The 115343-nt window shown below is 62.8% G+C and carries 84 protein-coding genes and 1 tRNA gene (2 of these 85 only partly in view); 39 read left to right on the top strand and 46 right to left on the bottom strand.

All coding sequences use genetic code 11. From position 1 onward, the window contains the following. Positions 1-182, bottom strand: the start of a protein-coding gene (locus tag AHA_RS12820) for a helix-turn-helix domain-containing protein (RefSeq protein WP_011706362.1). It extends 421 nt beyond the left edge of the window; the window shows 182 of its 603 coding nt (coding positions 1-182); it begins with the start codon at positions 180-182; its stop codon lies beyond the left edge, outside the window. 43 nt (positions 183-225) lie between these two features. Between AHA_RS12820 and AHA_RS12815 the strand changes: the two genes are divergently transcribed. Beyond that, positions 226-921 carry a B3/B4 domain-containing protein gene (locus AHA_RS12815; RefSeq protein WP_011706361.1) on the top strand — a complete coding sequence of 232 codons (696 nt, stop codon included), beginning with the start codon at positions 226-228 and terminating at the stop codon, positions 919-921. 149 nt (positions 922-1070) lie between these two features. Here AHA_RS12815 and alr read toward each other — a convergent pair whose 3' ends face one another. The 10 genes from alr to AHA_RS12765 form a co-directional block, all read right to left on the bottom strand. Then, a complete protein-coding gene (gene alr / locus AHA_RS12810; RefSeq protein WP_172583082.1) occupies positions 1071-2183 on the bottom strand; it encodes an alanine racemase in 1113 nt (370 codons plus the stop codon). 475 nt (positions 2184-2658) lie between these two features. Beyond that, complete coding sequence (locus AHA_RS12805; protein ID WP_011706359.1) at positions 2659-4290, bottom strand: methyl-accepting chemotaxis protein; 1632 nt, start codon at positions 4288-4290, stop codon at positions 2659-2661. Positions 4291-4401: 111 nt separating this feature from the next. Continuing rightward, complete coding sequence (locus AHA_RS12800; RefSeq protein ID WP_011706358.1) at positions 4402-5610, bottom strand: EAL domain-containing response regulator; 1209 nt, start codon at positions 5608-5610, stop codon at positions 4402-4404. A 2-nt stretch (positions 5611-5612) separates the two neighbouring features. Further along, a complete protein-coding gene (locus tag AHA_RS12795) occupies positions 5613-6689 on the bottom strand; it encodes a protein-glutamate methylesterase/protein-glutamine glutaminase (protein ID WP_011706357.1) in 1077 nt (358 codons plus the stop codon). After that, a complete protein-coding gene (locus tag AHA_RS12790) occupies positions 6686-7549 on the bottom strand; it encodes a CheR family methyltransferase (RefSeq protein WP_011706356.1) in 864 nt (287 codons plus the stop codon). The genes AHA_RS12795 and AHA_RS12790 overlap by 4 nt, the downstream gene beginning before the upstream one ends. 2 nt (positions 7550-7551) lie before the next feature. Further along, complete coding sequence (locus tag AHA_RS12785; protein WP_011706355.1) at positions 7552-8079, bottom strand: chemotaxis protein CheW; 528 nt, start codon at positions 8077-8079, stop codon at positions 7552-7554. A gap of 9 nt (positions 8080-8088) precedes the next feature. Further along, positions 8089-9765 (bottom strand): methyl-accepting chemotaxis protein, encoded by a 1677-nt coding sequence (locus tag AHA_RS12780; protein ID WP_011706354.1) that lies wholly within the window; start codon positions 9763-9765, stop codon positions 8089-8091. 43 nt (positions 9766-9808) lie between these two features. Continuing rightward, positions 9809-11965 carry a chemotaxis protein CheA gene (locus AHA_RS12775; protein ID WP_011706353.1) on the bottom strand — a complete coding sequence of 719 codons (2157 nt, stop codon included), beginning with the start codon at positions 11963-11965 and terminating at the stop codon, positions 9809-9811. Further along, positions 11952-12272 (bottom strand): STAS domain-containing protein, encoded by a 321-nt coding sequence (locus AHA_RS12770; protein ID WP_011706352.1) that lies wholly within the window; start codon positions 12270-12272, stop codon positions 11952-11954. The genes AHA_RS12775 and AHA_RS12770 overlap by 14 nt, the downstream gene beginning before the upstream one ends. Continuing rightward, positions 12269-12637: a response regulator gene (locus AHA_RS12765; protein WP_011706351.1), complete on the bottom strand. Its 369-nt coding sequence runs from the start codon at positions 12635-12637 to the stop codon at positions 12269-12271. The genes AHA_RS12770 and AHA_RS12765 overlap by 4 nt, the downstream gene beginning before the upstream one ends. Positions 12638-13372: 735 nt before the next feature. On the opposite strand from AHA_RS12765, the gene hybO reads away from it, so the two are divergent. From hybO to AHA_RS12710, 11 genes are all read left to right on the top strand, one after another. Then, entirely contained in the window at positions 13373-14506 is a 1134-nt protein-coding gene (gene hybO, locus AHA_RS12760) for a hydrogenase 2 small subunit (RefSeq protein ID WP_011706350.1), read from the top strand. A gap of 2 nt (positions 14507-14508) precedes the next feature. Next, positions 14509-15534, top strand: a complete 1026-nt coding sequence (hybA, locus tag AHA_RS12755) for a hydrogenase 2 operon protein HybA (protein WP_011706349.1) — start codon at positions 14509-14511, stop codon at positions 15532-15534. Further along, complete coding sequence (gene hybB, locus AHA_RS12750; RefSeq protein ID WP_011706348.1) at positions 15527-16714, top strand: Ni/Fe-hydrogenase cytochrome b subunit; 1188 nt, start codon at positions 15527-15529, stop codon at positions 16712-16714. Before hybA ends, hybB begins: the two co-directional genes overlap by 8 nt. Then, a complete protein-coding gene (hybC, locus tag AHA_RS12745; RefSeq protein ID WP_011706347.1) occupies positions 16711-18414 on the top strand; it encodes a hydrogenase 2 large subunit in 1704 nt (567 codons plus the stop codon). The genes hybB and hybC overlap by 4 nt, the downstream gene beginning before the upstream one ends. Then, the gene (locus AHA_RS12740) at positions 18414-18944 is read left to right on the top strand and encodes a HyaD/HybD family hydrogenase maturation endopeptidase (protein ID WP_011706346.1); all 531 of its coding nucleotides are present in this window, start codon (positions 18414-18416) and stop codon (positions 18942-18944) included. The genes hybC and AHA_RS12740 overlap by 1 nt, the downstream gene beginning before the upstream one ends. Then, positions 18926-19474 carry a hydrogenase-2 assembly chaperone gene (hybE, locus tag AHA_RS12735; protein WP_011706345.1) on the top strand — a complete coding sequence of 183 codons (549 nt, stop codon included), beginning with the start codon at positions 18926-18928 and terminating at the stop codon, positions 19472-19474. Before AHA_RS12740 ends, hybE begins: the two co-directional genes overlap by 19 nt. Before the next feature lie 107 nt (positions 19475-19581). Next, positions 19582-21213 carry an ABC transporter substrate-binding protein gene (locus tag AHA_RS12730; RefSeq protein ID WP_011706344.1) on the top strand — a complete coding sequence of 544 codons (1632 nt, stop codon included), beginning with the start codon at positions 19582-19584 and terminating at the stop codon, positions 21211-21213. After that, positions 21198-22202 (top strand): ABC transporter permease, encoded by a 1005-nt coding sequence (locus AHA_RS12725; protein WP_011706343.1) that lies wholly within the window; start codon positions 21198-21200, stop codon positions 22200-22202. Before AHA_RS12730 ends, AHA_RS12725 begins: the two co-directional genes overlap by 16 nt. Then, the gene (locus AHA_RS12720; protein ID WP_011706342.1) at positions 22192-23004 is read left to right on the top strand and encodes an ABC transporter permease; all 813 of its coding nucleotides are present in this window, start codon (positions 22192-22194) and stop codon (positions 23002-23004) included. The genes AHA_RS12725 and AHA_RS12720 overlap by 11 nt, the downstream gene beginning before the upstream one ends. A 103-nt stretch (positions 23005-23107) precedes the next feature. Continuing rightward, positions 23108-23896, top strand: a complete 789-nt coding sequence (locus tag AHA_RS12715) for an ATP-binding cassette domain-containing protein (protein ID WP_011706341.1) — start codon at positions 23108-23110, stop codon at positions 23894-23896. Continuing rightward, a complete protein-coding gene (locus tag AHA_RS12710; RefSeq protein WP_011706340.1) occupies positions 23896-24537 on the top strand; it encodes an ATP-binding cassette domain-containing protein in 642 nt (213 codons plus the stop codon). The genes AHA_RS12715 and AHA_RS12710 overlap by 1 nt, the downstream gene beginning before the upstream one ends. A 335-nt stretch (positions 24538-24872) precedes the next feature. On the opposite strand, the gene hypB is transcribed toward AHA_RS12710, so the two are convergent. Beyond that, positions 24873-25721: a hydrogenase nickel incorporation protein HypB gene (gene hypB / locus AHA_RS12705; RefSeq protein ID WP_202795493.1), complete on the bottom strand. Its 849-nt coding sequence runs from the start codon at positions 25719-25721 to the stop codon at positions 24873-24875. On the opposite strand from hypB, the gene AHA_RS21880 reads away from it, so the two are divergent. After that, positions 25602-25988 carry a hypothetical protein gene (locus tag AHA_RS21880; RefSeq protein WP_269146571.1) on the top strand — a complete coding sequence of 129 codons (387 nt, stop codon included), beginning with the start codon at positions 25602-25604 and terminating at the stop codon, positions 25986-25988. The two genes, hypB and AHA_RS21880, sit on opposite strands and share 120 nt — an antisense overlap. On the opposite strand, the gene hypA is transcribed toward AHA_RS21880, so the two are convergent. The 18 genes from hypA to AHA_RS12610 form a co-directional block, all read right to left on the bottom strand. Continuing rightward, positions 25966-26307, bottom strand: a complete 342-nt coding sequence (gene hypA / locus AHA_RS12700; RefSeq protein WP_005333346.1) for a hydrogenase maturation nickel metallochaperone HypA — start codon at positions 26305-26307, stop codon at positions 25966-25968. The two genes, AHA_RS21880 and hypA, sit on opposite strands and share 23 nt — an antisense overlap. Positions 26308-26376: 69 nt before the next feature. Then, entirely contained in the window at positions 26377-27381 is a 1005-nt protein-coding gene (gene hypE, locus AHA_RS12695) for a hydrogenase expression/formation protein HypE (RefSeq protein WP_011706338.1), read from the bottom strand. After that, positions 27378-28496: a hydrogenase formation protein HypD gene (hypD, locus tag AHA_RS12690; RefSeq protein ID WP_011706337.1), complete on the bottom strand. Its 1119-nt coding sequence runs from the start codon at positions 28494-28496 to the stop codon at positions 27378-27380. The genes hypE and hypD overlap by 4 nt, the downstream gene beginning before the upstream one ends. Further along, positions 28490-28741 (bottom strand): HypC/HybG/HupF family hydrogenase formation chaperone, encoded by a 252-nt coding sequence (locus AHA_RS12685; protein ID WP_011706336.1) that lies wholly within the window; start codon positions 28739-28741, stop codon positions 28490-28492. Before AHA_RS12685 ends, hypD begins: the two co-directional genes overlap by 7 nt. Positions 28742-28746: 5 nt before the next feature. Beyond that, positions 28747-31185, bottom strand: a complete 2439-nt coding sequence (hypF, locus tag AHA_RS12680) for a carbamoyltransferase HypF (RefSeq protein WP_011706335.1) — start codon at positions 31183-31185, stop codon at positions 28747-28749. Next, the gene (gene selB, locus AHA_RS12675) at positions 31182-33065 is read right to left on the bottom strand and encodes a selenocysteine-specific translation elongation factor (protein ID WP_011706334.1); all 1884 of its coding nucleotides are present in this window, start codon (positions 33063-33065) and stop codon (positions 31182-31184) included. The genes hypF and selB overlap by 4 nt, the downstream gene beginning before the upstream one ends. 4 nt (positions 33066-33069) lie before the next feature. Further along, positions 33070-34506: an L-seryl-tRNA(Sec) selenium transferase gene (gene selA, locus AHA_RS12670; protein ID WP_011706333.1), complete on the bottom strand. Its 1437-nt coding sequence runs from the start codon at positions 34504-34506 to the stop codon at positions 33070-33072. A 269-nt stretch (positions 34507-34775) separates the two neighbouring features. After that, positions 34776-34867, bottom strand: a tRNA-Sec gene (locus AHA_RS12665). Between the two features lie 193 nt (positions 34868-35060). After that, positions 35061-35570, bottom strand: coding sequence for a hydrogenase maturation peptidase HycI (gene hycI / locus AHA_RS12655; RefSeq protein ID WP_011706332.1), 510 nt, complete (start codon positions 35568-35570; stop codon positions 35061-35063). Continuing rightward, positions 35570-35983, bottom strand: coding sequence for a formate hydrogenlyase maturation HycH family protein (locus AHA_RS12650; RefSeq protein ID WP_011706331.1), 414 nt, complete (start codon positions 35981-35983; stop codon positions 35570-35572). The genes hycI and AHA_RS12650 overlap by 1 nt, the downstream gene beginning before the upstream one ends. Then, positions 35976-36791 (bottom strand): NADH-quinone oxidoreductase subunit B family protein, encoded by an 816-nt coding sequence (locus AHA_RS12645; RefSeq protein ID WP_011706330.1) that lies wholly within the window; start codon positions 36789-36791, stop codon positions 35976-35978. The genes AHA_RS12650 and AHA_RS12645 overlap by 8 nt, the downstream gene beginning before the upstream one ends. Continuing rightward, complete coding sequence (locus tag AHA_RS12640) at positions 36791-37348, bottom strand: formate hydrogenlyase complex iron-sulfur subunit (protein ID WP_005345227.1); 558 nt, start codon at positions 37346-37348, stop codon at positions 36791-36793. Before AHA_RS12640 ends, AHA_RS12645 begins: the two co-directional genes overlap by 1 nt. A 9-nt stretch (positions 37349-37357) precedes the next feature. Beyond that, the gene (locus AHA_RS12635) at positions 37358-39076 is read right to left on the bottom strand and encodes a hydrogenase large subunit (RefSeq protein ID WP_011706329.1); all 1719 of its coding nucleotides are present in this window, start codon (positions 39074-39076) and stop codon (positions 37358-37360) included. 80 nt (positions 39077-39156) lie between these two features. Further along, on the bottom strand, positions 39157-40110 hold the full coding sequence (locus AHA_RS12630; RefSeq protein ID WP_005345231.1) for a respiratory chain complex I subunit 1 family protein: 954 nt from the start codon (positions 40108-40110) through the stop codon (positions 39157-39159). A gap of 1 nt (position 40111) precedes the next feature. Continuing rightward, on the bottom strand, positions 40112-41983 hold the full coding sequence (hyfB, locus tag AHA_RS12625; RefSeq protein WP_011706328.1) for a hydrogenase 4 subunit B: 1872 nt from the start codon (positions 41981-41983) through the stop codon (positions 40112-40114). Then, positions 41983-42648 carry a 4Fe-4S dicluster domain-containing protein gene (locus AHA_RS12620; RefSeq protein ID WP_011706327.1) on the bottom strand — a complete coding sequence of 222 codons (666 nt, stop codon included), beginning with the start codon at positions 42646-42648 and terminating at the stop codon, positions 41983-41985. Before AHA_RS12620 ends, hyfB begins: the two co-directional genes overlap by 1 nt. Before the next feature lie 588 nt (positions 42649-43236). Next, complete coding sequence (kup, locus tag AHA_RS12615; protein WP_011706326.1) at positions 43237-45105, bottom strand: low affinity potassium transporter Kup; 1869 nt, start codon at positions 45103-45105, stop codon at positions 43237-43239. 472 nt (positions 45106-45577) lie between these two features. After that, positions 45578-47326 carry a DUF6119 family protein gene (locus AHA_RS12610; protein ID WP_011706325.1) on the bottom strand — a complete coding sequence of 583 codons (1749 nt, stop codon included), beginning with the start codon at positions 47324-47326 and terminating at the stop codon, positions 45578-45580. A 764-nt stretch (positions 47327-48090) separates the two neighbouring features. On the opposite strand from AHA_RS12610, the gene AHA_RS12605 reads away from it, so the two are divergent. The 13 genes from AHA_RS12605 (at position 48091) to AHA_RS12545 (ending at position 62750) form a co-directional block, all read left to right on the top strand. Further along, complete coding sequence (locus AHA_RS12605) at positions 48091-48690, top strand: 4Fe-4S dicluster domain-containing protein (protein ID WP_011706324.1); 600 nt, start codon at positions 48091-48093, stop codon at positions 48688-48690. 46 nt (positions 48691-48736) lie between these two features. Beyond that, complete coding sequence (locus tag AHA_RS12600; protein WP_011706323.1) at positions 48737-50881, top strand: formate dehydrogenase H subunit alpha, selenocysteine-containing; 2145 nt, start codon at positions 48737-48739, stop codon at positions 50879-50881. Between the two features lie 81 nt (positions 50882-50962). After that, positions 50963-51361 carry a hypothetical protein gene (locus tag AHA_RS12595; protein ID WP_005301849.1) on the top strand — a complete coding sequence of 133 codons (399 nt, stop codon included), beginning with the start codon at positions 50963-50965 and terminating at the stop codon, positions 51359-51361. 354 nt (positions 51362-51715) lie between these two features. Further along, positions 51716-53845, top strand: a complete 2130-nt coding sequence (locus AHA_RS12590) for a sigma 54-interacting transcriptional regulator (protein ID WP_011706322.1) — start codon at positions 51716-51718, stop codon at positions 53843-53845. 11 nt (positions 53846-53856) lie between these two features. Continuing rightward, positions 53857-54714 (top strand): formate dehydrogenase accessory sulfurtransferase FdhD, encoded by an 858-nt coding sequence (fdhD, locus tag AHA_RS12585; protein WP_011706321.1) that lies wholly within the window; start codon positions 53857-53859, stop codon positions 54712-54714. A gap of 125 nt (positions 54715-54839) precedes the next feature. Then, a complete protein-coding gene (recR, locus tag AHA_RS12580; protein WP_010633741.1) occupies positions 54840-55442 on the top strand; it encodes a recombination mediator RecR in 603 nt (200 codons plus the stop codon). A 233-nt stretch (positions 55443-55675) separates the two neighbouring features. Then, positions 55676-57601 carry a molecular chaperone HtpG gene (gene htpG, locus AHA_RS12575; RefSeq protein ID WP_011706320.1) on the top strand — a complete coding sequence of 642 codons (1926 nt, stop codon included), beginning with the start codon at positions 55676-55678 and terminating at the stop codon, positions 57599-57601. A 254-nt stretch (positions 57602-57855) separates the two neighbouring features. Next, positions 57856-58500, top strand: coding sequence for an adenylate kinase (gene adk / locus AHA_RS12570; protein ID WP_011706319.1), 645 nt, complete (start codon positions 57856-57858; stop codon positions 58498-58500). 114 nt (positions 58501-58614) lie between these two features. Further along, on the top strand, positions 58615-59589 hold the full coding sequence (gene hemH, locus AHA_RS12565; RefSeq protein ID WP_164927663.1) for a ferrochelatase: 975 nt from the start codon (positions 58615-58617) through the stop codon (positions 59587-59589). Positions 59590-59661: 72 nt separating this feature from the next. Continuing rightward, a complete protein-coding gene (locus AHA_RS12560) occupies positions 59662-60054 on the top strand; it encodes an MAPEG family protein (RefSeq protein ID WP_011706317.1) in 393 nt (130 codons plus the stop codon). Positions 60055-60233: 179 nt separating this feature from the next. Then, positions 60234-61538, top strand: a complete 1305-nt coding sequence (locus tag AHA_RS12555; protein WP_011706316.1) for an inosine/guanosine kinase — start codon at positions 60234-60236, stop codon at positions 61536-61538. A 186-nt stretch (positions 61539-61724) separates the two neighbouring features. Then, positions 61725-62087, top strand: coding sequence for a DUF2750 domain-containing protein (locus AHA_RS12550; RefSeq protein ID WP_010674427.1), 363 nt, complete (start codon positions 61725-61727; stop codon positions 62085-62087). A gap of 168 nt (positions 62088-62255) precedes the next feature. Continuing rightward, positions 62256-62750, top strand: coding sequence for a hypothetical protein (locus AHA_RS12545; protein WP_011706315.1), 495 nt, complete (start codon positions 62256-62258; stop codon positions 62748-62750). Here the strand turns inward: AHA_RS12545 and AHA_RS12540 are convergent. Further along, entirely contained in the window at positions 62713-64353 is a 1641-nt protein-coding gene (locus tag AHA_RS12540; RefSeq protein WP_011706314.1) for an EAL domain-containing protein, read from the bottom strand. The genes AHA_RS12545 and AHA_RS12540 overlap by 38 nt on opposite strands. Before the next feature lie 188 nt (positions 64354-64541). Here AHA_RS12540 and glgC point away from each other — a divergent pair, with 188 nt between their 5' ends. After that, entirely contained in the window at positions 64542-65816 is a 1275-nt protein-coding gene (gene glgC, locus AHA_RS12535; protein WP_011706313.1) for a glucose-1-phosphate adenylyltransferase, read from the top strand. A 77-nt stretch (positions 65817-65893) separates the two neighbouring features. Here the strand turns inward: glgC and AHA_RS12530 are convergent, their stop codons facing one another. Together AHA_RS12530 and AHA_RS12525 are read right to left on the bottom strand one after the other, a co-directional pair. Then, positions 65894-67894 carry a hypothetical protein gene (locus AHA_RS12530; RefSeq protein ID WP_011706312.1) on the bottom strand — a complete coding sequence of 667 codons (2001 nt, stop codon included), beginning with the start codon at positions 67892-67894 and terminating at the stop codon, positions 65894-65896. Between the two features lie 145 nt (positions 67895-68039). Beyond that, the gene (locus tag AHA_RS12525) at positions 68040-68591 is read right to left on the bottom strand and encodes a lipoprotein (RefSeq protein ID WP_011706311.1); all 552 of its coding nucleotides are present in this window, start codon (positions 68589-68591) and stop codon (positions 68040-68042) included. A 325-nt stretch (positions 68592-68916) separates the two neighbouring features. On the opposite strand from AHA_RS12525, the gene amoC reads away from it, so the two are divergent. The 7 genes from amoC (at position 68917) to amoH (ending at position 84530) form a co-directional block, all read left to right on the top strand. Next, a complete protein-coding gene (gene amoC, locus AHA_RS12520) occupies positions 68917-70110 on the top strand; it encodes an amonabactin biosynthesis isochorismate synthase AmoC (protein WP_011706310.1) in 1194 nt (397 codons plus the stop codon). 76 nt (positions 70111-70186) lie between these two features. Next, on the top strand, positions 70187-71848 hold the full coding sequence (amoE, locus tag AHA_RS12515) for an amonabactin biosynthesis (2,3-dihydroxybenzoyl)adenylate synthase AmoE (RefSeq protein ID WP_011706309.1): 1662 nt from the start codon (positions 70187-70189) through the stop codon (positions 71846-71848). A 23-nt stretch (positions 71849-71871) separates the two neighbouring features. Continuing rightward, positions 71872-72795 (top strand): amonabactin biosynthesis bifunctional protein AmoB, encoded by a 924-nt coding sequence (gene amoB, locus AHA_RS12510; protein WP_011706308.1) that lies wholly within the window; start codon positions 71872-71874, stop codon positions 72793-72795. After that, complete coding sequence (gene amoF, locus AHA_RS12505) at positions 72792-75893, top strand: amonabactin biosynthesis non-ribosomal peptide synthetase AmoF (protein ID WP_011706307.1); 3102 nt, start codon at positions 72792-72794, stop codon at positions 75891-75893. Before amoB ends, amoF begins: the two co-directional genes overlap by 4 nt. A 29-nt stretch (positions 75894-75922) precedes the next feature. Next, positions 75923-76672: an amonabactin biosynthesis protein AmoA gene (amoA, locus tag AHA_RS12500; RefSeq protein ID WP_011706306.1), complete on the top strand. Its 750-nt coding sequence runs from the start codon at positions 75923-75925 to the stop codon at positions 76670-76672. 14 nt (positions 76673-76686) lie between these two features. After that, positions 76687-82983 carry an amonabactin biosynthesis non-ribosomal peptide synthetase AmoG gene (amoG, locus tag AHA_RS12495; protein ID WP_164927662.1) on the top strand — a complete coding sequence of 2099 codons (6297 nt, stop codon included), beginning with the start codon at positions 76687-76689 and terminating at the stop codon, positions 82981-82983. Beyond that, positions 82980-84530, top strand: a complete 1551-nt coding sequence (gene amoH, locus AHA_RS12490) for an amonabactin biosynthesis glycine adenylation protein AmoH (RefSeq protein WP_011706304.1) — start codon at positions 82980-82982, stop codon at positions 84528-84530. Before amoG ends, amoH begins: the two co-directional genes overlap by 4 nt. A gap of 93 nt (positions 84531-84623) precedes the next feature. On the opposite strand, the gene pbpG is transcribed toward amoH, so the two are convergent. From pbpG to nrfA, 9 genes are all read right to left on the bottom strand, one after another. Further along, a complete protein-coding gene (pbpG, locus tag AHA_RS12485; protein ID WP_011706303.1) occupies positions 84624-85544 on the bottom strand; it encodes a D-alanyl-D-alanine endopeptidase in 921 nt (306 codons plus the stop codon). Between the two features lie 402 nt (positions 85545-85946). After that, complete coding sequence (locus AHA_RS12480) at positions 85947-86402, bottom strand: NUDIX hydrolase (RefSeq protein WP_011706302.1); 456 nt, start codon at positions 86400-86402, stop codon at positions 85947-85949. A gap of 137 nt (positions 86403-86539) precedes the next feature. After that, entirely contained in the window at positions 86540-87730 is a 1191-nt protein-coding gene (gene nrfF / locus AHA_RS12475) for a heme lyase NrfEFG subunit NrfF (protein ID WP_011706301.1), read from the bottom strand. Continuing rightward, the gene (locus AHA_RS12470; protein WP_011706300.1) at positions 87727-88326 is read right to left on the bottom strand and encodes a DsbE family thiol:disulfide interchange protein; all 600 of its coding nucleotides are present in this window, start codon (positions 88324-88326) and stop codon (positions 87727-87729) included. Before AHA_RS12470 ends, nrfF begins: the two co-directional genes overlap by 4 nt. Beyond that, positions 88323-90284, bottom strand: coding sequence for a heme lyase NrfEFG subunit NrfE (gene nrfE / locus AHA_RS12465; protein ID WP_011706299.1), 1962 nt, complete (start codon positions 90282-90284; stop codon positions 88323-88325). Before nrfE ends, AHA_RS12470 begins: the two co-directional genes overlap by 4 nt. A 149-nt stretch (positions 90285-90433) precedes the next feature. Then, positions 90434-91390, bottom strand: a complete 957-nt coding sequence (gene nrfD, locus AHA_RS12460) for a cytochrome c nitrite reductase subunit NrfD (protein ID WP_011706298.1) — start codon at positions 91388-91390, stop codon at positions 90434-90436. Beyond that, entirely contained in the window at positions 91387-92079 is a 693-nt protein-coding gene (locus AHA_RS12455; protein WP_011706297.1) for a 4Fe-4S dicluster domain-containing protein, read from the bottom strand. Before AHA_RS12455 ends, nrfD begins: the two co-directional genes overlap by 4 nt. After that, positions 92076-92690 (bottom strand): cytochrome c nitrite reductase pentaheme subunit, encoded by a 615-nt coding sequence (nrfB, locus tag AHA_RS12450; RefSeq protein ID WP_011706296.1) that lies wholly within the window; start codon positions 92688-92690, stop codon positions 92076-92078. Before nrfB ends, AHA_RS12455 begins: the two co-directional genes overlap by 4 nt. Positions 92691-92741: 51 nt before the next feature. Continuing rightward, positions 92742-94187 carry an ammonia-forming nitrite reductase cytochrome c552 subunit gene (nrfA, locus tag AHA_RS12445; protein ID WP_011706295.1) on the bottom strand — a complete coding sequence of 482 codons (1446 nt, stop codon included), beginning with the start codon at positions 94185-94187 and terminating at the stop codon, positions 92742-92744. 718 nt (positions 94188-94905) lie between these two features. Between nrfA and AHA_RS12440 the strand changes: the two genes are divergently transcribed. After that, entirely contained in the window at positions 94906-105594 is a 10689-nt protein-coding gene (locus AHA_RS12440) for a retention module-containing protein (RefSeq protein ID WP_011706294.1), read from the top strand. Between the two features lie 87 nt (positions 105595-105681). On the opposite strand, the gene glpC is transcribed toward AHA_RS12440, so the two are convergent. The 4 genes from glpC to AHA_RS12420 all read right to left on the bottom strand — a co-directional run bounded on the left by glpC (position 105682) and on the right by AHA_RS12420 (position 110534). After that, positions 105682-106884, bottom strand: coding sequence for an anaerobic glycerol-3-phosphate dehydrogenase subunit GlpC (gene glpC, locus AHA_RS12435; RefSeq protein WP_011706293.1), 1203 nt, complete (start codon positions 106882-106884; stop codon positions 105682-105684). 51 nt (positions 106885-106935) lie between these two features. After that, positions 106936-108216, bottom strand: a complete 1281-nt coding sequence (glpB, locus tag AHA_RS12430) for a glycerol-3-phosphate dehydrogenase subunit GlpB (RefSeq protein ID WP_011706292.1) — start codon at positions 108214-108216, stop codon at positions 106936-106938. Beyond that, a complete protein-coding gene (glpA, locus tag AHA_RS12425) occupies positions 108206-109885 on the bottom strand; it encodes an anaerobic glycerol-3-phosphate dehydrogenase subunit A (RefSeq protein WP_011706291.1) in 1680 nt (559 codons plus the stop codon). Before glpA ends, glpB begins: the two co-directional genes overlap by 11 nt. Before the next feature lie 193 nt (positions 109886-110078). Next, positions 110079-110534, bottom strand: a complete 456-nt coding sequence (locus AHA_RS12420; RefSeq protein WP_080708446.1) for a YchJ family protein — start codon at positions 110532-110534, stop codon at positions 110079-110081. Positions 110535-110665: 131 nt separating this feature from the next. On the opposite strand from AHA_RS12420, the gene AHA_RS12415 reads away from it, so the two are divergent. From AHA_RS12415 to AHA_RS12400, 4 genes are all read left to right on the top strand, one after another. After that, on the top strand, positions 110666-112333 hold the full coding sequence (locus AHA_RS12415) for a methyl-accepting chemotaxis protein (RefSeq protein ID WP_011706289.1): 1668 nt from the start codon (positions 110666-110668) through the stop codon (positions 112331-112333). Positions 112334-112464: 131 nt separating this feature from the next. Next, the gene (locus AHA_RS12410; RefSeq protein ID WP_024944477.1) at positions 112465-113676 is read left to right on the top strand and encodes an ROK family transcriptional regulator; all 1212 of its coding nucleotides are present in this window, start codon (positions 112465-112467) and stop codon (positions 113674-113676) included. After that, positions 113673-115256 (top strand): ATP-binding protein, encoded by a 1584-nt coding sequence (locus AHA_RS12405; protein ID WP_011706287.1) that lies wholly within the window; start codon positions 113673-113675, stop codon positions 115254-115256. The genes AHA_RS12410 and AHA_RS12405 overlap by 4 nt, the downstream gene beginning before the upstream one ends. Next, positions 115257-115343: the start of a response regulator gene (locus AHA_RS12400; RefSeq protein WP_011706286.1), read on the top strand. It continues 579 nt past the right edge of the window; 87 of the gene's 666 nt are visible here — the first part of the coding sequence; it begins with the start codon at positions 115257-115259; its stop codon lies off the right edge, out of view.

Here is a 115343-nt window from a genome sequence, read left to right as displayed (position 1 = left end):
GGGTTGGCCGCCCCCTTTTCGATTTCGACCAGCATCCCCTTGCTCACCCCGGCCCGGCGCGACAGCTCATCGAGCGACAGTCGGCCCTGTTGTCTGTACTCCTTGAGCCGGCGAGAGACGGCGGCAGTGACATGCCCCACATCGGCGCCGGCATCGGTCGTTATATTGACTCTCTTGGTCATCGGTCATTATCATGAAATAAAATAGTCGATATAAGGATATTCCATGAGATCGGTACAACCGTCAATCGATCCCGCGCTGGCGACGCTGGCCCCGGGATTTCGGGCTATCAGCATTACTCTGCAGACCGACGAGATCGTCAATCCAGCTATCGCCACGGAGGCGTTGGCGCAGGCTTGCCAGCGGGTTCTGCACGACCCCGCGCCCTGGACCGAGGCGCATCTGGCCGCCTGGGCCGAGGTATTCAAGCGGTTTGGTGCCAAGCCCCAGCGTACACCCTGTTCGGCGGATGCCCTGCGCAAGCGGGTGCTGCGTGATGGCGCTCTGCCGAGCATCGATCCCGTGGTGGATCTCTACAACGCCATCAGCCTCGCCTACGCCCTCCCGGTCGGCGGGGAGAACCTGGCCGCCTATGTCGGGACGCCCCGGCTGGTCATTGCCGATGGCAGCGAAGCCTTTGACACCATGAAAGAGGGGGCGCCGGCGCAGGAGTGCCCGGAGGCGGGCGAGGTGATCTGGCGCGACGACCTGGGCGTTACCTGCCGGCGCTGGAACTGGCGTCAAGGGGTGAGAACGCGCCTGGATTGCGATGCCAGACAGATGTGGTTCATTCTGGAGAGCCTGCCCGAGATGCCGCTGGCGGCCTTGCAGGAGGCCGCTGCCAAGCTGGTGGACGGGCTGCGGCGCATGATGCCTGACGCCCGCATCGAGCAGAGCCTGGTCGGCTTCGAGCTTCCGTGAACTCGGCAGCAGGGGCGCCTTTTATCCCAACGCTGGGAGGAAGGGACCCCGCTGTGATGTTGCTGCTCTCGCTATGAGGCTGGGTAAAAGGCTTACCTGTTCCTGATGACGGGATGAAAGGCCCATATCACAGGCCCGTACCCGCTTGCTCAGGCCAGCTTCAACATCGGCATCTGTTCGCGCTTGTCACAGTACGTGAGATGGACCCGGCTGGTCAGGCGGGTCAGCAGTTCGTAGGGGATGGTGCCTATCTTTTCGGCCACCTGTTCCACCGGCAGCCCTTCCCCCCACAGCGTCACCTCGTCTCCCACCTTGTCGCGGGCCGCCGGCCCCAGATCGACGGTGATCATGTCCATGGAAACCCGACCCACGATGGGTACCTGGCGGCCATTGATCAGCATGGGGGTCCCTTCGGGCGCCATGCGGGGGTAGCCATCCCCGTAGCCCGCCGCCACCACGCCGAGGGTGGTATTTCGATCCGCTACCCAGTGTCCCCCATAGCCGACCGCTTCGCCCTGCGCGCAGGCGCGGGTGGCGATGAGCTGGCTCTTGAGGGTCATGACCGGACGCAGGTCATGGTCGGCGGCGAGCTGACCGGCAAACGGGGAGGCGCCGTAGAGCATGAGACCAGGCCGGATCCAGTCGCTGCGGGACGCCGGCCAGGCGAGGATGCCGGCGGAGTTGGCCATGGCCCGCTCGCCCGGCAGATGAGCAGAGAGGCGGTTGAACTCTTCGATCTGCAGCCGGGTGGCCTGGGTATCCTGTTCATCGGACTGGCTGAAGTGGGTCATGAGATGGAACGGCTGCACCACGTTGCGACAATGGCTCAGCCGCTCGATGAAAGCGGGCAGCTCCTCGGCGCGCAGCCCGAGCCGGTTCATCCCGGTATCGAGCTTGAGCCACACCTTGATGGGGGCGGGCAGACTGGCCTGCTCGAGCAGTGCCAGCTGCTCCCAGGTATGCAAGGTGGTTTGCAGTTCGTGTTTCGCCAGCAGCGGCAGCGCCTCGGCACTGAAGAAGCCTCCCAGCACCAGAATGGGCTTGGTGATGGCGTTGGCGCGCAGCACCAGCGCCTCCTCGACCCTGGCCACTGCATAGGCATCGGCCTGGGCGAGTGCGTGGGCCACCGGCAGCAGCCCGTGGCCATAGGCATTGGCCTTGAGTACCGCGATGATCTTGCTGTGGGGGGCATGGCGGCGCACCACGGCGAAATTGTGCTGGAGTGCATCGATATCGATGCTGGCCGTAACTGTGTTCATCATGGGGTCGGGTGTCTGCTCGATGAGAAGTTGGCTGCTGGTTTCAATCCTGATCCGGTGATCCTGGCTGCCGCGACGAGCAAACGGGGGGTCACCGAACCATGTTGTTTTATGTGCTTTAAAATGTAAAAAGATGTTATCAGTTGTTTTTTTGTTGGTAAATTATGTGGCAAATAGGAATGCGTAAATGCGCAAAATACGGGATATTCCTCTGTATAAATTTGCCTGCCAACGCTTTCTCTGGCTCCCTATGACCCAGTATTTATCACTGGTTTTGTCCCTCAAAACGGGAGGGGAATGAGGCTGTTTTGGGCCATTTCTGATGGATGGTTGAGTGAATGCCGTGCTGATGTCGGCACTCCTGCGCCGGACCTTCGGGAGCCCGTGGCAAAGAGGCGGGGTCAAGATGGGAGCTTGATGGCAGGATAAGGAGGAGAGACCCGCCAGGCCCATGGCCGGGCGGGTCTCAGCGTTTGTATTAGACCTTGAAGAACCCGATGCCCTGATTGAGCTGCTGGATGATGGTGGTCAGCTGGGAGGCGTCATGATTGACGCTTTCGGCGGCGGAGACGTTCTCCAGCGACATCTGGGTGATCTCTTCCACCGACTGGGCGATGAGCTGGCTGGCGGCGGCCTGCTCGTGGAGCATGGAGCTTATCTCCTGGATCAGCTCCACCACCTTGCGGGAGCTCTGATCCACCTGGGCCATGGTTTCGCTGGACCCCTCGGTGGTCTCCCGCACCGTGCTCATGCTGTCGGAGCAGGCGTTCATCCCCTTGACCGCGCTGGTGGCCCCTTGCTGGATGGAGGTGAGCATCTCGTTGATCTCCTGGGTGGCCTGGGTGGTGCGCGCCGCCAGGGTCCGCACCTCGTCGGCCACCACGGCGAAACCGCGGCCCATGTCGCCGGCCCGGGCCGCTTCGATGGCGGCGTTGAGCGCCAGCAGGTTGGTCTGATCCGCGACCCCCTGGATCATCACCGAGATCTGGCTGATGCGGGTGATGTCGTCAAACAGTCCCTGCACCTGCTTGGCGGAGTCGTTGACCGCCGTGGTGACCCTGAGCACCTCCTGGGAGGCGTGCTTGACCTGCTTCTCGCCAGCCTGGGCTATCTCCCCGGATTGCATCACCACGCTGTTGGCCTGATTGGCAAACGAGGAGAGCTGGGAGACGGAGGTAGTAAGCTCTTCGACCGAGGCGGCCGTGTTGGCGGTGGCGAGGGACTGCTGCTGGGAGCTGGTATTGACCTGCTCGGCCGCCGCCCCCAGCTGGGAGGCACTGGCGGTGAGGCTTTCGGCAGCATGCTGCATGGTCGAGACGATGTCGCGCAGGCTGCGGCGGGTGCTGATCATCGCCTGCTGCATGCGGGTCAGCTCGTCGTTGCCCTCAGCCTGATCCGGGGCGGTGAGCCGGCCCTGCGCCAGTTGTTGCAGATCCTGCATGATGGCGAGCAGCGGCTGGTTGATGCTGCCGCTGAGCAGCCAGCCCAGCAGCAAGGAGAGCAGCACCGAGATGGCGAGTATGGTGTAGGTGGCGGTGGTGATGTCGCTGGCAATCACGTCGCTCTCATCGTAGGCCTGCTTGCCCAGCCCCTGATTGATGTCGACCAGCTTGCTGAGCAGATCGTCCACCACCTGAAACGTGGTGGCGGCCTCGCCCTTCATCAGCTTGATGGCGCTGTCGTTGTCGTTGGCGTAACTTGCCGCCATCGCCTTGCGTGCCGATTCCTTGTAAAGCGGCCAGGCGCGGTCAAAGTCCGCCAGAGCCAGTTTCTCCGGTTCGCTCAGCTGGGTTGCCCGGTACTTGTCCAGCAGGGCGGCCATCTTCTGCTCGTGCAGATCCATATCCCTGGCAATCTTGTCCATGCCGCTTTGGGTCGGCTCGATGACGTAATCGAACAGCGAGCGGTTGTGATAGATGGCCTGCATGTTGGCGTTGGCGACATCCGTGATGGGGGTCAGGATGTTGAGGTACATGTCGTTAAGCATGTCATTGATGGTGTTGGTGTTCTGCTTGCCGTAGAGCCCGACCCCGATCAGGATGAGATTCAGCAACAGGAAGGAGACGATAAGCCGCGTCTTGATGGAGAGCTGGCGAAGTAGGTTGTTCATGGTAGCCTCATGCTTGTTTCAAGCGTCCATGCAGCGATGTCGATACTGCCGGTGTTGTTGTTATCCCGCCCTCTCAGAGCGGGGTTCCTCAATAGCGCAAAGGGACACGATTCAGGTCGCCCTGGCCTGCCATTCGGCAAACCATTTTTCAATCTGATCTACCGGCAGCGGTCGGCTGATGTAATAGCCTTGCGCCAGCTCGCAGCCGAGCAGTGCCAGCTGTTTCCAGTCCTCTTCGGTCTCCACTCCCTCGGCGACCGTCTTGAGGTTGAGCTTCTGGCTCATGACGATCGCTGAGGTCAATATAGCCAGCTTCTTGGGGCTGCTATGGGCGTCGTGCACGAATTCCTTGTCAATCTTGATCTCGGTGAAAGGACAGCGAGATAGCTGCTTCATGGAGGAGTAGCCGGTGCCATAATCATCCATTGCGATGCCAAATCCCCGCAGTCTCAAGCGTGCCAGGGTGCCCAGCGACATGGCGAGATTGGACATGAAGGTGGTCTCGGTGACTTCGATGATGATGGCGCTGCAGGGCAGTTGATGGGCCTGCACGATGGCAATCATGTTCTCGACCAGCTTGTCCGTCAGCAGCAGGCTGACCGGCATGTTGATGGAGCAGGTGGGATGCTCGGACAGTGCACCCAGGGTGGTGAGTGCCTCGCAGGTGGCGTGCAGGAACTGGTAGAAGAAATCGAGCGCCAGCTGCCCCTCTTCCAGATGATGAACGAAGCAGATGGGGGGAATGACCCCGTGCTCGGGATGGATCCAGCGCACCAGCGCCTCGAAGCCGTAGAGACTGGCGTCCGCCATCAGCACCTTGGGCTGCAGAAAGGGGATCAGCTGGCGGTTGTCCAGCGCCTGCTGTACATCCTCGGCGGTGAAGGTGAGCTGCATCCACTTCTTGTTTTCCCGGTGTGCCAGCGGATCGCAATGCTGCAGCATGTTGCGCAGATCGCTTTGTCGCAGCGGCTTTGACAGCACGCCGATCACCTCCAGGGTGCTGGCATCGGCGATGGCGTGGATCACGTCCAGCACGTCCCGCTCCACCCCGCTCATCACGGCCACAAACATCCGGTAGTGGGTGTTCTTCTCCAGGTTGCTGATGAGCTCGACCCCGTCCATACCGGGCATGTTGAGGTCGGTCAGCAGCAGATCGATGCGTTCGAGCTGCTGCAGCTTGTTCAGGGCATCCTGGCCATCATGGGCAACGTGGATCTGGCCGAACCCCAACTCCTGCAGCAGGCAGGTCACTTCGTACTGCTGGGTGCGGGAGTCATCCACCACCATGGCACTGCGGCCTTGCCATTTTTCCAATGACATAATTACACGCCTCGTAGATCCGGACGGCTGAGCGTCTGGGTAATGTGGGTGAGGGACATGACTTCATCCACTCCGCCGTGGGCTATGGCCTCTTTGGGCATGCCGAATACCACGCAACTGGCTTCATCCTGGGCGATGGTGCGTGCGCCCGTGTCGTGCAGCTCCCGCATGCCGCGGGCACCGTCATCCCCCATGCCGGTCATGATGACGCCGAGGGCGTTGCGCCCCGCACTCACCGCCACCGAGCGAAACAGCACGTCCACCGAGGGGCTGTGGCGGGAGACCGGCGGCCCCTCTTTGACTTCCGCCAGATACTGGGTGCCGCTGCGCTGGATCAGCAGGTGCTTGCCCCCCGGCGCTATGATGGCGACCCCGGGCAGCAGGCGATCGCCGGTCTCGGCCTCTTTCACCTCCAGCTGGGAGAGGCCGTTGAGCCGCTCGGCAAAGGAGGCGGTGAAGCGGGCCGGCATGTGCTGGACGATGGCGATCCCCGGGCAGGTGGCGGGCAGGCGGGAGAGCAGGTACTCCAGCGCCTGGGTGCCACCGGTGGAGGTGCCAAGTGCAACGATCTTCTCGGTGGTGCGAAAGGAGATCCGCTCTGCCGGCGGGGAGAGTACCTCGTCGGCATTGCGCCTCGGGGTGACCGGCAGCGGGGCGGCACCGGGCAGCAGATTGCGCAGCTTGGCGCCGACGGCACCCCGGATCTCCTGAATGAAGTCGTTGGCCGACTGTTGCAGGAAGCTCTTGATGCCGACGCTGGGCTTGGTGACGATGGAGATGGCCCCCGCCGACATCGCCTCCAGAGTGATCATGGCCCCCTCTTCGGTGAGGGAGGAGCAGATGATGACCGGGGTGGGGTGCTCGGCCATGATCTTCTTGAGGAAGGTGAGGCCGTCCATGCGCGGCATCTCGATGTCGAGGATGATGACGTCGGGCCAGCACTTCTTCATCTGCTGCATGGCGAAGATGGGATCGAAGGCGGCGCCGATCACCTCGATATCCTCCGCCTTGCTCAGCATCTGGGTCAGTACCTCTCGTACCAGGGCCGAGTCGTCGACGATAAGCACGCGTATGGTCATGGCAGCTCCTTGGGCTGAAGGGGCAGGCAGCGGTAGCGGGAGGGGGCCTCCTGCACCAGCGGCAGATCCTGCTGGCGGATGATCTCGGAGTGGCCGACCAGCAGGTAGCCGTCCGGGCGCAACAGGTTGCAGAGCTGCGTCAGTACCCGTGCCTTGGTCTCGTCATTGAAGTAGATGAGCACGTTGCGCAGGAAGATGACGTCGAAGTTGCGCTCCGGATAGTCGCCGCATGTCAGCAGGTTGAGGTTGGCAAAGGTGACCTTGCCGGCCAGCTCCGGCTTGACCCGGATCTTGCCGGCGAACTCGTCATGGCCGCGCTGAAAATAGCGCAGCCACAGATGGGGCGGCACGTGCTGGGCCCGCTCGACCGAGTAGACGGCGCGGCGGGCAAAAGGGATGACCCGGGTGTTGATGTCGGTGCCGTGGATGCTCCAGCGATCATTGATGCCGAGCTGTTCGGCCAGCACCATGGCGGCGGAGTAGGCCTCTTCCCCGGTGGAGCAGGCGGCGGACCAGATCCGCAGCGGCTGGCGGCGAGTGGCAAGCAGCTGTTCGGCATGGTGCTTGAGCCAGCTGAAGTGCTGGGATTCGCGAAAGAAATAGGTCTCGTTGGTGGAGAGCAGGTTGATGGCGAGCTGCCGCTCGTGGGGATCACTGGATTGATTGATCCGCTCCCAGTAGGCGTGATAGCTGGTGAGGTGCAGCGCCCGCAGCCGCTTGGCGAGCCGGGATTGCACCAGCGCCCGCTTGCAGGGGGCAAGATCGATGCCGGCCGAATTCAGGATGAAGCGGCGAAACAGATCGAACTCGCCCTGGCTGAGAGTCGGGGTGAGTTCGGCGGTGAAGGGGGGCGCCACCATGGTCAGCCGCCCTGTTCCGGAGAGAACTGCTGCTCGGTGGCCGCCTCGGCCATGGCGCTCAGCTCGGCGATGGAGAGGGCCCTGTGCATGTCGAGCAGGATGGCAAACTGCTGATCGATGGTGACCACCCCCTGAATGAAGTCACCGCGGATGTGGGTGCCGAAGGTGGGAGCCGGTTCGATGGCGTCGCTGCGGATCTCCAGCACCTCGCAGACCGCATCCAGCAGCATGCCGATCTCCTGCTCCTCGCCGGTGCTGTTGGGCAGGGAGAGGATGGCGACGCAGGTGGTGGGCTGCAGCAGGGTCTGGCCCCGGCCGAAACGGATGGAGAGGTCGATCACCGGCACCACGGCGCCGCGCAGGTTGATGATGCCCCGTACGAAGCGCGGCATCATGGGCACCGGGGTCATCCCCTCGAACTCGATGATCTCGCGAATGCAGCCGATGTCGATGCCGTACAGTTCGCCGCCCAGCATGAAGGTGACGCAGTGAAAGTGGGCGCTGGTATCAGGGGCAAGCTTGTCTCTCATCGCCAGCTCCTAGTAGTTGGTGAACTTGCCATCGTCTATTTCTCGCTCCAGATCCTCTTCATGAAAGGGGTAGGGGCGGGAGAATGCCGACTTCGGTTTGCTGCGCCGGATGACATGGGCGCCGCCGTGCGGGGTATAGGGCTGGCGGGTGTTGCCACCGCGCAGGGTGAACTGCTGCATCAGCTCCTGCAACTGCAGGGCGGTGGAGCTCAGCTCTTCCGAGGTGGAGCTGAGCTCTTCAGCCGAGGCGGCCGAGGCCTGCATGCCGTCGCTTATCTGGGTCACGGCGATGTTGATCTGGGAGACGCTGGCCCGCTGTTCGCGGGAGGCGGAGGCGATCTCCTGTACCAGGGTGGCGGTCTGATCGATGCCGGGCAGCATTTCACGCAGCAAGGATCCTGCCTGTTCGGCGACGCTGACCGAGCGCCCGGCCAGCTCGCCAATCTCCTTGGCGGCAGTCTGGGAGCGTTCGGCCAGTTTGCGCACCTCGGCAGCGACGGTGGCAAAGCCCTTGCCGTGCTCGCCTGCACGGGCCGCCTCGATGGCGGCGTTGATGGCCAGCAGGTCGGTCTTGTTGGCGATGTCGTTGATGACGGTGATGCGCGACGCTATCTCCTTCATAGCGTGCACCATCTCGCCGACCGCCTTGCCGCTGTCGGTGGCGCTGCTGGCCGCCCGGGTGGAGATGTTCTCGGTCACCTTGGCATTGTCGGCATTCTGGCTGACGGTGGCGGTCATCTCCTCGACCGAGGCACTGGTCTGCTCGACGCTGGAGGCAAGCTCGGAGGAGGTCTGGGAGAGGGCATTGGCGGTGGCGGCCACTTGCTCGGAGGCCGAGCCGATGGCTTCCGACATGGCGCCCACCTCGTTGAGGGTGTCGGAGAGGCGGTGGGCCATGCTCTTGATTGCATAGAGCAGGCTCGAGGTGTCGTCGGCCTTGAGCAGCACCGGGGTGGAGAGATCCCCCTCGGCGACCCGGGCCACCACCTGCACCGTGTAGGAAGGGTCGCCCCCCAGCTGGCGCAATATGCTGCGGGTCACCAGCAGGGCCAGGATGAGACAGATGAGAAAGGCGGCACTGGCGATGGCGATGAGGATCTGCAGGTTGTCCTGATAGATGTTCTGGCTCTCATCCATGGATTGGGTGGCCAGCTCGGCATTCACCTTGACCAGATCGCTCAACAGGGAATCGGCGATGTCGAAGGCGGGGCGCCCCTTGTCACCCATCAGCCGAAAGGCGTTGCGCTCGGGCACCCCATCCTGGCCCGGTGTCTGAGCCAGCTTCAGGATCTCGCTGGCGTACTGCTTGTAAGTGGCCCAGGCCTGATCGAAGCGGGTGAGCAGGTCCACCTCCCGCTGGGTGAGATAGGTCTTGCGGTAGCTGGCCAGAAAATCCCACATCCCCTTCTCGAACTTGTCGACGTTGACCAACGCCTGGGCCTTGAGATCCGGGTCGACCTCACCGATGTAGCGATAGAGGGCCCGGTTCTGGTAGACCGCATAGATGTTGGCGTTGGCGATGTCCTTGATCGGCAACAGCTGGTTGGCGTGCATGTTGCTGACCAGCTGCACCATGGTCCTGGTGGAGTAATAGCTGGTGAGCGACAGCACCACCAGCAGCACCATGAGGATGGAGAACGAGAACACCAGCTTTGTTCTGACTTGCAAGTTGTGAAACCAGTCCATGGTCTGACTCCGTCAATTCCGTTGATGTGCTTAAGGTGTGTGGTCAATCTCTGAGGCTGTAGAGGGCATCGGCCTGTTGCCGGAGCGCATGTTGTTCCCGCCGCCAGGCCAGCTGGATGAGCTGGGGGACGTCGAGGATGAGCGCCGGCTGACCGTTGCCAAGAATGGTGGAGCCGCTCACGTAGCGCAGGGACTTGAACAGCTCGCCGAGCGGCTTGATGACGGCCTGCACCTCGCCAATCAGGCGATCCACCACGATGCCGGCACGATGGTCGGCATAGTCCACCATCACCACGAACTCGGGTTCGTCGGCAGGGGGCAGGGCAAACAGCTCGCGCAGGACGATGAAGGGCACCCATTCGCCGCGCACGTTGATCTGGCGGGCCGGGGTGCGCAGGGCATCCGGCGGCAGATCGATGCACTCGACCATCATGTCGAGGGGGATCACCAGGGAGGCGTGATCCACCTCGATGCGAAAACCGTCGATGATGGCCAGGGTGAGCGGCAGTCTCAGCCTGAAGGTGGTGCCCAGCCCCAGCCGGCTGTCGATGGTGGTTTCGCCGCGCAGAAACTCCAGGTTGCGCTTGACCACGTCGAGCCCGACCCCCCGCCCGGAGAGATCGCTGACATCGCTGGCCGTCGAGAAACCGGGCAGAAACAGCAGTTGAAAGATCTCCTGTTCACTCAATACCTTGCCTTCCGGCAGCAGGCCCTGGCCATGGGCCTTGGCGAGGATCTTGTCGCGGTCGATGCCGCGGCCGTCATCGCTGACCTCCACCACCACGGCGCCGGCATCGTGATAGGCGTTGAGGGTGATGGTGCCCTGCGCCGGCTTGCCGGCGGCGAGCCGAGCCTGTTGCTCTTCGAGGCCATGATCGGCGGCGTTGCGCACCAGGTGCATCAGGGGATCGGTCAGCTTCTCGACCATCGACTTGTCGATGTCGGTATCGGCGTTGCGGATCTGCAGCTGGATCTCCTTGCCGGTCTGCTGGGACAGTTCGTGCACCAGTCGCGGGAAGCGGTTGAAGATCTCGTTGATGGGCACCATGCGCAGGGTGAGTGCGTCGTCGCGGATCCCTTCCACCAGGGTGTTGACGATGGCGACTGATTCGATGAGCTCCGCATCCCCCCTCATCCTCGCCTGCAGGGTGGTGGCCGAGGTGGCGATCACCAGCTCGCCGACCCGATTGATCAGCCGATCGAGCTTGGCCGCCTCGATGCGGATGTAGTGCCCTTCCGCCCGCAGCGGTGCGGGTCTGGTCTGTTGTTGGGGGGCCTCCTGCGGCGGGGGGGCTGACTGGATGGGGGGCGCCAGGGCCGGTTCGACGTTTGCCGCGCCAGGCGTCAGTTCGCCTCGCGCGATGCAGGCCGCTTCCGCTTCGCTCAGGGCGCCGGCCTGCACCCAGCGCTGCAGCTGGGCCGCGAGCGGCTCATTGCGCCAGGCCGCCAGTTTTTGCCCCTGTTCTGAAAACTGCGCCAGATCCTGATGGGGGCTGAGCAGGCAGATGAGACTGGCGTGGGCAACGAAATCAAAGGTGCTCCGGATCCGCTCGGCCGGTTCGGCGCTGAGCAGGCCAATCTCGTAGCCGAGGAAACACTCGGTGGCATCGAGCAGTTGCAGCGGGGGCCACTCCTGCCAGACTGGCTGGATGACGTGGATCTCCCCCAGGTTGCCGAGGTAGCGAATGAAGGCCAGCAGATCGAAGCCATCCTGATAGAGGGCGGGATAAAAGCGCAGGGAGAGGTGCCAGGCGCGCCGATCCGTCTGATTGACCGGTGCGGGAGCCGGCATGATCAGCGGCTGGCTGGGCAGGGTCTGGTGCCCTTGCAACTGGGAGAGCAGGGCCAGGATCTGCTGGGTCTCGGTCTGTTGCAGCTCGGGGTTGTGTTCGGCTCCTTGCAGCAGGTCGCGCAGTTGATCGTTGCAGGCCAGCAGCAGGTTGATGAGGTGTTCGTCCAGCGCGATCTCGCCGCTGCGCAGCCGCTCCAGCATGTTCTCCATGGCGTGGGCGAAGCGCACCAGCATGGCCAGTCCCAGCATGCCAGCCGAGCCCTTGATGGTGTGGGCGGTGCGAAACATCAGGTTGTAGGTGTCGGGATTGGCCGGATAGGTGTCGCGATCCAGCAGGGCGTGTTCCAGATTGTCGCACTGCTCGTAGGCCTCCTCGAAGAAGAGGGCACGGGCCTTATTGATGTCCATCCGCGCGGCCCTCCCCATGGTCGGCTGGCCACAATCCCATCAGGCTCAAGACATGGCGGGCCTGGCTCCCTTCAGCGGCCTCGAGTCGCAGCTGCTTGCCCTGCTGGCCGGCCTCCTGCTGCAGGATGGCGATGAGCTGGGCACCGCAGCCATCGAGCATCTCCAGCGGGGTGAGATCCAGCGTCAATACCGAGAAATTGAGCAGACCGAACAGTTCATCCTGCAGATCCCCCAGCGTGATGACGCTGAGCTCGCCGCTCAGGGTAGCGGTCACCGGCGTCTGCCGGGTGTCGATCGCCAGGCTCATGGCTGCACCACCTTGCAGACATCGTCCAGCAGCTTGAGGGGGTCGAACGGCTTGGTGAGCCAGACCCGGGCGCCGGCCTCGAATCCTTCCCGCTTGATCTGCTCGGAGTCTTCGGTGGTCAGCATGATGAAGGGGAGGTAGCGGGTAGTCTGCTGGGCCTTGACCCGTCTTAGCAGGGTCATGCCATCCATGCCGGGCATGTTGAGATCGGAGATGATGAGGTGTACCCGCCGCTGATCCAGTTCGATGAGGGCGGCTTCGCCGTCGCCGGCCTCAATCACCTCAAAACCGGCGCTGGTGAGCGTCATGGTGATGGCCGCCCTGATCCCCACGGAATCATCCACCACCAGTATGGTTTTGCTCATCGGTCATCCTCATCGACTTCATGGATTCCTTGCCCTTAGCGCCAAGGGCAGAGCCCGCACAGGGCTCAGTGATAATTGTTGTTCAACAGCTTGATGTTGGAGAGATTTTTATGTCATCACTGACCAATAGAGACAAATGGCGCCAGTTGTACGGGCCAGGTGGCGCAGCCGAGCCGGGAAGGAGGGGGCGGGCCACATGTTGCAAGAGGGGGGAATAGGGGGGAAATGCAGATACCCTGTTGATGACAGTTAATTAATCAAGCAAGGGGGGGGGTATTTCTTGAAATAGGCAGAGGAGCCTATTTTAGAAGCTGATAATAAATATCGTTCGCGCGTCCATTCCACTTGTTTACATATAATAATACAAATATAAAGGTATATATTATCAGCCACTTTCGGCGAGGTAAAATAGCCTATGGCTGGTAACATAAAGACCGGGTCAAATAGTGTGACAACGCTTTCATTCTGATTATTTAACATCACGAATTAACGGGTAATTTAAATGAATTAAATTCATTAACACGCAAAATTACCCCCTAGTGGGTATTTTGGCGGTGTGCGCTATGCTTTCTAAGTCTATGCTACATATGAAATTTTTATATCCATGCTGATGAGTTTTCTATTTGAATAATGTTCCGTCACTTGATGGAGATCAACGCGGGGCAGGGGGGGAGTACTTAGCATTTCCGCTATTAAGCATTTATCAAACAAGTGCTCACTACGGGAATAAAAAGAATGGTCGAGGATACTTTTTTATCGGCTCATGGAATTAATCGCCGTGACTTTATGAAACTGTGCGCCGGGATGGCCGCAACCCTTGGATTAAGCCAGCATGCCGTGGCCAAGATGGCTACCGCGCTCACCAGCCCCGAGCGGCCACCGGTGATCTGGATAGGGGCGCAGGAGTGTACCGGTTGCACCGAATCGCTGCTGCGCGCCACCCACCCCACCATCGAGAACCTGATCCTCAACACCATTTCGCTGGAGTACCACGAGGTGCTCTCGGCGGCCTTCGGCCATCAGGCCGAAGAGAACAAGCACAATGCCATCGAACGCTACAAGGGCAAGTATGTGCTGGTGGTGGACGGCTCCATCCCGCTTAAAGATGGCGGCATCTACTGCATGGTGGCCGGGGAACCCATCGTCGACCATATTCGCCGCGCGGCTGCCGATGCGGCTGCCGTCATCGCCATCGGCTCCTGCGCCGCCTGGGGCGGGGTGCCTGCCAGCGGCGGCAACCCGACCGGTGCCGTCAGCCTGGAGGAGGCCCTCGGCAACCTCGGCACGCCGATTATCAATATCCCGGGCTGCCCGCCCAATCCCCACAACTTCCTCACCACGGTCGCCTACTACATCACCTACGGCAAGCTGCCGGCGCTCGATGCCAAGAAGCGGCCGCTGTTTGCCTATGAGCGGCTCATCCACGAAAACTGTGAGCGCCGCCCGCATTTCGACGCCGGCCGCTTCGCCAAGGAGTTTGGCGACGAGGGCCACCGTCAGGGCTGGTGTCTCTACCATCTTGGCTGCAAGGGGCCGGAGACCTACGGCAACTGCTCGACCCTGGAGTTCTGCGACGTCGGTGGCGGCATCTGGCCGGTGGGCATCGGCCACCCCTGCTACGGCTGCAACGAGCAGGGAGTGGGTTTCAGCAAGGGGATCTTCCAGCTCGCCAAGGTGGAGAATCCCACCCCGCGGGTGAACAAGCCCGACGTGGCCATCCAGGAGGGAGGACACATGTCGCCCACCGCCACCGGCCTTATCGGTGGGGCGCTCGGGGTGCTGGTCGGGGTGAGTCTGATGACGGTGCGCGAGCTCGGTCGCCAGCAGAAGCGCCATGAAGCCGGGCAGCACACCTCACGGGAGGAGTGACCGTGAACAGACGCAATTTCCTCAAATTCGCCTCCGTCGGTGCGCTGGCGGCGGGCACCACCGTCTCCGGCACTGCCCTGGCGGCGGCCGAGAACAAGCCGCCCATTCCCGGTGCGCTCGGTATGCTCTACGACTCCACCCTCTGCATCGGCTGCCAGGCCTGCGTGGCGGAGTGTCAGCGCCTCAACGGCAACCCGGCCAATCCGGCTGGGGAAGCGACCTGGTCCAACAACGACAAGCTGAGCCCCTACACCAACAACATCATTCAGGTGTGGAAGAGCGGCACGGGTGAGCACAAGGATCAGCTGGTGGATGGCTATGCCTACATCAAGAAGCAGTGCATGCACTGTGTCGATCCCAACTGCGTCTCCGTCTGCCCGGTGCAGGCGCTGACCAAGGATCCCAAGACCGGCATCGTCCACTATGACCCGGACGTCTGCACCGGCTGCCGCTACTGCATGGTGGGCTGCCCGTTCGACGTGCCCAAATATGACTACGACAACCCGCTGGGGGCGATCCACAAGTGCGAGCTCTGCAACCAGAAGGGGCTTGAGCGCATCGATCAGGGCAAGTTGCCCGGCTGTGTCGAGGTGTGCCCGACCGGCGCCGTCATCTTCGGCACCCGGGAGGCGCTGATGGCCGAGGCCAAGCGCCGGCTGCTGGCCACCCCGGGCAGCGAATACGCCTACCCGCGCCAGACCTTCAGCGCCAACGATCCCTACCTGCATGAAGTGCCCAACTACCAGCCTTACGTCTATGGCGAGAAGGAGGGGGGCGGCACCCAGGTACTGGTGCTGGCCGGGGTGCCCTACACCAAGCTCGACATGCCTGACTTGCCGGAGCTCTCCTCCGGGGCGCGCTCCGAGCACATCCAGCACACCCTCTACAAGGGGATGGTGCTGCCGCTGGTGGTGCTGACCGGGCTCTCGGTGCTCATTCGCCGCAACACCAAGGACCATCAGGATGGCGACGATCATGACTCGCACGCGGGCCATGACAAGCAATCAGGAGGCAAGGATCATGAGTAATCACAAGGCACATCCGCTGGGAGGCAGGCTGGTCAGCTGGCCGGTCATGGTGCTGGCGCCGTTCGTCATCCTGTGCGGCATGCTGATCCTCAAACGCCTCATCTTCGGGCTGGGCTCGGTCACCGATCTCAACGGCGGCTACCCCTGGGGGCTCTGGATCTCGTTCGATCTGCTGATCGGCACCGGTTTCGCCTGCGGCGGCTGGGCGCTGGCCTGGGCGGTCTACGTCTTCAACCGGGGCGAGTATCACCCCCTGGTGCGACCGGCCCTGCTGGCGAGCCTGTTCGGTTATTCGCTGGGCGGCCTTTCCATCACCATCGATGTCGGCCGTTACTGGAACCTGCCTTACTTCTACATTCCGGGTTTCTTCAACACCTCCTCGGTGCTGTTCGAGACGGCGGTCTGTATGACCATCTATATCGGGGTGATGGCGCTGGAGTTTGCCCCCGTGCTGATGGAGAAGTTCGGCTGGAAGGTCTCCCTTGCGCGGATCAACAAGGTCATGTTCTTCATCCTGGCGCTGGGGGCCCTGCTGCCCACCATGCACCAATCCTCCATGGGATCCCTGATGATAGTGGCAGGGGAGAAGATCCATCCGCTCTGGCAGAGCTACGAGCTGCTGCCGGTCTTCTCCTTGCTCACCGCCTTCATCATGGGCTTCTCCATCGTGGTGTTTGAAGGCTCCCTGGTGCAGGCGGGGCTGGCGGGGCGCGGTCCCAACGAGAAGCCGCTGTTCTACAAGCTGACCCAGGTGATCGACATCTTCCTGATCCTGTTCGTGGCGCTGCGCTTTGCCGAGATCGTCATCAACGACAAGTCGGAGTACCTCTCCCAGTGGGATCGCTACGCCTTGATGTTCTGGAGCGAGATCGCGCTGATGATCTTCCCGCTGCTGGTGTTCCACTGGGACAAGAGCCGCCGCGATTCGCGCATGTTGTTCCTGGGGGCCCTCAGCATGCTGCTGGGCGCCGCCCTCTGGCGACTGGACTACTCCCTGCTCGCCTTCAACCCCGGCAATGGCTACCACTACTTCCCCTCCGCGGCGGAAGTGCTGATCTCCTTGGGCTTCGTCGCCATCGAGGTGTGTGCCTATTTGCTGCTGATCCGGCTGCTGCCGGTACTGCCATCACTTGAACGTGTTCACCAAGATTATCAGGCCCGAGGGAAAGCCAACGTATGAGCCAACGTATCACCATAGACCCCATCACCCGCATCGAGGGTCACCTGCGTATCGACTGTGAAATCGAAGGCGGCGTCGTCACCAAGGCCTGGTCGTCCGGCACCATGTGGCGCGGGATGGAGGAGATCGTCAAGGGTAACGACCCGCGCGATGCCTGGATGATTGTGCAGCGCATCTGCGGGGTGTGCACCTCCATTCACGCCATCGCCTCGGTGCGGGCGGTGGAGAACGCCATCGGCGCCAAGGTGCCGGTCAACGCCCAGTACATCCGCAACCTGATCATTGCGGCCCACAACATCCACGATCACATCGTCCACTTCTATCAGCTCTCCGCGCTGGACTGGGTGGACATCACCGCCGCACTGCAGGCCAATCCGCAAAAAGCGGCCGACCTGCTCAAGGGGGTATCGACCTGGTCCCTCAACAGCGCCGACGAGCTGACCAAGGTGCAGGACAAGATCCGCGCCCTAGTAGCCAGCGGCCAGCTCGGTATCTTCGCCAACGGCTACTGGGGCCACAAGGCGATGAAACTGAGCCCGGAGGTGAACCTCATCGCCGTGGCCCACTACCTGCAGGCATTGGAGTGCCAGCGCGATGCCAACCGCATCGTCGCCATCCTCGGCGGCAAGACGCCCCACATCCAGAACCTGGCGGTGGGTGGGGTGGCCAACCCCATCAGCCTGGATGCGCCGAGCGTGCTCAACCTGGAACGGCTGCTCTATGTGAAGAGCTTTATCGACCGGCTCGGCGAGTTCATCGAGCAGGTCTACAAGGTGGATGCCGCCATCATAGCCGCGCACTACCCCGAGTGGCTGAACCTGGGGCAGGGGGCCAAGCACTACCTGAGCGTGCCTGAACTGCCCACCGACGGTGACGGCGGCAGCTTCCTGATGCCCGGTGGCTACATCGAGAACGGCGATCTGGCCGGCTATCGCCCCATCGAGAGCCATCAGGATGCCTGGCTGATGGATGGCATTGCCGAGAGCAACAAGCACGCCTGGTACAAGGATGACGAACCCCTCAAACCCTGGGAGGGCAAGACCGAGCCCAACTACACCGGCTGGCAGGATGACGGCAAGTACTCCTGGGTCAAATCTCCCACCTTCTACGGCAAGGTGGTGGAGGTGGGGCCGCTCGCAGACCTCTTGGTGAAACTGGCTGCCAAGCACCCGGAGACGGTGGCGCACTTCGATCAGCTGAACGGCCTCTATAAAACGCTCACCGGCTCTGCCATCAAGACCGAACAGCTGCACTCCACCCTGGGCCGCATCATCGGTCGGGCGGTGCGCTGCTGCGTGCTCAAAGACACCTTGTCCCATCAGTGGAAGGCGCTGGTGGACAACATCGGCAAGGGGGATTTCAGCGCCTACATCAAGACCGAGATCCCGGCGGACAAGGAGTTTCGCGGGGTGGGCTTTGAAGAGGCGCCGCGCGGCATGCTCTCCCACTGGATCGTCATCAAGGGCGGCAAGATCGAGAACTATCAGGCGGTGGTACCGTCGACCTGGAACTCGGGCCCGCGCAACTTCAACGACGAGCCGGGCCCCTACGAGCAATCCCTGGTAGGCACCCCGGTGGCCGACCCCGCCAAGCCGCTGGAGGTGGTGCGCACCATCCACTCGTTCGACCCCTGCATGTCCTGCGCGGTGCACGTGGTGGATACCCAGAGTGGTGAAACAACTCAGGTGAAGGTGCTGTGATGAACACCCTGATCCTGGGCGTGGGCAACCTGCTGTTGAGCGATGAAGCCGTCGGCGTGCGCATCGTCGAGGGGCTGGAGCGCGACTACCGTTTCGCCCCCGGCATCGAGCTGCTCGATGGCGGCACCGCCGGCATGGAGCTGCTCGAAGCGATGGCCAGTCGCGACCACATCATCTTGGCGGACGCGGTGCGCAGCGGCAATCCACCGGGTACCGTGGTGACCCTGAAGGATGAGGAGATCCCGACCCTGTTCGGTCGCAAGATCTCCCCCCATCAGCTGGGGCTGGCGGACGTGCTCTCGGCGCTGCACATGACGGGGGAATCCCCCAGGCAGCTCACCCTGATCGGGGTCGAGCCCGAATCCCTCGAGCCCCGCATCGGCCTCACCCCCGTGGTGGCGGCTGCCATGGGGGAGGCGACGGATCGGATCCTGACCCTGCTGGCCAGTCTGGGAGCACCCGCCATCCCGCTTTCTGAGCAGGAAAAAGCTGACCAAGTGCGGGAGGGCGTATGGCGCAATCCATTGTGAATGAGGCAGTGAACGAAGCCGCGCAAGAGCCGGCGCAGGAGTTTAGCGGTTTTGCCACCAATCCCGCGCCTCTGCTGGTAGCCCAGTACGAGCGGATCGCGCAGCAAGAGATGCAGGCGTTGCCCTTCTATCACCCTGCCATGCCCATCGTGGCCGAGTGCACCCTGTTTGAAGGGCAGTGGCTCGGCTGCGTGCTCACCCCCTGGATGCTGAGCGTGGTGGTGCTGCCGGGGCCGGATCAACTCTGGCCGGTACGCGGCAGCAGCGATCGGCTCGCCCTGCAGCTCCCCTGCGGCAACCTGACCTTTATGGTGGGGGCATTGCCCGAGACGGGGCAGTTGCTGGCCTGCTCGCTCATGTCCCCCATCGACCCGCATCTGGGGGCCGACGAGGGTCGGGCGCTGGTGAGCAGCACCCTCAAGATGCTGCTTTCGCTTCCGGTGCAGCAGGGGGAGGGCGGCGTGAACTTGAGCCGGCGTCGCCTGTTCAGCGGCCGGCGCACCGACGCTGTGGGCGACACCCAGCGCTAGGTCTCATCTGCAATCAGGTTTAGAATAGGGGCCGTTTTGGCCCCTCACTCACTTCTGTCGTGCCCCTGTTTTTTGGGTAGTGAGTGGTAAAACGAACAAGGGATCTTATGACCATTCAATGCTTTGGCTGCCACTCAGGCAGCAACGCCACCCGCCGCAAAGGCCTCTCTGTCACCGCGGCCGCCTTGCTGGCCCTGCTCTCGGGCGGTTTCTCTTCCATGGCGCTGGCGGCCCAGCCCGTCCCCGCCGAACTCAAGCTTGCCATCGGCAGTGAGCCCACCGAAGGGTTCGATCCGCTGCTTGGCTGGAGCCACGGCAGCTACCTGCTGCTGCACAGCCCGCTGCTCAAACAAAACGCCGATCTCAGCTGGCAGAACGTGCTTACCCAGGCGGTGACCCCGAACCAGGATGGCAAGGGGTGGCTTATCCGCCTCAAGCCGGATCTGACATTCTCCAATGGCGCGCCGCTCACCGCCGAAGACGTTGCCTTTACCTACAACAGCGCAGCCCAGGGCGGCGGCAAGATCGACATGGGCAACTTTGTCTCGGCCAAGGTGCTCTCGCCTACCGAGGTTGCCATAGTCTTAAGCGCCCCCCAGAGCACCTTCGTCAACGTGCTGGGATCGCTCGGAATCGTGTCGAAGCGGGATTACGATCCCAAGGCTTACGCCCGCCATCCGGTCGGCGCCGGCCCTTACCGGCTGGTGAGCTTCCTGCCCGGCCAGCAGCTGGTGGTGGAGGCCAACCCCCATTACGCCGGCGGCAATAATGACTTCAAACGGCTGGTGTTTGTCTTTATCGATGAAGAGAGCGCCTACGCTGCCGCCCAGAGCAGCCAGCTCGACTTGGTGCGCATCGCCCCCTCGCTGGCGCCCACAGTCCCTGCCTCCCTCAAGCTGTGGGTGCGGCCGAGCGTGGAGAACCGAGGCATCGTCTTCCCCATTCCACCGGCGGGTGGCAAGGATGCCAAGGGTTATCCCATCGGCAATGACGTGACCTCGGACGTAGCGGTGCGCCGCGCCATCAACTACGCCATCGACCGCAAGCTGCTGGCCGACCAGCTGCTGGAAGGGCACGCCATTCCCGCTTACAGCGCGGTAGAAGGCTTGCCCTGGCTGAATAAAGCCACCGCCTTCAAGGATGGGGATGCCGCCCATGCCAATGCCCTGCTCGATGAGGCAGGCTGGAAGATGGGGAGCGACGGCGTTCGCCACAAAGGCAATCTGCGCGCCGCCTTTACCCTCTGGTACACCAGCGGCGACAGCACTCGCCGGGATCTGGCGGAAGCGGTGCGGGCCATGCTCAAACCCATCGGCCTCGAGGTGAGCCTCAAGTCCGGCAGCTGGGAGCAGGTGGAGCGCGAGATGCACGCCAATCCGGTGCTGATGGGGTGGGGGAGCCTGGATCCCATGGAGCTCTATCACCACTACCAGAGCGGTTCCGCCGGCGTGGAGTTCTACAACCCGGGCTATTACCAGAATCCGGTGGTGGATGGCCACCTCAAGCAGGCGCTGGATGCCCCCGACTGGCAGGCTGCCGTGCCGTTCTGGCAGCAGGTGGAGTGGGATGGCAAGCGTGGCGCCGGAGTGCAGGGCGATGCGGCCTGGGCCTGGCTGCTCAACGTGCAGCACACTTATCTCGCCAACCGCTGCATCGACCTTGGCAAGGGAGCGCCGGAGATCCACGGTAGCTGGTCCTTGCTCAACAACCTGCAGGATTGGCGGTGGACGTGCCGTTAAGTTCGTCCACCATGATGACTGCCACTCTGAAAGCCCTGCTGCGTTTGGCAGGGCTGCTCTGTCTGGTCTCTGTTGCCACCTTTGTGTTGCTGAGCTACTCCCCCATCGATCCCATCAAGGCCTATATCGGCAACGATCTGCTCCATGTGCCGCCGGAGCAGTACGCCCGCATCGCCGCTCGCTGGGGGCTGGATCAGCCGCTCTGGCTGCGTTACTGGCACTGGTTCACCCAAGTGCTGCAGGGGGATCTCGGTTATTCCATGCTCTACAACGCGCCGGTGAGCGAGGTTATTGGCCAGCGCTTTGCCGCCTCTTTCCTGCTGCTGGCAGGCGCCTGGCTGCTCTCCGGCTGTTTCGGCATTTTGCTGGGCCTCTGCGCCGGTCGCTATCTCAACCGCTGGCCCGATCGCCTGATTCGCCGCTTTGCCTATCTGCTCGCCTCCTTGCCCACCTTCTGGGTCGGCCTCTTGCTGCTGGCGCTGTTTGCGGTGCACTGGCCGCTGCTGCCGGTCTGCTGCGCCTGGACGCCGGGGCTCGCTGCCGATGAGGCGGACTGGCTGATGCGGTTGCGTCATCTGTTGCTGCCGGTGGCGACCCTGACCCTGCTGGGGCTTGGCAATATCGCCCTGCACACCCGGGCGCGGGTAGCCGAGGTGCTGGCGAGCGACTTTATTCGCTATGCCCGCGCCCAGGGCGATGGCGGCTGGCCCATGCTGCGCTTTCACGTGCTGCGCCACGCCCTGACGCCGGCGCTCTGCCTGCAGTTTGCCTCCCTCGGTGAGCTGATCGGTGGATCCCTGTTGGCAGAGAAGGTCTTCTCCTATCCGGGGCTCGGGCAGGCCACCGTGGATGCGGGGCTGAGGGGGGATATCCCCCTGCTGATGGGCATAGTGCTCTTCTGTACCCTGCTGGTCTTTTTGGGCAACACGGCGGCGCGGGTACTGCTGACCCGCATCAACCGCGGTTGGGAGGGTATGCATGTTGTTTAATCCGCTCCCCTCCTTGCTGCGTCTGGGCTTTGCGCTGATCTGCCTGCTGCTGCTGGCCACTTACGGCTGGAGCCTCTCTCATCAGGATGTGCCGATGGATCTGCTGGCGCGCCAGCAGCCCCCCTCGCTGGTGCACTGGTTCGGCACCGATCAGATGGGGCGGGATCTCTGGCTGCGGGCCTTTCAGGGTACCCTCACCAGTCTGGAGCTGGGCATCAGCACGGCCCTGTGCAGCGGTCTGCTGGCCATGGTGGCGGCCAGTGTCTCGCTCATCCATCCCCGATGCGATGCGGCGGTGCGCCTCGTGATCGACGCCATGCTGGCGCTGCCCCATATGCTGCTGTTGATCCTGATCTGCTTTACCGCAGGGGGGGGCATGCGCGGGGTGATCCTGGCGGTGGCGCTCACCCACTGGCCCAAGCTGGCGCTCATTCTCTGTGCCGAGGCGCGGCGCATCGCCAGCAGCGACTACGTGGTGTTGGCCCGCAGTCAGGGGATGGGGGCGCTGCGCCGCTGGCGTACCCACCTGCTGCCGGGGCTGTTGCCCCAGTGGTTTATCGGCACCCTGCTGATGTTCCCCCACGCGGTGCTGCACAGCGCGGCGCTGAGCTTCCTCGGCTTTGGTCTGGCGGCCCACGAGGCCTCGCTGGGTCTGCTGCTGGCCGATGCCCTGCGTTATCTGGCCGGTGGCGGCTGGTGGCTTGCCCTCTTCCCCGGTCTGATGCTGCTGACGTTGGTCCTGCTGTTTGATCAGGCGACTCGTGCCCTGCAGCAACTCTGGTTTGGGGGAGAACCATGCTGATATTTGAAAGCGCCATCTGGCGTCAGCACAGTCTGGCAGGCGCGGTTGTTCGATCAGGTTACTTGCGCTCCTTGCAACAGCTGCTGTGGCACAGGAGTGAACCATGCTGAGTTTTGATCAGGTGACCATTGAGGCGGCCCACTACTCCTGGCTGGGGCGGCGCAGCTGGCAGCCATTGCTGACCGATATCTGCCTGCAACTGGCGCCGGGGGAGATAGTGGCACTGGTGGGGGGGAGCGGCGAGGGCAAGAGCCTGCTGCTGCAAAGCGCCCTGACCCTGCTGCCGGACAACCTGCGCATGCGCGGCACCATCTCCCTCGATGGCGTGCCCCTGTGCGACGCCAGCCGGGCTCGTCTGCGTGGCCACACCCTCTGTTATGTGCCGCAGGGGGTGAGCGCCCTCAATCCGTTGCTGACGGTGGAGCGTCAGCTGGGCCGGGCGGCGCGTCTGTGCGGTCAGAGCGGTTCTCGCGAGCGGCTCGGCGAGCAGCTGCTGCGCTACCAGCTGCCCGCCACCACCCTGGACAGCTATCCGCGCCAGCTCTCCGGTGGCATGGCCAAGCGCATTCTGGCCTGCACCGCGGCACTTGGCGGTGCCCGCTACATTCTGGCGGACGAGATCACCGCCTGGCTCGACGAGGGGCTGGCCTGCCAGCTGCTCGGCCAGTTGCGTGAATTGGCCAATCAGGGCAGCGGTATCCTCTGGGTGACCCATGATCTGGCGCTGGCGGCCCGTTTTGCCGATCGCATCGTGGCGCTGCATCAGGGGCAGGTGAGCGACACCTTGAGCTGCCACCATCTGCGTCAGGGGCAGGGGAGCGAGATGCTCCGTGCCCACTGGCAGGCGCTGCCGGAGTTCAACGCGCTCTTCTCTGTGCCGGAGGTTTCCTGATGTTGGAAGTACGAAATCTCACCATCGCCCAGGGGGAACGCTCCCTCTGGCAGGGGTTGTCACTGACGGTGAAGGCGGGCGAGCGGCTCGGCATCTCTGCCCCGAGCGGCCACGGCAAGACCACGCTGGGGCGGGTATTGGCAGGTTGGCAACCGATTGGGGCCGGCGGTCAGCTCCTGCTGGATGGGCAGCCTGTGCCTGAACGGATAAAAGGTTATAACCCCATCCAGCTGGTGCCCCAGCACCCGGAGCTCACCTTCAATCCCTATCGCACTACCGGGCAGGCGCTGTGGGATGTGTGGCGCCCCGATGAGGCCATGCTGGCCCGCTTTATGGTCAAGCCTGTGTGGCTCAGTCGTAAACCCGGCCAGCTCTCCGGTGGCGAGCTGGCCCGCATCGCGCTGCTGCGCGCCCTCGATCCCCGCACCCGTCTGCTGATTGCCGATGAGGTGACCGCCCAGCTGGATCCGCAAATTCAGCGCCAACTCTGGCGGGAGCTGATGATGGAGTGCGAGCAGCGCGGGCTTGGCATGCTTGTCTTCAGTCACCAGCAGGCACTGCTGCGCCAGATCTGCCATCGGGTGCTGCGCTTTGGTGAGATGCAGCCCGAATCTGGGGAGCTGACCGAAAGCGCGGCTTGATAGTTGGTTCCCCCTCATCCCCAGCCCTTCTCCCGCAAGGGGAGAAGGGGGCGGAAGGTGCTATCTCGCCTGGCTCGGGGTTTGGAAAACAGGGCTGGTTGTTATGCTCAAGCCACTCCTGAGGGGCCTGAGAGGAGCGTATTGTTGCAGCATGTTGTTGGCATTCACGAACCGGTTCCCTCTCCTTGGGGAGAGGGCCAGGGTGAGGAGACGCGAGTGTGAGAGGCTGGCCACTCTGGACAGATAGGACGGCCGACAAGGTCCACAGATAAAAGAGAGGGAGGCATCAGCCTCCCTCTCTTGTTTTCTACCGTTATCAGCGGCGTTTAACTGTTTCAGGCAGTGGCCAGCCAGTTGAGCCAGGCATCCATCCCTTCGCCCGTGGTGGCGCTGACCTGGATCACCTGGATATAGGGGTTGACCCGTTTGGCGTTCTCGATGCAGCGTGCCACGTCAAAGCTGACGTAGGGCAGCAGATCGATCTTGTTGATCACCATCAGCTGGGCGGCGGCAAACATATCCGGGTATTTCAGCGGCTTCTCTTCCCCCTCGGTGACGGAGAGGATCGCCACCTTGTACTTCTCGCCGAGATCGAAGCTGGCGGGGCAGACCAGATTGCCCACGTTCTCGATAAAGAGGATGCCCCCTTCATTGGCGGGCAGCTGGTGGCAGGCGTCGTGAACCATCTTGGCGTCCAGATGGCAGCCCTTGCCGGTGTTGATCTGCACGGCAGGCACGCCGGTGGCACGGATGCGATCCGCATCGGCGCTGGTCTGCTGATCCCCTTCGATCACCGCGCAAGGGCGCTTGTCGGCCAGCTGGCGCAGGGTTTCGCACAGCAGGGTGGTCTTGCCTGAACCCGGGCTCGATACCAGATTGAGCACCAGCTGGGCCGCCTCGTCGAAGTGCTCGCGGTTGTGGGCGGCCAGCGCGTTGTTTTTGGCCAGCACATCCATCTCGATGGCGATCAGCTGGCGCTGCCCCATGCCGGGGACCGACAATCCCGCTTCCCCTTTGCCGTAGTGCTGGTCACCCTGCTGGTGGTCATGGTCATGGTCATGGTCATGGTCATGGCTGTGATCATGGGGATGCGCGTGGGAATGGCTGTGGTCATGAGAGTGGGCATGCTCATGATGAAGGTCGTGGGGGTGATCGTGATGGTGCTCATGACCCTCTGCTCCCACTGGCGCCCGTACCCCGTGGTAGTGGTGATGGACATCCCCCTGATGGTGATAGTGGTGGTGAATGATCAGGGGGCGTGGCGCGCTCTGCTCGTGGTCATGATGGTGATGGGCGTCATGAGCATGATGATGGTCGTGTTCATGGTGATGTCCATGTTCATGATGATGTCCATGTTCATGATGATGCTCATGATCGTGTTCATGGCCGGCGATCCGCGCCTGGCCGCATCCGCATACGCTACACATATCAACTTACCTCGATGTCGGTGATGCGCAGGCTATCACCCTGCGCGACTCGTAATTTGTACCCGCCACACTCGGGACAGGCTTGCCCGCGCTCGGTGAGGGTGACCGTCTTGTTGCAGTCGTAACACCAGGCCTCTGCCGCCTGGTGCTGAAAGTGAAGCTGGGCTCCTTCGACGGCGGTGCCCTTGGCGGCAGCCTCGAAACAGAAGGCAATGGTGTCCGGGTCGACGCAGGAGAAGCTGCCGACCTCGAGCCAGAGGGCGGTCACCTTGGTAAAGCCCCGCTGGGTAGCCTGTTCGGCCGCCAGATCGATGGCGGCCATGGCCAGAGACATTTCGTGCATGGTGGCTCCTTAACCGATAGGGGGAAAAGCAGTGACTCCTCCCTGTAATTGACCGAACGGCATGGCCGCTCAACAGATCCGCGGCAGCAGCTCCCCTTGCGGCAGCTCCAGATAACGGCGGCTGCCCCAGGGGTTGCTCAGGATCACCTTGTGGCGATCGCTCGCCTGTACCACGCCGATCTGGCTGGCGGCTGGGTTGAATTGCCGCAAGATGCCCAGTGCGTCCTGCGCCTGTTCAGCAGGCAGGGCCAGCACCATGGTTCCCTCGTTGGCGAGATCATGGGGCTCGAAACCGTAGAGCTCACACAGGCCACGCACCGGATCGCACACCGGAATGGCGGACTCCTCCAGCTCGATGGCAACGCCGGAGGCGCTGCTCCACTCGTTGAGCACGGCGGCAAGGCCACCGCGGGTGGCATCGCGCAGGGCGTGCGGGGTAATGCCCGCTTTTAGCAGCGCTTCTACCTGTGGCCAGAGGGTGGTGCAGTCGCTCTTGAGATCAGATCCCAGTTGCAGGGCGTCACGGGCCATCAGGATGCAGGCGCCGTGGCTGCCGATATCCCGCGACACCAGAATGGCGTCACCGGCCTTGAGGTTGCGCACCGAGATGCCCCGGCTCTGTTCGGGCAGCGGGAAAGTGCCGACCCCGCTGGTGTTGATGAAGATCTTGTCGGCCGCCCCCTTGGGTACCACCTTGGTGTCGCCGCAGACGATGCGGGCACCGCTCTTGGCAAGCTCAGTGGCCATCGATTCGACGATACGGGCGAGATCGGCGTAGGGGAAACCCTCCTCGATGATAAAGCTGCAGCTCAGATACTCGGGCTTGGCCCCCATCATGGCGAGATCATTGACCGTGCCAGCGATGGCCAGCTTGCCGATATCGCCCCCCTCGAAGAAGAGCGGCGAGACGGTAAAGCTGTCGGTGGTGAAGGCAACGGGGCCCTCTACCGGCAACAGGGCGGCATCTTCACCGCGCAGCAGGATCTCGTTGCCAAAGTGGCGAAAGAAGAGCTGGTTGATCAGCTGATTCATTTCGACACCGCCGCCACCGTGGCTAAGTTGGATTTCTCTCATCGTTCCTGGATCCCCATATATCGGTAGTAGGCATTGCAGGCCCCTTCGGAGCTGACCATGCAGCTGCCCATGGGCTGGGTCGGGGTGCAGCCCCGGCCAAAGACTTTGCACTGGTTCGGCTTGGCCAGGCCGCGCAGAATGTCGGCGCACTGGCATGCCTTGTGGTCATCGATGGGGGTTTGATCAAGCTGGAAGTGGTGCTCCGCATCGCGTTTGGCGAAGGCATCCCGCAGGCGCAGGGCGGAAGCGTTGATATCCCCCAGACCCCGCCAGCGAAAGTGCTCGCGGGTCTCGAAAAAGCGCTCGACCAGCCGCTGGGCGGCGCGGTTGCCGCTGGCGGTGACCGCCCGGCTGTACTGCACCTCCAGCGCGTAGCGACCCTCCACCTTCTGGCGCACCATCATCAAGAGGGCCTCCATCACATCCACCGGCTCGAAGCCGCTCACCACCACCGGCACCTGATAACGATCGACGATGGGCAGGTAGATATCGGCGCCGGTGATGACGCTGACGTGGGAGGGGCCGATAAAGGCGTTCACCTTGGCCACCCCGTCGGCCATCACCGCATGAATGGCGGGCGGCACCAGCACATGGTTGATATGAAACAGGAGGTTCTCAATCCCTTGCTCTTCAGCGGCAGCCAGCAGCGCCGCCGTCATCGGGGTAGAGGTCTCGAAACCGATGGCGAAGAAGACCACGGTGTTGTCCGGGTTCTCACGGGCGATGCGCAGGGCATCGAGGGGGTCATAGACAGGGCGGATATCGCTCCCCTTGGCCCGTTGCTGGGCCAGCGTGCCCTTGGATCCCGGCACCCGGATCATGTCCCCCAGGGTGACCAGAATGACGCTGGGCTGGCTAGCCAGCTCGATGGCCTGATCGATGCGTTCTTTCGGCATGATGCAGACCGGGCAGCCGGGGCCGTGAACGAACTCGATGCTGGCGGGCAGCAGCTGGTGCAGGCCGTACTTCATGATGGTGTGGGTATGGCCGCCGCACACCTCCATGACCCGCAGCGGTTCGGACAGATCTTTGGCCAGTTCGGTGATCTGGGCGGCGAGGGCGCGGATCACCTCGGGCTGGCGAAAGCCCTGAAAGAGATCATTCAAGGTCAGCATGGCAAGATATCCTGGTTGGGCATCAGGGCCACCATCTGGCGGAAGCTCTCGAGGCTGGCCTGCGCCTCCTCCTGGTCAATCTTGCTCATCACAAAGCCGATATGGAGCAGCACATAGTCGCCAATGTTGAGAGGCTCTTCGAGCAGCATGCAGCTGACGCGTCGCTGCACCCCCAGGGTGTCGACGGTGACGCAGTTATCTTCGGGGTGCAGCTGCACCACCTGAGAGGGGATGGATAGACACATGGATTTCAGGACTCCGACAAGGTGGCACAACCGGTAGTGACAGGCTGATGCGTGGCAAGATGGTGGATGGCAAACCAGAGCTGACCGGCGGCGATGCCACCGTCATTGAGCGGCAGGGTTTCGCTGGTCAATACCTGCCGACCGGCGGCTTCGAGAGCGGGCACCAGCTGGTCCATCAGCACCCGGTTTTGAAAGACGCCGCCCCCGAGCGCCACCGGATAGCCGGGGAAACGCTCGGCCAGGGCGATGACCAGATTGCTGATGGCGCGGATAAAACCGGCAGCCAGGCTGGCGGTGGAGGAGCCTTTGCGCCGCTCGCTGACAAGGGTATTGATGAGCTCTGCCCATTGGATCTGCAGCGGCCCTTCCGCTGATTGGCTGAGATCAAAGGCGAGGGGGAAGGGCACTTCATCGGGGGCCAGCTGCAAGGCTGCCGCCTCCAGCAGGAGCCCCGCTTCGCCCTCGTAATCCGGGGTATCGATCACCCCCAAGAGCGCCGCCACCGCATCGAACAGCCGACCGATGGAACTGGTATAAGGGGCGTTGCGACCCAGCTGCCAGAGCTGGTGCAGGTTGCGGATCCGCTCTGCGGGCAGTTGCTTGATCGCCGGAATATCGAGGGCGCTGGTCTCATCCACGACATAGGATTCGAACAGCAGCCCCAGCAGTTGGCGCACCGGCTCGCGGATGGCTGCCTCGCCGCCGATCAACTTGAAGGGTTTGAGGTGCGCAACTCGTGTAAAGCCCTTCACATCGGCCAGCAGCAGCTCGCCACCCCAGAGGGTGCCGTCATCGCCAAGGCCGGTGCCATCGAAGGCAACCCCCAGCACAGGGCCCGTGATGTCGTGCTCGGCCATCACCCCCAGCAGGTGGGCGTGATGGTGCTGCACCTCGAGGTGGATTGCACCCTGATCGCGGCAATAGCTTTTGGCCCACTGGTGGCTGAGGTAGCCGGGGTGGCGATCCGAGACCAGCAGTTCGGGTTTGAGATCGTAGAGATCGCGGAAGGTCGCCAGGGTCTGCTCGAAGTGACTCTGCATCGGCAGGCTATGCAGATCGCCGATATAGGGGCTGTAGATGCGCTGGCGGCCGAAGGCCAGCGCCAGCTGGTTCTTCTGCTGCGCCCCGACCGCCAGCAGCGGCAAATTGACCGCCTCTTGCAGGCTGGGGGTGCAGGGGGCATAACCCCGGGCTAGCCGCAACGTCTGGCGTCGCCTGCCGGCCCACTGCACCAGACTGTCGTCGCACGGGTGCAGGATAGGGCGGTTGTGATCCAGGATGCCGTCAATCTCGCTGCCGAGTTCCCTGATCACCGCCTCGCACTCGATAAGGATCGGGCTGCCGCGACCATTGGCGCTGGTGGCCACCAGCGGGATGGCGCAGGCGTCCAGCAGCAGCTGATGGAGCGGGGTATAGGGGAGCATGACCCCGAGGTAGGGGATGCCGGGGGCGATCCCCTCGGCCAGCGGCGCGGTTGTCAGTTGGGATTTTGACGGTCGATCATCGTTTTTGCGCTTGCGCAGCAAGGTGATGGGTCTGGCCTGAGAGGCGAGCAGCTGCCACTCTGCCTCGCAGCCGGTGACATGCAGTTTGGCCTCGGCAAGGGAGCCCATCATCACCGCCAGCGGCTTGCGCTCGCGCCGCTTGAGTGTTCGCAATCTGGCGACACTCTGTTTATTGCGGGCATCACATACCAGGTGATAACCCCCCATGCCCTTGACCGCAATCAGCGCCCCCGCTTGCAGAGCGCTTGCTGCAGCTTGCAGCGCATCCTCGCGCTCGGCCAAGGCATCGCCGCGGCCACTGCGCCAGCTGAGATGGGGCCCGCACTCGGGGCAGCTCACCGGCTGGGCGTGGTAGCGTCTGTCCAGCGGGTTTTCATAGGCCGCCGCGCAGCGCGGGCACATGGCAAAGCCCGCCATGGCGGTGTGGGGGCGGTCGTAGGGGAGGCGGCGGATGATGGTGTAGCGCGGGCCGCAGTGGGTGCAGTTGGTAAAGGGGTAGCGATGGTGGCGATCGTTGGGGTTGGCCACATCGTTGGCGCACGCCTCGCACATTCCCTGATCCGGCGAGATGGCCACAGTAGCCGAGCTCTGCTGCTGGCTCGCTTTAATTCGAAACTGGCCATGAAAGTGGCCATCGTAGTCGGGACCATGAGCGAGGGGCAGTTCCCGATCGCTGAAATGATCGATGCGGCTGAGCGGCGGCGCCAATTCCCGCAGTTCGCGGGCAAAGGCGGCGAGCTGCTCAGGCGATCCTTCGGCGCCAATGGTGACGCCGTTGGCATCGTTCAACACATAACCGGCAATGCCGTGGCGCAGTGCCAGCCCATAGACGAAGGGGCGAAAGCCGACCCCCTGCACGATACCGTCGATATGAAACTCGCGGCGCAGCCGGTTGGCCACAGGATTGGGAGAGATAGCGGGGGCGGTGGCAGCGCTCATGCCAACTCCATTTCATCTTGAGTGGCTGGCAAACGCAGCACCCGACGCTCGTTCTCCTCGCGCCGCACCCAGCCATCCATCTCCATGCGCAGGCAGAACGGAATGGCGTATTTACGCGACAAACCGGTGATCTCCTTGAAGGATGCCATGTCGATCAGGTCTCCCACCTGCTGGCCCGCCAGCACGGCGGCGACCATCTGGTTGTAAAGGGCGGCGTCGTAGTAGATGGGGCCATCGAGCTGCACCAGATACTTGAGTCGCGCCAGGTTGCGCAGCTGCTTTTGCAACGCGCCTTTTTGTAGCAGGCCCTGCTGCAGGGCCGCGGGCAGCTTGCGGGTGATAAAGGGATCCAGCTCCACGCCGCCGGGGCCCAGTTTACCGGGCTCGTACCCCTCCTTGCCTTGATCTCGCACCACCTTGAGCACCAGCTGTGCCTCTTCCCCCAGATCATCTTCCGACTCGCCGCTGCCCGGTTGCCACTTGTCATGGTGCAGGCGAATGAGCTGCTCGCTCTTGAGCTGCTGGAGCAGGGCTTGAATGACCGGCAGGGCGATGCCAAAGCGGGTCGCAAGCTCTGCGGCGCTAAGCGGTTCGCTGGCCAGCGTGGCGAGCAGCTGGTCGCGGCTCTGGGCCAGCCAGCAGTTATCCAGCAGCCACTCACCGAGGGGGGTGACCTGCTCGGGCCGCTGGTCAAAGCGGCTGGCCGCCACATAGCCGTTGAGCCCCAGTTGCAGGGTGGCCGGGTTGTAGCGATCCAAGTCATCAGGCAGCTCGCCCAGCAGGGCGTGCAGCGTTTTGCGTCTGGCGGGATGGATGTCGCCGCACCAGACGATGCGGGCGCCGTGCAGCAGTTCGCTGCTGCCGTGGCGAATGATGGCAAGCGGCTGGCCAAAGAAGCAGGGAATGGGGCTGGCAAAGATCAGTCGTGCCAGCCGGGTATCTTTTATTGGCACAAAGCGCGCCCGGCCATGCCAGCTGCCGAGGGCCACTTCCACTTCGCGGTTGCGCTGTTCCCGGATGCTGCCGCCGACCTCGCAGAGTCGCACGATAAGGTGGGTTGCCGCCTCGCACTGGCCGGCAGCGCTGGTCAGGCAGTGGCCGCGGGCCACCTCCTTGTGGGGCACCTTTTTAAGGCCTACCGCCACTCGGCAGACGGCGCCGATCTCGTCGACGCTCTGATGATAGGCCTGCAGGGAGCGCACCTGCACCTCCCGATCGGCGGGGTAGAGGCGCAGCTTGTCCCCCACCTTGAGGCTGCCCTGCTGCAGGGTGCCGGTGAGCACGGTGCCGGTGCCGTTGGCGGTAAAGACCCTGTCTACATAGAGGCGCGGGGCAGCCTGTTCGCGGGGGGCATGATGCTCGGCCATATCCCCCAACTGGCGCACGATGGCGGTGTGCAGGGCGGCCATATTGGCACCGGTCTTGGCGCTGACGCTGACGATGTCGGGCACCATGCCGCTCTCGTCCATCACCCGCTCCAGCAGGCTCTCTTCAAGCAGTAAAAGCTCGTCGGGCGTTACCAGATCGCACTTGTTGATGCAGACCAGCAGACGCGGTACCCCCATCGCCTTGAGCAGGCGCAGGTGATCGCCGGTCATCGGCATCCACCCCTCGTCGGCGGCAATCACCAGCAGCACCAGATCCAGACTCCAGAGCCCCGCCACCATGTTGCGGATATAGCGCTCGTGGCCGGGCACGTCGATGACACCTATGGTGTTGCCCTGACCGTCGTCGAAGTGGGCAAAGCCGAGATCCTGGGTCATGCCGATGGCCTGCTCGTGGGCACGGGCGGTGGTGATGCCGGTGAGCGCCTTGATCAGCAAGGTCTTGCCGTGATCAACATGGCCGGCAAGGCCGATAACGGCGCGATAGGAGGTCATGGGATCAGGGCTCCTCGGTCGCATTTGTTGCATTGAACGGGGCGGGCTGCAGCAATTCCCTGAGTTGGGCGATCAACTGTTCCATCTCCGCCGGCAGCAGGGTGGCCATATTGAGCAGCACCTTCTGCTGGCGCACGGTGGCGATGACCGGCACCGGGAGTTCGCGCAAATCATCGAGCAGCTGCTGGGCCGGACGCGGGTCGGTGCATTCGAGCGCAGGCGCCGGGTAGAACTCGTCCGGCAGGGTGCCGCCGCCCACCACCAGCTGGGCGGGAACCGGCACAAAGCAGCCGGGCAGGGCGGCCATCAGCTGGGAGGCTCTCGCCTGCATGGCGGCCGGGTTGCTTAAGACTTGCTGGGCTATGCCCTCGCCGACGGGGGATTTGTTGAGCTTGTGGATGAGCAGGCGTTCAAGCAGGGAGTGAATGATGCGGCTTGAGCGGAAGGTGCGCATCATGGGATGTTTTTCCAGCCGCTTGATGAGATCGGCTCGGCCGCTGATGATGCCCGCTTGCGGGCCGCCCAAGAGCTTGTCGCCGGAGTAGCAGACCAGATCCACCCCCGCCTTGATGTACTGGCGCACCGAGGTTTCGTCCGGCGCAAACTCTTCGGTGGTCAAGCCGGAGCCCTGATCCACCGCCAGTACGACGTGCTCGGGCAGGGCGTGGGCCAGCTCGCCGATGTCGGCAGATTCGGTAAAGCCGCGAATGGCGAAATTGGATCTGTGCACCATCAGCACCAGCGCGGTCTGATCGGTGATGGCATCCAGGTAATCTTTGGCGGTCGTGATATTGGTGGTGCCCACCTCCACCAGCTTGGCTCCGGAGAGGGCCAGAATGTCGGGGATGCGAAAGCCGCCGCCAATCTGGATCTGCTCGCCGCGCGAGACGATCACCTCGCGCCCCTTGGCCACCTCCTGCAGCAGCAAAAAGAGCGACGCGGCATTGTTGTTGACCACCAGCGAATCCTCGGCCTGGGTGAGGCAACGGAGCAGGGGGGCGATCAGCCCCTTGCGCCCGCCGCGCTTGCCGGTGGCGAGATCCAGCTCCAGATTGTTGTAACCGGTGTTGAGGTCGCGCACCTCGTCCCACAGATCGCTACTTAACGGCGAGCGCCCCAGATTGGTGTGCACCAGGGTGCCGGTGGCGTTGATCACCCGGGTTTGACGCTGGCGCAGCTGCTGCTGGCAGCGCTTGGCAATCAGCGCTTCAAGGCGTTCAGAGGCGACGCCATGCTGGCGAAACGTCTCACTCTGGCGCAGTTCACTCAGGGTGTCGCGCACCGCCTGGGTCACCAGCGGGCGGCTCAGCGCCTCGATAAACCTAGCGAGAAAAGGTTGCTGCAGCAGCTGTTCCACTTGTGGCAAGCGGCGCTGGTTTGCGGGAGTCGCGGCATAAGAGGCGCTGGGGGCGAGGGAGGATACGTCAGACGGAGTTGGCATGAGATGACCCGGGCTGTGCGTGGGAGTGACATGCACGCCGCCTTGCCGGAGGAAGGCCGCTGCGACGCTGCTTATTTGCTGCTTTTAGCCATTCATGAATTAATTAAAAAGGCGAATGGATAAATTAATGTTTGAGCAGAAAAATAAGGGTGTCGGAGCGCATTCAGATTATATTGGCAATGCGACAGGCGCCTTGTTAGAACAATATGTGAAACAGTCGCCAACCAGCCTGAAACATAATTGACGGTTTCTCTCCAATATATGAAATTTGGCGGAAGAGGCAGGAATCGAACCTGCCAAAGCCTTCTCGGCTCTCATCGGTTTTGAAGACCGAGGAGGCCACCAGACCCCATCAGCTTCCGCAATGGCCACCATTTTGTGGCAATTTTCTGTGACTGGCAACGCTTTTTTATGTTTAAAAATAGCGAGTTGGCCGATTTTCTGAAAAATATCCGCGCGTTGATTCATATCAATTTCATGGCAATTAGCCCGATGTTTTTAATTTAACATCGGGCGTTTTTATATGCCTTTAGAGGGAGCGCAGACTGCTGCCGTTAACAAGCCGGCAAATAATCGGTGGCCGCGTTGGTCATATTCCACTGGGTCAGCCGGTTTATTAACAACTCGCTATCTTTAGCCTCTTCCAGGTGATCGTAAAGATAATCCATGGCGCCGCTCACCATCTCGGTCATCGGGAAGGAGAACGCCACTATGGCCGGTTGCACCCCGACAAAGATCACCTCGGGTACAAAGGTTTTGAGCTCGTCGATCAGGAAATTGAGCGGCATGTTGTGGGTCGAGAAGATAAACATCTCGGCGATGGTCTCGGGGGGGATCACCTGCAGGGTACCCGCCTTCTCGCCGATCTCGGCGGCATCTACCAGCACCACCCGCTCCGGTTGCAGCTCCCGCACCTTGTAGACCACATTTTCCGGCGCGATGCCGCCATCGATATGGATCCAGCCGGGCAGGGGGGCGGCCTGCAGCTTGTCGGCGAGATAGGGGCCGGCACCGTCGTCCCCCATCATGGCATTGCCCACGGTCAACACGAGATTGCAGCCCATCAGCGGCTCCTTACCATCAGGTACATATGGGGGTCGTTAAAGAGGGCGGTGAGCTGATCCATAAAGGTATTGGTCCAGCCCAGCTCCTGCTCATCGAGCAGATTGTCGGCTTTGCGCAGTCGGTCGAAGGCGCAGGCCAGCATATGGCAGTGCTCGCGATAGATGGTGATCTCGCCAAAGGTGAGAAATCCCTCCATTTTGCGGCGCGCCTCGCTCCCCTCTGGCAGCTTGGCTACCCAGTCGCGATAACCGGTCAGCGAGCAGACCAGGTCTGCTCGCAGGCAATCGACGATGCCGAGGTGGTGGCCGATGGCGAGGCTGTAGTACATCACCTCCTTGGCTTCCTCGGGGACATCGAACTGCTCGTCGACGAACTTGCGCGAGAGGCGGTAGAAAAAAACCTCGTCAGCCATGTACCGCCTCTCCCTTGCCGGCCGCCCGGTTGAGGCAGGCGTTTGCGAGGTTGTTGACGATCTCCGAGAGGCGCGGATCGTCGTGCTGATCGAGGTAGCTCTGGATGCGCAGATCCACATCCTGCTGGGTCGCCCCTTCGAGCAGGGCCATGAATTCGTCGGCGATGATCCGCCCCTGCCGGTAACCGGCCATGCGGCGCGCTTCGCGTTCGATCATCACCCGGATTTCATTGGGGATGCCGGTATGGCGCAGCTCGACCCGCTCACCCGGTTGCACCTCGTGGCTGGTGGCTTTGAGTTTTTGTTCAAGCAGACCGAGCGCCACGGCAAAGCCGTAGATGGTGGCGGCCGGCGTGGGCGGGCAGCCGGGGATATAGACATCCACCGGTACGATTTTGTCGGTGCCGCCCCAGACGCAATAGAGATCGTGGAAAATGCCGCCGTCACAGCCGCAGGCGCCGTAGGCGATGCAGATCTTGGGGTCGGGCGCCGCCTCGTAGGCGCGCAGGGCCGGTACCCGCATCGCCCGGGTCACTGCGCCGGTAAAGAGCAGGATGTCGGCGTGGCGGGGGGAGGCGACCACCTTGATGCCGAAACGCTCGGCATCGAACAGCGGGGTGATGGTGGCGAAGATCTCGATCTCGCAGGCGTTGCAGCCGCCGCAATCGACCCGGTAGACATAGGCCGAGCGGCGAATGTCCTTGAGCAGTGTCTTCTTGAGTTTGGTGGTCTCGGGATCCTGTGCCAGCGGCACGGCGCGGGTATGGGCATGGCCGACAACCGGTTCTATGCCTTTGATCTTGCTCATCACATCCACTCCTTTTGTGCGGCCATCGGTGTGGCTATCGGTGTGATCAGGGCCGAGTCAGGCTGGCTCAGCATGCTCTGTTTTCGTTTGCAGTCGGGGCAGTGATGCAGCCGCTCTGGGGTCGCGAGCGGTGTGCCCGCCTGCTTGAGGGTGTCCTCCACCAGCGCCACCAGCTTGCTCGGGGCAAAGTAGGTGCCGCACAGGGTGCAGGGGGCCAGCGCGAAGCGGGCCTCCTCATAAAGGTCGGCCTTGTTGGTCACCGCCAGCTCGAACTCGGGTGAGAGGGCGATGGCGCGGGTCGGGCAGACTTCCTCGCAGCGGCCGCAGAAGATGCAGCGCGCCATGGAGATCTCCCAGCGCCGTTCGCCTGTCTCCATGTCCACTTCCATCACCAGCGCGTTGGCCGGGCAGGCCTTGGTGCAGGCGGCGCAGGCGATGCACTGATCCGCCTGATATTTGGGTTTGCCGCGAAAATCCCGGTTCACCTCGTAAGGGGCGAAGGGGTACTTGGCGGTCGGGGTGCCAGCCTTGAGGATGGTCTTGAACAGCTTGATCATGATGACCCCTTATTTCAGCGGAGAGTTTTTGCGATCGATGCCGTAGCGCTCGATCTCCTTGTAGGAGACCACGGTGGATTTGCCCTTCTTGGGGTCGACCAGGGTGACCCGGTCGGTACAGGAGTAGCAGGGATCCAGACTGCCGATGATGAGCGGTGCATCCGCCACGGTATTGCCGCGCAGCATGTAACGCAGGGCGGGCCAGTTGGCGTAGGTGGCGGCGCGGCAGCGCCAGCGGAACAGCTTCTGGTTGTCCCCGGTCATGCTCCAGTGCACGTTCTCGCCGCGGGGCGCCTCGGTAAAGCCCAGCGCAAACTTGCCCGGCTGGTAGGTGAACCCTTCGGTCAAAAGCGGCCCCTGTGGCAGGTGCTCGAGGCCGAACTCAATCATGTCGAGGGAGTCGTAGAGCTCGTGGATGCGCACCAGCACCCGGGATTGCACGTCGCAACCCGCCTTGGTCTGGATCTCCATCGGCAGCTCGCGGTAGCCGGCAAAGTCGTGGACCCGGCGCACGTCGCGCTTGAAGCCGCTCGCCCGCACCATGGGGCCGACGCAGCTGAAATCGCGGGCAATCTGCGGGTCGAGCTTGCCGATACCGATGAGGCGGGAAGAGATGTTGGCGGTATCCAGCAGCATGGCCACCAGGGGTTTGAGCTCATTACGCAGTTCCCGTACCAGCTGGGCTCCCTTGATGCGATCTTCCTTGAAGATGTCGCGGCGTACCCCGCCAATCAGATTGAGGCCGTAGGTCTTGCGGGCACCGGTGAGCAGCTCGGCCAGGGTCATGGATTTCTCCCGCACCCGGAAGAACTGCATGAAGCCGGTGTCGAAACCGGTGAAGTGGCTCGACAGGCCGATGTTGAGGATATGGCTGTGCAGGCGCTCCACCTCCAGCAGCACGGCGCGGATCATCTTGGCCCGCTCGGGTACCACAATGCCCATGGCGTTCTCCACCGAGGTGGTGTAGGCGACGCTGTGGGTAAAACCGCAGATGCCGCAGACCCGGTCGGTCAGAAACGCCACTTCGTTGTAGCCCATCCGGGTTTCCGCCAGCTTCTCCATGCCGCGATGGACATAGAAGAGGCGGTAGTCGGCGTCGATGATGTCTTCGCCATCGACGAACAGACGAAAGTGCCCCGGTTCATCCGAGGTGATGTGCAGCGGGCCGACCGGCACGATGCGGTTGGCATCACTGCCGAGCTCGTTGACGAAGGGGTAGGTCTCGGTGTCGGTGGTGGGCATCGGGCGCTGGCGATAATCCATGGCGTCCTTGCGCAGGGGGTGGATATCCTCCGGCCAGTCGTCCGGCAGCACCAGACGGCGTTCGTCCGGCAGACCGATGGCGCGCAGGCCGTACATGTCGCGGATCTCCCGCTCGCCCCACACCGCCGCCGGAATGGTCGGGGTGATGGAGGGATACTCCTGGGTATCGGCATCCACCAGCACCTTGACGGTGATCCAGCACTTGGTGTCGCCCTCCATGGAGAAGACGTGGTAGACCGCGAAGTGGCCGTTGAGGCTGCGCTCGTCATTGGCAAAGGAGAGCGGAAGCCAGCCCCCCAGCTGGTGGAAGATCAGGCTGGCCGTCTCGACCAGACTGGTGGGCTTGACGGTAATGGTGGCCTGATCGGCGGTTTGCCACTCCTCGTCGACGATGGCGTGGGGCAGTTGGGCTCGCACCTGCTGGATATAGTCGCAGCCGATGCGATCCGAAATGGCGATGGTCATGCAGTTCTCACTTTAATGTTCGGGAATGCGCATTCACAAATGATGAAATCGGAAAAAGTCGCTGTGCTGGCGGGCATGATTCAGATCCCGACCAGATAGGCGAGCAGCGCCAGCAGGGCCAGCCCCAAGCCGTAGCGGGTGAGCTTGTGGGTGCGCACGAACTGGGTACGGGCCATGGCGTTTTCGATGATGCCGGCCAGCAAAAAGGCCACCAGCAGCTTGCAGGCGAGGATCAGCGCCGCACCGATGAGCGCAGGCAGACTCCAGTTGGCCGCCTTGCCGAAGGGGAGGAAAATCACCAGAAAGAGCTGCACCACCACCAGTTGCTTGAGGCCGATGGAGAGCTTGAGCAGGGCAAGACCCGCACCGGAATACTCGGTAAGCGGCCCCTCCTGCAGCTCCTGTTCGGCTTCGGCGCAGTCAAAGGGCAGCTTGCCCATCTCGACAAACACCGCGAAGGCGCAGGCGGCGCCAGCCAGCAGGGTGGCGATGGGCGCTGCCAGCGGCTGGGTCGCCACATAGCTGCTGATATTGCCCAGATCCGAGCTGCCCACCATCATCGCCATGATGAAGCAGGCGAGCACCAGAATGGGCTCCACCAGAATGCCGAGGGTCAGTTCACGGCGGGCGCCGATCCCTGCAAACATGCTGCCGCTGTCGAGCCCGGAGAGGGAGAAGAAGAAGCGGAATATCGCGAACAGATAGATGTCGGTGATGAGATCCCCGGCGATGGGGAAGGGGGACTCGTGAGTCAGGGTCGGCAGCGCCATCCCTACCAGCAAGAGGGCGGCGATGAGCAGCGCAGGCATCAGGTTGAAGATGATGCCGGCAGGCTCGGGGGTCACCTCCTGACGGCGCAGGAGCTTGGCGATATCCCGGTAATCCTGCAGCAGGCCCGGCCCCTGACGGGAGTGCATCTTGGCCCGCAGCACCCGGTTGAAACCGGTGGCGAGCGGCGCCAGCGCCAGCATGGCGATGGCCTGGGTCAGGGCGAGGGCAACCATGCCCCAGCTCGGCATTTCAAGAACAGGCATATCAGACTCCTACAGCCATCAGGATAAAGAGCGCCAGCACAACACCGTGCAGCAGCCAGCCGGTCGTCCCGCTGGTATCGCTCACCCCGTGCAGGGCGCTGGCCAGATCGAGCTGCGGCTGCTTGCGATAGAGCGGCGCGCAGAGTTGGCGCAAGGTGTGGGTGACACCACCAGAGGTGAGGCTCATGCGCTCCTCATAGGCGTAACCACAAGCCCACGGGGTGCCAGCGTGACGACGACCCAGCTTGGGCCCCTTGAAGATGGCCAATACCAGCAGCGGAATCAGGAACAGCCCCAGCAAGGTGATGGCGATAACGGGCGGGGAGAGGATCGCCTGGCTGCTATCGAGGGGCAGCAGGGTAGCGCCGGTGGCCACGTTCATTTGGCCGCTTACCAAGGCTTGGCCATAGCTGGCGATATGAGGGGCAATCCAGGGGGCGCCCAGACCCAGCACCAGACAGACGGCGGCCAGCAGCAGGGTGCCTGCCACCATGGCGCCCGGCACTTCGCGGGCGTGGCTCGCCTTCTCGCTGCGCGGGGCGCCGCAGAAGCAGATGCCGTACACCTTGACGAAACACATCACCGCCATGGCGCCGGTCACCGCCAGCATCACTACCGCGAGCGGCGCGACAACGGAGGTGCCGAGTTTGGTCATGGAGAGCAGCGACTGGTAGATAAACCACTCGCTGACAAAGCCGTTCAGGGGCGGCAGCGCCGAGATGGCCATGGCACCGATGAGGAACGCCAGCGCGGTCCAGGGCATCAGCTTGGCCAGGCCCCCCATCTTGTCCATGTCGCGGGTGTGCAGGCGGAACATCACTGAGCCGGTGCCCATAAAGAGCAGGCTCTTGAAGATGGCGTGGTTGAGCAGGTGATAGAGGGCGCCGAGCAGCCCCAGCACCACCAGTGCCGGCTGCTGGTTGGCGATGCCGATCATGCCGATGCCCATCCCCATCAGGATGATGCCGATGTTCTCCACCGTGTGGTAGGCGAGCAGCCGCTTGAGATCGTGCTCGGCCAGCGCAAACAGCACCCCGAGCACCGCCGAGCAGGCTCCGAAGATCAGCACCACATAGCCCCACCAGAGCTGGCTGGCGCCGAGAAAATCGATGCTGACCCGCAAGATGCCAAAGAGACCCAGCTTCACCATGACGCCGGACATCAGCGCCGAGATATGGGAGGGGGCAACGGGCTCGGCCACCGGCAGCCAGCCGTGCAGCGGCACGAAACCGGCGCGCAGGCCAAAACCGCAGAAGCTGAGCAGGAACACCAGGGAGGCCAGGACGCCCGCCAGATGGTGCTCGCGCAGCGCGGCGAACTCCAGCGAGCCGCTCTCGCGGCAGAGCAGCCAGAAGGCGATCAGCACCAGTGCCATGCCGATATGGTTCATCACCAGATAGAGACGGCTCTGTTTGGCGGCCTCGGGGTTGGTTTTGACCAGCCAGTAGGTGGTGAGGGTCACCAGCTCGTAGCAGAGCAAGAAACCGAGCGCATTGTCGGCCAGTACCATGCCCACCATGGCAAAGAGGAAGAGGTTCATCAGCGCGCCGATGGCCACATCGCCCTTGCCCTGATATTCGCGGATATAGGCAAAGGAGTAGAGGGCGACAGCGACGCCGACGGTGCTGATCACCAGCAGCATCAGTGCGGCCAGCATATCGAGGTGAACCGAGCCCAGCAGCCAGAGCTGGCCGTCGACGGGGGCGCCTTGGGCAAAGATCTGGATGGCGGCGACCAGACCCGCGAGCGAGCCCAACAGGGCAAAGCCACTGTTGAGACGGTTGGCCAGTGCGGGCAGTTTTTGCAGCAGCAGACCGGCGGCAGCGCCCAGCAAAAAGAGCAGGAGCGTGGCCATAACAAGGGGGGACAACATCAGCACGCTCCCTCTGTGGTGGATAAATCGGATGCGGGGAGCGCCGTGGCGGGCGCCGAGAAGGCAGAGGCCCCCTGCGGGTTGGTGTCGGCCGCTTGCTGGCGACGGATACGGGCGGCGCGTTCGGTGTCGCCGTCATTGACCAGCTTCAATGCCTGGGAGGGGCAGGCATCGACACAGGCCGGCCCTTCGGCACGAAATTCGCACAGGTCACACTTGACCGCGATGCTGCGCACGCCCGGCTCCCAGCTCAGCAGATCCTCGCCAAAGCAGCGCAGGCCGGCGGAGGTGGAGGGGTTGCTGGAGTGGATGGAGCAGGGGATATAGATGTCGTAACTGGTGGCCACGGCCACCGGACGGCTGCCGCCGCTCTGGATGGCGCCAAAGGGACAGGCCACGGCGCAGAGGTTGCAGCCGATGCAGAGCGACTCGTTGAGTTGCACGCAATCGCCGGTCTGGCGGATCGCCTCGACCGGGCACACCTTGCTGCAGGGGGCATCGTCACAGTGACGGCACTGAACCGGCATGGTCGCCTGCTCGTGTCGCATAACAGTTAAACGGGGGGCTTGTTGCAAACCTTGCGCCTTGTGTACCTCGCTGCAGGCCGCCATACAGGTGCCACAGCCGATACAAAGCTTGGGGTCAGCGATAACGAAGCGGTTCATAGCCTACCTTGTCGTGTCGCGAACGGAGAAAGTAGGGGCAGGTTGGCAAGATACGGGCCAGCTTGTTTTTGCTTGGCTGGATGAGTGTAAGTGTTTGTTTTTAAATGATGTTTAAAATCGCGCCGACGGGCGTCGAGGCCTTGTCCCACTGTCGAACCGTGACGTTCGTCACTTGTGACGAAGGGTAGGAGAGGGTTCGTCACCTTGGAAAACGCAGCATGAGTAGGGTGCAAAGAACGCAGTGAATTGCACCGCTATCAAAATATGTTCGCGGTGCACGGCGCTGCGCTTGTTGCACCCTACGGCAGCGAGTCTGTTCGGATAGAGACCGTTTGTCTTGAAACCGTAGGTTCGATTAGCGAAGCGTAATCGGACACACGAGAACGGAAACATATCGGCAGCATGCCGGGAGGTAGGGTGCAAAGAACGAAGTGAATTGCACCGTTTGCAGCATATGGTCGCCGTGGTGTGCTCCCTTCTTCCCTCGTGGGAGAAGGGCTGGGGATGAGGGGGCCGGTAATTGGGGTTAGTTACAAAATGAGAGAGGGAGGCCAATGCCTCCCTCTCTCTTTAGCGCAACTCACGCCATCAGATATCCACCTGGGATCCCAGCTCGATGACCCGGTTGGGCGGGATCTCGAACTGATCCGGTGCGCGCAGGGCGTTGCGCTGCAGCAGCATAAAGAGCTTGCCGCGCAGGTAGAGGTACCAGGGGCGCTCCTTCATGATCAGCGACTCGTGGGCCATGAAGAAGGAGGTCTCCATCATCCGGCAGCTCAGCCCCTCGGCGTTGCAGCGGTGGAAGATCTCCTCCACGTTGGGGGTCTCGCGCCAGCCATAGCTTGCCACCACCCGCCAGAAGGTGGGGGAGAGCTGCTCGATGCAGACCCGGCGCACGTTGTGGACGTAGGGCACCTCTTCCACCCGCAGGGTGAGCAGGATGATCCGCTCGTGCAGCACCTTGTTGTGCTTGAGGTTGTGCAGCAGCGCGTGGGGGATCACGTTGACCACCCGCGACATATAGACCGCCGTGCCGGCCACCCGGGTCGGCGGGGATTTCTCCAGCGAGGCGATCATCGGCTCCAGCGAGTTGCCGTGCTCGTTGAGGCGGCGAATAAGCTGAAAGCGCTCGCTCTTCCAGCTGGTCATCACGGTGAACATCACCGCCCCCAGGGTGAGCGGCAGCCAGCCGCCGGAGAAGATCTTGGCGAGGTTGGCGGCAAACAGCGGCACGTCGATGGCCAGCAGCGCGACAAACAGGGCGGCCACCAGGTACTTGTTCCAGTGCCAGCTGTGGCGGGCCACCGAGCAGGAGAGGATGGAAGTGAGCACCATGGTGCCGGTGACGGCGATGCCGTAGGCCGCCGCCAGGTTGCTGGAGTGCTCGAAGCTCATGATGACGATCACCACCGAGATATAGAGCATCCAGTTGATGACCGGAATATAGATCTGGCCGGACTCCTGTTCGGAGGTGTGCACGATGCGGATGGGTGAGAGATAACCGAGCCGCACCGCCTGCCGGGTGAGCGAAAAGACCCCGGAGATCACGGCCTGCGAGGCGATCACCGTAGCCAGGGTCGCCAGCAGCAGCAGCGGCAGCAGCGCCCATTTCGGTGCAAGCAGGAAGAAGGGGTTGGTGATGGCCTCGGGATGGGCCAGCAGCAGCGCCCCCTGGCCGAAGTAGTTGAGCACCAGAGAGGGCAACACCACCATAAACCAGGCGCGCCGGATCGGACTCTTGCCAAAATGGCCCATGTCGGCGTAGAGCGCCTCCACCCCGGTGATGGCCAGCACCACGGCGCCGAGGGCAAAGAAGGAGGCGGTCTGGTACTTGGCAAAGAAGCGCAGCGCCCAGACGGGGTTGAGCGCCCCCAGCACCTCGGGGTGCTGGAAGATGCTGTTCAGGCCCAGCACCGCCAGGGTGATGAACCAGGTGAGCATGATGGGGGCGAACAGCTTGCCCACGGTGGCGGTGCCGTGTTTCTGGATGGCGAACAGTAGGGTCAGCACCAGCACCGAGAGCGGCACTATATAGGGGTCGAGGGAGGGGGCGGCGATGTTCAAGCCCTCGATGGCCGACATCACCGACATGGCCGGGGTGATCACCACCTCGCCATAGAAGAAGCTGCCGCCAATCAGCCCCAGGATGATCAGCAAGGGGGTCCATTTGGCCGGGGTGTTGCGGGTGGCCAGCGACATCAGAGTGAGGATGCCCCCTTCGCCGGCGTTGTCGGCCCGCATCACGAAGGAGAGGTACTTGACCGAGACCACCAGGATCAGCAGCCAGAAGATCAGTGAAAGAAAGCCCAGGATGGAGGCGGGCTCCACCCCGAAACCGAACTGGCCGGAGAGGCACTCGCGCAGGGTATAGAGCGGGCTGGTGCCGATGTCGCCATAGACCACGCCGATCGCCGCCAGCGTAACGCCGGACAGGGCTTGTTTGTGATTACCGTTCATGAAGTTGTCTGTCAGTTTGATGGTGACGATTGGCCAGCACGGGCCGCCCCCGTCTATCGGGCGTGCGGCAGGTGCCGCAGGAACGCATTAATGGATTGCGATGGGAAAGGGAGCTAACTGGATATAAAGAGGCTCATCATGGGACACAGTCTGTTCATCTGCCGTTAAGGGTATAATGACACACCCGTCGTAGGTTTATGCTCAGGTATAAATAATCAAAAAGGGGTGGTTAACGAAATTATTAATTGGCCGCTGATTGAAATACCCCGTCCAGCCCCTGGCAAGTGATTGTTTTAGCTGGCTATCCATTTTTGCCAGCGTTTTGCATCAAGCTGGCTAAGAAATAAACGATAAAATGCTGACCAATAAATTAATGGTTAGGTGGGTAAAGAGGTTGGAATGAGGTAGCGATAGAGTCTTTTGGTTGGTGAAAGCGTATAGCCTATGATCACTGATGATCACAGGCTAAAAATTAGCTAGCATTAGATTTTTTATTAACTAATCTAATCGCATATGATAACTCAACCCCTCTCTCATCTATTAAATATTTATGTGTTTTGACCAACTCATACTTAATCATGAATGGAAGATTATCAATATTGTCTCTTTCATCAAAGGTCAGTATACATAGTACGACAGAGTAACTTGACGCATGAAGCTCTTGGCGCTTTTCAGGTATTAAAGATAGAAACAAAGTGCTGTCTTTATTTTCATTCTCTCGGTTTCTATTTTTTACTATGAAATCCCGCATAGATAAACGAGTTTCAGAATCTTTAATAAATGAATCAGTATAAAATCTAGCTTGTAGAAAAAGATGGCTTAGTGAGTTTGTGCCACTCTTTAATACTTTTACATGGATAAATTCTTTTTTTGAATGAAATAAATCACATATCTCATATTGTTTATTTCCAGCTATTGTTATTTTAGATTTATCAAATAGGTATATGTCTTTATTGTTACTTGCAACGTATGAATTATAGACATCTTCTCTGTATCTTTCCTTCGGTACACCATTCTCATGTACTTTACAATAAATTGATATATCATTTGGTAAGTAGTTATTTGTGTTTTCATTTATTTTTTCAGAAATGTATTGTTCAATGTTTTCTTTAAAGTCAGAATTGACACTTCGCCAAGTTCCAGCGCTTAGAATAAAAGTTGTTCCATTACATTCCACTTCAAAGTTTAAGCAGTCGTAAGCTCTTGAACTTGATATTTCATCAGAGGTGGAGACGGTGTAAATTCGCCAATGTTTTACTGTATTGATAGAGGCTTTTTTAGTAAAAAGCATATGAGAGTCCAATAGCTCCTGTATGCCTAGTGTTTCAAATCTTATTGCTTCTGGATGATTGGCGGGGTCTTCATATGTGTAGTAATTAACGTCATCCGACTCTATCCTGTTAGGCGATAAATGAATATTTGAAAGCTGTTTATCTTTTAAACGCTCAAATAATATTGAGTCAAGATTTTCAATCTTATCTGTATCGCTAACGTAATCTAACCTACCATATGTAGGGAATTTATTTTTGTATAAATCTGAACCGTAGGCATTATCTAGGCTTAATAATATATCAATTAAATCATCTTTACTTACTAAAACACTATTTTTGAGGTTTATTGTAATTGAATTTTTACCAGAAAATGATTTTATGTATGGGTAGTCATCATAGGTTAGCCCTGATATTGCGCGGAAAAATTCCTTTTCATCATTGATATCAAATATATCTAAGCTAGCCCCCTTACTTGCTTGGCGATCAGTCAGCGTTGATATTGATGAGTGTGTCGTAGTGTTCACTTTTTTCAAATTGTTTTGGTCGCAGATATTCATTGCGACCTTTATGCCGAAGTCACTTACTAGATAGTCTAAGTTTATAAATCTTGATGTGTGCATCCCAAAGGTAAGTAAGAAAAATTTAGTACCAATGGTTTTGTTTGATATTTTTAAACCCAGTACAGCTGAGGGCGTTTTATTTTTTGTTGAGAATTTAAAATTGAAGATACTATCTAGACTATTAACCATCATCATCCATGGGTAGTCGGCCTCAGTTTTTTTAGTACCGCCAACTTCGCTGTATTTTATAATGAACTCAACATTAAAATCTTTATATCTATATTTAAATTTTGGTAACGATTCTGTTGTTACATCAAAAATGAATGAAAAGCTTTTAACCGAGTCTTTTGCTTTATATATTGTGATTCTCTCTAATTTATTACCACTCAAAACAAAGCCCTCTAATGTTAGTTAATTTAAAAAATCTCTTAGATGTAAGACCTTATTGAAACACTGCGAGATAAAATTCTCATTAAAATATTAATGTGGTTCATTTTTGAAAATATAAAACTTTCTGAAAAGTCAATATTAATAAGTGTAATAGATAAATCTACGATCCAGTGATGAGGCTTCCAGTCTGTAACTGGTGATGCTCTACTATTTATTATCATGACTCCCACTTTCAATTGAGCTGGTTATCAGGTGAGCTATAGTAACTGGTCGGATAAAAAACAGAAGCGTGATGTATTAAAAGTAGGCTCCAGTTCAATAAATTTGTTAGTAGAGGCTCTTAGGTCGGCTTTGGCTTTACGTACTTCTCGTACCTTTAACCTAACTGGGCTAAGCCATGAGCAGCAGTTTTATTCCCTGCCATTACAATGCAAGCTTGCACAGCTGGATGATCTCGTGCCGCTAGCTACTTGTATGCCAAACATCCCACGCTTATAAAGCGGGGCAGAAGCTTGTCAGCCAGTGTCGACCTCGTCACTTTTGTCATGTCGAGCAGGGGGCTGGCCCCTTCGTTACCCTCGTCAGTTGCGACTAATACCTCCTTTATCATCCAGATTATCTCTTTATTTTCATATGCTTGTGATTTTATGACGGGCCATCTGCCCGTGTTGGTCTGATAAATGCTTTGTGGGGGCAGACCGCGTTGTCGCCTACCTGGTGGGTGAGGGCGGTCGGGTGTAACGAACCATTTAGGATCCCTCTCTATGAACAGCTTCGTGATTGCAGATCCCAGTCTCTGTATTGGGTGTCGTACCTGTGAGGTGGCCTGCGCCGTTTCACACCAGTCAGGGTCCTGCACTGGGACCCTTGAGCGGGAGGGCGGCCTGCATCTTGCCATCGAGGATGGACATCTGGTCTCCAAGGACAGCCATTTTCAGCCGCGCCTGAAGGTGATCGTGGGCAGCAAGGTGACCACGCCGGTGCTCTGCCGCCAGTGTGAAGACAAGCCGTGCGCCATGGCCTGCCCCAACAACGCCATCGTCAGCGAGGATGGCTGCGTCAAGGTGCTGCAGGCGCGCTGCATCGGCTGCAAGTCCTGCGTGGTGGCCTGTCCTTACGGCGCCATGGCGGTGGTGGTGAAAGAGGTGGCCCCCACGGCCGATTCGCTCTTCAAGCGGCCGCAGACCAAGGCACAGGCGCTCAAGTGCGATCTCTGCCAGCACCGCGAGGCGGGCCCGGCCTGTGTCGAGGTGTGCCCGACCCAGGCGCTGCGGCTGGTCACGCCGGCCCACCTTGACACCCTGAACCGGCAGAAGCAGCTGGCCAGTGCCGAGGCCCTGCTGGCAATGCCAGCGCGGGTGTGAGCGGGCTTGCCGAGCCGTTTTTCGTTAACAAACAAGAGTGTGAGTCATGAAAAAAGTCATTACCGTGTGCCCCTATTGCGGCACCGGTTGCAAGATCAACCTGCTGGTTGAAAACGACAAGGTGGTGGGGGCCGAAGGCGCCAACGGCCGGACCAACGAGGGGCAGCTCTGCCTCAAGGGCTATTACGGTTGGGATTTCTTGAACGACACCAACCTGCTGACCCCCCGTCTCAAGAGCCCGATGATCCGCCGCGAGCGCGGTGGCAAGCTCGAAGCCGTCTCCTGGGACGAAGCCATCGAGTTCGCCAGCAGCCGCCTCTCGGCCATCAAGGCGAAATATGGCCCGGACGCCATCATGACCACTGGCTCTGCCCGTGGCCCCGGCAATGAAGCCAACTATGTGATGCAGAAATTTGCCCGCGCCGTGCTGGGGACGAACAACGTCGACCACTGCGCGAGGGTGTGACACGCACCCTCAGTCTCCGGTCTGGAGACAACAGTAGGCAACGGCGCCATGAGCAACGCCATTCCCGAAATTCAAGAGACCAAGTGCCTGCTGGTGTTTGGTTACAACGCTGCTGACTCTCACCCCATCGTCGCCCGCCATATCCTCAAGGCGAAGGCAAACGGGGCCAAGGTGATTGTGTGTGATCCCCGAATGGTGGAGACCGCCCGCATCGCCGATCAGTGGCTGCCGCTCAAAAACGGTTCCAATATGGCGCTGGTCAACGCCTTCGCCAACGTCTTGATCAATGAAGGGCTCTACAACAAGGAGTTCGTCGCCAACTACACCGAAGGGTTTGACACCTTCAAGGCCACGGTGGCCAAGTACACCCCGGAATACGTGGAGGGGATCACCGGCCTCAAAGCCGCCGATATCCGCGCCGCCATTCGCACCTATGCCGCATCGCCTGCTTCCATGATCCTGTGGGGCATGGGGGTGACCCAGTACGGTCAGGCGGTGGACGTGGTCAAGGGGCTCGCGGGTATTGCGCTGCTGACCGGCAACTTCGGTCGCCGTGGCACTGGCTGTGGGCCGGTACGCGGTCAGAACAACGTGCAGGGTACCTGCGACATGGGGATGCTGCCGCACCAGTTCCCGGGCTATCAGTCGGTGAGCGATCCTGCCATCAGCGCCAAGTTTGCCAAGGCGTGGGGGGTGGATGCGCTCTCCCAGAAACCGGGTTATCGGCTGACCGAGCTTGGCCACAAGGTGGAGGAGGGCAAGTGCAAGGCCTTCTACATCTTCGGGGAAGATCCGGCGCAGACCGAGGCCGATCTCGGTCAGTTCCGCCGTACCCTGGCGGGGATGGAGCTGGTGATCGTGCAGGATATCTTCATGACCCAGACCGCCGAGATGGCGGATGTGATCCTGCCCGCCACCAGCTGGGGCGAGCACGAGGGGGTTTACAGCTCGGCGGATCGCGGCTTCCAGCGCTTCTACAAGGCGGTCACTCCCCCTGATAACGTGAAACCGGACTGGGCCATCTTCTCGCTGATGGCGACCGCCATGGGGTATCCCATGGAGTATCGCGACACCGAGCAGATCTGGGACGAGCTGCGCGGACTCTGCCCGCTCTACGCCGGGGTCAGCTATGACAAGATGGCCGATCTCAAGAGCGTGCAGTGGCCCTGTCCGACCGAGGATCACCCGGGCACCAGCACCCTGTTCGAGGGGAACGTGTTCACCACCCCGAGCGGCAAGGGTCAGCTGATTGCCTCCGAGTGGCGGCCGCCGCTGGAGCAGCCCTGTGCCGAGTACCCGCTGGTGCTCTCCACCGTGCGCGAGGTGGGTCACTACTCCTGCCGCTCCATGACCGGCAACTGCTCGGCGCTGCAAACCCTGGCCGATGAGCCGGGCTATGTGCAGATCCACCCGAGCGATGCCAAGAAGCTCGGGGTGAAGGATCAGGCGCTGGTCTGGATCTCGTCGCGGCGCGGCAAGGTGATCACCCGGGCCAACTACAACGAGCGGGTCAACGCCGGGGTGGTCTACATGACCTACCAGTGGTGGATAGGGGCCTGCAACGAGCTCACCATCGAGCACGTTGACCCTGTCTCCTACACGCCGGAGTACAAGTACTGCGCAGTGAAAATTGAGCGTATCGAGGATCAGCCGGGGGCGGAAGTGTACGTCCAGACTGAATACAGCGCGCTCAAGGCGAAATTGCGCAGCGCCGCCAAAGGGTAATCGTCGTTAATAAAGTGGATCCAGGCTCTGTATACAGGGCCCGGATCCGCTCATCCTTTTTTCAGCTGGCAGGTGTCCATCATGAAAAATGAATTAAATCTTTCGTTCGGGATCTTTTATGTCTCCGCTTATTTGCTGGTGATGTTGTTAGGGATTGGGTGTTTTCTATGGCACGACGAATTGATATTTCTGCTGGGGTTTGCCTTCTTCGGTTGTTTTATCGCCGCGCGCATCGCCATGAGCGCCGTGCTGGCGGCATTGAGCGTGCAGGCGGCCTGGCTCATCGCCTTTCTCTCCACCACCCTGGTCAACTGCCTGCTGGCGGGCGTGCTGGGGCTCGGGGTCTATCTCACTCATCGGGTGGTGTCGGTGGAAATAGCTGACAATATCAGTGGGTTATTGTTGGGGCTTCAGCTCTTTTCCGCCGCCTTCATCTTCGGTGGGCTGAAGCTGCACAACTACCGGCTGCTCTCCTCATGAGCCTGCGACAGCGGCAACAGGGGCAGAGGAGGGGCCAGTTGGCGGCGATATGCGGCGAATGACGGCGATAGTGACGCCATATTTGGGCGTGGTGAGAAATATCCGCTGACGGAGCTGTAATATGTGCCAGGGCCGGCTTGGTTGTAATGGGGATGGGGCTAACTTATTATGCCAGCCATCCTGCGATAATCTACGCGATGCTATTTCGCTGCATGTTAGTTTTTATAATTAAGCGTTAAGTTTTTAAAAATTAATTATAACATCTGACTGTGATGGCTGATGCATTGTTTACCGTTGTTGCCGTGCTGCAATTGGCCGGCAAGGGTACCCATCTAGATGTAATGCGAGGCCTGAATGCTGAATGTGAGTGCCATTCCGTTGACCGACATCTCACCCATCTGGGATGACGGCTTTCTCTCCCTCTCCAAGAACCTGCTCTCTGCCGTCACCCTGGATGACTTCATCAAGAAGCTGAACCGGATCCAGCCCTGCTTTCGCCAGGTGGATCGGGTCAACCTCATCCTCAACCTGGGGACGGGGGAGGAGGCGGTCTTCTACTACCTGGGGGAGCAGGGGCCGGCGCACCTCATCTGCCGCAAGGCCGATCTCCATTTTTCCCGCGAGCAGGCCATCGTGCTGCCGGCGAGCCGCTTTCGCCACCGCTGCGAACAGCTAGCGAGCACCCCGGTCTATGACGGTTTGCACTCCTATTGTCAGTTGCCCATCACCACCGCCCGCAGCCATCTGGGCGGGGTGGAGTTCATCAGCCGCGAGGCCAACGCCTTCCCCATGGAGACCCTGGCTAAGCTGACCCAGCTGGCGGCCATCGTCGCCATTGCGCTGGAGAACGTGCTGGACAAGGAGCGCACCCTGGAGCAGGCCAACTCCCTGCGCCTTGAGCGCGACAGCTGCAAGATCCTGGTGGACGTGACCAACGCGGTGATCAAACTGGTGCGCATCGCCGAGTTGCCCCAGAGCCTGTTCACCATCCTGCACCACCACTTTGGTATCAGCAGCCTGTGCCTGGCCGAGTACAACGCCACCTCCGACAGCTTCAAGAGCTACCTGGTCAATCAGCAGCAGCGCGAACAGCCCGGCATCATCAACCACTCGTGTTTTGAGAAGAACTGCCTGCAGGGGGCGCTCGGCCACAGCGAGCCCTTCTTCCTCTATCGCGAGCAGGGCCACGGCTGCCAGTCGAGCTGCCGTTTCACCTCCCAGATCCTGCCCCCCGACGCCGACAGCTCCTGCATCCTGCCACTGCGCTATCGGGGCAATCTGCTGGGGGTGTTGATCCTCTCCCACCCACAAGCGGATTTCTTCGCCGACCTCGATATCTCGCTGCTCGAACAAGTGGCGGCGCGCACGGCGATTGCCATGAACAACGTGCAGGCGCAGCAGGAGATCTCCAACACCACCGGTGCCAGGGAGAAGACGCTTCGGGTCGACGGACCGGCGCCGCAGGGGGACTTTGCCAACATCATCTACCAGAGCGCCGTGATGGAGAAGGTGCTGGAGAAGGTGAAGCTGGTGGCCCAGAGCGACTGCACCGTGCTCATTCTGGGGGAGACCGGCACCGGCAAGGAGCTGATCGCCCAGGCCATTCACGCCCTGAGTGCCCGCCACGATCACGAGATGGTCAAGGTGAACTGCGCCGCCATTCCCACCGGCCTCATCGAGAGCGATCTGTTCGGCCACGAGAAGGGGGCCTTCACCGGGGCGCTGACCCAGCGCATCGGCCGCTTCGAGCGGGCCCACAAGGGCACCCTGTTCCTCGACGAGGTGGGGGACATGCCGCTCGATCTGCAGCCCAAACTGTTGCGGGTCTTGCAGGAGCACGAGCTGGAGCGGGTGGGTAACAGCAACCCCATTGCCATCGACGTGCGGCTGGTGGCGGCCACCAACTGCGATCTGCTCTCCATGGTCAAGAACAAGCGCTTTCGCAGCGACCTCTATTACCGCCTCAACGTCTTTCCCATCGAGCTGCCGCCCCTGCGCGAGCGGCGCGAGGATATTCCGCTCTTGGTCAACTTCTTCATCAAGAAGATCGCCAAGCGGATGCGCCGCACCATCACCTCCATCCCGGCCGACGCCATGAAGATGCTGGTGTCGCTCCCCTGGTACGGCAACATCCGCGAGCTCGAGAACATCATCGAGCGGGCGGTGGTGATGACCCGCGGCCACGTGCTCAACCTCTCGCCGGACGAGCTGCTGCCCCTCAAGGGCTTTCACAAGATAGAGACCCTGGTCTATGACGAGCCGGCCCGGGAGCTGTTTCGCGAGCCGCTGCCCGCCTTGCCGCAGGGTGACGAGGCACAGGGAGAGGATGAGCGCGTCAGCATCATCCGGGCGCTGAAGGCGTGCAACGGCATCGTTGCCGGCGAGCGGGGCGCGGCTCAGCGCCTGGGCATGAAGCGCACCACCTTGCTGTCGAAAATGAAACGGCTCGGGATCTCGGCCAAAGATCCCCGCACCCTCAACTAAGGGGCCCCCAGATGTTGCTTGAACTCGACCCCGATACCCCGCAGGCGCTCAGCGCCCATCGCGAGGTGGTCCATTATCATCAGCGCGGCGTCACCACCGACAGCGCCATGCAGTTGCCCTGCGAAACCCCGGTGGCGCTGGTCTACAACGGCATCGCCCACAGCGTGATGATGTGCTCGGCCGCCGATCTGGAGGATTTCGCCATTGGCTTCTCGCTCTCCGAGGGGATCATCGACAGCCTGCTCGATATCCACGACATCGAGCAGCAGAGCGCCTGCGGCGGCATCGAGCTGCACATCACCCTGGCCAATCGCTGCGTTCATCGCTTGAAAGAGAAGCGGCGTACCCTGGCCGGGCGCACCGGGTGCGGCATCTGTGGCAGCGAAAGCCTGGAACAGGTGGTGCGCGCCCAGCCAAGGCTGCCCGACAGCCAGCGCTTTGCGGTGGGTCATATCGACAAGGTGCTGGCCGCGCTGCGCCCGCTCCAGCTGCTGGGGCAGAGCACGGGGGCGACCCATGCCGCCGTGCACGTGGATGGCGAGGGCAACATCCTTGCCATTCGCGAGGACGTGGGGCGCCATATCGCGCTGGACAAGCTGGTGGGGCACCTGCAGCGAAGTCAACGGCGTGACGGCGCCATCCTGGTGACCAGCCGCGCCAGCTTCGAGATGGTGCAAAAGTGCGCCAGCGCCGGGGTGGAGATCTTGCTCGCCATCTCTGCAGCCACCGAGCTCGCGGTCGAGCGGGCCGAGCAGACCGGGCTCACCCTGGTGGGCTTTTGCCGCCCGGGGCGAGCCGAGATCTACAGCGGTCGCCAGCGCATCCTGCTGGCGAGCGCGGCATCATCCCTCACTGCGGCAGAGGGCTGAGGACACAAGGCCATTGGCGCTCGGGGTTGGCTCGGGTATAGTCCTGCGCCAACAAGATAGGTTCGGTCGCGCTCCTTGCCCGTCAGGGCGCCGCGGCCGACACAGCGTCAAAGGATACCAAGCCCATGAAATTCAGCCCGCTGCTGGATGAGATGATGAAAGCCCTGCAGGTGCTGCCGGGTGTCGGCCCCAAGTCGGCCCAGCGCATGGCATTTACCCTGCTCGAGCGTGAGCGCAGCGGCGGCCTGCGGCTGGCCCAGCTGCTCTCTCGCGCCCTCACCGAGATTGGTCACTGCAGCCACTGCCGTACCTTCACCGAGAATGAGCGCTGCGAGATTTGCGCCAATCCCAAGCGCGAAGAGAACGGCCTGCTGTGCGTGGTGGAGAGCCCGGCGGACGTGGCCGCCATCGAGCAGACCGGCCAGTTCTCCGGCCGCTACTTCGTGCTAATGGGTCACCTCTCGCCGCTGGACGGCATTGGCCCCGAGGAGCTGGGGCTGGAGATCCTGGAGCGACGGTTGAAAGACGAGGCGATCAGCGAGCTTATTCTGGCCACCAACCCCACCATCGAAGGGGACGCCACCGCCTGGTACATCGCCGACATGGCCCGCGCCGCTGGCGTCAAGGTGAGCCGGATTGCCCACGGTGTGCCGGTGGGTGGCGAGCTGGAGCTGGTGGACGGCACCACGCTCTCCCACTCTCTGATGGGGCGTCAGCCCCTTAATTGAGTCAGCGTCAGCCCCTTAACTGAGTCAGCGTCTGTTCTTCAACAGGCCCTGCGTCGCGACTCAGCAGCAATACCAGAACCCGCCTCGGCGGGTTTTTTGTTGGGTAACAGGTTCGATTGGCGCAAAAATCGCCATTCGCACGCCTCGACGTTTTGTCCCCCTTGAAATGGCGATCGCCGGCCCCATCTTGGATCGGGAATATGTTCAACCCGAATCGCCTGAGGATAGTGTCGATGACCCAAAGCGTTCATGCCGAAACCCACGGGTTTCAGACTGAAGTCAAACAACTGCTGAGCCTGATGGCCCACAGCCTCTACTCCAACAAAGAAGTGTTCCTGCGCGAGCTGATTTCCAACGCCTCCGATGCGGCGGACAAGCTGCGCTTCAAGGCGCTTTCCGATGCCTCTTTGTTCGAAAACGACGGCCAGTTGCGCGTTCGCCTGGTGGTTGATAAAGAAAATCGGACCCTGACCATCTCCGACAACGGGATCGGTATGACCCGTGATCAGGTGATCGAGCACCTGGGCACCATCGCCAAGTCCGGCACCGCCGAGTTCTTCAAGAACCTCTCCGGTGATCAGGGCCGCGACTCCCAGCTGATCGGTCAGTTCGGGGTGGGCTTCTACTCCGCCTTCATCGTCGCCGACAAGGTGACCGTGGTGTCCCGCGCCGCCGGTACTGCTCCGGAGCAGGGCGTGCAGTGGGAGTCGGAAGGGGAAGGCTCCTTCACCGTGGCTGACGTGACCAAAGCCGGTCGCGGTACCGACGTCATCCTGCACCTGCGCGCCGAAGAGGACGAGTTCCTCGACGACTGGCGTCTGCGCTCCGTGGTCAGCAAATATTCCGACCACATCAGCGTGCCGGTGGAGATGTACAAAGAGGGCACCCCGGATAGTGTTGGAGAGGGCGAAGAAGATGGCGAGACCATCGTCGGCACCCCGGGCGAGTGGGAGCAGGTCAACCGCGCCACTGCGCTGTGGACCCGCAACCCGAAAGAGATCAAGGACGAGGAGTATCAGGAGTTCTACAAGCACGTCGCTCACGACTTCGAAGATCCGCTCTTGTGGGGTCACAACCGGGTGGAAGGGGCACAGGAGTACACCAGCCTGCTCTACGTGCCGGCCCGCGCACCGTTCGACCTTTACAACCGGGATCAGAAACACGGCCTGAAGCTCTACGTACAGCGCGTCTTCATCATGGACGACGCCGAGCAGTTCATGCCGGCTTACCTGCGCTTCGTCAAAGGGGTGCTGGACTCCAACGATCTGCCGCTCAACGTCAGCCGTGAGATCCTGCAAGACAACAAGGTGACCGTCTCCCTGCGCAAGGCCTGCTCCAAGCGCGTGCTGACCATGCTCGCCAAGCTGGCCAAGGATGATGCCGAGAAGTACGCCAAGTTCTGGAGCGAGTTCGGCAATGTGCTCAAAGAAGGCCCGGCCGAGGATTACGCCAACCGCGAAGAGATCGCCAAGCTCTTGCGCTTTGCCAGCACCGCCGGCGAGGGTGAAGCCCAGACCGTGTCGCTGGAGGATTACGTTGGCCGCATGAAGGAAGGCCAGCAGAAGATTTATTACATCACCGCCGACTCTTACGCTGCCGCCAAGAACAGCCCGCACCTCGAGATCTTCCGCAAGAAGGGTGTCGAAGTGCTGCTGATGTGGGAGCGGGTCGACGAGTGGCTGATGAGCCACCTGACCGAGTTCGACGGCAAGCAGCTGGTCTCCGTCACCCGTGGCGAGCTGGATCTCGGCGATCTGGAAGACGAAGCCTCCAAACAGGCGCAGGAAGAGGCCGAGAAAGCCAACGCCGGTCTGGTGGAGCGGGTCAAGCAGAGCTTGGGTGAGGCGGTAAAAGAGGTGCGCGTCACCCACCGTCTGACCGACTCACCGTCTTGCATCGTCACCGATGCCCACGGCATGAGCACCCAGATGATCAAGCTGATGCGCGCCGCCGGCCAGCCGGTGCCGGAGCAGAAGTACATTCTGGAACTGAACCCCGACCACGCCCTGGTGAAGAAGTTGGGCGCCATCGAAGACGAGGCGCTGTTCGGCGAGTGGGTCACCCTCTTGCACGAACAGGCCCAGCTGGCCGAGCAGGGCGGGCTCAATGATCCGGCGAGCTTCGTCTCCCGTATCAACCGTCTGTTACTCCAGGCATGATGTTTGGGCCCACTGCGTGCAGTGGGCTCTTTCTTTTCTGGCGCCTGCCCCGTCCGGGGTAGGCGCCAGTTGCGTGCAGCGCAGCTGCATTTTCACTCATTTTTCGTACACGGATCTGCGCCAATGGTCGTATTGCCATGTCGGAAAGATGGTGAAAAATAAGCCACTCACACGGGGCAAGCTTGTGAAAATGGGCGAAACCGTGTAGTTTTTTGCCTTCTCAAGAATTGAATAACCAATCAATAGGAGCGTGTATGCGCATTGTTCTGTTGGGGGCTCCGGGTGCCGGCAAGGGTACTCAGGCTCAGTTCATCATGGAAAAACACGGTATTCCGCAGATCTCCACCGGCGACATGCTGCGTGCCGCGATCAAGGCGGGCACCGAGCTGGGCCTCAAGGCCAAAGCCGTGATGGACGCAGGTCAGCTCGTCTCTGACGACATCATCATCGGCCTGGTCAAAGAGCGTATTGCCCAACCGGATTGCGCCAACGGCTTCCTGCTGGACGGTTTCCCGCGCACCATTCCCCAGGCGCAAGCCATGAAGGACGCAGGTGTCGCCGTGGACTTCGTGCTGGAGTTCGACGTGCCGGACGAAGAGATCGTCAAGCGCATGAGCGGTCGTCGCGTTCACTCCGGCTCCGGCCGTACCTACCACGTGGTGTTCAACCCGCCGAAAGTGGAAGGCAAGGACGACGTGACCGGTGAAGATCTGGTGATCCGTGCCGACGACGAAGAGACCACAGTGCGCAAGCGTCTGGATGTGTACCATCAGCAGACCGCACCGCTCATCGGCTTCTACGGCAAGGAAGCGGAAGCGGGCAACACCCGTTACGTCAAGATTGATGGCACCCAGCCGGTGGATCTGGTCAGCAAACAGCTGGCGACCATCCTGGGCTAAGCCCGCCATTGCCATCGTCCCCAAGGGGCCAGCGGCAATGTGCCAGTGAGACAAGGGCCCGGCATGGGCCCTTTCTTGCATTCAGACATAACAACAGAACGACAGGAAGCATACGTGACCACGAAAACCGGGATCTTGCTGGTCAATCTGGGTACCCCAGCCGCGCCCACCACGGCCGCCGTCAAGGCGTTTCTCAGCCAGTTTCTGCACGATCAGCGGGTCGTCGACCTGCCGCGCTACCTCTGGTGTCCTCTGCTCCACTTCATCATCCTGCCGACCCGCTCCCCCAAGGTGGCCAAGCTCTATCAGCAGGTGTGGACCGAGCAGGGCTCGCCGCTGATGGTGATAAGCAAGCAGCAGCGCGCGGCGCTGGAGCAGGAGCTCAAGCGCGAAGGGGTCGAGGTGCCGGTGGAGCTGGCGATGACCTACGGCTCTCCTTCGCTGGATGAGGGCTGGCAGGCGCTCAAGGCCAAGGGAGTCAACCGGGTGATCCTGTTGCCGCTCTATCCCCAGTATTCGGTCAGCACCACCGCCTCGGTGTTCGATGGCTGGGCCAAGGCGATGAAAAAAGAGCGCAACCTGCCGGTGGTGCGGCTCATTCGTGATTACCATGCTCACCCCGAATATATTCAGGCGCTGGCCATGAGCGTGCGCCGCCACTGGGAACAGCACGGCCAGGGCGAGCACCTGCTGATGTCGTTCCACGGCATTCCCGAGCGCTACGAGCGGGAAGGGGATCCCTATGGTCACCAGTGCCGGCGCACCGCCGCCCTGCTGGCCGAGGTGCTCGGGCTGGAGGCCAGTCAGTGGACCGCCAGCTTCCAGTCCCGCTTTGGCAAGGAGGAGTGGCTCAAGCCCTACACCGACGTGACCATCGCCGGCCTGCCGGCCACCGGGATCAAACGGCTCGATGTGATCTGCCCCGCCTTTGCCGCCGACTGCCTCGAAACCCTGGAGGAGATCCAGGTGCAGAACCGGGAGATCTTCATGGCCGCCGGTGGCGAGCAGTTTGAATACATTCCGGCCCTCAACAGCGATCAGGCCCACATCCGCATGATGGTGTCGCTGATCTGCCGCGAGCTGGCCTGACGGGGCATTGCCCGCATCACCCATTGGTGCGGGGCTCTGATCGTTGATTGTCCAAGGAGAAGGAGTTTCACCATGATGCATATCACCCTGATTTACGCCGGCCTCTTGGGGCTGCTGTTCCTCTTGCTCTCCTTCTGGGTGGTCAAGCGCCGGGCCCAGTTCAAGGTGATGATAGGGGAAGGGGAGGCGCCGGAGATGCGCGCCGCCATCCGGGCCCACGGCAACTTTGCCGAGTATGTGCCGCTCACCCTGCTGCTGATGGCGCTGTGCGAGCTGGCGGGCGTCGGGGCATTCTGGCTCCATGCCGGTGGCCTGGCGCTGCTGGTGGGGCGCATCCTGCATGCCATCGGCATTCAGATCCCCAAGGCACCCAACCTGCCGAGGCTGGTCGGCACCCTGCTGTTCTGGCTGGCGCTGGGGCTCTTCTCGGTGCTGGCACTGGCACAGGGGCTCGCCGCCGGCTGAGTCTTGTTCGCGGCAAAAACCACCTCCTTGCGAGGTGGTTTTTTTGATGGGTTTTGGTAAACGTTTTCCTCTGCAGCCCGTGTCTATACTGACTTCATATTTTAATCAGGCGACTTTTCGGCGCGGCGGATTGTGTTAAAATCCCGCCCCTCTTTCCCCCAGAGCACAAGAACATTGCCATGAAATTTCCCGGTCAGCGCAAGTCCAAACACTACTTTCCTGTGGATCGTCGTGATCCCCTCATCTCCCAGAGCGCGGTGCTTGCGGAGCGGGGCAAGGCCTATGTGGTCGGGATTGACCAGACGCTGGTTGACATCGAGGCGCACGTTGATCTGGCATTTCTCGAGCGTTACGGCCTGAGCCGAGGCCACTCCATGCTCATCTCCGATGACGTGGCCGAGCAGATCTACGACGAGCTCAAGAGCAACAACATGGTGGTGAGCGAATTTGCCGGCGGCACCATCGGCAACACCATGCACAACTACTCGGTGCTGGCGGACTCCCACTCCATCCTGCTCGGCGTCATGAGCCAGGACATCCGCATCGGCAGCTACGCCTACCGTTACCTGTGCAACACCTCGTCACGGGTCAACCTCGACTACCTGCAGCCGGTAGACGGCCCGGTCGGCCGCTGCTTCACCTTCATCACCGAAGGGGGCGAGCGCAGCTTCGGCATCAACGCCGGCAAGATGGACCATCTGGATGTGGCCCACATCCCCGAGACCATCATCAAGGAGTCTTCCGCCCTGGTCATCACCGCCTACCTGGTGCGCGGTGAAGATGGCACCCCGATGAAGGACGCGGCCATGACCGCGGTGCGCTATGCCCGCGAGGCCGGTGTGCCGGTGGTGCTGACCCTGGGTACCCGCTTCGTCATCGAGTCCGACCCCCAGTGGTGGCGCGATTTCATCAGCGAGAACGTCACCGTGCTCGCCATGAACGAGGAAGAGGGCGAGGCCCTGACCGGCTTCTCCGATCCGCTGGCTGCCGCCGACAAGGCGCTGGACTGGGCCGACATGGTGCTCTGCACCGCAGGGCCGGTGGGGCTCTACATGGCTGCCTACACCGAAGAGGACTTCAAGCGCGAAACCACGCTGCCGCTGCTGCCCGGTGTCATTCCCGAGTTCAACATGTACGAGTTCAGCCGCCCCATGACCCGCAGCGGTTGCCGCGTGCCCAAGCGCATCTACTCCCACATCTCTCCCTACATGGGCGGGCCGGAGAAGATCAAGAACACCAACGGGGCAGGGGACGGGGCACTCTCTGCCGTGCTGCACGACATGGTGGCCAACGCCTATCACCGCAGCGCCGTGCCCAACTCCGCCAAGCACGTGGCCGAGTTCCTCACCTACTCCTCGCTCTCCCAGGTGTGCAAGTACGCCAACCGGGTGAGCTACGAGGTGCTGGCCCAGAGCAGCCCGCGCCTGTCGCGCGGTCTGCCGGAGAAGGAAGACAGCCTGGAAGAGGTGTACTGGGAGCGTTGATCCCGCCCCTTGCGCTGAAACGCCTCCTTCGGGAGGCGTTTTGTCAGGTAAAACCCGACCGCGGGCAGTTTTTTGTGTGATAAACCCCAAGATGCTTGAGTCCATGTCACTTTTGCGACACCATTTGGCCACCGCATTGCCACTCGGCACTGCCGTGGCCGCAGCACCCGATAGAGAGAGAGCCCCATGAGTAAGTTAACTGACAATCTTGACGCCAATTTCCAACTGTTCATCGAAGAAGTCCGCGAGTCGGGTCAGGTATGGGGCTTGCGTTACGGTGAAGACTGGGTCGTCTGCCGCTCTGCCGAGTTCGAAGATGCCGACGTGATGCCGCTCTGGTCTGCCGAAGGGGATGCCCGCCTGCACTGCGTGGACGAGTGGGCCGATTACGAGCCGGAAGTGATCGAGCTGGAAGAGTTTCTCGACATCTGGATCAACGATCTGGACGAAGACGACGTGCTGGTCGGCCCGAACTGGAACGCCGATCTGGAAGGGCAGGAGCTCGAACCCATCGAGCTGGCCAAGGCGCTGGTGGAACTGGACGCCTGAACCACACTGCATTGAGCCGGGTCTTGGCCCGTCTGACGAGAACCGATATCCGCGAGGATGTCGGTTTTTTTATGGCCGGCTTGCAGAATACTGAATGAAAAGGCGATTTGGCTTTGCACCCGTCAGAGGGATGGTCCATCATCAACCTTTTGCCGAGCGGGAGGAGCCATGTTTGTATTCGACGTCACCGGCGTTGCAGGGGCGCGAGCCGAGATCCGGGTTCAGGCGCTGGACTGGGGGCAGAGCGGCCCCGTCACCTTCCGCTGCGATGACGATCAACTGGCGGTACTGCTGCTGACCGACTGCCGCTGCGATGCGGTGGGCTTCTTCAATCTGCTGGCGGGCTGCAAGCCGCTCTACCTGGAGCAGTGGCTTAGTTATCTGCAGGAGACCGGCCGCATCGCCAAGCAGAACTGCCAGCTGGAGAGCCCGGCCCAGGAGGATTACCTCGCCAAGGCCGGTCTTGAACACGAAGAGCTCAATGCCCTGCTGGGGCAGGTCTATCAGGTGGCGGGTTTCAACCGGCTGCAGATCAACCGTTACCTCAAGAATCGCCACAATCCCACCACCCTGGCGACCCGTTACGATCAGAAGGAGCTGGAGCGCTATCGCCAGCTCAACGACATCATTCTGACTCTGTTGAAGTTGAAGCATCCTCAGTAAACAGCCCGAGCTGGCTGATATCCGGCCGCAGCTGCTGGGGCTTGGCGATGAGATAGCCCTGCAGCCCGTCCACATACATGCCCTGCAGCAGCTGCTTCTGACCCAGCTGCTCCACCCCTTCCGCAATCACCTGACAACCCATCCGGTGTGACACGTCGACGATCATCCGCACGAACTGCTGGTTGGTCAGATCCTGCTCCAGCCCGGTGATGAGGGCGGGATCCAGCTTGATGTAGTCGGGCTTGAGCTCGCGAAACAGGTTGAATGACCCTATCCCCTTGCCGAAGTTGCAGATGGCGGAGCGGCTGCCATTGCGCCTGAGCAGTTCGAACACCCGCTTGGCCCCGGTCAGATTGCGCTCCAGATGCTCTTCATCCAGTTCGAACACCAGGTTGGCGCTGGTGTTGGGGTCGTTGAGCAGCTGCCGGTCAAGCCAGATCAGAAAGGCGCTGTTTTGCAGCAGGTTGCTGGAGAGGTTGATGCCCCAGCGACTCTGATTCGAGCCAAAGGCCCGGTACTGGCGCATGACGTGGGTCACCAGCATCTGTTCCAGCCGCATCACCATGTCCAGCCGCTGGGCCATGGCGAACAGGGTGTCGGTGGGCAGCACAGTGCCGTCGGCACTGCTGAAACGGGTGTAGATCTCGTTGTAGGCCAGCATGCTGCGGTGCATCGGCTGGATCGGCTGGTAGGTGAAGCTGATGCGCTCCTGCTCCAGCAGCTCGGTCAGTACCAGCTTCCAGTGATGCTGCCCCTGCAGCTCTACCACGCTGTCATCCTGCTGGATGGCCCAGCCGTTGACCGTCTCGGTCTGGGCGCGGGCCAGCGCCAGATCCGCCCTGGCCAGAATGGCCTCTATCTTTTGGCCGCTGCTGAGCCGGGTCAGCCCGGAGTAAGCGGCGCTCTCCAGTTCATGCTGCTGCTGATAGTGATCGAAGGCGATCTTCAGATCCCGCCCGAGCAGGGGGGGCGGGATATTGGCGACGGGCTGCACCAGCACCGCGAAGTCGGCCCCCGAGATGCGATAGACCTGATGGCCGGGGAAGCGGCTCACCACCCTGGTGATGATATTGGCGATATCCTTGATGTAGGCATCCCCCGACTGAAAGCCGCGCTGGGCGTTGAGCTTGCCAAGCTCGGTGGCGCGGATCAGTACCAGAGTCGCGGTCTGGGTGTCCTGATCCCGCTGCAGCAGCTCGGTCATGTCGCGGCGAAAGGCGTGGCGGTTTTGCAGCTGGGTCAGCTCGTCCTGGGTCGCCTGGTTGTGCAGCTCGCTGATCTGGCGGTGGGCATCGCGCTCGGCCTCGTTGAAGTGGGCGAGCAGCTGCTGCAGGGCGGCCTGGGCCTCGGGGGTGGTCAGGCAGGTGGGGTCGCGCAGCTGCAGCGCCCGGCACCACACCTGCTCCTGGTGGCTGCGCTCTGCCTGCTGGAGGCGCAGGGTCAGCATGCTCAGCAAGCCGAAGCCGAGCAGGCTGGTGGCGAGGATGATAAGCAGGGTCAGCAGCGTGCTGGTGAAGGCGAGCCAGAGCCCCTGCAACAGCAGCAGGGGAGCACAGAGGAGAGCGATCACCAGCAGCTGGTTGCTCCCGAGCTTGTTCAACATGGTGTCATCCTTGATGATGTCGTTGATGCTGAAATTCTAACCAAGCTCGCGCCGCAAAGCATGAGATCCCGCTCAACTCCTGGAAAAGGGCCAATTGAAATCAGTTAAATGTGAGTGAAACCACTTTCATGGCGCCGGAAACAGGCGAAGATGAATCGAAAATGGACCAAAACAAGGCAGAGGTAATTATGTTGTTAGAACCCGTAAATACTGCCAAAGCACGGCAACTATTGAACCAGAGTATGGCCTTGGTGCTCGCGGGGGGACGGGGCAGTCGCCTGAAGCAGTTGACCGACAACCGCGCCAAGCCTGCCGTCCATTTTGGCGGCAAGTTCCGCATCATCGACTTCGTGCTCTCCAACTGCATCAACTCCGGCATCCGTCGGGTCGGGGTGGTGACCCAGTACAAGTCCCACAGCCTGCTGCGCCACCTGCAATCCGGCTGGTCCTTCCTGCGCTACCAGATGAACGAGTTCATCGACTTGCTGCCCGCCCAGCAGCGGGTGGACGAGGTGCACTGGTATCGCGGCACCGCCGACGCCATCTACCAGAACGTCGACATCATCCGTGACTACGGCCCCAAATACATAGTGGTGCTGGCGGGGGATCACATCTACAAGATGGATTACGCCGCCATGTTGCTCGATCACGTGCGCCTCGGCGCCAAGGTGACGGTGGCCTGCATCGAGGTGCCACGGGCGGAGGCCTCCGCCTTCGGGGTGATGGACATCGACGAGCAGCGCAAGATCCGCGCCTTCGTGGAGAAGCCGGCCAATCCGCCCGCCATGCCGGGCAACGAAAACGTCTCCCTGGCCTCCATGGGCATCTACATCTTCGAGGCGGAGTACCTCTATCAGCTGCTGGAAGAGGACATCCACAACCAGGAGTCCAAACACGATTTCGGCATGGACGTGATCCCGCGCATCGTGGGGGAGGGCAAGGCGTTTGCCCACCCGTTCACCATGTCCTGCGTGGGGGCCAAGGAGGGACAGAAACCCTACTGGCGCGACGTGGGTACCCTGGATTCATTCTGGGAGGCCAACATGGATCTCGCCTCCGTGGTGCCCGAGCTCGACATCTATGACGAGAACTGGCCCATCTGGACCAGCCAGACCATGACGCCGCCGGCCAAGTTCGTGCAGGACAGAAACGGCCAGCACGGCATGACCATCAACTCCATGTTCGCGGGGGGCTCCATCGTCAGCGGCTCCTTCGTGCTCAACTCCGTGCTGTTCACCCATGTGCGGGTGCACTCCTTCTGCACCCTGGATCAGGCCATCATTTTCCCCGGCGTCGAGATTGGCTCGGGTTGCCGGTTGCGGCGGGTGGTGGTGGACAAGGGTTGCAAGCTGCCCGACGGGCTGGTGGTGGGGGAGAACGCCGACGAGGACAGCCGCCGCTTCTATCGCTCCGAGCAGGGTATCGTGCTGGTGACCAAGGAGATGCTGGCCAAGCTGGGGTGATGTCACGCCCAACGCCAGACGCCACAACTAAAAAGGGAGCCGATATGGCTCCCTTTTTCTATTCAGCGAGTGGCTGATTATTTCTCGGTGATCAGCGCCTTGGCGGCCATCACCATGGCGGTGCCGTGCTTGCCACCGGCTGCGGTGACTTGCGGGACGCCATCTTCGTCGGTGTCACCACCGGCCCCTTCGATGACGTTCTCGCCGGAGTCGCCGATCCACTCGGCCATCTGCATGCCGCCGTTGACGGTGCCACGGAACCAGCTCACGTAGCGTTGGGTCAGCTGGGCCAGCTCCAGCACCGGGGCTTTCTCGCCGCCTTCGTTGCGCAGGTTCAGCATGGCGGAGCGCAGGGCGCCGGAGATGGCAGCCTGGGTCCAGGGGGTGTATTCGCCCTGCTTGCCGGCGAGCCAGGTACCGGCCTTGGCATTGAAGTAGGCCTTGTCGGCGGCGATGAACAGCTCGCGCGCCGCCGTGCGGTACTTGGCATCCGAGGTCGCCAGGAAGGCGGCGGTCAGGCCGCGGATGGCGGCAAACTGGGCGTCGATGGACTGGCCGGCATCGAGCTTGCCACCCAGGGTGATCCCATCGTGCACCAGCCCATTTTTGCCCTTGAGATTGGCGAGGATGAAGTCGGCCTGCTGGCGAATGAGCACCAGCGCCTGCTGGCCCTGAGCGGTCTTCAGGTTCAGCTCGCCATTGTCACCAGCGGCGTAACCGACCGGCAGCGCATCCTGGGCGCGCTGGAAGATCTGCAGGGCGACCAGGCTGTAGGCGGCGTCAAAGGTGGTGACGTGCTTGCCCTGTTTGCCTGCTTGCCAGCTGTCCACCAGGGTACCGGCCTTGGGCTCGAAGTGCAGGGCATTGAGGTTCTTGAACACCATGCCGGAGAGGTTCAGTGCCAGGGAGAAGGCATCGTCACCCGCCACCAGCTTGGCGGCATCGCTGCCCTTGTTGGCGGCAGGTGTGGCGGCGAACGGGGCACCGTCGAACACGGCATGGAAGGCCGGGTTCTGGTTGGTGTTGGCGCTGCGCTGATCGGTGAAGGCGTAGAACTCGGAGAGCGGCCACAGCATCATCCAGGCGTCGCGCAGCTGGGCGGAGCCGTCCACCACCTCGAGCTTGCCGATGGCGCCGACGTCGTTCTTGCCGGTCTCGGTCACTTTCACCTGATGGGGGAAGTAGACGATACCCTTGGCCGGATCGTACTGCGGGGTGATCTTGGCACCCAGCTGCTTGCCGTCAAAGCCGAGCTGACCCTGCAGGATGGCCAGCTTGTCGATGGACTGCTCGGTCAGCATCATGCCGTTGAAACCGTCGGCGGCAGAGACCCCCAGCTTGTGCTTGCCGTCCTGATCCATGGTGGCGGACGCGGCTTCCACCTCTTCATCGGTCTCGGCCACGTGCATGCCGCCGAGGAAGTCCTGGGACCACATCACCTCTTTGAGCAGGATGCCGCCCACGGCCGCCGGCACCAGCAGGTTGTCACTGCCGCTCCAGCGCAGGGTGGCGTAGTCGCGGAAGTAGGCCGGTACCTGGGTCTTGACGCTCTTCTCGTTGCCCTTGGCGGTCTTGATGGTGATCTGGTCACCGTTGACCGGGGTGGCGTTGACGGCTTGCGCGAACTCCGGGTTGGCGGAGGAGTAGGGCAGGGAGAGGGGATACATGCCCTGCGGCACTTCATCGGCCGGGAAACCGACCGCCTCGGCCATGGCCAGCACCCGCTGGCCGAGGGAGGCCATGGTGCCGCCGCGAGCCTGGTTTTGCGGCCCGTTTACCAGATGGGGGCCCATGCCGGATTGGTAGTTGAGGGCGTACATCGCCTCTTCGGAGTATTCGTAGGATTCGATGCCGGCGGCGAAGTCGAACGGAGTCGGCTCATCGGCGCGGTTGGCGTCCAGTACATCCAGATCCAGACCGAGGGCCTCGGCCAGCGGCTCGCCGGAGAGCTCGAACTCGGTGTAGGCCAGCATGTTGGCGGCGGTGTTGAATGTCTTGTCTTCTACCTTGACGGCGGCGTGTGCGGCGCCGCTCAGGATCGCGCAGGCGATCGCCTGAACCAGTACGGTTTTTCTCATGTCCCTTCTCACCATATGTTTGATTTTATTATGACGCTTCTCATGAATCTAAATGAGAATGGTGTGCATTATGAGGCAAAGGGGGGAGCTTGAGAAGAAAAAACCGCGCCCCTGGAGTTGAAGAGAAGAGGGGCGCGGTTGGGGGTCAGAGCAGCTTGAAGGGGATGACCAGCCGGCCGGGCTCCACCTTGAGCGCCTCGACTTTATCTTTGATCCTGGCTTCGTTCTTGCGACTGCCGTCCAGCCGGTAGACGGGGGTCTGGGAGAGGAACAGCGAGAGCGACTGGTTGAAGGTGGGCAGCAGCGGAGTGAGAGCGGTGCCCACGTCGGCCGGCTCGGTCTTGACCGAGATGAGCTCGAGATCGCGCAGGTAGATGGCGCCCTGCTCGGCCACGTAGTCGGGGCGGGCGCTCAGGGAGAGGCGGATCTTCATCTGCTGGCTGCCAAGGGGACTCGCTACCTGCAGATCGCCGGCGGCATCCAGTTCGACCCGGTCGGCCTGGCGGCGACCGATGCGGCTTTGCATCTCGTCGAGGCGGATCTTGCTCAACATGATACCGGGGATCCCCAGCTGCTTTTCGAAGGCGACCCTCTCTTTGAGGTATTGGTTGATCTCCCCTTCGCTGACGTTGTACTGGGTGAGTGAACAGGCGGCCAGCAGCAGGCTGAGGGGGAGCAGAAGCAGGTGCTTTAACATCGAGGATCCCGTGGGTTGAGGCAATGGTCATAAAGATGGCGCCATCTTAGGGGGAAATGGCGTTCGCTGCCAGCGTGGGCGGCGAGCCCGCGGTTTTTGTCGCAGCCTCATATGGGGGGTTGGCTGCGGTGCTCATACGGGCAAGGCTGGCCGGACCTGCACGGTGGGCCGCAGCAGCCGTGGCACCCGCCATATCCACAGATAAGTTCCAGTTTTATCGGCATAAAAATCCCATTGACCGGGGGATTTCAAAGCGAGTATTTTACCGCCGCACAAATACAAACTGATAATCATTATCATTTTGAATCATATTTGAGGGTGTAACGTGGATACTCTTGTGATGGAAAATAGCGCGCCTGCCCAGGCTGCGTCTTCGCCCGAATTCTTGTTTACCTCGGGTCAGGGCACGCTCAGTGCCACTGACCTGGGCCAGCCTATCACCACCCCCGCCTGTGAATGGCCTTTGCTAGAGCAACAGATCGCCGACGCGCTGGCAGCGGCCAGCGCCGCCGGCCAGGCCAACCCCCTGCTGATCGGTGCCTTCGCGTTTGACCCGGCGGAAGCCTCCTGCCTCTATGTGCCCGGCCGCTATGAGCGGGGCGATCGCCCTGTCCCGCTGGCACAGGTTCCGGCAACAGCGGCGATGGCAGAGCAGGCTATTGAGACCAACCGGGTCATCTCGGTGCAGAGCACCCCGCCTGCCAGCGAATTCCAGGCCTCGGTCAGCGCGGCGCTGGATGCGTTTGCACAAGGCCGGCTCGCCAAGGTGGTGTTGTCGCGCAAACTCACCCTTACCCTGCACCAGCCCGCCGACCCTAAGCAGGTGATGGCCCGTTTGATGGCCCAGAATCCCCACGCCTTCCACTTCTCCCTGCCGCTCGGCCAGGGCCGCCGCCTGCTTGGCGCCAGCCCCGAGCTGCTGCTGCGGGTCAGCGGGGGAGAGGTGTTCACTCATCCGCTGGCGGGCTCTGCTCGTCGGGCGAGCGAGCCGGCGCAAGATGAAATGGTGGCCCGGGATCTGCTGGCCTCTCGCAAGGATCAGCATGAGCACCGTCTGGTGATCGACGAGATCCGCCGGGTGCTGACGCCCCACTGCCGCGAGCTGGCGATCCCCGCTCATCCCTCGCTGATGAGCACGGATACCCTCTGGCATCTGGGTACCCCCATCGCCGGTCGGCTCAATGGCGGCGAGGCATCGGTACTATCACTTGCCTGCCAGCTTCATCCCACCCCGGCCCTGTGCGGCTATCCCACCGATCTGGCCCGTCAGTTCATTCGTGAACAGGAACCCTTCCGGCGCGCCCTGTTCAGCGGCATCGTCGGCTGGTGCGACAGCCAGGGCAACGGCGAGTGGGCCGTGGTGATCCGCTGCGGCGTGCTCGACGGCCATCAGGTCGAGCTGTTTGCTGGCGCCGGCATCGTCGCGGGCTCGGATCCCGCCATGGAGTGGGCCGAGACCGGCACCAAGCTGGGGACCATGCTCAAAGCCCTGGGCCTGGATTTGGAGGTAGCGCAATGAGCCAGCGTCAATATCTGGGTTGGCAGAGTGGGCAGCCGAATCTGCAAGCCCTGGGCCTGAGTCCGGAGGTAGCGCAATGACCCAGTCCAACCGCTTCCTGCCCTATACCCGCTGGCCCGAGGAATTGGCCCGGCAGTACCGCGCCAAGGGCTATTGGCGTGGCGAGCCGCTGACCGCCATGCTGGCGCGTCAGTGCGAACTGGCCCCCGACGCCGAGGCCATCCTCTGCGGCGAGCGCCGCTTCAGCTATCGCGAGCTGGACACCGCCTCGAGCCGGCTGGCCGCGAATCTGGCTCACCACGGCCTGGGGGCGGGGGATACCGCGCTGGTGCAGCTCCCCAACGTGGCTGAGTTCTATCTGGTGTTCTTCGCCCTGCTCAAGGCCGGCATCGCGCCGGTCAACGCGCTCTTTAGCCACAACCGGCTGGAGCTCCTCTCTTATGCCGAGCAGATCACACCGCGCCTCTTTATCGGCTCGCTGGCCCATCCGCTGTTTGCGAGCAAGGGACGCGAGAGCGAGCTGCTGAAAACCATAGGCGCCGAACTGGTGCTACTGGATGGCGAGAGTGGGGAACTGGGGCTGACCCACTGGTTGGCGAAGGGTGCTGAGGGTGAGCCGGTGAAATCTGGCCCGACCCCGGCGGACGAGGTGGCCTTCTTCCAGCTCTCCGGTGGCAGCACCGGCACTCCCAAGCTCATCCCCCGCACCCATGACGACTACCTGTACAGCGTGCGCCGCAGCAATGAAATCTGTGAATTGGGGCCCCACACCCGCTATCTGTGCGCCCTGCCGGCGCCCCACAACTTCCCCCTGAGCTCCCCGGGCGCCCTGGGGGTATTCGAGGCGGGTGGCGCCGTGGTGCTCGCACCCGATCCCAGCCCCATCAGCTGTTTCCCGCTGATCGCCCGCCACCGGGTCAATCTCACCTCGCTGGTGCCGCCGGCGGTCTCGCTCTGGCTGCAGGCAGCGGAAGCGGACCCCACTGCGCGCACTCAGCTCGAGAGCCTCGACTTGCTGCAAGTGGGCGGCGCCAAGCTGGGGGAGGCGGTGGCCAGCAAGATAGGGCCGCTACTCGGCTGCCGGCTGCAGCAGGTGTTCGGCATGGCGGAGGGGCTGGTCAACTACACCCGGCTGGATGACCCCGACGAGAAGGTCATTCACACCCAGGGCCGCCCCATGAGCCCGGACGACGAGGTGCGCATCCTCGATGAGGCGGGCAACCCGGTCGCCCCCGGCGAGCCTGGCGCCCTGCACACCCGTGGCCCCTATACCTTCCGCGGTTACTACCAGAGCCCGGCCCACAACGCCCGGGTGTTCGATGCCGAGGGTTTCTACTGCTCCGGCGATCTGGTGGTACAGGATGCCGATGGTTACCTCACCGTGGTGGGGAGGCAGAAGGATCAGATCAACCGGGGCGGCGAGAAGATCGCGGCGGAAGAGGTGGAAAACCAGCTGCTGCACCATCCGGCCATCACCCATGCGGCCCTGGTCTCCATGCCCGACAGCGCCATGGGGGAGAAGAGCTGTGCCTTCATCGTCAGCACGGATCCCGCCTTGAAGCCGCTGGCCTTGCGCAAGTTTCTGCGCGAGCGCGGGGTGGCGGACTTCAAGCTGCCAGACCGTTTCGAAACCCTGGATGCCCTGCCCATGACGGCGGTGGGCAAGATTGACAAGCAGGGGCTGCGGGCGCGCATTGCGCACCTCATAGCCGCCGGCAATCCCCTGACAACAGCATAAAACTAAAAAGGAATCATGACGTTATGGCTATCCCAACCCTGAACAATTACGCCATGCCCAGCCAGTGGAAGGCCAACAAGGTCGACTGGTCCCTGGATCCCAAACGTGCCGCCCTGCTGATCCACGACATGCAGGAGTACTTCACCGCCTTCTATGGCGAAAACAGCCCGTTGATTGCGGCCCTGACTGAGCGCCTGGCCGCCGTGCGCAAGCAGTGCAAGGCCCTCGGCATCCCGGTCTTCTACACCGCCCAGCCCAAGGATCAATCCCCTGAAGATCGCGCCCTGCTCAACGACATGTGGGGCCCGGGTCTGAACAAGAGCCCCGAGCTGCAGCAGGTGGTGGCGGCGCTGCGTCCGGAGCGGGACGACACCGTGTTGGTCAAGTGGCGCTACAGCGCCTTCCAGCGCTCCGAGCTGGAGCAGATGCTCAAAGCGCTGGGGCGGGATCAGCTGATCATCGGCGGCATCTACGGCCATATCGGCTGCATGATGACCGCCTGCGACGCCTTCATGCGCGACATCCAGCCCTTCTTCCTGGCGGACGGGGTGGCGGACTTCTCCCTGGCCGATCACCAGATGGCGCTCGACTACGTGGCGACCCGCTGCGGCAAGGTGATCCCCTGCGAGGAGGTGCTGGCGCTTGCGCCGGTTGCCGCTTCTGCCGCCCAGACTAATCCGCTCCTGACCAATCCGTTGCTGACGTATGAGGGGCTCAAGGCGCGGCTGCTGAGCCATATCGACGAGGACGAGGGGGAGTTTGACCCCGACGAGAACCTTATCGACTACGGTCTGGATTCGGTGCGGATCATGGCCCTGCTCACCGAGTGGCGCGCCGCCGGGGTGGAGCTCGGCTTCGTGGATCTCGCCAAGCTGCCGACCCTCAACGGCTGGTGGCGCCTCATCGAGGCCAAGCTGGCAGCCCAGGCCCTGGAGGTGGCCCCATGAACCGCTTCCCCTTGACCATTCCCCAGCAGGGGCTCTGGTCCGGACATCTGTTAAACGACGACAAGGCGATGTTCAACACCGCCGAGTGCATCGCCTTCGACGGCAAGGTCGAGGCGGCCGTGCTGGCCGCAGCCCTTGCCAAAGCGGTGGGGGAGTGCGAGGCACTCAAGGGCTACTTCGAAGACGATAAGGAGGCGGTCTGCTTCGTCTCGCATGAGCTGCCCCTGGCCTATGAAGAGGTCTCCCTCGAGCGCGATGACGAGACGCTGGCCCGCGCCTGGGCCTGGGCCGATCTGCGCCGTCCGTTCGAGCTGACCCAAGAGGCGCCCTGCCGCTTTGCCCTGCTGCGCGGCCCCGGCCGCGATTATCTCTACAGCTGCGTGCACCACATCGCCCTCGACGGCTTTGGTACCACCTTGTTGTTCCAGCGCATCGCCGAGCTGTATGCAGAGGGGCTGGCCGGTGAGATGAACTCCCCATCGCCCTTCGGCTCGTTGGCGGAGGTGCTGGCGGAAGAGGCGAGCCGCGAGCAGAGCGGCAAGAACGCTGCCGCTCGCGTCTTCTGGCAGGAGCAGCTGCAAGGCTGGCCCGAGGTGAAGTCCTTTGGCGAGACCCGCGCACCGATTGCCGCCGACTTTATCCGCGAGAGCCGTCCGCTGCCGGCGGCGCTGTGGCAATCCCTGACCGGCTTTGCCGACGAGCACAAGCTGGGCTGGCCCGATCTGCTGCTGGCCGGCCTCTCTGCCCAGCTGTCGCTGTCAAGCGGCCAGGATAAGACCCTGCTCGGCCTGATGATGATGAACCGCATCGGCTCGGCGTCCCTGACCGTGCCCTGCATGCAGATGAACATTACCCCCCTTGCTCTGGAGCTCGAAGAGGGGCTGAGTCTGGCGGGAGCCGCCGGCGCCGTGGCCAAGGCCAAGCGCGGGGTGCGCAAACACCAGCACTACCGCTACGAGCTGCTGCGCCGCGACCTTGGCCTGGTGGGGGGCGACAAGCGCCTGTTCGGCCCGCTGGTCAACATCATGCCGTTTGATCACGCTCGCCGCTTCGGGCCGCTATCTGCCCATATTCTCAACATCAGCGCCGGCCCGGTTGAGGATCTCACCATCGAGGTGCAGGTTGGCGTCGATGGCCAGCCCAGGCTGGATCTGGACGCCAACCCCGGCTGCTACTGTCAGGCGGATCTGGCTGCCATCGCCGATATCCTGTTTGCCCTGCTGGGCCGCTGGCTGGCCGAGCCTGCCCAGACCCTGGGAACGCTCAAGGCCGACTGGCTGGCCGAGCAGCGGACCAGCGCCCTGATCGCTGGCCCCGCCCATGAAGTGATCAAGGCACGGCCGGTGCTGGAGGCGCTCTGCCACTTCGCCGCCCAGACCCCGGACAAGATCGCCTTGATTCAGAGCACGGAGCAGGGAGAGGCCCGCTTCAGCTACGAGGCGCTGCTGGCCAGATCTGAACAGATGGCGGCCGCCCTGCAGGCCGCAGGCGTCGCCCCCGGCGACAAGGTGGGGGTCATGCTGGCTCGCACCCCTCAGGCCATCTTCGCCCAGCTGGCGGTGCTGCTGGCAGGTGCCGTCTACGTGCCGCTCGACCCCGAGCAGCCGTTGGAACGTCAGGGCCATATTCTGCGGCTGGGGGAGGTCAAGACCCTGATCACCCAGGCCGAGTACCGCCACAAGCTGGCCAGCCTGTTTGAGGGGCGCACCCTGTTGGCGGGGGATCTGGTGAGCGATAACCGCTTGAACCAGCCAGCCGCCGGCCGCGCCGTCGCCTACCTGATGTTCACCTCGGGCTCGACCGGTCTGCCCAAAGGGGTGGCGGTCAGCCACGGCGCGCTGGATCACTTCGCCGCCGCCGCCCGCTGCCGCTATCACCTGGATGAAGACGCGCGGATGCTGCAATTCGCCCCCTTCAACTTCGACGCCAGCATCGAGGAGGTGTTCGCCACCTTGAGCGCCGGTGCCACCCTGGTGCTGCGCACCGACGCCCTGCTCGAATCCATGCCCGCCTTTGCGGCCGGGGTGGAGCAGATGGGGATCACCCACCTCGACCTGCCCACCGCGTTCTGGAATGAGTGGGTGGTGGCGCTGACGGCGGGTCAGGCCCACATTCCTGCCGAGCTTACCACCGTCATCATCGGCGGCGAGGCGGTCTATCCCGAGCAGCTGGCCCAGTGGCAGCGTCAGGGCCGCTCCGATGTGCGCCTGTTCAACACCTACGGCCCCACCGAGACCACAGTGGTGGTGACCACTCAGGAGCTGCAGCAGGAAGATCCGAGCCAGGCCCAGCTACCCATCGGCCTGCCGCTGCCCGGCATGCAGGCGCTCATTCTGGGGGCGGGGGAGCAACCCGCCAACGAGGGGGAGCTGGTGCTGCTCGGCCCGCAGCTGGCCAATGGCTATGTGGGGGGCGTGCAAGGGAGCTTTGGCACCCTGCGGGTTGGCGCGGAGCTGATGCCCGTCTATCGCACCGGCGATCGGGTGCGCCTGGTGGCTGGCCGGCTGGTCTACCTCGGCCGGCGCGACAACGAATTCAAGATAAGCGGCTATCGCATCCAGCCCGGCGAGGTGGAGGCCCAGCTGTTGGCCCTGCCGGGGGTGGATGAGGCCTGCGTGCAGGGGGTGAGCATCGGCAGCGTGCGCCGGCTGGTGGCCTTCGTGGCGGGGCCGGAGCGCGACAGCCGGGTCATCAAGGCGCAGCTGGCCAGGGTGCTGCCTGCCGCCATGATCCCCACCGACTATCGCCACTATGACCAGCTGCCCCGCACCGGCTCCAACAAGCTGGATCGCAAGGCCCTGCTGGCCGCCTACCAGGCGGGGGGCGAAGCGTTGACCCTGGGCAGCGAGACCGAGAACCGGGTCGGCGCCATCTGGCAGCAGATCCTGGGGCTCGCCACCATGGCGCCCGCCGACAACTTCTTCGAACTGGGGGGCCAGTCCCTGCAGACCATCCAGATAGTCAACCGGCTCGGCGCCGAGTTCGGGGTGCAGGTCAAGGTTTCCGACGTGTTCGATCACCCGCGCCTCGATGACTTCTGCCGTTTCCTCGACGGCCTGCTTGCCGAGGACGAAGAGAGCGTGGAGATGGTGTGGTGATGAGCAAGATGACGAAGGATCAGCAAAAAATGGCGTTTGATTTCACTGGCAAGCGGGTCTGGGTGACCGGAGCAGGGCGCGGCATCGGCTGCGAGGTGGCGACGCAGTTCGTGGCGGCCGGCGCCGCCGTGGTGGGGCTGGACCTGGCGTTTCTTGAAGCCGACTACCCCTATGCCACCCGGCTGCTCGATATCGGCGACTCGAAGGCGGTCAACGCCTGCTGCGCAGCGCTGCTGGCAGACGGCGGGCTGGATGTGCTGGTGAACGGGGCCGGGGTCTTGCGCCTCGGCCCCACCGAAACCTTAAGCGATGATGACTGGCACGACTGCATGACGGTCAACGCCAGCGGGGTCTTCTATCTGCTGCGGGCCCTGGTGCCCCACTTCAAGGAGCAGCGGCGCGGTGCCATCGTCACCATCGGCTCCAACGCCGCCCATGTGCCGCGCATGCAGATGGCGGCCTATTGCGCCTCCAAGGCGGCGGTCACCAGCCTGACCCAGACGGTGGGGCTGGAGCTGGCCCCTTTCGGCGTGCGCGCCAACCTGGTGTCGCCGGGCTCGACGGATACCCCCATGCTGCGCGGCATGCTGCCAAGCGAGGAGGCCATGGCCCGCACCATTGCCGGGTTGCCGGAGCAGTTCAAGCTCGGCATCCCCCTGCGCAAGGTAGCGACCCCGGCGGAGATCGCCCATACCGTCCTCTTCCTGGCCTCGGATCTGGCCAGCCACATCACGCTGCAGGATCTGGTCGTCGACGGCGGCGCCACCCTGAGTGCCTGAGGCTTGAGAAACAGATGAACAATATGATTTTGCTGTTGAAACAGCTGGAACGGCAGGGGGTGAAGCTGGCGCTGAACGACAAGGGCCAGCTTATCTCCCAGTCGAGCAAGGAGGCGGTGACGCCTGCCATCGGCGCCACCATCAAGGCCCACAAGGATGAACTGGTGCGCTGCCTGGCGGCCCGCGCCGCCTTCGAGGCGCCTATCGTCGCCGAGGGCGCCCGGCAGGGGCCGCTTTCGTCGTCCCAGAGCGGGCTCTGGTTTATCGAGCAGTACGAGGAGGCCTCCCACCTCTACAATATGCCGGTCTACTTCAGGGTGAGCGGCGAGCTGGACACGGCGGCGCTGGAGTTTGCCTTCGACCACCTGTTTGCCCGCCACCCCAGCATGCGTACCCGCTTCATCAAGGACGAGGCGGGCAGGGGGGCGCAGGAGATCCTGCCCCACGCCCCCTTCAAGCTGCAGATTGAGGACGTGAGCGCAGAGCCCGCAGCCGAGCGCGAGGCCTATGTGGCCCGCCGGGTGCGCGAGGAGATAGGCCGCCCCTTCTCCCTGACCCAGGGGGATCTGAGCCGGGTACACCTTATTCGGCTGGGCAGCCGCGAGCACGTGCTGCTGATCACCCAGCACCACATCATCTCCGACGGCTGGTCGGTCAAGAACATGTTCGCGGATCTCAAGCGCGCCTTTCTTGCCCACCAGAATCGCGAACCCCTGCAGGTGAGCGAGCTGCCGCTCACCTACATCGACTATGCCCGCTGGTTCAACTCGGACCGTTTTCTCGATTATCACGCCGAGTTCAAACCGTTCTGGGTCGACCGGCTCGGTGGCAGCCCCGAAGTGCACGGTCTGCCGCTCGACAAGCCGCGCCCGGCCCATCAGGACAGCGGCGGCGAGCTGGTCTTCTCCACCATCGACAACGATCTGTGGGAGAGTTTCAAGCGCCTGTGCCAACGCCACAGCACCTCCAACTTCATCGGTCTGCACGCCCTGTTTGCATTGCTGATGGTGCGCCAGAGCGGCGAGAAGGAGGTGGTGATCGGCACCCCGCTCGCCTATCGCGAGCGCCACGAGATCGAGTCGCTGGTGGGCTTTTTTGTCAACACCCTGGTGCTGCGCACTCAACTCAGCGGCAAGCCCAGCTTTGTCGACTATCTGCAGCAGTGCCGGGAGGAGGATCTGGCGGCCTTCGATCACCAGCTCTACCGCTTCGAGGCGCTGGCCGAGGCCATCGGCGCCGATCGCACTACTGCCATCAACCCCATCTTCCAGATCATGCTGGTCTATCAGGCCAAGGTGGACTTCAACGATCTCATCCCCGGCTGCCAGCTGGTGGAGGAGACCTCGCCGGTGCTGCCGGCCAAGACCGACATCTCGGTCAAGGTGACCGAGCTGATGGACTCTGTCAGGGTGGACTGGCTGTTTGCTACCGCCCTGTTCGAGCGAGAGACCATCCAGGCCTACGCCGATCGCCTGCTGCACCTGATGCGCGCCGTGGTGGCGGCCCCCGAGACCGATATCTGGCAACTGCCGCTGGAGGCGGGCACCGACCAGGCGGCGCTGGCCGCACAGCTTGCCGACCTGCCGCGGGACTACCTGAGCCGTGACACCCTGCTCTGTCATATCGAGCGGCGCGCTGGGAAGTGCCCGGACGCGTTGGCGGTCAGCGACGGTGCGCAATTGTTGACCTATGGCGAGCTGGAGGTGCGTGCCAACCGGCTGGCCTACTGGCTGCAGGCTCAGGGCGTCACCCCGGGCGCCGCCATCGGCATCCAGGCCAGACGCGATGTTGCCTTCGTCATCGCCCTGCTCGCCTGCTGGAAAGCGGGGGCGGCCTATGTACCCCTCGACCCTGCCTATCCCGCCGAGCGGCTGGCCCATATCCTGGGCGATGCAGCCATCAGCCTGGTGCTGGGTGGCGTGCCGGACCCGCGGCTTGGCGAGGCGCTGGCGGGCACGACTGCCGAATACCACAACCTGCACCAGCTGGCGCTGGACAAGATGTCAACCAGCACGCCCGCACTGCCCCGGGACGCCGCCATGCTGGCCCAGATCATCTACACCTCCGGCAGCACCGGCCTGCCCAAGGGAGTCATGGTAGAGCAGGGCAGCCTGGTCAACCTGATGGCGGATCACGGTGAGCGGATCGCCCTTGATCAGAATGGCGCCATGTTTAACTGCATGTCCCTCTCGTTTGATGCCGGCAACATGACCAGCTTGCTGCCCCTGTACTGCGGCGCGGCCCTGCACTTCGGCGAGCCGGGCGAGGGGGTGATCGGTGCCGCGATCGCTTGTGGTGCCAGCCATATGATTTTGCCGACCGCCTTGCTCGCCAACCTGCTGCCAGCGGCGGATCTCGGTTCCCTCAAGGCCATCGGCTTTGGCGGTGAGGCGTGCCCGAGCAGCCTGGTGGAGCGTTGGGGAGAGCGGGTGGCGCTGTTCAACATGTACGGCCCGACCGAGTGCACCGTCACTGCGCTCTGCGCGCGGCTCACCCCGGGGGCGCCCATCACAATCGGTCGACCCGTCAACCACCTGAAGGCGCTGATCCTGGATGAGGCGGGCAACCTCTGCCCGGTGGGGGTCCCCGGCGAGCTCTGCCTGGCGGGGCTGGGGCTGGCCCGCGGCTACCTCAATCTGCCGGAGCGCACCCAGGAGGCCTTTATCGAGCTGGCCTTAGATGCAACGAATGAGGAACGCACATATCGCCTCTATCGCACCGGCGATCGGGCCCTGCTGCGTCGCGATGGCAACATCCAGTATCTGGGTCGGATAGACGAGCAGATCAAGCTGCGCGGTTATCGCATCGAGCCGGGTGAGATAGAGACCCGGCTCGCCGAATTGTGCCCGGTCATTCGCCAGATCAAGGTGGTGGTGCAGGAGGGGCGCCTGCTCGCTTATGCCTGTTTGCAGGCCGGGGCAAGGGAGCCCGACGGGGATGCCCTGCTGCAGCGGGCCGGCGAGTGCCTGCCCGAATACATGGTGCCGGCGCGCCTCTGCTGGCTGCCCGAGATGCCGCTCACCCCCAACGGCAAGCTGGACTTGCGCCGCCTGCCCGCCATCGTCTGGCAGCAGAGCAAGGGCGAGCCGCAAAACGAACTGGAGCAGACCGTGCTCGCCATCTGGCAAGGGGTGCTCAAGCAACCGCTCGGGGTGGAGGATGACTTCTTCCGTCTGGGCGGTGACTCCATCCTCAGCATCCAGCTCACCACCCGGCTGCGGGATGCGGGACTGCACTGCAGCGTGAAGGACGTGTTCGAAGCCAAGACGGTGCGCCGCCTCTGCCGCCAGCTCGGCCAGCAGCAGGCGGTCAGCCACAGGAGCGAGCAGGGCAGCCTGACCGGCGAGTTCCCGCTCCACCCCATTCAGCACTGGTTCTTCGAGCAGGGCTTTGCCAAGTCCGGTCACTGGAACCAGGGGGTGATCCTGCGCCTGCCGGCCGGGGTGGATGATGAGGCCCTGCGCGGCTGGCTGGATGCGTTGCGCCAGCACCACGATGCCCTGCGTCTGGCGGTGACCCCGACCGGCCAGCGCTACCTGGCCGAACTGCCATTGCCGCCGCTGCCGACTCTGGATGCCGCCAATCTCGATGAGATAGAGCTACAGGCCCGCCTGACCGAGCTGCAGGGAGATTTCGACCCTGCCAGCGGCCATACCCTGGCCTGGGCCCGCCTGCGTAATCTCTCTCTGGAAGGTGAGCGGGAGGGCGAGCGCGAGACGGTGGAGGGGCTCTTCCTCGCCTTCCATCACCTGGTCATCGATGCGGTCTCCTGGCGCATTCTGGCCGAGGATCTGGCACGGGTGAGCAGGGGTGAGCCGCTGCCCGCCAAGGGCAGCAGCTATCGCCAGTGGGGCGAGGGGCTGGCGGCCTACGCCAAACGGGAAGAGGATCAGCTTGGCTTCTGGCTGGCTCAGGGGGAAGGCAGCCAGGGTCACCTGCTGGAAGCGGCGCGCGCCGCCGATGGCCGCGCCGCCGCCAGCCTGCTGCAACTGAGTCAGGAGACCACGGCCCGGCTCATCGACACCGCCAACCAGGCTTACTTCACCCGGGTGCCCGACCTGTTGCTGGCGGCACTGACCCGTACCCTGAACGAGCAGGGTTACGGCAGCCGTCACTGCGTGATGCTGGAAGGGCACGGCCGCGAGGCCATCGATGCGGAACTGGACGTGAGCCGTACCCTGGGCTGGTTCACCAGCACCTACCCGTTGGCGCTGGCGGATGCCAAGGAGTGGGATGCGCTGGTGTGCGCCACCAAGGAGCAGCTGCGCGCCGTACCGGACAAGGGGGTGGGCTTCAACGCCCTGCGGCTGCACCACCCACGTGGCTGGGCACTGCCCGAAGCCCTTATCGTCTTCAACTACCTGGGGGTCAGTCATCAGGGCGAGGCTGCTCAGCCCTGGCAACCCCTGCCGCTGGTGCCGGGGGCCCCCACGTCCCCTGACAACCTGCCGCGCGAGCTGGTCAGCCTGCACGGGGGCGTGTTTGATGGCCGCCTCACCCTGCGCCAGGTGGGCGCCCTCAACCAGCAGGCGAGCGATGCCCTGATGGCGCGGCTGGCGGATAACCTGACGGCGCTGGTGGAGCACTGCTGCAACCTGAAGGCCCCACGCCACACCCCGAGTGACTTCCCGGTGCTTGGCCTCTCGCAAACCGCGCTCGACCGGGTGCTGAGCGGGCGCGAGGTGGAGACCTTGCTGCCCATGACCTCGCTTCAGCAGAGCATGTTCCATCACAGGGCGTTGCTGCCCCGGGATCACGCCTATCACCTGCAGACCGAGCTTGACTATCGCCAGCCGCTGGACGTGGCAATCTACCGTCAGGCCTGGCAGGGGCAGATCGCCCTTTGGCCGGCCCTTCGCAGCGAACTGGTGCTGGCGGATGGGGTGGCGCTCCAGCGCATCCTCAAGCGCGCCGAGTTGCCATTCCACTATGAGGACTTGTCTGAAGTGGAACATGCAGAGGCACGGATCCAGGCCTATCGCGAGCAGGATCTGGCCCGCCCGATCCCGCTGGAGCAGGCGCCCCTGCTGCGCCTTGCCTGCTTCAAATTGGCCCCCGATCACCACAAGGTGATCTTCAGCGCCCATCACGGCGTGCTGGATGGCTGGAGTGGCCCCGTGTTGCTGGGTTCCCTGCATCGCGGTTATCAGGCGCTGATGAACGGCCTGTTGCCGCAGCGCGAGCCGGATACCGCCTGGCTCGAATTTGGCCGCCATATCGCGAGCCAAGCCCGCAGCGCCGACGCCTACTGGCAGGGGCGGGGCGAGCTCTTGGCAACGCCTAACGATCTCGCCTGCCTGTTCGGGGTGACGCTGGACGCAGGCTCAAGCGGGCGCCATACCCAGCAGCGACCGGCGGTGTGCGCCACGGCGTTGCCGGCCGAGGTGGCGACCTTGCTCGCGCGCCGTGCCCGCGAGCTTGGCGTGACCGCGGGCCTGTTGGTTCAATATGCCTGGCACCGTCTGCTGGCATGCCGCTCTGGCGATGCCGTCACCCTGGTGGGCAACGTGACCCCGGGTAGGGATTACCCCATCGAGGGGATCACCGCGAGCGTCGGGCTCTACATCAACAGCCTGCCGCTGGCGCTGGCGTGGCGCACCGAGCTGACCCTGGCCGAGCATATCGCCCGGTTGCAAGCCGATCTGATGGCGCTCAACGAGCACGGCACCCAGTCGCTGGCGGCACTGACCAAAGGACGGGCGCGTCTGTTCCAGAGCCTGTTCGTGTTCGAGAACTACCCCATGCCGGCAGCCCCTGCCGCCCCCGAACCCCACCAGCTGGTGCCGCGCTTTGGCGCCGTGGTGGAGAAGGTGGAGCTGCCGCTCTCCTTGGTGGTCAGCAGCCGGGGCGAGACGCTCCAGTTGCGGCTCGAATTCGACGGCGAGCAGATCCCCGAGGCCCGGGCCGAGGCGGTGCTGGCTGACTGGCTGGCTGAGCTCGCCTGGCTGGCGCAGGCGGATCTGGGCCAGCCGGCCAGCGTGGTGGTGGCTCCGCCCCCGGTGATGCCGCAGGTGGCCGCCACACCATCGACTGTCACACAAGTGGCTGCCCCCGGTCTGGCTCAGCCGCCGGCCGAGGCCCGCGTGCTGGTGGCCCTGTGGGAGCGCCAGTGTGGCGTGCCCGGCATCTGGCAGCAGACCCTGTGTGAACTCGGGGTGGATTCGGTACAGCAGCTCGCCTTGCTGGCGGCCCTCAACGAGGCATTTGGCCAGGAGCGGGCGCCGCTTACCCTGCAGACGCTCAAGGCACACCCATCCCCCAGCCGGCTCTATCGGCACTGGCTGGTGCGCCAAACGGAGGCCGAGCTATGACGGCGACCATCAAGCATGAGGCTCCGCTCGTGCAAACCCGGCCTGCCCCCCGTGAGGGGGCGGCCAACCTGGGGGCGCGGCTGGCGGCATGTCTGGCCGCCACCCCGCTGGCCCCCGCCATCCGTATGGGCGGGGAGGGCCTCAGTGAGGGCGGATCAGATGAGCAGTGGCTTAGCTATGGCGCGCTCAATGATCGGGTGGCCCAGATTGCCGCCCGCCTGCAGGGGCTGGCGGTGGGGGAGCGGGTCGGCCTCTATCTCTCCCGCAGCCCCGATCTGGTGGCCAGCCTGCTTGCCTGCCTGCGCCTCGGCCTCACCTTCGTGCCCCTTGAGCCGGACTTTCCGGTGGAGCGGCTGCAGGGGATCGCCCGTCAGGCGCGCCTGTCGGCGGTGATCTGCGATGGCGACAGGCCGGCTCCCGCCTTCGGCTGTCCGCTGCGTACCCTCGATGGGCCGGCAGCGGCAGGGGCAGGGGCCGTCTCCTGGCCCCAGGTGGATGACGCCCTGGCTGCCTACATGATGTTTACCTCGGGCTCCACCGGCGAGCCCAAGGGGGTGGTCATCAGCCGGCGGGCCCTGCTCTGCTTCCTCGACGGGATCCGCGAGCGGCTCGGGCTCTCACCTGGCTGCCACTGGCTCTTCATCACCACCCCGGCCTTCGACATCTCCCTGCTGGAGATGCTGGGGCCGCTCTGGGGCGGTGGCCGGCTGACGGTGGCCGGCGGCGAGCATAACAAGGATCCGCTGGGGATGCTGGCGCTGCTCGAGGCTGACCCCTCCATCAACTGGCTGCAGGCCACCCCGGCCTGCTGGCGCATGCTGCTCAAGGCCGGCTGGCAGGGGCGCAATACCCTCACCGCCCTGTGCGGTGGCGAGGCACTGGACACGGGATTGGCCGAGCAGCTCTGTGCCCGCACCCGGCGGCTGTGGAACTGCTACGGGCCCACCGAGGCCACCGTCTGGTCGCTGGTGAGCGAGGTGCGCTGGCCACCGACTGATGGCCAGATCACCATCAGCCACAGCCTGCCCGGCTATCGGCACTGGGTGCTGGATGAGGCGGGGCAGCTGGTGGCAGAGGGGGAGTGCGGCGAGCTCTGCATCGAGAGCCCAGCCCTGTGCGAGGGGTACTGGCGCAAGCCTGCCTTGACCAGCGCCGCCTTCCTGCGCCTTGCCACCCATCGCCTCTATCGCACCGGCGATCGGGTGCGGCGGCTGGGGGCCGACAGCTTCCTCTATCTGGGGCGGCGCGACGATCAGGTCAAGCTGCGCGGTTTTCGCATCGAGCTCGGCGAGGTGGAGGCGGGGCTGCGCCGCCAGGCCGGGGTGCAGGAGGCGGCGGTGCGTCTGGTGGGCGAGGGGGATGACGCCATGCTGGTGGGCTACGTGGAGGCGAAAAGCGGGGTGACCCTCAATCGCCTCGCCCTGCGCAAGGGGCTGCAGGCGACGCTGCCGCACTACATGGTGCCGGCACGGCTCATGCTGCTGGATGCCCTGCCCAAGACCGGCAGCGGCAAGCTGGACAGAAAGGCGCTGCCGTTAAACGAGTAAGAGATATGTCGGAAGGCCATAAACCCGAAACAAAATAACAAAAGCCCCCGCACCTGGATGCGGGGGCTTTTTTGACGAGGATTGCCGGGAGCGTTACTGGCTGCTGAACAGCTTGGTCTGGGGAGTGGACTGGGCGGTCAGGCTCATGCGACCGGAAGTCTCCAGCCAGGATTTGATCCGCTTGGCATCGGCCACCCGGGCATTGGGGGTATCGGCATTGAGCAGCACCATGATCACCGGCTCGCGGTTGATCTGGGTGGCCATCACCAGGCAGCGACCCGCCTCGCGGATGTAGCCGGTCTTGGAAAGGGAGATGGGCCAGCTCCCTTCGCGCACCAGCCGGTTGGAGTTGAGGTAGTGCAGCTGACGCTTGCCGTTGCGCACCATGCGCTCCTCGGTGGAGGAGTACTGGCGAATGAGCGGATAGGTGGATGCCGCCGCCACCAGCTTGGCGAGATCGTGGGCGCTGGAGACGTTGCGAGGGGTGAGCCCGGTACTGTCGGAGAACTGGGTGCTCCACATGCCGAGCATGCGGGCCTTGGCGTTCATCGCCTCGATGAAGGCGCGCTGGCCACCGGGGTAGTTTCTGGCCAGCGCCGAGGCGGCGCGGTTTTCCGACGACATCAGGGCGATATGCAGCATGTCGGCCCGGCTCAGACGTGAGCCCACCGCCAGCCGCGACCCGGTGCCCTTGAGTCTGTCCACGTCGGCCATGGTGACGGTCAGCATCTCGGAGAGCCGCTGATTGGCATCGAGCACCACCAGTGCCGTCATCAGCTTGGTGATGGAGGCTATCGGCATGACCCGGTTGGCGTTGCGCTCCGACAGCACTTCACCGGTACGCGGGTTGGCCACCACGAAGGCGGCTGAGCTCAGCGCCAGATCGTTGCGCTGCTCCAGAAAGCTGTTGGGGGAGTGGGACTGGGCTGAAAACGGATTGGCCTGGGCGCTCTCCATGCTGACGGGAACAAGGAAGGCACCGAGCAACAGGGTAAGAAAAGGGCGAGTAATCATGATTTGACGCTACCGTACGGCTGACAGGGATATTTGGCTAAGTTATATGACGGTAATTGACGCTTCACAACGTCTAATGGCCCGATATTTCAATTTTATGGGATGGCGCACCTTGAAATAACGGTAATGGCGGCTATGGGTGGCTTCATACGAGTAATGATGGGGTGGGCAGGAGTGGGGAATCTGGTCGAGGCGCGCGGCTGGCGGCGCCCCCTGGCCGCCAGATAGTGACTTTTTTACCTCTCTCTGCTGCTTGTTTCCTTCCTCTCGCTCATTCTGGGTGATCATCTCTGCTGAAAACGGCCTGATCAGGGGCGGCAACATGCGCTGATGGTCGCCATGGCCGGATGTGGATCATCACAGGATCAAGGGGATAACGGCAGGGCTCTTGGCATGCGCCCGCTATGGTGTCATGGCCACCCGCATCAGCGCCGAGGGGCTGTTTTCGACAAAGTAGTGCCAGAGGTGATCATAGAGTGCCTGCTGGCCGGGGAAGCCCGCCAGTGCCTTGGCCTCGGCCAGGGTGCTCCAGCGGTACTCGGTGTGCTCGTGGTTGAGGGTCACCGCCTGCGTTGGCGGGCAGTAGACCACGAACACCGGCACCAGACAGACGGTGTTGGTGGCGTGCTCGTAAAACTGCTCCAGATACTGGCCGTTGTAGAGTTCGTGCACGACGATGCCGGTCTCCTCGCGAAATTCGCGCACTATGGTTTGCCAACCGGTTTCCCCTGCCTCGACCGTGCCCGCCACATGACACCAGAAGCCGCCCTTGACCCGTTTCATCATCAGCAACCGGGTCTCGCCCTGGACGGTGGAGAGCGCGACGCCGGAGACGGCGTGACAGCGAATGGGGATCATGGGATAGGCTCCAGAAACAGGTTCAATGGACGCCTATTGTTCGGCCGCCGACGGGAGGTTGGCAAGTGATTTCCCTGCCGGCGGCGTTTGTGCGGGCCAAACGTGACAGGGGCATTCAGCCCCAATCACGCGTGCGGTCAGCCTCCCATCATGCGGGCAGTCTGGATCGCCTCGATCAGCGCGGCCCGATTGATGCGGGGGCGCTCCTCGTCCAGCAACTGCTGCCAGAGGGCGATGGCCTGGGAGTAGCGGCCGTGCAGGAAGTGATCGGAGGCAAGCAGCATCAGAGCGCTCACCTCACCCTTGTCCTGCTTGAGCGCGCTATCGAGCAGGCGCAGCGCCTCCGGGGTGAGCTGCTGGCCCGCCTGATAGTAGAGCACGGTGGCTTGGGCGGCCTGGGTCGCCGCGCTGGCGCCCCCTTCTTGCAGGGCGAGGCGCTGGTAGGCGAGCAGGGCGTTGGCGTACTCGTCCCGATAGAGATAGAGCTGACCGAGCGCCGCCCAGCCGTCGAGATCGGCAGGGTTGGTTTGCAGGCGCTGGTGCAGAGCGCCCAGCTCCTTGTCCTGCAGATCCCGCGGGCTCAATCCCGCCAGCGGATCGGGACGCGACTGATAAGCCTGCCACGCCTGATAGCGGCCGGTGCCGGCATAAATACCGGCCATCAGCGCCAGCAGCAGGGCCCCAAGCAGTATCCATGAGCGCAGCCAGGGCAGCGGACGGGCGGCGCGGTCCTTGGCCAGCCGCTCGCGCAGGACCTGTTCGGCGGTTGGGGTGGCGTTGGCGAGGCGGGCCAGCTCCAGTTCCCGATAGAGGCGGCTAGTGGAGGCAAGCCCCGCCTGCTGCTTGGCCATAATCAGCCGGTTCAGCTCGGCCCTGGGGTCGTGGGTGAGCGCCCCCTCGGCTCTGTCGCCGATAAGCGGCACCCGCGCCGGTTGCCGGCGATGCAGGCTCCTGCGCAGACGATTGAGTGCCAGCAGCAGCAAGAGGGCGGGACCGCCCCACAGCAGCGCCGTGCTGAGCTTGAAGGGGGGATCGTAGCGCACGAAATCGCCGAAGCGCTCCGTCATGCGGGCGATCACCTGCTCATCAGACTGCCCCTCGTCCACCCAGCGGTAGACCTCGAGCCGCAGATCCCGGGCGATGGGGGAGTTGGATTCCACCAGGTTCTGGTTCTGGCACTGGGGGCAGCGCAGGGCGCGGGCCAATTCCTGAGCGCGGGTCTGCCGCTCGGGGTGACGAAACTCATAGGTGTCGACCCCGCTGGCAAGGGCCCCGAGGCTCAAGGCCAGCAAGAGCGGCGCTATATGGGCGTGGCCGAGACGGCTCATGGCTTGCTCTCCTGCACTTGTCTCTTTACTTCTCTCTCCACTTCTCTTTCCACTTCGGGCTGGCTAGCGATGTTGCTGCGGGCCTTTGCAAGCAGGGGGGCAAACTGGCGTTGCCAGATCTCCCGGGTGAGCAGGCCGGTATGACGGGTCAGCAGGGTACCGTCGCCGGCGAAGAGATAGGTTTCTGGCGTGCCGTAGACGCCGAGCTCCAGTGCGAGTCGACCGTCGGGGTCGGCCAGCACGGCGCGATAGGGGTTGCCCGCCTCGGTGAGCCAGGCGCGAGCGGCATCCCCCTTGTCCCGGTAGTTGAGGCCGTAGAGGGGCACGGCGCTGGCCAGCTCACCCAGCAGCGGATGCTCGGCGCGGCAGTTGGGGCACCAGCTGGCCCAGACGTTGAGCACGAAGGGCTCCCCCTTGAGCGCCGCGGTGTGGATGGGGGCGCCACCAAGCAGATCATCACTCTGCCAGGCAGGCAGGGTGCGCCCTGCGACGGCCTCATCCTGGCTGTAGGGGTTGTTGCCAAGGCCGAGCCAGAGCAGGGCTCCGAGCCCCAGAGTGAGCACGAGCGGCACAAACAGGCGCAGACGGGCGTTCATAAGGACTCCTGTTCGAGCCGAGGGCAGGAGGCGGTCGCTGACGCAGGATGGCTAGCCAGCAGCGGCCGGCGGGCTAGCAGGCGCAGGGCGCCGCCCGCCATCATCAACAGGCCGCCGAGCCAGATCCAGCGCACCAGCGGCTTGTAGTGCAGCCGCATGGCATAGGCGCCGGGCCCCATCTTATCGCCGAGCACCACGTAGAGATCGCCAAACAGCCCCCACGCGATGCCGGGCTCGTTCATGTTCATGGTGCGCACGCTGTAGTGACGCCGCTCCGGCGTCAGCCGCGCCACCTCTTTACCGTTCTGATGCACGCTGAGAGTGATGCGTTCGGCGGTGTAGTTGGGGCCGATGATGGGCTCGCTCCCCTCATAGCGAAACTCGAAGGCGCCGAGCCGATAGGGCTTGTCGGCGGCGAGCACGGCGCCCCCCTCCTGACTGTGGTGACTCACCTGTGCAATGCCGAGGGCGCACACCGCCACCCCGAGGTGGGCCAGCAAGCTGCCGAGCCGATTGAGGGTGAGCTCGCGCAGCGACGTCGGTTGCAAGAGCGGGAGCAGCAGGCTGGCCATCAGCCAGAGGCTCAGCACGTTGGCCGCGAGCCCCAACCAGCCGCCCCGCAGCGGCTCGGGATAGGCGAGGCTTAGCAAGGTGCCCCCCAGCAGACCGAACAGGCATGGGAGCAGCACCTTGATGCGGTGCTGGGCTGCCAGATGCTGCCAGCGCAGGCGCGGCAGCTGGGTCATCATCGCCATCAGGCAGATGGCCAGCGGCACGAAGATGGTATTGAAATAGGGGGCGCCCACCGAGAGTGAACCCAGATGAAGCGACTGGAACACCATGGGATAGAAGGTGCCGAGCAACACGCTGGCGCAGGCCACGCTGAGCAGTAAGATGGCGGCGCCGAGCAGTCCCTCCTTTGACCAGAAGCCAAAGCGGGCATAGGGGGCGCGAATGTCCGCCCGCAGGGCAAACAGGGTGAGAGCGCAGGTCAATAGCAAGCCGAGCAGCAACAAGAGGGTGAGGCCGCGGCTGGGGTCGACTGCAAAGGCGTGCACCGAGGTAAGCACCCCGGAGCGCACCACGAAGGTGCCGAGTAGGCTCAGTGAGAAGGTAAAGATGGAGAGCAGCAGCACGGCGTGGCCGTAGGCGCCGCGCTTTTCGCACACCACCAGGGCGTGCAGCAGGGCGGTGCCGAGCAGCCAGGGTAAGAGAGAGGCGTTTTCCACCGGATCCCAGAACCACCAGCCGCCCCAGCCGAGCTCGTAATAGGCCCACCAGGAACCCAGCATGATGCCGGCGGTGAGAAACACCCAGGAGCCGAGCGCCCAGGGGCGGCTCCAGTGGGCCACGGCGCCATCGAGCCTGCCCGAGTGCAGCGCCGCCATGGCGAAGGCGAAGTTGACCGCAAAGCCGACATAGCCGAGATAGAGCAGGGGCGGGTGGATGATGAGACCGATATCCTGCAGCATGGGGTTGAGATCGCGCCCCTCCAGCGGCCCCGGGAACTGGCGGTCAAACGGGCTGGAGAAGATCAGGGTGTAGAGACCGAACAGCCCGACGATCAGCCCCATGATGGCCAATACCCGGGTTGTAATCAGCGGATCGACACGCCTGGAGCAAAGGGCCACCAGGGCGCCCCACAGCCCCAGCGCAAAGACGAAGAGCAGCATGGAGCCCTCGTGGCCGCCCCACACGGCCGCCAGCTTGAAGCCAAGCGGCAGGGCGCTGTTAGCGTGCTGGGCCACATAGACCAGGGTGAAGTCATCGAGGCCAAAACAGCTGGCGAGCAGCAGCAGGGCGGCCAACAGCAGGATCGCGACCAAGAGGGCCAGCGGTGTTGCGCAGCCCAGCAGCGGGCGGGAGGCGAGCCGCAGCCCCAGCCAAGGCAGCAGCCCTTGCAGCAGGGCGAGCCCGGTCGCCAGCAACAGTGAGAGATAGCCGAGCTCCGCCAGCACACAACCTCCAGTCAATCATTCGTCTATGTTATGCCGCAGCGTCTGCACCGTACCGGCGCTGGGGGATAACATCCACATTCTTGGCAACAACTCATCGCAACAAATAAGCGCCAGTCACCCGAGGGTGGCTGGCGCTGGTGATCATACCGTTATACGACTGTCATCTGGCCGGCATAGAGCACGAAGTAGCGCAGCAGCAGGATCCCCACCAGGGTCAGGCTGCAGACCAGCACCAGATAGCCGTTTTTGGCCCGCAGCGGCGCGGGAGCAAGCAAGGCCAGCAACTGGGGCAGCAGCATGCCGATCCCCACCACCCCGAGCCAGAACACCTGAGCCCAGAAGCCGCTGCCGATGGCGGCCCACATGGCTGCCTCCTTCTGGCCGCCACCGAAGTAGAGGCCGGTAAAGAAGCAGACCAGCAGCAACACCTCCACCGCCAGCACCGGCCGCTCGAAGCGGTGCACGAAGCTCACTCCCTGGCTGTGATGGTTCTCCTTGAACAAGGTGACCGCCAGCAAGATGGTGGAGGCGATGCCGGAGCTGACGCCGGAGATGAGGAACAGCACCGGCAGCACCGGGTTGTTCAACAGCGGATAGGTCTTGAGCGCCGACAGCAGAAAGCCGGTGTAGGCCCCCAACAGCACGGCGAGCAGCAGCAAGAGCGGCGCCAGCAGCCGCTCGATGCGGGCAAGCCAAGCGATGAGATCATCCACAAAGGCGAACTTCTCTTGCAGCAGGTGACGGCGCAAGGTCTCGATCTCGGTCCGAAACACCACCGCCAGCCAGGCGAACAGCACCGCCATGTAGACCTGAAACAGCATGACCCCCATCGACATCACGGAGTCGAACTGGTAGTGGAACATCAGCTTCCAGAAGGTCCAGGGGCGGGCCAGGTGGAAGATGAGGATCAGTAACCCCAGCACCACGCTCACCGGCGCCAGAATGGCGGTCGCCTTGATGATGCCGCTCTCGCTGCCGGCCCCCTTGCGGCGCAGCAGCACCGAGAGGGTGGTGGCTCCGGCGGAGATGCCGAGCAGAAAGAGATAGATGGCGATCGGCCAGTCCCAGACGAGGGAAGGGAAGTGAAATGCCTCTTGCATGGTCATGACTTTATCTCCCCTTTGGGCACGCGGTACATCTTGGGCGAGGTGCCGAGTGCCTGCTTGTAGCGATAGGTGGTCTCCTTCACCAGCCGTTTGGCGATGGGGCTGTCCGGGTCATCCAGATTGCCGAACACCAGCGCCTTGGTGGGGCAGGATTCCACGCACGCCGGCTCCTTGCCCGCCGCCAGGTTGGTCTTGCGGCAAAAGTCGCACTTGTCCGCCACCTTGGTCACAGGGTTGATAAAGCGCACCTGATAGGGGCAGGCGGCCAGACAGTACATGCAGCCGACGCAGAGATCCGGGTTGACGTCGACGATGCCATCCTCCTTGCGGATATGGGAGGCACCGGTCGGGCAGACGTGTACACAGGGAGCGTTGTCGCAGTGCTGGCAGGACTTGCGAAAGAAGTGGTACTCGGCATCTGGGAAGGTGCCGATGGGGCCGGAGCGGATGATCTCGAGGCGCGAGACCCCCTCTGGCACCTGATTGACCTCCCGGCAGGCATCCATGCAGGCGGTACAGCCGATGCAGGCCGTCTCGTCGTGGATCATGCCGTAGCGGACCCCGTCGATGGTCTGGCTGTGGGCGAGGGTGGTGGCAAGGGAGCGGGGGTTGGCACGAGCAGCCCCCGTCATCATGATGAGGGCCCCCGCGCTCATCCCCGCCATGAAGTGACGGCGAGAGCAGCTCATTGTGCCTCCTTGCCCGAGGTGGTGTTCGCCTTGGCCGCCTTGACGGCCTCATGCTGCTTGCTGTGGCAGTCGACGCAGAGCTTGATGCGGGACTTTTCCGGAATAGCCACCATGGGCTCCTTGGCCGGGTGCAGCTGGTGGCAGCTGGTGCAGGTGAGCTTGGTGGCGTGCACGTCGTGGGCCCAGAGCGCCTCGCGCAGCGGTTTGGGCTCGTGACAGCTCATGCAGACCCCGTTCTGCTCGGCGATGGGGTAGCTCTCGGTGCTCTGTTTGTCCTTGAAGCTGTCGCTAAAGCGCATCACATCCTTGACCCCTTCCCGGTGTTTGGGGGAGGGCTGACCATGGCAGTTGGTGCAGGTGACCGGCGCCAGGTTGTTGGGGTTGGTCGCCTGGCCGTGCTTGCCGTGCATGCCGTATGCCTGCTCCTTGTGGCAGTCGGTACAGGCGGCATCGGGATTGCGCAAAAACTCCACCTCATGTGTAGCAGAGACAGGTGTGGCAGAGAGGGCCGCAGGGGCGTTCGCCGCATCGGCGGCCTGACCCTGCAGGCTGGTCAGCAGCATGGCTGCCATCAGCATCAGTCGTAAGAAATCCATCGTTAAATCACCCATAGGAAGCCTCCATCCGGCTGCGGGCCCGACACTGCGGGCCCGCATGCCTCGTCATTGTGCGAGCCGTCCGGCCGCTTTGGCCTCGGCATCCCAGGCGGGGACAGTGGTCTTGAGGAACTGGGCCTTGTCGCTGTTGAACTGCTTCATGTCCATGCCAAGAGCGGCCTGGGCCTTCTCCTTGCTGGAGATGTCAGGAATGGCGATCTCGTGGCTGATCCCCTTGGCGGCCAGCAGGCGTGCCAGCTTGGTGCGGGCGTCGGCGGCCTTGTCCAGGGCGGTCCCCAGCATGCGCAGCGCCACTTCCGGGGCGTGCATCTGCACCCCGTGGGAGGCGATGGAGAAGTCCCAGCGCCATTGGGCGTGACGGATATCCTGCAGAATGTCCTTCATCTCGGCTTCGGTGGCGCCGGCATCCCAGGCGGCCTTGGCTTCAAAGTGGGCGTGCACCAGCTGCTTCTCGACTTTGAGCTTGATCTCGGTGACGGCATCCTTGCGCTGCTTGACCACCCCTTGCAGCATCTCCTTGCTCTGGGTGTGGCAGTTGCGGCAGGTCTGGTCGAAGCGATCAAAGGGGTTGCCTACCTTGTGATCGGTGTAGACCTTGCCTTGCTCGTTCTGCACCTTGGGCATGTGGCAGTCGACGCAGGCGACGTTGTTCTGGCCGTGAATGCCGGCGCGCCAGGTCTCGTACTCGGGGTGCTGGGCTTTGAGCATGGGGGTCTTGGAGAGGGCATGAGTCCAGTCGGCAAAGCCGATTTCATCGTAATACTGCTCCATCTGCTCCACTGTGGTGCCCTTGTCCCAGGGGAATTTCACCGCCTTGGTCGGGCCGCTGAAGTAGTACTCCACGTGGCACTGACCGCACACCTGGGACTGCTGATCAAAGCGCCCCTGCTCCTTGAACGGCTTGCCGATGGCGGTCATGGCCCGGTCGGCATAGGGACGGGAGAGGTGCAAGGCAGGTTTGCCCTCCTTGAACTCTTTCGAGGCGGTGTCGTGGCAGTCGGCGCAGCCGATGGTGTTGACGATCTCGGGGCCGCCTTTTGCCCACATCCCCTTGAAGTAGCCATCCTCACCCTTCTCGTCGATGACGCGGGCCACGTCCGGGCCTTTGCAGCTCCAGCAGGCCATGGGCAGCGGACCGTCTTCGGCGGTTTTGGGGGCGCCGGTGCGCAGGGTTTCCCGCACGTCGGTCAGCGCATAGAAGTGGCCGCGCGGCTTGTTGTAATCCTTGGAGAAGGGGTAGCCGGCCCAGAGCACCACCATCTGCGGATCTTCCGCCAGGGCGTCGGTGCGCTCCTTGCTCTCGCTGGTGCCTTTCCAGCTGGTGAACTGATCGGCGTGATCCTTGGCGAACAGCTCGCTGCGCGCCTCGATCTTGCCCTTGGGTTGTGCCTCGTCGGCCGCCTGTGCCCAGCCGCTGGTGCCAAGGCAGGTGGTAAGCAGCAGGGCGGCGAGGCCCAGCCTGGTCTGTCTGTTGTGTGAACTCACGATCATCACTCCCAAATCGATCTCATTGCCAAGCCTGACCGTTCCATCCTGGATGTGGGCATCAGCCCCCGCACAAGGCAGGAGCAGGCAGGCCGATTAATTGTTATTAGTGAATAAAACCCATGTATTTATGCGATTGCTCGAGCTGGATATTACCAAATGGGTAAAACGAATGATGATTTATCGGGAGCGGGATTGCGCTAGATCAATTGTCGGAGCAGGCAACAAGCGGAAATGAGATCCCGGTTAAATTATGAGGAAACTCAACTTATTGCATCATTGTTAACGCGGTGCACCACGCACCCTGGCGGCCATGGCCCGCCAGCCCGCGTCCTGCAAGGGAATGTGCGTCAAATGGCGCGAGCTGTATTCATTTAGGGATAGGAAATTCCCTGTGAATAGATATGCATTATTAAGAACAGGGGAAGGGAGCCATGATGATCCCCTGATTGCCGGATTCAATCAGGGGTGGCAGCGGCGGCTGCGTCACCTTTTGCCATACTGGATCCGTCCGCGCAGGAAGGGATCCTGTCAGATCATCTTCATATGGAATCTTGTCTCGCAAGGGAAACGTTTTACGTGCAAAAAAGCGTATGGAATGGTCTGGATGGCACATTTTCTGTCGAAATTATGGGGGGATCCACCAGTGATATGTCGATAAAATAAGCGCTCACAAAATGACCCGACTTGGCACCGGGCCCGCTCAATATTTGCTGGAGGTTGTATGGCCGAGCTGCGTATCGAAAAACCCACCGTCATGACTCAACTGGAGGGAACCGTCTTCGTCATTCATGACGATGGCACCGTAGTGCGCGCCAGGGCCGGCGTCTTGTTGCAACCGGGCGACCGGATCCTGAGCGGCGAGGAAGGCAGCTACCAGCTGGCCGACACCGTCGAGCTCGCTCATCAGGAGGAGGCTGCGGTCGAGGTGGCGTCGTCCATCGCGCAGCCAGCCGAGCCGACAAGCGGTGGCGACAGCGAGCTGGCCGCCCTGCAGGCAGCGATCCGCGCAGGCACCGATCCCACCGCCCAGTTCGAGGCGAGCGCCGCCGGCAACCCGGCGGCAGGCGGCACGATCGGCGGCGTTGCCGGTTCCAGCTCGGGGGGCTTCGTGGTGGTCGATCGCACCAATGACGCCACCCTGGCCGAGGCTGGCTTCGACACGGATCACGCCGACATGCCCAGGGGCGACGAGCCGCTGCTGGAAGGCGAGCGGGATCTGTTTGCCGCCATCACCATCACCGAGCCGCAGACCAGCGACAACATCATCAACGCCGACGAGGCGACCGGCGTCATCATCCGCGGCACCGTGGAGGATGTGGAAGTCGGCCAGCCGGTGACTGTCACCCTGCTGGATCAGGATGGCAACCGGCTCACCGTCACTACTGTGGTGCTGCCCGGCCTGATCTGGGAGGCCAACTTTGGCGACCTCACCGGCAAGCTGGTGGACGGTCCCCTCATCATTCAGGCCGATACCCAGGATGCCGCCGGCAACCGGGCCAGCGATCTGGGTCAGACCCTGCTCGATACCATCACCACAATCACCCTCGATCTGGCCGATGAGAGCGACACCGGTGCCAGCCAGAGCGATGATCTGACCCGAGACAATACCCCGCTGCTGCAGGGCAAGGGGGAGCCCGGCGCCACCGTTACCCTGTCCCTTGGCGGCAGCGTGCTCGCCACTCTCACCGTCGATGGCAACGGCAACTGGCAATATCAGCTGCCCGATACGCTGGCAGACGGGGCCCATGATTTTCGGGTCGATTCGGTGGATATCGCCGGCAACCGGGCCAGCGACATCCTCACCATTGAGGTCGATACCCAGGCCGCCATCGACATCGATGATCTCGACACGGCAGCTCTTTTTGGCAACGGCAATGCCACCCTGAGCGGCACCACCGCCAATGTGGAAGCGGGTCAGAGCGTGACCATCACCCTGGTTGGCAGCAACGGGCAGGCGCTGCTCACTACCTCCGCCCTGGTGGGGGCCGATGGCCGCTGGCAGGTATCAGGTCTTGATCTCTCTGGCATCACGCAATCTTTTGAGGTGCGCGCCAGCGTCACCGATCTGGCGGGTAACTCGGCCTTGGACGGGGCGCCGCTGATCGGCCAGAGCGAGACGCTCACGCTGTCCGAAGCCGGGCTGGCCGATGGCCCGGTCACGGCGACCGGCAGCCTCAATACCGGTGCCGGCATCGATGGCAATCTGCAGGTCACCTTCGCCGCTGACCAGAGTGCATTGGCAGGGCTGGGGCTTGCCAGCCAGGGCGCGCCGCTTGGCTACTCCATGAATGGCCAGACCCTGACCGCCACTGCCGGTGGGGCGACTGTCTTCACCCTGACCCTTGGCAATGACGGCAGCTATCGCATCGTCTGGAGTCAGAGCCTGGATCACGGCCAGGATACCCTGCGTCTGCCGTTCAACCTCGAATACCGCGACAGCGACGGTGATCTGGTGACAGCGCCGCTGGTGATCAATCTGGTGGACAGCAATCCGCCGAGCTTCGAGATCCCGGCCATTACCCTCATCGAGGATGCCTTTACCAACGGCGCCGCCGTGGTCGGGGAGAGCCGCTTCGTGGTTGGCCACACCGCCGATCCCCTGCTGGCTGACTCGCTGGTGTTCAGCAATCAGAGCGACACCCTCGCGACCCTCAATGGCTCGGGTCTGGCCAGCGATGGCCATCCGCTTGCCTTCGAATTTGCCGATGATCGCACCCTGCTGGGCTACTACCCGGGCAGCAATGGTCAGCGGGTTGAGGTGTTGCGTGCCCAGCTGCTGGCCGAACAGCAGGGGAGCGATGTGGGCGGTCGGGTGGTAGTCACCCTCACCGGTCCGCTCGATCATCAGGGCAGCGACAGCCTCTCGCTGGGGTTGCAGGTGAGTGCCAACGAGATTGATGGCGACACCACCAACGCCAACCTGCTCCTGACCATCGACGACGGCAGGGATCCTTCGCTCGGTCTGGACAAGGGGGTCTCGCTGCAAGAGGGGGGCAACCAGAGCATCGATGGTCAGCTGCCGGTCACGGTAGGCAGCGATCGTCTGGTCTCTCTCACCTTTGAGGCAAGCCAGCCGGCCCTGGCGGGCCTCACCAGCGGCGGCAAGCCGACCAGCTATCAGGTGAACGGCAATCTCCTCACCCTGCTGGACGCAGAGGGCAAGGGCATCCTGACCGTCACCCTGGATCTCGATGGCAAGTACCATCTTGAGCTCAACGGCGTGCTGGATCAGCCGGTGGCCACCGACAGCATCAAGCTGGGCCTGCAGGTGGTGGGCCGCGATTTTGACGGGGACCAGAGCAACCTCGGCACCCTCAACATCACCATCATCGACGGCGTCTTGCCGCAAGTTGACCCTGTTTCCCTGACGCTCACCGAAGACAGCAACTGGCAACTGGGCCAGACCCTTGGCGGCGAGCTCGCCATCACCGCGGGCAGCGACCCGCTGGCCAGCATCACCTTTGATGCCAGCCAGACGGGCCTGCAGGGGCTCAGCTCGGGCCAGCAGAGCGTGACGGTGACGGTGGCCGATCACCTCATCGAGGGGCGTACTCCCGATGGCCAGCTGGTCTTTACACTGACTCTGGGGAGTGACGGCAAATACGGCTTTACCCTCCATCAACCGCTGGATCAGGGCAGTGCCGACAGCCTGCTCAAGGCGGGCTTTACCCTGACCGACAGCGATGGCGACAAGGTCTCCTCCACCATCACGGTGGCCGTGGGGGATGGCGCCAACCCGACCATCTCCGCCGTGACCGGCACCGCCATCACCGAGATGGCGCAAGGGGAGGCGGCCGCGGTCAGTACCATGAGCTTCGTGGTGACCCACGGCAGCGACGCCCTCGACCCTGCCTCCCTCGGTTTTGACATCGCCACCATCCAGAGCACCCTGACCGGACTCACCAGTCACGGCAGCCTGATCAGCTTCTCCCTCGATGGCAACGGCCAGCTGGTCGGGACCACGGCGGATGGCCGCGAGATCCTGCGCGCCGAGCTGAGCCTTATCGAGCAAAGCGGCAACTGGAGCGTGAGCGCCAGGGTGACCCTGACGGGCGAGCTGGATCATCAAGGGAGCGAATCCCTCAACCTGCCGCTGGCGGTCACCCTGGCCGACATGGATGGTGATCGCATCGGTACCACGCTGCCGCTCACCATCGCGGATGGCAAGGCGCCGAGCTTTATCCCGGGCACTGGCGTGACCCTCGATGAAGGGGGGCTCACCGGCAACAACAGCCTGAGCCAAACCGGTCACTTTGACGTGCAAGCCGGGTCGGATCGGGTCGTCGAAGTGGCCTTTGCCGATGCCAGCCAGCAACCGGCGCTCACCGCCCTCGGTCAGCCGCTGCACTATCAGCTGGTGGATGGGGATCCGCAGATCCCGGGCAGTCAGCTGCTCAAGGGCTTTGTGATGGTGGATGGCCAGCGGGTCGAGGTGTTTGAGGTGCGGCTGGTCGGCACGCTGGATCAGGCGGGCAAGAACGGTTTTGACTATCAGGTGACCCTCTATCAGGGGCTCCATCAAGGGGCCAACGCCGTGACCGAGCTGCCCATCAAGGTGATCGTCAACGACTACGACAAGGCGGGCGGCAACAACGACAGCACCAGCGGCACCCTCGCTATCCAGATTGGCGAAGGAGAGACACCCACGCTGACGCTGACCGGCGTGACCCTCGGCGAAGGGCGCTTCGATGGCGTCGGCAGCAGTGGCGATGACCAGCATGCCACCGGCACGATCACCATCACCGCCGACTCCGACCCCGTGGTCGATGTGCGTCTGGCCTTTGCGGGCCAGGTGGTGGGTGCCAACGGCAACCCCATCACCCACAATGGGGAGGCCTTGACCTGGCAGGCGGTGGGCAGCGATGGCCACAGCTTCCAGGCGGTCACGACCGGCGGCCTGGTGGTGATGACGGTGACTCTGGGGCTGGTGCCGGCGACCATAGGCGCTCATGCCACCGAGACCATCGATTATCAGGTGACGGTGCATACCAACCTGGATCACGGCGCCGATGACCAGCTTGAGCTGACACTGCCGGTGCAGGTGACCGACAGCGACGGCAGCCAGAGCCAGGGCGCCACCACCATCAGGGTGACGGATGGCGTGGATCCCGTCATCTCTGCCATCGACGCGGTTGCAGTGAAGGAGTCTGCCCTCGATGGCTCCGCCAGCCAGCATCCGGGCACCATGCCCTCCGATCGGGGTGAAACCGCCAGCGGCAAGGTGACCATCAGCGCCGGTTCGGATCGGGTTGCCTCCCTTGATCTCGACGTGGCCGCCTTCAATCAGGCCAATCAGCTGACCTCCAACGGTCAGGTGGTGACGCTGGCCGCCCACAGCCCGAACTGGTATCTGGCCACGGCAGAGGGGGGCAAGGCAGTGTTCTGGATCCACCTCGATGCCAGCGGCAGCTACAGCGTCTATCTGGTGGGGCAGCTCGATCACAGCGCGCAGGGTAAAGATGATCTTGCCATCGAGGTGCCACTCTTTGTCACGGATCACGATGGCGATCGCAGCCCCAATGTCAGCGTGACCGTGACGGTGCAAGATGACATGCCCATTGGCACCGTGCTGGCGCATACCCTGAACGAGGGGAGCGCCACCGTCAGCGGTGATCTGTTGCTGGCCGCCAACGAAGGGGCTGATGGCGCTCGGGTCGAGTCGATCACCATCAATGGCCAGACCCATGCCGTCAATGGCTCCCTCACCCAGGACGTGATGAGCCCGGATGGCAAGCAGGTGATGGGCTCTCTCACTATCTCGGCCGATGGCAGCTACCGTTTCACGCCGGCACCCGGCTTTGATCACGACAATGCCGAGCTGAGTCAGGTCATCACCGCCCATCTGGTGGATGGCGACGGTGACCGCGCGGACAGCACCCTGACCCTTCATCTGCGGGACGATCCGGTGAGCTTCACCGTCACTGCGGCTACCGGCAACGAAGATCAGGGGGCGCAGGATCCGAGCGCCGGCATCCCCATCAACATGCAGCTCGATATCGGCGATTTCGACCGGGGCGAGCATGTGGAGCAGCTCCTTGTCCAGGCGCCGGCCAATGCCCATGGCACCTTCTATTACAACGGGGTTGCCCTTGCTACCACACCGGATGGCAACTGGTTTATCGTCCCGCCAGCGGCCATGGTCACCAGCGATAACGTGCACTACAGCGCCCAGGGGGTGACCTTTGTGCCGGATGCCAACTGGTCTACCTGGAGCAACAAGGGCCAGCCGCTGCACTTCCAGGTGCAGTTGCAGGTGGGGGTCACCGAGGGAGATGCCCCTGCGGCAGTCACCGGCGATCTGGCCATCACGGTACGCGGGGTGGCCGACAAGCCGGTGTGGGAGGCCAGCCATACCAGCAAGCACTACGACACCAGCGAGGACAGCAGTGGCATTGCCCTCAATGTGAAGGCGGGCCTCACCGATACGGATGGCTCCGAGACCCTGAGCTACCAGATCAAGTGGGAGGCGGGCAAGGGTACGCTGATGCTCAACGGGACTGAACTCAAGCCAAACGCCAGCGGGCTTTACAGCGTCTCGGCCGCCAACATCAACAAGGTGACCGTGGTTCCGGCCAAGGATTTCAGCGGTGACATCAAGCTGTCGGTGACCCCGATGAGCACGGAGAAGACCCCGGTAGCCCCGGGGCAGGGAACGGCGCAGGGAGAGAAGATTGAGCTGGTGATCAATGTCAACCCGCAGGCGGATGACGCCAAACTCACCGTGCGCGACATTCAGGGCAAAGAGGATACCCTGCTGGATCTGGGAAGCAAGATTGGCCTGGCCCACCTGGGTGACACCACCGATGGCTCCGAGCAGCTCTTTGTGCGCATCAGCGGTCTGCCCGCCGGGGCAACGCTGCTGTTGGGCGGCGTTGCGGTCAGTCAGCATGCTGCCGGTTATTACGAGGTGCCCTTTGAGCGCATCAACGAACTCAAGTTGTTGCCGCCGAAAAACAGCAACGTCGATTTCGATCTGACCATCAAGGGAGTGGTCAAGGACAGCGCCACCCTGACCGATGCCAATGGTCAGACCCATGTCGTGGTGAACGAGAAGGAGACCGGTTCCCAGACCCTGCATGTGGATCTGGTGGGGGTGGTGGACCAGCCCCACTTCGACCTCAATACCTCCGGCTGGACCGCCGATAGCAATGGCTACACCACCACGGTTCAGGAGGATGGCCGGGCCCCGCTGGACTTCAAGCTGACTTCCGGGGAGTGGACCGACACCCCGCTGGATCATTCGGAAACCTTGAACCTGGTGCTGGAAGGGCTGCCGGAAGGGGCCCGGGTATTTGATGCCAGCGGCAAGGCGTTGACCCTCACTTATGCCGGGCTCGACGGCAAGGGCAACCCCCTCTATCAGGTGGATGTTTCCAGCCTTGGCAACCTGCAGATCCAGCCGCCGGCCAACAGCACCGCCGATATTCACCTCATCGGCCACGTGGTGGTGACCGAAAACGACGGCGACAGCAAGCGCTTCGACGTGCCGCTTACCATCAAGGTGGAGCCGGCCATCGATGCCACCGACTACGCCAAGACCAGCCAGGGTCTGGAAGATGCGTTTACCGTGCTGGACTGGCAGCCGACCCTCACCGATGGCGCCGAAAAGGTCACGGCACTGAGTCTCTCCGGGGTGGAAGATGGTTACCAGATCTGGTTGCGTGCCGGTGGCGTGGAGAGCCAGCTGACCGTGATGGATGGCAAGCTCACTCTGACCGCTGCCCAGCTCGACAGCCTGCTCAACGGGGGGCAACTGCTGGTGAAGGCGCCGGAGGATAGCGATCGGGATACCACTCTCCAGAGCCACGTCACCGTGACCCAGCATGATGTGGATTCGGGGGCGGTGGCCGAGAAGGTGATCGACGGCAATCTGCACGTCGATATCCAGGCGGTGGTGGAGCCCGATGGCGTGCTGACCCAGACCGGCGGCGCACTCGTGGGGCAGGGAGGCGCCGATATCGATCTGGCAGGGCGTTTCCTCTTTACCGATCTCGACCCTTCCAGCGTGGAGGAGATCGACTATCTGGTGATCAATCTGCCGGTGCTGAACGGCGGCGCAGGGGATCAGTTCGTGGTGATCGGCGGCATCAACAACGGTGATGGCAGCTGGATCGTACCGGCCGGCAACCTCGGCAGCTTCCAGCTGCATGCGCCGGACGGGTTTGTCGGCAAGGTTCAACCGATCCGCATCGATGCCATGGTGATCGACCGGAGTGACGATGGCGATGCCAGTGCCCATGTCAAGGTGAGCCTCATCACGGAGGCGACCTTCGAGGCGACGCCGACGACCAACAAGGAGCCGGCGGCGACTGTCGATATCGACGACCACGCCGTGCTGGTGGGCAAGGAGGATATCCGGGTCGATTTCGGCGCCCAGCTCAAGGGAGTGATCCACATAGGCGCCGCCGATCAGGCCAGCGACGAGGTGACCATCGTCCTCAAGGGGTTGCCGGCGGGCGTCACCATCAGCGGGGCCGAGTACAACATCTCGACCGGCGAATACGTCATCAAGGTGCCGCCGTCACTGGCGGGCCTGGAGGGGCTGACCCTCGGTTTGCCGCAGGACTTTGCCGGCTCGCTCGATATCGAGGTGAAGGTGGTCAACACGGATACCGCCAGTGGCGACATCAAGGTCGACAGCAGCACGGTACGGGTCGATGTGGCCCCCGTGGTCGATGTGAATGGCGGCGCTGACGGCCACCCGGAGCTGACGCTGACCGTGCAGGACACCAACCATGACGGGCAGCCGGACAATCTGGAAGACAGCGAGACCCACCTCGATCTCTCGGTGAAACTGGCCGACATCAGCCCCTCCATCGCGGGCGGTGGCCTGGAAACCGTGGAGCGGGTCACCATCACGGTGGATGCCAAATATGGCTACTTCCTTGATGACAGCGGCCAGCCGGTCAACACCCTGATCGTGAGCGACATGGCGGCCCTCAAGGATCTGGTGTTTGTACCCAAAGAGCACTTCAGTGGTCAGGTGCCGCTCGACATCCAGGTTGATGTCGTCGATACCGCGCTGGTCGGTGGCCAGCTGGTGACCGACAGCGGCAGCTGGAGCGGGCAGGTCGGCTTTGAGGTGAGGCCGGTCAACGACCCGGCTGTGCTCACGCTGCACGATGTCGCTGGCGACGAGGATGGCGCCATCAGCCTGGCTGGCTTTGGTGCCGCCCTCATCGACAACGATGGCTCCGAGCAGATAGTGGCGCTGCAGATCAAGGGGGTACCGGATGGTTTTACCCTCTCGGCTCCGGCGGTCAACAATGGCGGCGGTGTCTGGCAGGTCCCCGTGGGCACCGATTTTGCCAAGCTGACTCTGATCCCGCCGGCCGATTTCAGCGGCAGCGTGGATCTGTCACTCAGCGCCTTTACTCTCGATAAGGGACTCACCATTCCCCTTGAAACCAGCGGCAGCTTCTCCGTGACCGTCAATCCGGTGGGGGATGCGCTCATCAGCGATCTGCTGCCCAATGCAAGCGGGGTAGAGGGCGACCGGATCCTGCTCAATCTGGGGCTGGAGACCCGCGATACCCATGCTACCGGCGGGAGCGCGAGCAACGTGCATGAAAATGGCGCCGAGCAGGCGCGGGTGACCCTCCGCAACGTACCGGAAGGGGCCTCCATCGCCCTGCCTGACGGGGTGGCCGGTGAGGCCATCAGACTGCCGAACGGCGACTGGCAGGTGACCACGGTGGGTGGCAACCTGGCAAACCTGCTGCTGGTGACCAACGACGTCAATGGCACCCTCACACTCGAGGTGATCGCCCAGAGCCTGGACAACGGCGCGCTGGGGCCCGAGGTGAAGGGCAACATCGATGTCACCATAGCGGCGGTCAACGACGCGCCCGAGAACATTCTACCCACGGTGCCGCTGGTGGCCGAAGAGGATGTGCCTTACCGCATTGATGGCCTGCAGGTCAAGGATGTGGATGCGGGCAACAGCACCATCGAGGTGCGTCTCTCGGTTGGCCACGGCACCCTCACTCTGGCGGATGGCAGCGGGGTGACCCTCACCGGCAACGGCACGGGCTCGCTGGTGCTGAGCGGCTCGCTCGATGCCATCAATGCATTGCTGGCGGACGGCGTGATCTATCTGGGTGAGCAGGACTTCAACGGCCAGGATCAGCTCACCATGGTGACCAATGATCGCGGCAACACCGGCAGCGGCGGCCCCTTGAGCGACACCGACGTAGTGCCCATCGAGGTGCTGCCGGTCAACGATGCGCCGGTCAATCAGGTGCCCGGCAGCATGACGGTGAAAGAGGATGGCTCTCTGTCGCTATCCGGCATCAGCGTGAAGGATGTGGATGCCGGCAGTGCGCCCATGGCCATGGTGCTGCGGGTCGAGCACGGGGTGCTGACCCTGCTGGGGGCGGCGGGCGCGGTCTCGGTACAGGGAGCGGGCAGCAACGAGATGACCCTGGTGGGATCGCTGGCCGACCTCAACCAGCTGCTGGCCGGCAACCTGCACTATGAACCGGCCAAGGATTTCTGGGGCGAGGACAACCTCACCATCACCACCTCGGATCAGGGCAACAGCGGCGCGGGCGGACCCTTGAGCGACACCGATCAGGTGACCATCACGGTGACGGCTGAACCGGATCTGCCGAGCCTGACGGTGGGGATGCACGAGATCCATGCCCTGCAGGGCGCCATGGTGCCCCTCAATCTGACCGCCAGCGTGGTGAACCCGGCACCGGGCGAGCTGTCGTTGCGCATCAGCGGCCTGGCGGGAGCCCAGGTGCTGGATGAGCAGGGGCTGCCGGTCGGCCATGCCGACGGCAACGGTGACTGGCTCATTCCGGGTGGCCACTCGCTGCCGCTCTACCTGGACGGTCTGACGGCGGGAGACCATGTGCTGGGGCTGAGCGCGGAGTCGAGCGCTGGGGGGGCCACCATCAGCTCCCCCCTCGATACCGTGACCATCCATACCCAGGCCGGTCATACCCTGCTGGGGTCGGATCAGGGAGATTGGATGTTTGGCAGCGCGGGGGATGATCGCCTGCTGGGTGGCAAGGGGGACGACATCCTCACCGGCGGCGCCGGCAGCGATCTCTTCGTCTGGCAGCAGGGGGATGCGGGGAACGCGGGCCAGCCCGCCATCGACACCATCACCGACTTCCATCCGGAAGAGGGGGACAGGATCGATCTGGCGGACCTGCTCAAGGGGGTGACCGACAGCAGCGTGGACGGCTTGCTGGGCCACTTGCAGGCGTCAGTGACCAGCGTGAGCAACGGCCTGAGCGACGTGAACCTCTCGGTGTCGCCGGCAGGGGATGGCCAGGTGACCCAGCAGATCACCCTGAAGGGAGTGGACTTGAGCAGCTGGCAGCTTGGCGGTACCTCGTCCCACGACATCCTGCAGAGCATGCTGGATCAGCACAGCCTGATCATCCAGCACCCTTGATGGGAGGATGTGAATAAAAAGAGCCGGCAATTGCCGGCTCTTTTTCTATCTGGTGTTTGCTCACCAGTGAATAAGGAGGTGCTCCTCTCACGCCAAGGCTCTGGCCAGCAGGTGGATGGGGTGTTCACAAGGAAACGGCGTGCTCATCTCGATCTGCCATTTGCAGGTCTCGCAGTCGGTAATGACCAGATCGGGCTTGAGCCGGTTTATCTGATCAAACAGCCCTTCACCGATGGCCTGGCTGGTCTGGTAGTTCTCCGACTTGAAGCCGTAGGTTCCGGCGATGCCGCAGCACTGGGAGTCCAGCACGGTCACCTTGACCCCTGGGATGGCGCGCAGCAGCTCGAGGGTATAGATGACGCCCCCCATCTTCTCCATGTGGCAGGGGGTGTGGTAGGCGATGTGCAGATTGAGTGGTTTCATCGCCGGCTTGTTGCCCTTGTAGAACTCGTTCCACAGGAAGCGGGTCACCAGCGAGATGCGATCGCGCACCTTGTGGTTGTCCTGTTCCAGCAGGTGGGGATATTCGTCGCGCAGGGTGAAGCCGCAGGTGGAGGAGGTGGCCAGCAGCGGCATCTCGTTGCCGAGCAGGGTGTTCTCCAGCTGCTTGATGTTGAAGGCCGCCTGCTGTTTGGCCTTGTCCATGAAGCCGTTGGCAATCAGCGGCACGCCGCAGCACTTCTCCCGCTCCAGCAGCTGGACGCCGATGTTCATGGCGTTGAGCACCTGCACCAGCTCCTTGCCGAGCTGCGGGTGGTTGTAGTTGACGTAGCAGCCGTGGAAGTAAGCGATCTGGCGCTCGAAGCGGGCCTGACTCGCTTTCTGCTTCTTGTACCAGCCGCGGAAGGTGCCCTGGGAGTATTTGGGCAGGTCGCGGTGGGAGGAGACCCCCAGCGCCTTGTCCAGCACCAGCTTCATCGGCTTGAGGCCGGTGGTGAAGTTGACCACCGGAGCCATCAGGGTGGACATGCTGCCCATCAGATCGGTGTGGGAGAGCACGAATTCGCGGATCCCCGGTTTGAAGCCGCTGTACTGGTGCTTGGCCTTGGCGATGATGTCGCCGATGCGTACCCCGCTCGGGCAGGCCACTTCGCAGCGCTTGCAGTTGGTGCAGTACTTGAGGGCGCTGTCAAAGAGCTCGGGGCTCTTGATGCGCAGCCGCTCCCCATCCGGGCCCGCCTGCTTGGGGCCGGGGTAGGCTGGGTTGGCCTTGGCCACCGGGCAGTAGGCGGTACAGACAGTGCATTTGATGCACTGATCGAAAGTTTGGTTGGCATGATCCAGTAGCATGTCAGTTCTCCTCCCGTTGGGTGCGAAGGCACGGGATGTGGGACAAAATCATCATTGGGCTGAACTCAAAATGTGACCGGCAGCCTGCCAGCCGGTGGCAACGGCCACGCCGGAGCCGGAACCTTCTTTAATGGGGTCATAGTGCGCCAGCACGCTGCCGGCGCCGTAGAGGTTGGTGAGTGGCTTGCCGCCGCGCAGCACTCTGAGCTTGTCGTCGGTCTTGACCCCGAAGCCCATGAAGGGGTGGTGATCGAACAGGCGACGGCCGGCCCAGGCGTCCCGCTCGGGCAGGCTCAGCACGTCGGCGTTGAAGATGGGCTCGCGAATGCCGCGCAGACGCGACTCCAGCCCGCGGCTGAAGAAGCTGCCGGAGGCGAGCACGAAGTGGTCCGCCTCGAACAGCTGATCGTCGCCATTCTGGCTGTGCACGCCGATGACCCGATCGCCCTCGTAACGGGCGCCCAGTACCCGCTCGCTGGTGAGGAAGGTGCCGCCAAGGGCCATGAAGCGGCGCTTGAGTGCCTCCTGCATCCGCATGCCGATCAGTGACGGCGGCATGGTAGCCACCTCCTTGATGATGCAACCGGTGCGCTGCTCCAGCTCCGCCAGGCGCGGGCCGACCAGCCCCAGTGACAGGCAGGCGGGCAGCACCAGGTGATGGCAGCGCGGCTCACCACTCTCCTGTACCAGGCGGCTGATCTCGCGGGCCAGATCCGTCAGCAGGTCACGCTGGCCATTGCCCTGCTTGTCGAACAGGCGGGCGATGTCGGCGGAGCGAAACTCGTGGGGATTACGGCTGAACTCGGCCAGCTGGGGCAGGCGGAGCTCCCCGGTCAGGATGCGGCAGTGGGCGAAGCGGGTGTGGGTCGCCAGGTTGGCGGCCGCGAGCTCGGGATGAAAGTCGCGAAATCCCTCAAGGGTAGCCAGCAGGATGGCGTCGGGGGCCGGCGCATCGGTCACGCAGGCGCAGGTATCGGGGGAGAGCCAGGTGGCTTTGAGGGTGCCGATGGGGGTCAGCCGCTGGTGGTTGCGCTCCTGGCGAAACAGCGGCAATCCCTGCGCGGCGCAGTGGCGCTGCAGATCATCGAGGCTCGCCGCGATATGGGTCAGCCCCACCTTGTTGTAGGGATGCTCGGGGTTGGCGGCCATGAAGGCGGGCAGGGCGGCGCGGGGATCCCCCTCGCTCTCCAGCAGATCGACCGAGCCGGAGGAGAAGTGCAGGGCGCTCTGGCCGGAGGCCATCAGCAGTGTCTTCTGGCCGGCTTCGGCCAGGCGCAGGGCCGCCGAGAGGCCCGCCATGCCGCCGCCTATAACGATGCTGTCAAATTTCATGGCTGCGCTCCTTGGTGGGATTTGCGGTGTTGGCATCGAGCGGGAAGGGGGGCTCGGCCACCAGGTGGGGAGCCGTCCACTCGCCAAGGCCGAACAGCCCCTCGTAGATCCAGTAGGTAAATTCGGCTTCGCGCAGGGCATCGCCCCACAGCACGGGGCGGGTGCCCTTGTAGCGCTCTTCCAGGAACTGGCGCAGCATGACGCAGGCCTGACGACCGTCGGCCTTGCCGTACTCCTGCATCAGGCCGGCGGCGCGATAGGCGCACAGCTCCCCCTGACAGGGGCCCATGCCGAGGCGAGTGCGGCGGCGCAGATCCACCAGGTTGTCCACATCCAGCTCGCGCAGGGCGTATTCAATCTCGCCGGCAGTGACCATCTCGCACTCGCAGATGAGGGCGTTGGCCTTGGGATTGTCGCGGAAAAAGGCGATGACCCGCTCGCCGTGGCGGTACTGGGCCGAGCCTTCGGCAGGCACCGAGAGGCCGGGGGCGGAGACCTTCTCCGGATCCCGTGAGCCGGGCAGGCTCAGTTCGGCGGTGCGGCAGGGCTTGCTGTTGCCCAGCTTCTTGGCCAGCAGATCGGTTGCCCATTCGGCCATCAGCCGGTAGGTCATCAGCTTGCCGCCGGTGATGGTGTTGAACCCCTTGAGACCGTCACGTTCGGCGTGATCCAGCAGCACTATGCCACGGCTGATGTTGCGGCCGGACTCGTCGCCATCCACCGCCACCAGCGGGCGAACACCAGCGTAGGCGCGCAGCAGACGGGTGCGGGCCATGATGGGGGCGAGCTTGATCCCCTCGCGCAGCAGCACCTCCACCTCTTCGGGCTCGACGGTGAGCTGGTCAATCTTGTGGTAATCGATGCGACTCGAGGTGGTGCCGATGAGGGAGATGGTATCGCCCGGCACCAGGATGTCCGCGTCCGCCGGTTTGCGGGCGCGGTTGAGCACCAGCTGATTGATGCGGTAATCCATGATGAGCAGGGATCCCTTGGCCGGGAACATGCGGATGCCGAGATCGGCGTATTCGCAGATCTGCTGGCCCCAGATGCCGGCGGCGTTGATCACCTCCTGGCACTCCACCTCGAACGCTTCACCGGTGCGGGTGTTGATCGCCTTGACCCCGTGCACCCGATCCTGGGTGCGCAAAAGCCCGAGCACCTTGCTGTGGGTGAAGATGCGGGCGCCGTGCTCCTTGGCATCCAGCACGTTGGCGGCGGCCAGGCGGAACGGATCGACCGTGCCGTCCGGCACCTGGATGGCACCGATCAGCGCCGGGTTGACGTTAGGTTCGAGGCGCAGCGCATCGGCGGGATCCAGCTGGCGGGCGTCGATGCCGGCCAGGGCGCAGGCGTCCATGAAGGTATTTTGAAAATTGATGTCATCTTCCGGCAGGGTAATGAAGAGGCCGCCGGTGTCCTCGACGCAGTGGCTGGCGATCCGCTTGAGGATGCGGTTCTCCTGAATGCACTCGCGGGCGGACTCCTGATCCGTCACCGCGTAGCGGGCGCCGGAGTGGAGCAGGCCGTGGTTGCGGCCCGTGGTGCCGGCGGCGATGTCGTCGCGCTCAAGCAGGATGCAGTCGATGCCGCGCAGTGCGCAATCGCGCATGATGCCGGCTCCGGTGGCGCCACCCCCTATGATGACGACTTGTGTGGTTATTCTTTTCATTCTTGCCCGTCTCATCTCTTCCAGATGGTGCCAGTGTGGCCTGTCTCTGGGCGAAAATGTTTGATATGGGCCAAGTTAATGTTCGCAAACGCTCAAGTTAAGGGGTGTTAATGAGCAAATCGTGATTGTTGTCACACTCCAGCAACAGCAGAGGGGGCCGCTGGGCCCCCTCTGTCGACACGAGTCGCGGCGCTCAGCCGCAGCACTTCTTGAACTTCTTGCCGCTGCCACAGGGGCAGGGGTCGTTGCGCCCCACCCGCAGCGGCGCCGGATCCTGCTCGCCGTCGGTGTAGACCCAGCGCCCCTGATGGCGCACGAAGCGGGAGCGCTCATGCAGGCAGTGGCGCGCTTCACCTTCCATGAACCAGGCCTTGAACTCCACCATGCCGAGGGTGTCATCGGGGCCGCCCTGGCTGGCGATGATCTCGAGCCCGTCCCATTGGGTGTCGGTCTGGGAGAGCTGCTCCGCAGTCAGATCCCCTAGATAGTCAGGGTGCCAGCTGTGCACCAGGTACTCCCCCAATCCCAGCACGAAGGCGCTGTAGCGTGAGCGCATCAGCTGCTCCGGGGTCTGGGCGGCGGCTCCCCGGTGCAGTGATCCACAGCACAATTCGAGAGAAAGAGTTGAACCGCAAGGACATTTGTTCATGTGTCTGGCCATCAGAGTCGATAGATATAGAGGGCGGGGATTGTAGCGAAAGCGGGTCCCCGTCGACCAGCATCCTATACTGGTCTGGTAGGAACGGAACGCCCATAAAAATAGCTGCAAGGATGTGAAAGATGACGCTAAAGCAGAAAATTCTGTTGTTGGGAGCCGTCCCCGTGCTCCTGATGGCCCTGGTGGTCAATCTCAGCAACTACATGATTTCAAAGAGTGACCTGGAAGCTGATCTGGTGGTGGCGCGAGAAAATGCCATCAAGGATCGCAAGGCGTTGCTCAGCAGCTACCTGATGCTGGCCAAGACCGCCATCGATGCCGTCTACAACCAGCCGGACAGCCCGGCGGTGCGCAAGCAGGTGACCGAACTGCTGCGGCCGCTGCGCTACAGCAGTGACGGCTACTTCTTCGTCTACGACTTTCAGGGCAACACCATACTGCTGCCGACCCGCCCCGAGATGGAAGGCAAGAACCGCTGGCAGGACAAGGATGCCAAGGGCAAGCTGCTGATCCAGGAGATCGTCAAGGCGGCGCGCCAGGGGGATGGCTTCTCCGAATACTGGACCGCCAAGCCCTCCATCGGCCGGGATGCGCCCAAGCTCTCCTTCAACCTGGTGCTCGACAAGTACCAGTGGGTCATCGGCACCGGCTTCTATATCGACGACATCGACAATGAGCTGGCGGTGCTGCGCACCGAGCGCGAGAGCAACATGCGCGACTCGCTGCAGAGCAGCGTGCTGCTGATCCTGGTGATCCTGGGGGTGACCCTGGCTGCCACCGTGGTGATCGGCAACCGGGTCACCCGGCCGCTGGCGGATGCGGTCTCGGCCCTCAACGACATCGCCGACGGGGAGGGGGACCTGACCCAGCGCCTCAAGGTGCAGAGCCATGACGAGATTGGTCAGCTGGCCACCGCCTTCAACCGTTTCGTGACGCGGATCCAGTCGGTGGTGAGCCAGGTGGGTGAGACCAGCAATCATCTGTTCAGCGCGGTGGAGAAACTGCACCACCTGAGCGAGCACTATGACCACCAGATGCACGGCCACAGCCGGGAGACCGATCAGGTGGTCACCGCGGTGACCGAGATGAGCTCCACCGCCCAGGAAGTGGCGGCCAGCGCCTCCAACGCGGCCACCGCCACCAGCGACGCGGCGCGCGAGTCCGATGCCGCTCGCGGCGTGGTAGGCACCGCCATCAACAGCATCAACCGGCTGGTGGGCGAGGTGCACACAGCCTCCGGCGTCATCGAGCAGCTGGCGCAGGAGACCGCCAAGATAGGATCCGTGGTGGAGGTCATTCGCGGCATTGCCGAGCAGACCAACCTGCTGGCGCTCAACGCCGCCATCGAGGCGGCTCGGGCCGGCGAGCAGGGGCGCGGCTTTGCGGTGGTGGCGGACGAAGTCCGATCGCTGGCCGGTCGCACCCAGCAGAGCACCAAGGAGATCAACGAGATGCTGCAGCGCCTGCAGGGCGGGGTGAAGCAGGCGGTGGACGTGATGCAGGCGAGCGAGGAGCGCAGCCAGGAGACGGTGCAGGAGGCGAGCCACATCGCCACCTCCCTCGACAGCATGGTGATGGCGGTCAGCACCATCAACGACATGAACATCCAGATAGCCACCGCCGCCGAGGAGCAGCACGCGGTCTCCGAGGAGATCAACAAGAACCTGGTGGCCATTCAGCAGATCGTCAGCGAGCTGACAGACGCGGCGGTTGAGTCCAACAGCACCACCCGGGATCTCGCCAGCACCGGCGACAAACTGCGCAAGCTGGTCTCCCAGTTCCGCTACTGATGGGGTGACAAGAGGGGGATGTCCCTCACAAGATGCGGCCTGAACCCCGGTTCGGGCCGCACTTTATTTGGGGATTGACCAATAATATGTGAAAATTGCCCCCCTCTGTGTCAGCCCTTGCCCCGTACCCTATGAATGAGATCGTGAAAGGCAGTATCGATTTGATCCGTCAGCTCAACTATGGCCTGGTCTACGCCAGCCTGGAGGAGCACAAGGAGCTGTCCCGTACCGATCTCTCCCGCTTGACCGGCCTCTCGCCTGCCAGCATCACCAAGATCACCCGCGAGCTGCTTGATGGCGGTCTGGTGGTCACCTGTGGCGAGAGCTCGGTGGGGCGTGGTCGCCGCCAGACCTTGCTGCGCATCAACGAGCGCCGCTTCCAGTTTCTCTCCATGCGCCTTGGCCGCGGCTATGTGGACATGGCGCTGTTCGATCTGGCCGGTCGCTCGCTCGCCCGTCATCGCCATGTCTTCAGCGAAGGGGAGCGCGCCGACCTGCTGGCCAGCCTGGTGCGGGCCATTGAGGGCTTCTTGCCCAAGAAGGCGCTGCGCCTCGCCTGCATCGCCCTCTGTCTGCCGGGGCAGGTGGAGCGCCACTCCGGCATGGTCAAGCACTTCCCCTTCTACGATCTGCGCAACTGGCCGCTCGGTCCCACCCTGCAGGAGGCCTTCGCGGTGCCCGTGCTGGTGAGTGGCGACGTGCGCACCTGGATCCAGGCCGAGCGTGAGTGGGGCGCCGCCAAGAACTGCGCCGATGCGGTGCTGGTGTTCGTGCACAACGACATCGGGGTCGGCATGGTGGTCAATGGCCAGCTCATCGAGAGCGAGTCGGCCCTGCTCGGCGATCTCAGCCACCTGCAGCTCGAACCCTACGGTCAGCGCTGCTATTGCGGCGGCTTTGGCTGTGCCTGCACGCTAGTGACCAATCAGGCGCTCGAAGCCCAGTACCGGGATCTGCGCGAGCGGATGCAGGAGTACGATCTGCCCGAGAGCGTCACCATTCGCGAGCTGTGCGAGCTGGCGCTGGCGGGCAACAGCCTCTGTCAGGACATCCTCCATCAGGCGGCGGGGCGGCTCTCCCGGGTGCTCTCCAACCTCATCTGCCTGCTCAATCCGGGCAAGCTGCTGCTGGGGGGCGAAATCACCCGCGCCGATCGACTGCTGTTCCCCATGCTGCACCAGTCGCTGGCAAGCCAGCTACCGGCCGAATACCTGGTGCGGCTGCAGATTGAATCCACCCACTTCTACGAAGATCCCACCAAGCCCACCTCGGTGCAGGTGCACAAGGCCCTGCGCGACGGCAGCCTGCTGCTCGACTTGTTACGAGGCGACAAGGAGGCATGAAGCTGGGGTTGCAAGGACGCATCCTCCTCATGCTCTGTCTGGTCAGTCTGCTGCAGCTGGTGCTGCTGAGCGGGGCCAGTTACTACTATGTGTCCGAACAGCGCTACCGCGAGGTGGGGGATCAGGCCCTCGACGTGGCGCGGCTGGTGGCCCGCGAGCCGGGCGTGCTGGCCGGGGTGAAGCGGGCCGACACCGCCCGCCTCAACGTGCTGGTGGAGCGGATCCGCGCCGAGGTCGGTGCCAGCTACATCGTCATCGGCGATAAAGACGCGCGCCGGCTGGTGCACCCCAATGCGGATCGCATCGGCCAGCCCATGATGGGGGATGATCCGAGGCGGGCGCTGCAGGGGGAGGCCTATATCTCCCGTGCGCAAGGGTCCCTCGGGGTCTCGGTGCGCGGCAAGAGCCCCATCCGCGATGAGCTTGGCCAGATCATCGGGGTGGTCTCGGTCGGTTATCTGGTGCGGGATATCGAGGCGGATCTGCAGGGTTTTCTGCGTTTCGTCCTCGCCATGACCCTGCTCATCGTGCTGCTCAACAGCCTGGCCGCCGCTTGGCTGGCCCGCCGTTACAAACGTGCCATCCTTGGCTTTGAGCCCGAGCAGATCGGCCGCCTCTATGCCGAACTCGACTGCACCCTGCGCAGCGTGCGCGAGGGGATCCTCACCATCGACGAGCAGGGCCGGCTCACCTCCCTCAATCCCAATGGCATCCGCCTGCTGCGCCTTGACGAACAGACGGCCTGGGCCGCCATCGGCCAGCCCGTCACCCGGCTGCTGCCGGAGAGTCGCATGCTCTCTCTCATTCAGGATCCGCGCCCCCAGTTTGACGAGGAGATAGTGCTCAACGGCCAGTCCCTCATCGTCAACCGGCTGCCGCTGGTGCGCGATGGCAAGCTGATCGGCGCGGTATCGAGCTTTCGGCGCAAGGACGAGCTGGCCGAACTGAGCGCCCAGCTCTCTCAGGTGCAGGCCTACAGCGATCTGCTGCGGGTGCAGACTCACGAACACCACAACCAGCTTGGCACCATCGCCGGGCTCATCGAACTCGGGGCCACCCGCGAGGCGCTTGCCTTCATCGGGCGGGAGGCTGCAACCGAGCAGAGCCTGCTCAGCTTCCTGATGAGCGCCATCGCCAAGCCCAAGGTGGCCGGCCTGCTGCTCGGCAAATACCACAGGGCTCACGAGCTGGGACTGGTGCTGGAGGTGGACCCGGATTCCCGCCTGTACGACATTCCCCTTCGCGTCAGCGGCTCCCAGCTGGTGACGGTGCTGGGCAATCTCATCGACAATGCCTTCGAGGCGACTCGTCGCCACGGTGCCCCCTACCAGCCGGTGCGGGTGGCGCTGAGCGATCTCGGCCAGGATCTGATCCTGGAGGTGGAAGATGGGGCGGGGGGGATCGATCCCGCACTGGCGGACAGGTTGTTCGAGCGGGGGGTCAGCAGCAAGGCGGAGCCGGATCACGGCATCGGCCTCGCGCTGGTGCGCAAGACCCTGGATGCCCTGCAGGGGACCATCACCATCGAAGCCACGACGCAGGGGAGTTGCGTCGTCTGTTACATTCCCAAGGAGGTGTGAGTGATCAAGATCCTGATCGTCGAGGATGACCCGGCCATTGCCGAGATCCACCGCCGCTTCGTGCAGCGGCTGGCGGGCTTCGAGGTG

Origin of the sequence: Aeromonas hydrophila subsp. hydrophila ATCC 7966 (assembly GCF_000014805.1) — a bacterium.
Taxonomy (GTDB): domain Bacteria; phylum Pseudomonadota; class Gammaproteobacteria; order Enterobacterales; family Aeromonadaceae; genus Aeromonas; species Aeromonas hydrophila.
The sequence above is the reverse complement of the archived record's forward strand: the minus strand, read 5'-3'. Positions and strand labels throughout refer to the sequence as shown.

Excerpts from the sequence above, each read along its gene's own strand:
- AHA_RS12815 (WP_011706361.1), top strand. The coding sequence starts at position 226 with ATGAGATCGGTACAACCGTCAATCGATCCCGCGCTGGCGACGCTGGCC.
- AHA_RS12440 (WP_011706294.1), top strand. The coding sequence starts at position 94,906 with ATGGCCGAGCTGCGTATCGAAAAACCCACCGTCATGACTCAACTGGAG.
- AHA_RS12715 (WP_011706341.1), top strand. The coding sequence starts at position 23,108 with ATGCTGAGTTTTGATCAGGTGACCATTGAGGCGGCCCACTACTCCTGG.
- AHA_RS12525 (WP_011706311.1), bottom strand. The coding sequence starts at position 68,591 with ATGTTAAAGCACCTGCTTCTGCTCCCCCTCAGCCTGCTGCTGGCCGCC.
- AHA_RS12540 (WP_011706314.1), bottom strand. The coding sequence starts at position 64,353 with ATGTTGAACAAGCTCGGGAGCAACCAGCTGCTGGTGATCGCTCTCCTC.
- AHA_RS12470 (WP_011706300.1), bottom strand. The coding sequence starts at position 88,326 with ATGAACGCCCGTCTGCGCCTGTTTGTGCCGCTCGTGCTCACTCTGGGG.
- AHA_RS12595 (WP_005301849.1), top strand. The coding sequence starts at position 50,963 with ATGAAAAATGAATTAAATCTTTCGTTCGGGATCTTTTATGTCTCCGCT.
- AHA_RS12605 (WP_011706324.1), top strand. The coding sequence starts at position 48,091 with ATGAACAGCTTCGTGATTGCAGATCCCAGTCTCTGTATTGGGTGTCGT.
- AHA_RS12645 (WP_011706330.1), bottom strand. The coding sequence starts at position 36,791 with ATGAGCAAGATCAAAGGCATAGAACCGGTTGTCGGCCATGCCCATACC.
- nrfB (WP_011706296.1), bottom strand. The coding sequence starts at position 92,690 with ATGGGTGATTTAACGATGGATTTCTTACGACTGATGCTGATGGCAGCC.
- amoF (WP_011706307.1), top strand. The coding sequence starts at position 72,792 with ATGAACCGCTTCCCCTTGACCATTCCCCAGCAGGGGCTCTGGTCCGGA.
- kup (WP_011706326.1), bottom strand. The coding sequence starts at position 45,105 with ATGAACGGTAATCACAAACAAGCCCTGTCCGGCGTTACGCTGGCGGCG.
- glpA (WP_011706291.1), bottom strand. The coding sequence starts at position 109,885 with ATGAAAAGAATAACCACACAAGTCGTCATCATAGGGGGTGGCGCCACC.
- AHA_RS12620 (WP_011706327.1), bottom strand. The coding sequence starts at position 42,648 with ATGAACCGCTTCGTTATCGCTGACCCCAAGCTTTGTATCGGCTGTGGC.
- AHA_RS12730 (WP_011706344.1), top strand. The coding sequence starts at position 19,582 with ATGACCATTCAATGCTTTGGCTGCCACTCAGGCAGCAACGCCACCCGC.
- AHA_RS12720 (WP_011706342.1), top strand. The coding sequence starts at position 22,192 with ATGTTGTTTAATCCGCTCCCCTCCTTGCTGCGTCTGGGCTTTGCGCTG.
- hypE (WP_011706338.1), bottom strand. The coding sequence starts at position 27,381 with ATGAGAGAAATCCAACTTAGCCACGGTGGCGGCGGTGTCGAAATGAAT.
- AHA_RS12555 (WP_011706316.1), top strand. The coding sequence starts at position 60,234 with ATGAAATTTCCCGGTCAGCGCAAGTCCAAACACTACTTTCCTGTGGAT.
- AHA_RS12640 (WP_005345227.1), bottom strand. The coding sequence starts at position 37,348 with ATGATCAAGCTGTTCAAGACCATCCTCAAGGCTGGCACCCCGACCGCC.
- AHA_RS12685 (WP_011706336.1), bottom strand. The coding sequence starts at position 28,741 with ATGTGTCTATCCATCCCCTCTCAGGTGGTGCAGCTGCACCCCGAAGAT.
- amoE (WP_011706309.1), top strand. The coding sequence starts at position 70,187 with ATGACCCAGTCCAACCGCTTCCTGCCCTATACCCGCTGGCCCGAGGAA.
- AHA_RS12545 (WP_011706315.1), top strand. The coding sequence starts at position 62,256 with ATGTTTGTATTCGACGTCACCGGCGTTGCAGGGGCGCGAGCCGAGATC.
- AHA_RS12800 (WP_011706358.1), bottom strand. The coding sequence starts at position 5,610 with ATGTCATTGGAAAAATGGCAAGGCCGCAGTGCCATGGTGGTGGATGAC.
- AHA_RS12455 (WP_011706297.1), bottom strand. The coding sequence starts at position 92,079 with ATGAGCTGCTCTCGCCGTCACTTCATGGCGGGGATGAGCGCGGGGGCC.
- AHA_RS12740 (WP_011706346.1), top strand. The coding sequence starts at position 18,414 with ATGAACACCCTGATCCTGGGCGTGGGCAACCTGCTGTTGAGCGATGAA.
- AHA_RS12770 (WP_011706352.1), bottom strand. The coding sequence starts at position 12,272 with ATGAGCCTGGCGATCGACACCCGGCAGACGCCGGTGACCGCTACCCTG.
- AHA_RS21880 (WP_269146571.1), top strand. The coding sequence starts at position 25,602 with ATGGTCATGGCTGTGATCATGGGGATGCGCGTGGGAATGGCTGTGGTC.
- AHA_RS12805 (WP_011706359.1), bottom strand. The coding sequence starts at position 4,290 with ATGAACAACCTACTTCGCCAGCTCTCCATCAAGACGCGGCTTATCGTC.
- selB (WP_011706334.1), bottom strand. The coding sequence starts at position 33,065 with ATGACCTCCTATCGCGCCGTTATCGGCCTTGCCGGCCATGTTGATCAC.
- AHA_RS12480 (WP_011706302.1), bottom strand. The coding sequence starts at position 86,402 with ATGATCCCCATTCGCTGTCACGCCGTCTCCGGCGTCGCGCTCTCCACC.
- fdhD (WP_011706321.1), top strand. The coding sequence starts at position 53,857 with ATGTTGCTTGAACTCGACCCCGATACCCCGCAGGCGCTCAGCGCCCAT.
- glgC (WP_011706313.1), top strand. The coding sequence starts at position 64,542 with ATGTTGTTAGAACCCGTAAATACTGCCAAAGCACGGCAACTATTGAAC.
- glpC (WP_011706293.1), bottom strand. The coding sequence starts at position 106,884 with ATGCTACTGGATCATGCCAACCAAACTTTCGATCAGTGCATCAAATGC.
- AHA_RS12790 (WP_011706356.1), bottom strand. The coding sequence starts at position 7,549 with ATGGTGGCGCCCCCCTTCACCGCCGAACTCACCCCGACTCTCAGCCAG.
- AHA_RS12635 (WP_011706329.1), bottom strand. The coding sequence starts at position 39,076 with ATGACCATCGCCATTTCGGATCGCATCGGCTGCGACTATATCCAGCAG.
- recR (WP_010633741.1), top strand. The coding sequence starts at position 54,840 with ATGAAATTCAGCCCGCTGCTGGATGAGATGATGAAAGCCCTGCAGGTG.
- amoA (WP_011706306.1), top strand. The coding sequence starts at position 75,923 with ATGGCGTTTGATTTCACTGGCAAGCGGGTCTGGGTGACCGGAGCAGGG.
- hyfB (WP_011706328.1), bottom strand. The coding sequence starts at position 41,983 with ATGTTGTCCCCCCTTGTTATGGCCACGCTCCTGCTCTTTTTGCTGGGC.
- glpB (WP_011706292.1), bottom strand. The coding sequence starts at position 108,216 with ATGAAATTTGACAGCATCGTTATAGGCGGCGGCATGGCGGGCCTCTCG.
- hybE (WP_011706345.1), top strand. The coding sequence starts at position 18,926 with ATGGCGCAATCCATTGTGAATGAGGCAGTGAACGAAGCCGCGCAAGAG.
- AHA_RS12410 (WP_024944477.1), top strand. The coding sequence starts at position 112,465 with ATGAATGAGATCGTGAAAGGCAGTATCGATTTGATCCGTCAGCTCAAC.
- AHA_RS12590 (WP_011706322.1), top strand. The coding sequence starts at position 51,716 with ATGCTGAATGTGAGTGCCATTCCGTTGACCGACATCTCACCCATCTGG.
- AHA_RS12650 (WP_011706331.1), bottom strand. The coding sequence starts at position 35,983 with ATGGCTGACGAGGTTTTTTTCTACCGCCTCTCGCGCAAGTTCGTCGAC.
- amoB (WP_011706308.1), top strand. The coding sequence starts at position 71,872 with ATGGCTATCCCAACCCTGAACAATTACGCCATGCCCAGCCAGTGGAAG.
- hypF (WP_011706335.1), bottom strand. The coding sequence starts at position 31,185 with ATGAGCGCTGCCACCGCCCCCGCTATCTCTCCCAATCCTGTGGCCAAC.
- alr (WP_172583082.1), bottom strand. The coding sequence starts at position 2,183 with ATGATGAACACAGTTACGGCCAGCATCGATATCGATGCACTCCAGCAC.
- hybO (WP_011706350.1), top strand. The coding sequence starts at position 13,373 with ATGGTCGAGGATACTTTTTTATCGGCTCATGGAATTAATCGCCGTGAC.
- AHA_RS12710 (WP_011706340.1), top strand. The coding sequence starts at position 23,896 with ATGTTGGAAGTACGAAATCTCACCATCGCCCAGGGGGAACGCTCCCTC.
- AHA_RS12550 (WP_010674427.1), top strand. The coding sequence starts at position 61,725 with ATGAGTAAGTTAACTGACAATCTTGACGCCAATTTCCAACTGTTCATC.
- hybB (WP_011706348.1), top strand. The coding sequence starts at position 15,527 with ATGAGTAATCACAAGGCACATCCGCTGGGAGGCAGGCTGGTCAGCTGG.
- amoH (WP_011706304.1), top strand. The coding sequence starts at position 82,980 with ATGACGGCGACCATCAAGCATGAGGCTCCGCTCGTGCAAACCCGGCCT.
- nrfD (WP_011706298.1), bottom strand. The coding sequence starts at position 91,390 with ATGACCATGCAAGAGGCATTTCACTTCCCTTCCCTCGTCTGGGACTGG.
- selA (WP_011706333.1), bottom strand. The coding sequence starts at position 34,506 with ATGCCAACTCCGTCTGACGTATCCTCCCTCGCCCCCAGCGCCTCTTAT.
- AHA_RS12765 (WP_011706351.1), bottom strand. The coding sequence starts at position 12,637 with ATGAGCAAAACCATACTGGTGGTGGATGATTCCGTGGGGATCAGGGCG.
- AHA_RS12785 (WP_011706355.1), bottom strand. The coding sequence starts at position 8,079 with ATGAGAGACAAGCTTGCCCCTGATACCAGCGCCCACTTTCACTGCGTC.
- AHA_RS12780 (WP_011706354.1), bottom strand. The coding sequence starts at position 9,765 with ATGGACTGGTTTCACAACTTGCAAGTCAGAACAAAGCTGGTGTTCTCG.
- hypA (WP_005333346.1), bottom strand. The coding sequence starts at position 26,307 with ATGCACGAAATGTCTCTGGCCATGGCCGCCATCGATCTGGCGGCCGAA.
- AHA_RS12405 (WP_011706287.1), top strand. The coding sequence starts at position 113,673 with ATGAAGCTGGGGTTGCAAGGACGCATCCTCCTCATGCTCTGTCTGGTC.
- hypD (WP_011706337.1), bottom strand. The coding sequence starts at position 28,496 with ATGCTGACCTTGAATGATCTCTTTCAGGGCTTTCGCCAGCCCGAGGTG.
- nrfA (WP_011706295.1), bottom strand. The coding sequence starts at position 94,187 with ATGATCGTGAGTTCACACAACAGACAGACCAGGCTGGGCCTCGCCGCC.
- hybC (WP_011706347.1), top strand. The coding sequence starts at position 16,711 with ATGAGCCAACGTATCACCATAGACCCCATCACCCGCATCGAGGGTCAC.
- AHA_RS12795 (WP_011706357.1), bottom strand. The coding sequence starts at position 6,689 with ATGACCATACGCGTGCTTATCGTCGACGACTCGGCCCTGGTACGAGAG.
- AHA_RS12530 (WP_011706312.1), bottom strand. The coding sequence starts at position 67,894 with ATGAGAAAAACCGTACTGGTTCAGGCGATCGCCTGCGCGATCCTGAGC.
- hycI (WP_011706332.1), bottom strand. The coding sequence starts at position 35,570 with ATGGGCTGCAATCTCGTGTTGACCGTGGGCAATGCCATGATGGGGGAC.
- AHA_RS12420 (WP_080708446.1), bottom strand. The coding sequence starts at position 110,534 with ATGAACAAATGTCCTTGCGGTTCAACTCTTTCTCTCGAATTGTGCTGT.
- htpG (WP_011706320.1), top strand. The coding sequence starts at position 55,676 with ATGACCCAAAGCGTTCATGCCGAAACCCACGGGTTTCAGACTGAAGTC.
- amoG (WP_164927662.1), top strand. The coding sequence starts at position 76,687 with ATGAACAATATGATTTTGCTGTTGAAACAGCTGGAACGGCAGGGGGTG.
- AHA_RS12630 (WP_005345231.1), bottom strand. The coding sequence starts at position 40,110 with ATGCCTGTTCTTGAAATGCCGAGCTGGGGCATGGTTGCCCTCGCCCTG.
- AHA_RS12560 (WP_011706317.1), top strand. The coding sequence starts at position 59,662 with ATGATGCATATCACCCTGATTTACGCCGGCCTCTTGGGGCTGCTGTTC.
- nrfF (WP_011706301.1), bottom strand. The coding sequence starts at position 87,730 with ATGAGCCGTCTCGGCCACGCCCATATAGCGCCGCTCTTGCTGGCCTTG.
- AHA_RS12415 (WP_011706289.1), top strand. The coding sequence starts at position 110,666 with ATGACGCTAAAGCAGAAAATTCTGTTGTTGGGAGCCGTCCCCGTGCTC.
- AHA_RS12775 (WP_011706353.1), bottom strand. The coding sequence starts at position 11,965 with ATGGACATCAATAAGGCCCGTGCCCTCTTCTTCGAGGAGGCCTACGAG.
- pbpG (WP_011706303.1), bottom strand. The coding sequence starts at position 85,544 with ATGATTACTCGCCCTTTTCTTACCCTGTTGCTCGGTGCCTTCCTTGTT.
- adk (WP_011706319.1), top strand. The coding sequence starts at position 57,856 with ATGCGCATTGTTCTGTTGGGGGCTCCGGGTGCCGGCAAGGGTACTCAG.